Source organism: Mesorhizobium sp. B2-6-4 (assembly GCF_006441495.1).
Taxonomy (GTDB): domain Bacteria; phylum Pseudomonadota; class Alphaproteobacteria; order Rhizobiales; family Rhizobiaceae; genus Mesorhizobium.
This window is the reverse complement of sequence record NZ_VFUE01000007.1, coordinates 55,788-166,476: the sequence shown is the minus strand read 5'-3', so window position 1 is coordinate 166,476 and position 110,689 is coordinate 55,788. Positions and strand designations below refer to the sequence as shown.

At 63.6% G+C, this 110,689-nt stretch carries 117 protein-coding genes and 1 pseudogene (2 of these 118 only partly in view); 73 read left to right on the top strand and 45 right to left on the bottom strand.

Going from position 1 to position 110,689, the window contains the following annotated elements; genetic code table 11:
- The 7 genes from uvrB to FJ426_RS11910 all read left to right on the top strand — a co-directional run.
- A protein-coding gene (gene uvrB / locus FJ426_RS11940; RefSeq protein ID WP_140560624.1) for an excinuclease ABC subunit UvrB crosses the window boundary here: on the top strand, positions 1–1,498 show its final stretch. 1,664 nt of this gene lie to the left of the window's left edge; only the last 1,498 of its 3,162 coding nucleotides appear in the window; its start codon lies beyond the left edge, outside the window; the stop codon is at positions 1,496–1,498.
- A 416-nt stretch (positions 1,499–1,914) separates the two neighbouring features.
- Positions 1,915–3,441, top strand: a complete 1,527-nt coding sequence (locus FJ426_RS11935; protein WP_140560623.1) for an ABC-F family ATP-binding cassette domain-containing protein — start codon at positions 1,915–1,917, stop codon at positions 3,439–3,441.
- Between the two features lie 64 nt (positions 3,442–3,505).
- The gene (locus FJ426_RS11930) at positions 3,506–3,781 is read left to right on the top strand and encodes a type II toxin-antitoxin system RelE/ParE family toxin (RefSeq protein WP_140560712.1); all 276 of its coding nucleotides are present in this window, start codon (positions 3,506–3,508) and stop codon (positions 3,779–3,781) included.
- Between the two features lie 27 nt (positions 3,782–3,808).
- Positions 3,809–4,117: a HigA family addiction module antitoxin gene (locus tag FJ426_RS11925; RefSeq protein ID WP_140516860.1), complete on the top strand. Its 309-nt coding sequence runs from the start codon at positions 3,809–3,811 to the stop codon at positions 4,115–4,117.
- Positions 4,118–4,245: 128 nt separating this feature from the next.
- Complete coding sequence (locus FJ426_RS11920) at positions 4,246–4,428, top strand: hypothetical protein (RefSeq protein ID WP_140556066.1); 183 nt, start codon at positions 4,246–4,248, stop codon at positions 4,426–4,428.
- A gap of 154 nt (positions 4,429–4,582) precedes the next feature.
- Positions 4,583–5,008: a glyoxalase/bleomycin resistance/extradiol dioxygenase family protein gene (locus tag FJ426_RS11915; RefSeq protein WP_140495994.1), complete on the top strand. Its 426-nt coding sequence runs from the start codon at positions 4,583–4,585 to the stop codon at positions 5,006–5,008.
- Positions 5,009–5,121: 113 nt separating this feature from the next.
- The gene (locus FJ426_RS11910) at positions 5,122–5,475 is read left to right on the top strand and encodes a DUF1428 family protein (RefSeq protein WP_140560622.1); all 354 of its coding nucleotides are present in this window, start codon (positions 5,122–5,124) and stop codon (positions 5,473–5,475) included.
- A gap of 51 nt (positions 5,476–5,526) precedes the next feature.
- On the opposite strand, the gene FJ426_RS11905 is transcribed toward FJ426_RS11910, so the two are convergent.
- Together FJ426_RS11905 and FJ426_RS11900 are read right to left on the bottom strand one after the other, a co-directional pair.
- The gene (locus FJ426_RS11905) at positions 5,527–7,161 is read right to left on the bottom strand and encodes a sulfotransferase (protein ID WP_140560621.1); all 1,635 of its coding nucleotides are present in this window, start codon (positions 7,159–7,161) and stop codon (positions 5,527–5,529) included.
- A gap of 187 nt (positions 7,162–7,348) precedes the next feature.
- A complete protein-coding gene (locus FJ426_RS11900; RefSeq protein ID WP_140516868.1) occupies positions 7,349–7,573 on the bottom strand; it encodes a hypothetical protein in 225 nt (74 codons plus the stop codon).
- A gap of 325 nt (positions 7,574–7,898) precedes the next feature.
- Here FJ426_RS11900 and FJ426_RS11895 point away from each other — a divergent pair, with 325 nt between their 5' ends.
- The 5 genes from FJ426_RS11895 to FJ426_RS11880 all read left to right on the top strand — a co-directional run bounded on the left by FJ426_RS11895 (position 7,899) and on the right by FJ426_RS11880 (position 9,318).
- Positions 7,899–8,105: a cold-shock protein gene (locus tag FJ426_RS11895; RefSeq protein WP_140495998.1), complete on the top strand. Its 207-nt coding sequence runs from the start codon at positions 7,899–7,901 to the stop codon at positions 8,103–8,105.
- Between the two features lie 168 nt (positions 8,106–8,273).
- Complete coding sequence (locus tag FJ426_RS11890; protein WP_140560620.1) at positions 8,274–8,543, top strand: hypothetical protein; 270 nt, start codon at positions 8,274–8,276, stop codon at positions 8,541–8,543.
- Positions 8,540–8,824: a hypothetical protein gene (locus FJ426_RS11885; RefSeq protein WP_140560619.1), complete on the top strand. Its 285-nt coding sequence runs from the start codon at positions 8,540–8,542 to the stop codon at positions 8,822–8,824. The genes FJ426_RS11890 and FJ426_RS11885 overlap by 4 nt, the downstream gene beginning before the upstream one ends.
- 42 nt (positions 8,825–8,866) lie before the next feature.
- Complete coding sequence (locus tag FJ426_RS31330; protein ID WP_181165218.1) at positions 8,867–9,004, top strand: hypothetical protein; 138 nt, start codon at positions 8,867–8,869, stop codon at positions 9,002–9,004.
- A gap of 89 nt (positions 9,005–9,093) precedes the next feature.
- Positions 9,094–9,318 carry a hypothetical protein gene (locus tag FJ426_RS11880; protein WP_140496001.1) on the top strand — a complete coding sequence of 75 codons (225 nt, stop codon included), beginning with the start codon at positions 9,094–9,096 and terminating at the stop codon, positions 9,316–9,318.
- Between the two features lie 78 nt (positions 9,319–9,396).
- Here the strand turns inward: FJ426_RS11880 and FJ426_RS11875 are convergent, their stop codons facing one another.
- Positions 9,397–9,801: a Kazal-type serine protease inhibitor gene (locus tag FJ426_RS11875; RefSeq protein WP_140516872.1), complete on the bottom strand. Its 405-nt coding sequence runs from the start codon at positions 9,799–9,801 to the stop codon at positions 9,397–9,399.
- Positions 9,802–10,382: 581 nt separating this feature from the next.
- Here FJ426_RS11875 and FJ426_RS11870 point away from each other — a divergent pair.
- From FJ426_RS11870 to FJ426_RS11860, 3 genes are all read left to right on the top strand, one after another.
- Positions 10,383–10,595, top strand: a complete 213-nt coding sequence (locus FJ426_RS11870) for a cold-shock protein (protein WP_006202520.1) — start codon at positions 10,383–10,385, stop codon at positions 10,593–10,595.
- 322 nt (positions 10,596–10,917) lie between these two features.
- Positions 10,918–11,130, top strand: a complete 213-nt coding sequence (locus FJ426_RS11865; protein ID WP_006202521.1) for a cold-shock protein — start codon at positions 10,918–10,920, stop codon at positions 11,128–11,130.
- Positions 11,131–11,320: 190 nt separating this feature from the next.
- On the top strand, positions 11,321–11,743 hold the full coding sequence (locus tag FJ426_RS11860) for a BA14K family protein (RefSeq protein ID WP_140516874.1): 423 nt from the start codon (positions 11,321–11,323) through the stop codon (positions 11,741–11,743).
- Positions 11,744–11,830: 87 nt separating this feature from the next.
- On the opposite strand, the gene FJ426_RS11855 is transcribed toward FJ426_RS11860, so the two are convergent.
- The 3 genes from FJ426_RS11855 to FJ426_RS11845 all read right to left on the bottom strand — a co-directional run bounded on the left by FJ426_RS11855 (position 11,831) and on the right by FJ426_RS11845 (position 13,994).
- Entirely contained in the window at positions 11,831–12,469 is a 639-nt protein-coding gene (locus FJ426_RS11855) for an MBL fold metallo-hydrolase (RefSeq protein WP_140496004.1), read from the bottom strand.
- Positions 12,470–12,639: 170 nt separating this feature from the next.
- Entirely contained in the window at positions 12,640–12,954 is a 315-nt protein-coding gene (locus FJ426_RS11850; RefSeq protein ID WP_140496005.1) for a hypothetical protein, read from the bottom strand.
- Between the two features lie 146 nt (positions 12,955–13,100).
- On the bottom strand, positions 13,101–13,994 hold the full coding sequence (locus FJ426_RS11845; protein WP_140496006.1) for a branched-chain amino acid aminotransferase: 894 nt from the start codon (positions 13,992–13,994) through the stop codon (positions 13,101–13,103).
- Positions 13,995–14,252: 258 nt separating this feature from the next.
- Between FJ426_RS11845 and FJ426_RS11840 the strand changes: the two genes are divergently transcribed.
- From FJ426_RS11840 to FJ426_RS11825, 4 genes are all read left to right on the top strand, one after another.
- Positions 14,253–14,786, top strand: a complete 534-nt coding sequence (locus FJ426_RS11840; RefSeq protein ID WP_181165219.1) for a MarR family transcriptional regulator — start codon at positions 14,253–14,255, stop codon at positions 14,784–14,786.
- Positions 14,773–15,492 carry a response regulator transcription factor gene (locus FJ426_RS11835; protein ID WP_140496007.1) on the top strand — a complete coding sequence of 240 codons (720 nt, stop codon included), beginning with the start codon at positions 14,773–14,775 and terminating at the stop codon, positions 15,490–15,492. The genes FJ426_RS11840 and FJ426_RS11835 overlap by 14 nt, the downstream gene beginning before the upstream one ends.
- Positions 15,493–15,540: 48 nt before the next feature.
- The gene (locus tag FJ426_RS11830; protein WP_140496008.1) at positions 15,541–16,956 is read left to right on the top strand and encodes an ATP-binding protein; all 1,416 of its coding nucleotides are present in this window, start codon (positions 15,541–15,543) and stop codon (positions 16,954–16,956) included.
- A gap of 248 nt (positions 16,957–17,204) precedes the next feature.
- Positions 17,205–18,227, top strand: coding sequence for a glycosyltransferase family 1 protein (locus FJ426_RS11825; protein WP_140560618.1), 1,023 nt, complete (start codon positions 17,205–17,207; stop codon positions 18,225–18,227).
- A gap of 13 nt (positions 18,228–18,240) precedes the next feature.
- Here the strand turns inward: FJ426_RS11825 and FJ426_RS11820 are convergent, their stop codons facing one another.
- The 3 genes from FJ426_RS11820 to FJ426_RS11810 all read right to left on the bottom strand — a co-directional run bounded on the left by FJ426_RS11820 (position 18,241) and on the right by FJ426_RS11810 (position 19,736).
- A complete protein-coding gene (locus tag FJ426_RS11820) occupies positions 18,241–18,600 on the bottom strand; it encodes a tRNA-binding protein (RefSeq protein WP_140549872.1) in 360 nt (119 codons plus the stop codon).
- Positions 18,601–18,616: 16 nt separating this feature from the next.
- Positions 18,617–19,117, bottom strand: a complete 501-nt coding sequence (locus tag FJ426_RS11815) for a YbjN domain-containing protein (protein WP_127855850.1) — start codon at positions 19,115–19,117, stop codon at positions 18,617–18,619.
- Between the two features lie 316 nt (positions 19,118–19,433).
- A complete protein-coding gene (locus FJ426_RS11810; protein WP_140516880.1) occupies positions 19,434–19,736 on the bottom strand; it encodes an accessory factor UbiK family protein in 303 nt (100 codons plus the stop codon).
- A gap of 214 nt (positions 19,737–19,950) precedes the next feature.
- Here FJ426_RS11810 and FJ426_RS11805 point away from each other — a divergent pair, with 214 nt between their 5' ends.
- The 7 genes from FJ426_RS11805 to FJ426_RS11775 all read left to right on the top strand — a co-directional run bounded on the left by FJ426_RS11805 (position 19,951) and on the right by FJ426_RS11775 (position 26,426).
- A complete protein-coding gene (locus FJ426_RS11805; RefSeq protein WP_031250360.1) occupies positions 19,951–20,190 on the top strand; it encodes a BrnA antitoxin family protein in 240 nt (79 codons plus the stop codon).
- A gap of 130 nt (positions 20,191–20,320) precedes the next feature.
- Positions 20,321–21,181: a prolipoprotein diacylglyceryl transferase gene (lgt, locus tag FJ426_RS11800; protein WP_140560617.1), complete on the top strand. Its 861-nt coding sequence runs from the start codon at positions 20,321–20,323 to the stop codon at positions 21,179–21,181.
- Positions 21,178–22,275 (top strand): class I SAM-dependent methyltransferase, encoded by a 1,098-nt coding sequence (locus tag FJ426_RS11795; protein WP_140560616.1) that lies wholly within the window; start codon positions 21,178–21,180, stop codon positions 22,273–22,275. The genes lgt and FJ426_RS11795 overlap by 4 nt, the downstream gene beginning before the upstream one ends.
- A 357-nt stretch (positions 22,276–22,632) precedes the next feature.
- Positions 22,633–23,427 carry a peptidoglycan editing factor PgeF gene (gene pgeF, locus FJ426_RS11790; protein WP_140560615.1) on the top strand — a complete coding sequence of 265 codons (795 nt, stop codon included), beginning with the start codon at positions 22,633–22,635 and terminating at the stop codon, positions 23,425–23,427.
- A complete protein-coding gene (locus FJ426_RS11785; protein ID WP_140516886.1) occupies positions 23,427–24,578 on the top strand; it encodes a Xaa-Pro peptidase family protein in 1,152 nt (383 codons plus the stop codon). The genes pgeF and FJ426_RS11785 overlap by 1 nt, the downstream gene beginning before the upstream one ends.
- Positions 24,579–24,621: 43 nt before the next feature.
- Positions 24,622–25,251 (top strand): hypothetical protein, encoded by a 630-nt coding sequence (locus FJ426_RS11780; RefSeq protein WP_140560614.1) that lies wholly within the window; start codon positions 24,622–24,624, stop codon positions 25,249–25,251.
- Between the two features lie 239 nt (positions 25,252–25,490).
- Positions 25,491–26,426, top strand: coding sequence for a ribose-phosphate pyrophosphokinase (locus tag FJ426_RS11775; RefSeq protein ID WP_019860650.1), 936 nt, complete (start codon positions 25,491–25,493; stop codon positions 26,424–26,426).
- A 118-nt stretch (positions 26,427–26,544) separates the two neighbouring features.
- Here FJ426_RS11775 and FJ426_RS11770 read toward each other — a convergent pair whose 3' ends face one another.
- A complete protein-coding gene (locus tag FJ426_RS11770; RefSeq protein ID WP_140556082.1) occupies positions 26,545–27,414 on the bottom strand; it encodes a helix-turn-helix transcriptional regulator in 870 nt (289 codons plus the stop codon).
- Between the two features lie 151 nt (positions 27,415–27,565).
- On the opposite strand from FJ426_RS11770, the gene FJ426_RS11765 reads away from it, so the two are divergent.
- Positions 27,566–28,789, top strand: a complete 1,224-nt coding sequence (locus FJ426_RS11765; RefSeq protein ID WP_181165220.1) for an MFS transporter — start codon at positions 27,566–27,568, stop codon at positions 28,787–28,789.
- Between the two features lie 40 nt (positions 28,790–28,829).
- Here the strand turns inward: FJ426_RS11765 and FJ426_RS11760 are convergent, their stop codons facing one another.
- Genes FJ426_RS11760 through msuE form a run of 5 tightly spaced genes read right to left on the bottom strand, consistent with a single transcriptional unit; the run spans position 28,830 to position 33,475 of the window.
- Positions 28,830–29,588, bottom strand: a complete 759-nt coding sequence (locus FJ426_RS11760; protein WP_140560612.1) for an ABC transporter ATP-binding protein — start codon at positions 29,586–29,588, stop codon at positions 28,830–28,832.
- Between the two features lie 17 nt (positions 29,589–29,605).
- Positions 29,606–30,604 carry an ABC transporter substrate-binding protein gene (locus FJ426_RS11755; protein WP_140560611.1) on the bottom strand — a complete coding sequence of 333 codons (999 nt, stop codon included), beginning with the start codon at positions 30,602–30,604 and terminating at the stop codon, positions 29,606–29,608.
- Positions 30,605–30,651: 47 nt separating this feature from the next.
- The gene (locus FJ426_RS11750; protein ID WP_140496422.1) at positions 30,652–31,500 is read right to left on the bottom strand and encodes an ABC transporter permease; all 849 of its coding nucleotides are present in this window, start codon (positions 31,498–31,500) and stop codon (positions 30,652–30,654) included.
- A gap of 24 nt (positions 31,501–31,524) precedes the next feature.
- Complete coding sequence (locus FJ426_RS11745; RefSeq protein WP_140560610.1) at positions 31,525–32,883, bottom strand: LLM class flavin-dependent oxidoreductase; 1,359 nt, start codon at positions 32,881–32,883, stop codon at positions 31,525–31,527.
- A 34-nt stretch (positions 32,884–32,917) separates the two neighbouring features.
- Positions 32,918–33,475, bottom strand: a complete 558-nt coding sequence (msuE, locus tag FJ426_RS11740; protein WP_140560609.1) for an FMN reductase — start codon at positions 33,473–33,475, stop codon at positions 32,918–32,920.
- 97 nt (positions 33,476–33,572) lie between these two features.
- Here msuE and FJ426_RS31325 point away from each other — a divergent pair, with 97 nt between their 5' ends.
- The gene (locus FJ426_RS31325; RefSeq protein ID WP_181168390.1) at positions 33,573–33,719 is read left to right on the top strand and encodes a hypothetical protein; all 147 of its coding nucleotides are present in this window, start codon (positions 33,573–33,575) and stop codon (positions 33,717–33,719) included.
- A 185-nt stretch (positions 33,720–33,904) separates the two neighbouring features.
- On the opposite strand, the gene FJ426_RS11735 is transcribed toward FJ426_RS31325, so the two are convergent.
- Positions 33,905–35,875, bottom strand: coding sequence for an EAL domain-containing protein (locus tag FJ426_RS11735; protein WP_140524959.1), 1,971 nt, complete (start codon positions 35,873–35,875; stop codon positions 33,905–33,907).
- Positions 35,876–36,196: 321 nt separating this feature from the next.
- Between FJ426_RS11735 and FJ426_RS11730 the strand changes: the two genes are divergently transcribed.
- From FJ426_RS11730 to FJ426_RS11710, 5 genes are all read left to right on the top strand, one after another.
- On the top strand, positions 36,197–37,231 hold the full coding sequence (locus FJ426_RS11730; RefSeq protein WP_140496024.1) for a class I SAM-dependent methyltransferase: 1,035 nt from the start codon (positions 36,197–36,199) through the stop codon (positions 37,229–37,231).
- 379 nt (positions 37,232–37,610) lie between these two features.
- Positions 37,611–38,249, top strand: coding sequence for a 50S ribosomal protein L25/general stress protein Ctc (locus tag FJ426_RS11725; protein ID WP_140556088.1), 639 nt, complete (start codon positions 37,611–37,613; stop codon positions 38,247–38,249).
- Between the two features lie 23 nt (positions 38,250–38,272).
- Entirely contained in the window at positions 38,273–38,986 is a 714-nt protein-coding gene (gene pth / locus FJ426_RS11720; RefSeq protein ID WP_140496026.1) for an aminoacyl-tRNA hydrolase, read from the top strand.
- A 95-nt stretch (positions 38,987–39,081) separates the two neighbouring features.
- The gene (gene ychF, locus FJ426_RS11715) at positions 39,082–40,185 is read left to right on the top strand and encodes a redox-regulated ATPase YchF (RefSeq protein WP_140496027.1); all 1,104 of its coding nucleotides are present in this window, start codon (positions 39,082–39,084) and stop codon (positions 40,183–40,185) included.
- Positions 40,186–40,265: 80 nt separating this feature from the next.
- Entirely contained in the window at positions 40,266–41,234 is a 969-nt protein-coding gene (locus tag FJ426_RS11710) for an EamA family transporter (RefSeq protein WP_348642471.1), read from the top strand.
- Between the two features lie 25 nt (positions 41,235–41,259).
- On the opposite strand, the gene guaD is transcribed toward FJ426_RS11710, so the two are convergent.
- On the bottom strand, positions 41,260–42,624 hold the full coding sequence (gene guaD, locus FJ426_RS11705) for a guanine deaminase (protein ID WP_140561388.1): 1,365 nt from the start codon (positions 42,622–42,624) through the stop codon (positions 41,260–41,262).
- 135 nt (positions 42,625–42,759) lie between these two features.
- On the opposite strand from guaD, the gene FJ426_RS11700 reads away from it, so the two are divergent.
- From FJ426_RS11700 to FJ426_RS11685, 4 genes are all read left to right on the top strand, one after another.
- Entirely contained in the window at positions 42,760–44,094 is a 1,335-nt protein-coding gene (locus tag FJ426_RS11700) for a solute carrier family 23 protein (protein WP_140561389.1), read from the top strand.
- A 268-nt stretch (positions 44,095–44,362) separates the two neighbouring features.
- Positions 44,363–45,337, top strand: coding sequence for a magnesium/cobalt transporter CorA (gene corA, locus FJ426_RS11695; protein WP_140516906.1), 975 nt, complete (start codon positions 44,363–44,365; stop codon positions 45,335–45,337).
- Positions 45,338–45,459: 122 nt separating this feature from the next.
- Complete coding sequence (locus FJ426_RS11690; protein WP_140496031.1) at positions 45,460–45,930, top strand: MaoC family dehydratase; 471 nt, start codon at positions 45,460–45,462, stop codon at positions 45,928–45,930.
- Positions 45,927–46,388, top strand: a complete 462-nt coding sequence (locus tag FJ426_RS11685) for a MaoC family dehydratase (RefSeq protein ID WP_140561391.1) — start codon at positions 45,927–45,929, stop codon at positions 46,386–46,388. The genes FJ426_RS11690 and FJ426_RS11685 overlap by 4 nt, the downstream gene beginning before the upstream one ends.
- A gap of 44 nt (positions 46,389–46,432) precedes the next feature.
- Here FJ426_RS11685 and FJ426_RS11680 read toward each other — a convergent pair whose 3' ends face one another.
- The 5 genes from FJ426_RS11680 to petA all read right to left on the bottom strand — a co-directional run bounded on the left by FJ426_RS11680 (position 46,433) and on the right by petA (position 51,281).
- Complete coding sequence (locus tag FJ426_RS11680) at positions 46,433–46,978, bottom strand: adenine phosphoribosyltransferase (RefSeq protein WP_140496033.1); 546 nt, start codon at positions 46,976–46,978, stop codon at positions 46,433–46,435.
- Positions 46,979–47,170: 192 nt separating this feature from the next.
- Positions 47,171–48,316, bottom strand: a complete 1,146-nt coding sequence (locus tag FJ426_RS11675) for an alpha-hydroxy acid oxidase (RefSeq protein WP_140517004.1) — start codon at positions 48,314–48,316, stop codon at positions 47,171–47,173.
- Between the two features lie 186 nt (positions 48,317–48,502).
- Entirely contained in the window at positions 48,503–49,375 is an 873-nt protein-coding gene (locus FJ426_RS11670; RefSeq protein ID WP_140524913.1) for a cytochrome c1, read from the bottom strand.
- 27 nt (positions 49,376–49,402) lie between these two features.
- Complete coding sequence (locus FJ426_RS11665; RefSeq protein ID WP_140496035.1) at positions 49,403–50,704, bottom strand: cytochrome b N-terminal domain-containing protein; 1,302 nt, start codon at positions 50,702–50,704, stop codon at positions 49,403–49,405.
- A gap of 16 nt (positions 50,705–50,720) precedes the next feature.
- Positions 50,721–51,281 (bottom strand): ubiquinol-cytochrome c reductase iron-sulfur subunit, encoded by a 561-nt coding sequence (gene petA / locus FJ426_RS11660; protein ID WP_140496036.1) that lies wholly within the window; start codon positions 51,279–51,281, stop codon positions 50,721–50,723.
- A gap of 312 nt (positions 51,282–51,593) precedes the next feature.
- On the opposite strand from petA, the gene FJ426_RS11655 reads away from it, so the two are divergent.
- Positions 51,594–51,938, top strand: a complete 345-nt coding sequence (locus FJ426_RS11655) for a cupin domain-containing protein (RefSeq protein WP_140496037.1) — start codon at positions 51,594–51,596, stop codon at positions 51,936–51,938.
- A gap of 146 nt (positions 51,939–52,084) precedes the next feature.
- Complete coding sequence (locus tag FJ426_RS11650; RefSeq protein WP_140496038.1) at positions 52,085–52,969, top strand: alpha/beta hydrolase; 885 nt, start codon at positions 52,085–52,087, stop codon at positions 52,967–52,969.
- Here FJ426_RS11650 and FJ426_RS11645 read toward each other — a convergent pair.
- The 5 genes from FJ426_RS11645 to FJ426_RS11625 are packed head-to-tail and all read right to left on the bottom strand — an operon-like array spanning position 52,950 to position 58,084.
- The gene (locus FJ426_RS11645; RefSeq protein WP_140496039.1) at positions 52,950–53,261 is read right to left on the bottom strand and encodes a DUF6665 family protein; all 312 of its coding nucleotides are present in this window, start codon (positions 53,259–53,261) and stop codon (positions 52,950–52,952) included. The genes FJ426_RS11650 and FJ426_RS11645 overlap by 20 nt on opposite strands.
- Before the next feature lie 2 nt (positions 53,262–53,263).
- Entirely contained in the window at positions 53,264–53,731 is a 468-nt protein-coding gene (locus FJ426_RS11640; RefSeq protein ID WP_140561394.1) for a GNAT family N-acetyltransferase, read from the bottom strand.
- A gap of 4 nt (positions 53,732–53,735) precedes the next feature.
- Positions 53,736–55,619: an ABC transporter ATP-binding protein gene (locus FJ426_RS11635; protein WP_140561396.1), complete on the bottom strand. Its 1,884-nt coding sequence runs from the start codon at positions 55,617–55,619 to the stop codon at positions 53,736–53,738.
- Between the two features lie 13 nt (positions 55,620–55,632).
- The gene (locus FJ426_RS11630; RefSeq protein WP_140561397.1) at positions 55,633–57,534 is read right to left on the bottom strand and encodes an ABC transporter ATP-binding protein; all 1,902 of its coding nucleotides are present in this window, start codon (positions 57,532–57,534) and stop codon (positions 55,633–55,635) included.
- Between the two features lie 28 nt (positions 57,535–57,562).
- Entirely contained in the window at positions 57,563–58,084 is a 522-nt protein-coding gene (locus tag FJ426_RS11625) for a hypothetical protein (protein WP_181172795.1), read from the bottom strand.
- A 283-nt stretch (positions 58,085–58,367) separates the two neighbouring features.
- Between FJ426_RS11625 and FJ426_RS11620 the strand changes: the two genes are divergently transcribed.
- The gene (locus FJ426_RS11620) at positions 58,368–58,841 is read left to right on the top strand and encodes a tRNA (cytidine(34)-2'-O)-methyltransferase (protein WP_140496042.1); all 474 of its coding nucleotides are present in this window, start codon (positions 58,368–58,370) and stop codon (positions 58,839–58,841) included.
- A gap of 150 nt (positions 58,842–58,991) precedes the next feature.
- On the top strand, positions 58,992–59,462 hold the full coding sequence (soxR, locus tag FJ426_RS11615) for a redox-sensitive transcriptional activator SoxR (protein WP_140496043.1): 471 nt from the start codon (positions 58,992–58,994) through the stop codon (positions 59,460–59,462).
- Between the two features lie 69 nt (positions 59,463–59,531).
- On the opposite strand, the gene FJ426_RS11610 is transcribed toward soxR, so the two are convergent.
- Positions 59,532–59,789: a hypothetical protein gene (locus FJ426_RS11610; protein ID WP_023770299.1), complete on the bottom strand. Its 258-nt coding sequence runs from the start codon at positions 59,787–59,789 to the stop codon at positions 59,532–59,534.
- A 119-nt stretch (positions 59,790–59,908) separates the two neighbouring features.
- Here FJ426_RS11610 and hemF point away from each other — a divergent pair, with 119 nt between their 5' ends.
- The 3 genes from hemF to FJ426_RS11595 all read left to right on the top strand — a co-directional run bounded on the left by hemF (position 59,909) and on the right by FJ426_RS11595 (position 61,795).
- Positions 59,909–60,823, top strand: a complete 915-nt coding sequence (gene hemF, locus FJ426_RS11605) for an oxygen-dependent coproporphyrinogen oxidase (protein WP_140561399.1) — start codon at positions 59,909–59,911, stop codon at positions 60,821–60,823.
- 309 nt (positions 60,824–61,132) lie between these two features.
- Positions 61,133–61,393, top strand: a complete 261-nt coding sequence (locus FJ426_RS11600) for a DUF1344 domain-containing protein (protein ID WP_140516926.1) — start codon at positions 61,133–61,135, stop codon at positions 61,391–61,393.
- A 216-nt stretch (positions 61,394–61,609) separates the two neighbouring features.
- Positions 61,610–61,795, top strand: coding sequence for a DUF1059 domain-containing protein (locus tag FJ426_RS11595; RefSeq protein WP_140496047.1), 186 nt, complete (start codon positions 61,610–61,612; stop codon positions 61,793–61,795).
- Positions 61,796–61,853: 58 nt separating this feature from the next.
- Here the strand turns inward: FJ426_RS11595 and FJ426_RS11590 are convergent, their stop codons facing one another.
- From FJ426_RS11590 to FJ426_RS11580, 3 genes are read right to left on the bottom strand one after another with little or no spacing between them, the layout of a single operon-like run.
- Complete coding sequence (locus FJ426_RS11590) at positions 61,854–63,119, bottom strand: CCA tRNA nucleotidyltransferase (protein WP_140561401.1); 1,266 nt, start codon at positions 63,117–63,119, stop codon at positions 61,854–61,856.
- Positions 63,116–63,748: a CoA pyrophosphatase gene (locus FJ426_RS11585; RefSeq protein ID WP_140561467.1), complete on the bottom strand. Its 633-nt coding sequence runs from the start codon at positions 63,746–63,748 to the stop codon at positions 63,116–63,118. Before FJ426_RS11585 ends, FJ426_RS11590 begins: the two co-directional genes overlap by 4 nt.
- A 13-nt stretch (positions 63,749–63,761) precedes the next feature.
- Positions 63,762–64,391: a DUF1285 domain-containing protein gene (locus FJ426_RS11580; protein WP_140561468.1), complete on the bottom strand. Its 630-nt coding sequence runs from the start codon at positions 64,389–64,391 to the stop codon at positions 63,762–63,764.
- Between the two features lie 135 nt (positions 64,392–64,526).
- Between FJ426_RS11580 and FJ426_RS11575 the strand changes: the two genes are divergently transcribed.
- From FJ426_RS11575 to FJ426_RS11560, 4 genes are all read left to right on the top strand, one after another.
- Positions 64,527–65,531, top strand: a complete 1,005-nt coding sequence (locus FJ426_RS11575) for a MoxR family ATPase (RefSeq protein WP_140496049.1) — start codon at positions 64,527–64,529, stop codon at positions 65,529–65,531.
- Positions 65,531–66,544 (top strand): DUF58 domain-containing protein, encoded by a 1,014-nt coding sequence (locus FJ426_RS11570; RefSeq protein WP_140561402.1) that lies wholly within the window; start codon positions 65,531–65,533, stop codon positions 66,542–66,544. Before FJ426_RS11575 ends, FJ426_RS11570 begins: the two co-directional genes overlap by 1 nt.
- Positions 66,541–69,363: a DUF4159 domain-containing protein gene (locus FJ426_RS11565; RefSeq protein ID WP_140561404.1), complete on the top strand. Its 2,823-nt coding sequence runs from the start codon at positions 66,541–66,543 to the stop codon at positions 69,361–69,363. The genes FJ426_RS11570 and FJ426_RS11565 overlap by 4 nt, the downstream gene beginning before the upstream one ends.
- A 63-nt stretch (positions 69,364–69,426) precedes the next feature.
- Positions 69,427–71,505, top strand: coding sequence for a hypothetical protein (locus FJ426_RS11560; protein ID WP_140561406.1), 2,079 nt, complete (start codon positions 69,427–69,429; stop codon positions 71,503–71,505).
- A 103-nt stretch (positions 71,506–71,608) separates the two neighbouring features.
- Here the strand turns inward: FJ426_RS11560 and clpS are convergent, their stop codons facing one another.
- From clpS to FJ426_RS11540, 4 genes are all read right to left on the bottom strand, one after another.
- Positions 71,609–71,914 carry an ATP-dependent Clp protease adapter ClpS gene (gene clpS / locus FJ426_RS11555; RefSeq protein ID WP_140496053.1) on the bottom strand — a complete coding sequence of 102 codons (306 nt, stop codon included), beginning with the start codon at positions 71,912–71,914 and terminating at the stop codon, positions 71,609–71,611.
- A 100-nt stretch (positions 71,915–72,014) separates the two neighbouring features.
- On the bottom strand, positions 72,015–72,338 hold the full coding sequence (locus FJ426_RS11550; RefSeq protein WP_140496054.1) for a hypothetical protein: 324 nt from the start codon (positions 72,336–72,338) through the stop codon (positions 72,015–72,017).
- Between the two features lie 211 nt (positions 72,339–72,549).
- The gene (locus FJ426_RS11545) at positions 72,550–72,783 is read right to left on the bottom strand and encodes a hypothetical protein (protein ID WP_140496055.1); all 234 of its coding nucleotides are present in this window, start codon (positions 72,781–72,783) and stop codon (positions 72,550–72,552) included.
- A 38-nt stretch (positions 72,784–72,821) separates the two neighbouring features.
- Entirely contained in the window at positions 72,822–73,124 is a 303-nt protein-coding gene (locus tag FJ426_RS11540) for a hypothetical protein (protein ID WP_140556114.1), read from the bottom strand.
- 280 nt (positions 73,125–73,404) lie between these two features.
- Between FJ426_RS11540 and FJ426_RS11535 the strand changes: the two genes are divergently transcribed.
- Together FJ426_RS11535 and FJ426_RS11530 are read left to right on the top strand one after the other, a co-directional pair.
- Positions 73,405–74,121 (top strand): response regulator transcription factor, encoded by a 717-nt coding sequence (locus FJ426_RS11535; protein ID WP_140561408.1) that lies wholly within the window; start codon positions 73,405–73,407, stop codon positions 74,119–74,121.
- Positions 74,118–75,527, top strand: a complete 1,410-nt coding sequence (locus tag FJ426_RS11530) for an ATP-binding protein (protein WP_140561410.1) — start codon at positions 74,118–74,120, stop codon at positions 75,525–75,527. The genes FJ426_RS11535 and FJ426_RS11530 overlap by 4 nt, the downstream gene beginning before the upstream one ends.
- Positions 75,528–75,542: 15 nt before the next feature.
- Here the strand turns inward: FJ426_RS11530 and choV are convergent, their stop codons facing one another.
- The 4 genes from choV to FJ426_RS32020 all read right to left on the bottom strand — a co-directional run bounded on the left by choV (position 75,543) and on the right by FJ426_RS32020 (position 78,813).
- Complete coding sequence (gene choV / locus FJ426_RS11525; RefSeq protein ID WP_140561411.1) at positions 75,543–76,724, bottom strand: choline ABC transporter ATP-binding protein; 1,182 nt, start codon at positions 76,722–76,724, stop codon at positions 75,543–75,545.
- Positions 76,721–77,575 carry a choline ABC transporter permease subunit gene (gene choW / locus FJ426_RS11520; RefSeq protein WP_140516938.1) on the bottom strand — a complete coding sequence of 285 codons (855 nt, stop codon included), beginning with the start codon at positions 77,573–77,575 and terminating at the stop codon, positions 76,721–76,723. The genes choV and choW overlap by 4 nt, the downstream gene beginning before the upstream one ends.
- Before the next feature lie 139 nt (positions 77,576–77,714).
- The gene (locus FJ426_RS11515) at positions 77,715–78,650 is read right to left on the bottom strand and encodes a choline ABC transporter substrate-binding protein (protein ID WP_140496061.1); all 936 of its coding nucleotides are present in this window, start codon (positions 78,648–78,650) and stop codon (positions 77,715–77,717) included.
- A gap of 37 nt (positions 78,651–78,687) precedes the next feature.
- Positions 78,688–78,813: a hypothetical protein gene (locus tag FJ426_RS32020; RefSeq protein WP_263483040.1), complete on the bottom strand. Its 126-nt coding sequence runs from the start codon at positions 78,811–78,813 to the stop codon at positions 78,688–78,690.
- A gap of 75 nt (positions 78,814–78,888) precedes the next feature.
- Between FJ426_RS32020 and FJ426_RS11510 the strand changes: the two genes are divergently transcribed.
- From FJ426_RS11510 to FJ426_RS11475, 8 genes are all read left to right on the top strand, one after another.
- Positions 78,889–79,500, top strand: a complete 612-nt coding sequence (locus FJ426_RS11510) for a thymidine kinase (protein ID WP_140516940.1) — start codon at positions 78,889–78,891, stop codon at positions 79,498–79,500.
- Positions 79,501–79,636: 136 nt separating this feature from the next.
- Positions 79,637–80,026 carry a cytochrome c family protein gene (locus FJ426_RS11505; RefSeq protein WP_140561413.1) on the top strand — a complete coding sequence of 130 codons (390 nt, stop codon included), beginning with the start codon at positions 79,637–79,639 and terminating at the stop codon, positions 80,024–80,026.
- Positions 80,027–80,352: 326 nt separating this feature from the next.
- Positions 80,353–81,441, top strand: coding sequence for a hypothetical protein (locus FJ426_RS11500; protein ID WP_140496064.1), 1,089 nt, complete (start codon positions 80,353–80,355; stop codon positions 81,439–81,441).
- 40 nt (positions 81,442–81,481) lie between these two features.
- A complete protein-coding gene (locus FJ426_RS11495) occupies positions 81,482–82,627 on the top strand; it encodes a hypothetical protein (RefSeq protein ID WP_140561414.1) in 1,146 nt (381 codons plus the stop codon).
- 24 nt (positions 82,628–82,651) lie between these two features.
- Positions 82,652–84,562: an ATP-binding protein gene (locus FJ426_RS11490; protein ID WP_140561416.1), complete on the top strand. Its 1,911-nt coding sequence runs from the start codon at positions 82,652–82,654 to the stop codon at positions 84,560–84,562.
- Positions 84,563–84,604: 42 nt separating this feature from the next.
- Entirely contained in the window at positions 84,605–85,903 is a 1,299-nt protein-coding gene (locus FJ426_RS11485; RefSeq protein WP_140516948.1) for a DUF6638 family protein, read from the top strand.
- Positions 85,904–86,006: 103 nt separating this feature from the next.
- A complete protein-coding gene (locus FJ426_RS11480) occupies positions 86,007–87,131 on the top strand; it encodes a DUF2333 family protein (protein ID WP_140516950.1) in 1,125 nt (374 codons plus the stop codon).
- 392 nt (positions 87,132–87,523) lie between these two features.
- Complete coding sequence (locus FJ426_RS11475) at positions 87,524–89,203, top strand: formate--tetrahydrofolate ligase (RefSeq protein ID WP_140561418.1); 1,680 nt, start codon at positions 87,524–87,526, stop codon at positions 89,201–89,203.
- 69 nt (positions 89,204–89,272) lie between these two features.
- Here the strand turns inward: FJ426_RS11475 and FJ426_RS11470 are convergent, their stop codons facing one another.
- Complete coding sequence (locus FJ426_RS11470) at positions 89,273–89,917, bottom strand: cysteine hydrolase family protein (protein WP_140516952.1); 645 nt, start codon at positions 89,915–89,917, stop codon at positions 89,273–89,275.
- Between the two features lie 132 nt (positions 89,918–90,049).
- On the opposite strand from FJ426_RS11470, the gene FJ426_RS11465 reads away from it, so the two are divergent.
- Positions 90,050–91,045, top strand: coding sequence for a helix-turn-helix domain-containing protein (locus tag FJ426_RS11465; protein ID WP_140516954.1), 996 nt, complete (start codon positions 90,050–90,052; stop codon positions 91,043–91,045).
- Between the two features lie 15 nt (positions 91,046–91,060).
- On the opposite strand, the gene FJ426_RS11460 is transcribed toward FJ426_RS11465, so the two are convergent.
- Positions 91,061–91,618 carry a sugar O-acetyltransferase gene (locus FJ426_RS11460; RefSeq protein ID WP_140524930.1) on the bottom strand — a complete coding sequence of 186 codons (558 nt, stop codon included), beginning with the start codon at positions 91,616–91,618 and terminating at the stop codon, positions 91,061–91,063.
- A 133-nt stretch (positions 91,619–91,751) separates the two neighbouring features.
- Here FJ426_RS11460 and FJ426_RS11455 point away from each other — a divergent pair, with 133 nt between their 5' ends.
- The 6 genes from FJ426_RS11455 (at position 91,752) to FJ426_RS11430 (ending at position 99,476) form a co-directional block, all read left to right on the top strand.
- Positions 91,752–92,213, top strand: coding sequence for a DUF4126 domain-containing protein (locus tag FJ426_RS11455; RefSeq protein WP_140561419.1), 462 nt, complete (start codon positions 91,752–91,754; stop codon positions 92,211–92,213).
- Positions 92,210–93,586 (top strand): FAD-containing oxidoreductase, encoded by a 1,377-nt coding sequence (locus FJ426_RS11450; protein ID WP_140561421.1) that lies wholly within the window; start codon positions 92,210–92,212, stop codon positions 93,584–93,586. Before FJ426_RS11455 ends, FJ426_RS11450 begins: the two co-directional genes overlap by 4 nt.
- Positions 93,587–93,784: 198 nt before the next feature.
- Positions 93,785–94,963, top strand: coding sequence for an MFS transporter (locus FJ426_RS11445; RefSeq protein WP_140561423.1), 1,179 nt, complete (start codon positions 93,785–93,787; stop codon positions 94,961–94,963).
- A 92-nt stretch (positions 94,964–95,055) separates the two neighbouring features.
- Positions 95,056–96,111 carry a succinylglutamate desuccinylase/aspartoacylase family protein gene (locus FJ426_RS11440; protein WP_140561425.1) on the top strand — a complete coding sequence of 352 codons (1,056 nt, stop codon included), beginning with the start codon at positions 95,056–95,058 and terminating at the stop codon, positions 96,109–96,111.
- Positions 96,112–96,333: 222 nt separating this feature from the next.
- A complete protein-coding gene (locus FJ426_RS11435; protein ID WP_140561426.1) occupies positions 96,334–98,523 on the top strand; it encodes an anthranilate synthase in 2,190 nt (729 codons plus the stop codon).
- Between the two features lie 5 nt (positions 98,524–98,528).
- On the top strand, positions 98,529–99,476 hold the full coding sequence (locus FJ426_RS11430) for a cation diffusion facilitator family transporter (RefSeq protein WP_140561428.1): 948 nt from the start codon (positions 98,529–98,531) through the stop codon (positions 99,474–99,476).
- 6 nt (positions 99,477–99,482) lie between these two features.
- Here FJ426_RS11430 and FJ426_RS31800 read toward each other — a convergent pair.
- The 3 genes and pseudogenes from FJ426_RS31800 to FJ426_RS11415 form a co-directional block, all read right to left on the bottom strand.
- A pseudogene (locus FJ426_RS31800) lies at positions 99,483–99,866 on the bottom strand (type II toxin-antitoxin system VapC family toxin).
- The gene (gene vapB, locus FJ426_RS11420) at positions 99,863–100,108 is read right to left on the bottom strand and encodes a type II toxin-antitoxin system VapB family antitoxin (protein WP_140561430.1); all 246 of its coding nucleotides are present in this window, start codon (positions 100,106–100,108) and stop codon (positions 99,863–99,865) included. Before vapB ends, FJ426_RS31800 begins: the two are co-directional and overlap by 4 nt.
- Before the next feature lie 66 nt (positions 100,109–100,174).
- Positions 100,175–101,266 carry a hypothetical protein gene (locus tag FJ426_RS11415; protein WP_140561432.1) on the bottom strand — a complete coding sequence of 364 codons (1,092 nt, stop codon included), beginning with the start codon at positions 101,264–101,266 and terminating at the stop codon, positions 100,175–100,177.
- A 102-nt stretch (positions 101,267–101,368) separates the two neighbouring features.
- Between FJ426_RS11415 and FJ426_RS11410 the strand changes: the two genes are divergently transcribed.
- The 5 genes from FJ426_RS11410 (at position 101,369) to FJ426_RS11390 (ending at position 104,468) form a co-directional block, all read left to right on the top strand.
- The gene (locus FJ426_RS11410; RefSeq protein WP_140524937.1) at positions 101,369–101,806 is read left to right on the top strand and encodes a DsrE family protein; all 438 of its coding nucleotides are present in this window, start codon (positions 101,369–101,371) and stop codon (positions 101,804–101,806) included.
- Between the two features lie 69 nt (positions 101,807–101,875).
- Positions 101,876–102,667: an SDR family oxidoreductase gene (locus FJ426_RS11405; protein ID WP_140496082.1), complete on the top strand. Its 792-nt coding sequence runs from the start codon at positions 101,876–101,878 to the stop codon at positions 102,665–102,667.
- A gap of 63 nt (positions 102,668–102,730) precedes the next feature.
- Entirely contained in the window at positions 102,731–103,039 is a 309-nt protein-coding gene (locus FJ426_RS11400; RefSeq protein WP_140496083.1) for a putative quinol monooxygenase, read from the top strand.
- A gap of 5 nt (positions 103,040–103,044) precedes the next feature.
- Positions 103,045–103,302 (top strand): type II toxin-antitoxin system prevent-host-death family antitoxin, encoded by a 258-nt coding sequence (locus FJ426_RS11395; protein WP_140496084.1) that lies wholly within the window; start codon positions 103,045–103,047, stop codon positions 103,300–103,302.
- A gap of 62 nt (positions 103,303–103,364) precedes the next feature.
- Complete coding sequence (locus FJ426_RS11390; RefSeq protein ID WP_140496085.1) at positions 103,365–104,468, top strand: AbrB family transcriptional regulator; 1,104 nt, start codon at positions 103,365–103,367, stop codon at positions 104,466–104,468.
- Between the two features lie 40 nt (positions 104,469–104,508).
- Here FJ426_RS11390 and FJ426_RS11385 read toward each other — a convergent pair whose 3' ends face one another.
- Positions 104,509–105,585: a siderophore-interacting protein gene (locus tag FJ426_RS11385; protein WP_140496086.1), complete on the bottom strand. Its 1,077-nt coding sequence runs from the start codon at positions 105,583–105,585 to the stop codon at positions 104,509–104,511.
- A gap of 541 nt (positions 105,586–106,126) precedes the next feature.
- Here FJ426_RS11385 and leuA point away from each other — a divergent pair.
- From leuA to FJ426_RS11365, 3 genes are all read left to right on the top strand, one after another.
- On the top strand, positions 106,127–107,863 hold the full coding sequence (gene leuA, locus FJ426_RS11375; protein ID WP_140561435.1) for a 2-isopropylmalate synthase: 1,737 nt from the start codon (positions 106,127–106,129) through the stop codon (positions 107,861–107,863).
- Positions 107,864–108,045: 182 nt separating this feature from the next.
- The gene (locus FJ426_RS11370; protein WP_140496088.1) at positions 108,046–109,818 is read left to right on the top strand and encodes a hypothetical protein; all 1,773 of its coding nucleotides are present in this window, start codon (positions 108,046–108,048) and stop codon (positions 109,816–109,818) included.
- 329 nt (positions 109,819–110,147) lie between these two features.
- Positions 110,148–110,689, top strand: the 5' portion of a protein-coding gene (locus FJ426_RS11365) for an alpha/beta fold hydrolase (protein ID WP_140518309.1). 262 nt of this gene lie beyond the right edge of the window; 542 of the gene's 804 nt are visible here — the first part of the coding sequence; its start codon is at positions 110,148–110,150; its stop codon lies off the right edge, out of view.

The window sequence follows — 110,689 nt, the reverse complement described above, 5'->3', positions numbered from 1 at the left end:
CTTCGAGGAATGGGACGCCATGCGCCCGCTCTCGGTCGCTGTCTCGGCAACCCCCGGCGGCTGGGAGATGGAGCAGTCCGGCGGCGTGTTCGCCGAGCAGGTCATCCGACCGACCGGCCTGATCGACCCGCCGGTCGAGGTGCGCCCGGCCAAGACCCAGGTCGACGACGTCGTCGGGGAGATCCGGGAGACGACCAAGGCCGGCTACCGCACGCTGGTCACCGTGCTGACCAAGCGCATGGCCGAGGACCTCACCGAATATCTGCACGAGCAAGGCGTGCGCGTGCGCTACATGCACTCCGACATCGACACGCTGGAGCGTATCGAAATCCTGCGCGATTTGCGCCTCGGCGCCTTCGACGTGCTGGTCGGCATCAACCTTTTGCGCGAAGGCCTCGACATCCCCGAATGCGGCTTCGTCGCCATACTCGACGCCGACAAGGAAGGGTTTTTGCGCTCGGAGACGTCGCTGATCCAGACCATCGGCCGCGCCGCTCGCAATGTCGATGGCAAGGTCATCCTCTATGCCGACCAGGTCACCGGCTCGATGGAACGCGCCATGGCCGAGACCAATCGCCGTCGCGAAAAGCAGATGGAGTGGAACGCCGCCAACGGCATCACGCCGGAATCGGTCAAGTCGCGCATCTCCGACATTCTGGATTCGGTCTACGAGAAGGACCATGTCCGCGCCGACATCTCGCAGTTCACCGACAGCGCCGGCGCCATGATGGGCAACAACCTCAAGGCCCATCTGGACGCGCTGGAGAAGCAGATGCGCGACGCCGCCGCCAACCTCGATTTCGAGAAGGCGGCCCGCATTCGCGACGAGATCAAGCGGCTGCGTGAGATGGAGATGTCGATCTCCGATGATCCGCTGGCCAAATACGCCGATATGGAAAGCCCGGTCTCGGGCCGCGAAAAAGGCAAGCACAACAAGGGCGTGGCCAGGCATCGTACATCGGAGGAACAGGAGCGGTTCCGCAAGCTCGACGAAGCACGCGCCGCCGAAGAGGCAGCCAAGGCTGCCCGGCCCAATCTCTTCCGCAAGCCCGATCTCGACGAGATGGGCGCCGATGGCGCGGTGCCGGTGAAGAAGCCCCTGTTCGCCAAACCGTCGATCGACGACATGGGCCCAGGCACCGACATGCCGACGCCGGCCGGTGCCGTGTCGCGCTCGCTGTTCAAGAAACAATCGGCGTCCGAAGCACACGGCTCGGATTTCGGCATTCCCGGCGAGCCGACCAAACCGCTGTTCAAGAAAAACTCTCTCGACGAGATGACCGTGCGCCGCACCGAGAAACCGGTCGAGGGAAAAGTGCCGGCGAAGCCTCAGCCGATCTCTCCCGTTGTTGGGGCCGGCAGGACAGACGGGGGCGCGAAGGAACGCGAGGACAAACCCGTCGTGCGCCAACGCGCCGGCATTGGTTCTTATGAAGACCCCGGCGACGCCCGCCGCGAAAAGCGCCGGCCCGCGAAGACAGGACGGCCCGGAAAGTAGTTCGTTCGAAAGGCCGGCGGGACGGCGCCCCCTCTGTCCTGCCCGTCCTCCACAGCAGCTGCGCTGCAGCTGCGGAGGGTGGACCGGACATCTCCCCCGCGAGTGGGGAGATTGGCAGCTTCAGCGCCCCGCTCGACGCTACCCTCCTCTTGCCCAGCGCATGACCTTTGGTGTACTCAGTCCCCACACCCAAACGTCTTGAAAGGAGGGCTGCGTGTTTATCGATCACCATCGTCAGCGTGGCCCGATTTCCGCCCTGCGAGCTTGCTTGCAGGGCTGACCAGGGACGGTCCGGGTTTTTCCCGCTTCGATTTTTTGGTCTGCCCTTCGTGGTGCGCATTGCCGAGCCTGATGGCCGCTTGCGCACTGACAAAGTGCATTGAGCCGGACTTTCCGGATAGACCAGAGAAATCGACATGGCCCTGATCAGCCTCAAATCCCTCGGCGTCACGATGAGTGCGCCGCTCTTTTCCAATCTCGACCTCACCATCGGCAGCGGCGACCGGCTCGGCATCGTTGCCGCCAATGGTCGCGGCAAGTCGACCTTGCTCAAATGCCTGGCCGGCGAGATGGAGCCGACCTCCGGCGACATTACCCGCACGCGCGGCTTGCGCGTCGGCCATGTCGAGCAGTCCGTTCCTGCTGCCCTGCTTGGCCGCAGCTTTCATCAGGTGGTGGCTGACGCTTTGCCGCCCGAGCAAGCCGAAAGCGAACTATGGCGTGTCAATGTGGTGCTGGATTCGCTCGACGTTCCTGAGGCGATGCGCGAGCGAGAGATGCAGGCGCTGAGCGGCGGCTGGCAGAGGCTGGCACTGATCGCGCGTGTCTGGGTCACCGATCCCGACATGCTGCTGCTCGACGAACCGACTAACCATCTCGACCTTGCCCGCATCAGCCAGCTCGAAACTTGGCTGAACGCGCTACCGCGAGAGGTGCCGGTGGTGATCGCCAGCCACGACCGCGCCTTTCTCGACGCCGCCACCAACCGCACGTTGTTCCTGCGCCCGGACCAGTCGCCGGTGTTTTCCCTTCCCTACTCCCGCGCCCGGCAGGCCCTCGATGAGGTCGATGCCTCGACCGAGCGAAAATTCCAGCGCGACATGAAGGTGGCGCAGCAATTGCGACGCCAGGCTGCCAAGCTCAACAATATCGGCATCAATTCGGGCAGCGACCTTCTCACGGTCAAGACCAAGCAGCTCAAGCAGCGCGCGGAGCGACTTGAGGACGCGGCGGCCCCGGCGCATCACGAGAAATCGGCGGGGGCGATCCGGCTGGCCAATCGCGGCACGCACGCCAAGGTGCTGATCACGCTCGACGACGCGGCGGTGGAAACGCCCGACGGCACGCTCTTGTTCAGGACCGGCAAGCGCCACATCTGCCAGGGCGACCGCATCGTGCTGCTTGGCCGCAACGGCGTTGGCAAGTCGCGCTTCGTCACGCTGATCCGCAACGCCATTATCGAACCCGACACGGTTCAGAACGTGAAGGTGACGCCGTCGACGGTGCTCGGCTACAGCGACCAGGCCCTGTCCGGCATCGGCGGCGACGATACGCCACTGGCGATGGTGTCGCGCCGTTACGATGTCGGCGAACAGCGCGCCCGCTCTCTGCTTGCCGGCGCCGGCGTCGGCATCGAGATGCAGGAGCGCAGGATCAGTGTGCTGTCCGGCGGCCAGAAGGCGCGGCTGATGATGCTGGCGCTGAGGCTCGCCAATCCGAATTTTTATCTGCTCGACGAGCCGACCAACCATCTCGACATCGACGGCCAGGAAGCGCTGGAGGAGGAATTGCTCAAGCACCAGGCAAGCTGCGTGCTCGCCTCGCACGATCGCTCCTTCATCCGTGCCATCGGCAACCGCTTCTGGCTGATCGAGAGGCGGCGGCTGACCGAAGTCGACGATCCCGAGGAGTTCTTCCGCTCAGTGGCTGAAGGGGCGGGATAGATCGGATTGTAAATTATCCGCTTACAGGTCCTTGAATCTTGTAAGCGATCTGTTTACATACCTCATGATCAAGTCTTTCAGGAACAAGGCCCTGTCAGAGCTCTTTCAAACCGGGAAAACCGGCAAGATCGACGCCAAGATGCACAAGCGCGTTCTTGTCCGGCTTGACCGCCTGGAAGCTTCAGAAAAGCCCGAGGAGATGAACCTTCCTGGCTTTGCCTTCCATGCGCTGAGAGGCTTCGATCCCATCCGTTACACGGTCCACGTCAACGGCCCGTGGTGCATCACGTTTGAATTCGACGGCAAGGACGCCCGCGTCGACTTCGAGCAATACCGCTGAGGCGGCCAGATTGGAGAAGTTCGATCTATGAGCGTGCACGAGCCGACGCGTCCTATCGAGCGCTGTCCCTCCCACCCGGGAGCGCTGCTTGAGGACATTATCCCGGCAACTGGAAAGACCAAGGTGGAAATTGCAAAGCTGCTCGGCATCTCCCGGCAGCAGCTCTATGACATCATCCGCGAAAAGAAGCCGGTTTCACCGGCTGTGGCCGCCCGCCTTGGGAAGCTGTTCGGCGATGGAGCCGCGATCTGGCTTCGCATGCAGGCAGCTTTCGATGCCTGGCATGCCGAACGTGAGGTGGATGTTTCGGCTATTCCGACGCTCAAGGTCGCGTAGGCCGTGGCGCTCGAATGAGAAATTAAACGCTGCGAGAAAAAAACGACGACCTGTCGGATCGCCTGAACCTGCCTCGTCCTTGGGATGCCGACACGATGATGCCGGCGCCAACCCAGGGAGAATGCATCATGTCCGTCCTTTCCTCCATCGGCCGCATCGCAACCCGATATGCGGCGGCGCGTGCCCGCCATCGTAGCGAGCGCATCCTGCTTTCGCTCCCCGCCGAACTGCGCAAGGACGTTGGCTTTCCAGAACTCTTCGACGCGCAGAACAGCCGCCGCTCAGCCGCCGTCTCGGCCAAGGTCATATGAGCGGCCGAGCCATGCGTCTATCGCTTGAGTTCTCCGGTCGCCCGGCCAGTCCGGGCCCGGCCCTCGAGAAAAATTTCAAGCCCATGTAGGACCGCCGTCACCTCGCGCGTCCTATGGTCCGCAAGGCCAAATCAAACGTGAAGAGGAACACGCAATGACCGACCAGACCCCTGTGCAGCCCAAGGCGAAAGTGCTCGGCGGATTGACCCCCTATCTGCAGGTGGACGGCGCCTTCAAGGCTGCCGAATTCTACCAGAAGGCGTTCGGCGCCGAACAGGTCTTTGCCTACCCCGCGGACGAAAAAGGCCGCACGATGCATGTCCACCTCCACATCAACGGCTCGACGCTGATGTTGGGCGACGCCTATCCCGAGCACGGCCACCCGCACCAGGCGCCGCAGGGCTATACGCTCCAGCTTCATCTCGGCAGCGACGAGATCGACGGCTGGTGGCAGCGCGCGGTCGACGCCGGCTGCGAGATCGTGACGCCGCTGCAGGTGATGTTCTGGGGCGACCGCTGGGGCCAGGTGAAGGACCCTTTCGGAGTCGCATGGGCGATGAACGCTCCAGTGGAGCAATAACCGTCGCAATTCGATAGCGGGCGTCAGCACTCTCGGCGAGAAGTGCGCGCCCACCTGCCCCGGGTCGCATCCCTGCCGGCCCGGCGCCGGATGCAGCAAACAAGGAGATTGCCATGTCCTATGTCGACGGTTTCGTGCTTGCCGTGCCAAAGGCAAAACTCGACGATTACAAGAAGCTGGCCAACACCGCCGGCGCCGTCTGGAAGGAACACGGCGCGCTCGCCTATGTCGAGTGCGTCGGCGACGATGTGCCTTATGGCGAGGTCACGTCGTTTCCACGCGCCGTGCAGGCCAAGGACGACGAAGTCGTCATCTTTTCCTGGGTCGTCTACAAATCCAGGCAGGACCGCGACGCGGTCATGGCCAAGGTGATGGCCGATCCACGATTGCAGCCGGATATGTCGAAAATGCCGTTCGACGGCAAGCGCATGATCTTCGGCGGGTTCCAGACGTTCATGGAATTGTAGGCAACGCACTTGGGCGGAGCGGGAGCGCTCCGCCGGAAATGCCGCGCCGCATTAAGCCAGTCTGTCCAGCAGGGGCTTCAGCCTGTCGCCGTAGCGCTTCCACAGGTCGACCGAGCCTTGATACATCGGCTGGCGCACCTGCGCGGCGGAAGCCGTGCGCACCGGCCGGTCGGTCTGGTGGAACGACAGCACGGCATCGTCCCATGGCAGCCCGAGATAGTCGATCAGCGCCCGGCTCTGGCCTTCCTGGTCGGCGACGAAATCCTCGTAGCGCACATCGTGCACGACGCCGGGCAGCACCTTGTGCCAATGCGCCATGATGTCCGTGTAGAGATTGTGGAAATCGGCGAGTTCGCCCAGATCATAGCCGTAGCGGTGGCTGTCGCCGCGGAAATGTACCTTGTAGATCGAAAGGCAGGTTGCCGCCGCATCGCGGGCGCAATGGATGATCCTGGCCTTTGGCATCATCATGTGGATGAAGCCGACAAGCAGGAAGTTGCCCGGCATCTTGTCGGTAACGTGGCGCATGTGCGGATAGCGGGCATGCAGCATGTCGAGATAGGCACGTCCCGCCTCGGCAAAATCCGTATCGGGTACATCCGAAACGCCCCAGGGGAAGCCGCCGGGCATGGTCGCCGGGAACTGCCTGCCGACCGCCGTCTTCAGGATACCGAGCTCGCCGGCCCCGTAGACCTGCGGATGGCTGGCGATGATCTGCTCGACCAGCGTCGTGCCGGAACGAGGCATGCCGACGACGAAGATCGGCGTGTCGTCGGAGATCGGGCTCGGCCTGTGCTTCTGGAAGAAATCCCTGTCGAACACCGTTTTCATAGCCTCGAATTCGGCGCGTGTCCTTTCCGCGTCGTAGTCGATGCCCTTGCGGCGGATGGCATTGCCTTCGGCGAAATAGTCGAAGGCTCTGTTATAATCCTTCAGATCGTCGTTGACCTTGCCGAGGCCGAAGGCAAGCTGCATGCGCGCCAGGCTGTCCGGCAGCGCCTTGGCGTGCTGGGCCTCCATCCCGGTCAATTCGGCATCGCGCTCCTTCTGGCGCTTGACCTGCGTCAGCATCAGCCAGGCGCGCGCCATGCCGGGATCGGCCGCCAGCGCCTGCCGGAACAGGTCGGCCGCCTCGTCGAGCTCGCCTTTTTCCATCAACCCGACGCCCAGCCCGTGCAGCAGTTCGGCGTCCTTCGGACGGATCGACAGCGCCTCGCGGAAGACGGCCAGCGCCTCGTCCAGGCGCCCCGTTTCCTGCAAGGTTTCGGCAAGCCCGATGCGGGCGCGGAAATGGAAGGGATTGCGCGCGACCGTGCCGCGATAGATCTCCTCGGCGCCTTCGAACTGGCCAAGCTGTTTCAGTGACGAGCCGAGATTGTCGCGCGCCGCGAGTTGGTCCGGCCGCAGCGCCACCGCGCCGCGGAAGAAGTCGGCGGCCGCCGCGACACGGCCGAGATCGCGCATCACCGTGCCGAGGTTGTTGAGGAAATCCGGATTCTTCGGCTGCAAGCGCACCGATTGCTCGAGGAGACCGAGCCCCTCGGCGCTGCGCCCGGTCTGGTGCAGCAAAAGACCGAGAAAATGCGCAGCCGCCGCATGGTTGACCTTGTGCGTCAGCACTTGCCGATAGAGCGCCTCGGCCTCTTGCCGCCGCCCCGCCTGATGCAGTTGCAGCGCCCTCTGCACATGCTGGTCGAGACTCGACGGCGGCTGTCCGCCCGAGCCGGAGTTGGCGCCAGCACCCGCCGCTCGTCTCTGATCTCTGTTAATGGGAAACCTGCCGTGTTTGTCCGCCTGCCGCGATCTAGGCCATTGGCGCGGCGGGTTCAAGGCTTTGCTTGGTTTCTTGCGCTTGCCATCGGCGCGGACAAGATCAAATCAGCCGGTTGGTCTCGGCCGTCTGCCTGGCGCGCCGAACCGTTCCGTCAGTATCGGCGATCGTCCGCCTTTCAGCCTCGTCGCTTCTGACGGTCAGCCGCGCCGACTTGACGATCATAGGTTTGCCGGTACGCCCGATGGCGACGGCATATGCGGTTGCCGGCCTGATGGGCGGGTTGATCGCTGTGGTATTGCCTCGTGAGCTTCTCGCAGAAACCATGGTTTTTGTCCTTTTTTTGGAGAAATAAAACGCAAATTTCGGGAGCGGACCCCAAAATGATTTTTTGAGAATTTTTGGAAAATATCATCAAACCATAGCAGAGTTTTTCAAATTAACGCAGCAATCTTTTTCCTTTGGCTTACTTATTTTTCCAAATCTTCTTGAAAACTATGCAAAGTCGAGCTACATATATATGAGCGTTTGGGCCAGAATTGGCATTTCGCGGCGTCAGAGGTTCTCGACCCGCCAATCTCATTCCAAATCATCGATATCGGCAACGCGGCGCATTTGCTCCGCGACCGTTCTCATTCTTCGAAAGACACCCATGAACACCGGAACCGTGAAATTCTACAATGGCCAGAAGGGTTTTGGCTTCATTCAACCAACCGACGGCGGCAAGGACGTTTTCGTCCATGTCAGCGCATTGGAACGCGCGGGCTTTCCTGGCCTCGCCGAAGGCCAGAAGCTGCAATTCGAGTTGGAGCGTGATGCCAAGGGCCGCGAGTCGGCCGCCAATTTGCAACTGATCTGATCCGGCCGAATTCGATGACCGCTGACCACGGATGTACTGGCAGCTCTCGAAAATGGCTTATTTCCAGCGATTGCCGGAAATAGGAAAGCGGGGCTCGTCCCCGCTTTTTTGCTTTGAGGCTCTCCGCCTCGCATGTCGCCACAGGGCTTAAAACATCAAGGCAGGACAATGCCGGACCGCACGACCCATTCCGTCGCACATTTCATGGCTCCTTTCGTACTCGGCGGGCTGGAAGGGCAACTGCCGGCGGGCGACTACGACATCGATCACGACGAAGAGCTGATCGAGGGCATGTCGCGGCTTGCCTGGCGCTGCGTCGCCACCTTCATCCATTTGCCGGCAAGAGCGGTGAAAAACCCGACCACCAGTCAACTCGTCGCCATCGATTACCTGGACCTCGAAACAGCGCTGAAGCGCGACAGGGAGAATGCAGCATGATCCGTTTCCAGCAGAATGCGCGTCCGCGCACCGACACGCCCTCGCATCTCTTCGCGGTCGGCCAGACCGTGCGCATGAAGAGCCGCACAGGGCTCCTCAACAAGACTGCGGAGCTGTTCGAGATCAAGAGCAGGCTGCCGGTCAAGGACGGCTCCCCGCAGTACCGCATCCGCAGCGAGCAGGAGACCCACGAGCGGGTCACCACGGAAGACAATCTCGAACCAGCCGACAATCCGATTGGCACCGACAATCCGATCGTTGGCAACGATCCGGCGGTCTGAGACCCCGGCGCCGCCAGACCACCAGCACGAGGAGCAGACAAGATGGCCAAGGGTCAACAGCGCAGCAACCGCGAAACACGAAAGCCCAAGAAGGACAAGGTGGTGGCCAAGCCCGCCTCCCCGTTCGGCTCGTCGGTCAAGCAGGCCGAGAGCGGCCTGAAGCCGAAATCGAAGAGCTGATCGCGGACGACTTCTTCCGCGCCCATCCCTGCCGCAGAATCTCCTGCCGGAGAATCTCCCTGGCGGAACAACGCATCATGGAGGCGTCCTTGAATTTCGTCATCGAGTTTTACCGATCGCGCGAAGCCGAGGAAGCGACGCTCGACAAGGTGTCGCTGGAAGCCCCTACCCTGCGCGCAGCCTGGCAGGGCGCCACCGCGCTCTTCCATACGCTCGCAATGCCGCAAATCCCCGATCGCGTGCGCATCTGCGATGAGCACGGCAGCGAGCTTTACTCCGGGCCGGCCGACGGCGCCTATCCATCCGCGTTGTGACCGTCACACGTCCCCGAAATTTGTTTTAGACGGCATCCGCGTTTTCCCAAGGTGCGGAAAAGACGAACACCCGGCCTTTCAGCAGCGGCCCCCGCCAACGATGCGGTAGTCGGCGGCGCGTGCCTCGCAGGCGTTGGGGAAGGTTCGCAACTCTCCGCCGCGCCGGGCGCAGACCGGCGCGTATTCGCGGGTGCAGAAAGTCTGCTCGCCGCCACCCTCGCCGCCGTCACGGCAGGGACCGTCGCGCACGATGCGATAACCCGCCCGGTCGGCAAGACAGGCATTGGCGAAGGTCTGGCGGTCGCCACCGCGCCGGGCGCAGACGGGCTCGTACTGTTTGGTGCAGAATTGCGGTCCCGGCCGCGGCGGCCGTGGCCGCGGTCCCGGGCCGTCGTCGACGACCACTGTACAGGCGGCAAGAACAGCCGACAGGAACAGGACGACAAAACCCTGTCGCGAGAAGATTGCCGCAAGAAACCTCATGATCGTCTCTCCCTCGATCCTCGCCTCGCTGCGTGCCGCTCCAAGTACGCAGCTGTTCGGGACAATGATATTCACGAAGCAAAGGCTCAAACCAGTCGCGCTGTTGCGATCCTCCGCATTCCATCGCCGATTGCAACCCTCGTTTGCAGCCGGCTGCTAAAAAGAACGTCGCCTGGATTATCCCGGCGCCTCGCACCGCCAGCCGTCGCCGCCGCTGGCCCATGCGTGACGGGGCTGTGGCCGATGACCCCTCAGGCAACGAGGCCTATTTGCGGCGCGTCGATGCTCGGATTGGTCGATTCATGCGTCGGGACGCGCCCATCGGGGGCGGCCCGCGGCGCTATCTTGCAACCTTCACTTTTCCGTGCGATAAATTCCGTGTTCGGGCATTTGCGACCCGGAGAGCGGAACGTTTTGGACGACCTTTCCCCGATACTGTGAATCTCTGACGGCCCCGTTTTTCGGCGGGGGGTTTGACCATGCGCCAATGCATGACTGCCGAAAGCTACCACCGGGAACTGCCCTCGACGCGAGGTGGCGGGCAGGACCATCAAGACTGAACGGGTGAAGGAGTTTCCCCAATGGCCCAGACCGGCACCGTTAAATTCTTCAACGCGACCAAAGGCTTCGGTTTCATCACGCCCGACGGTGGCGCCAAGGACGTATTCGTCCACATTTCCGCGATCGAGGCCTCGGGCCTGCGCACGCTCGTCGACGGCCAGAAGGTCACCTTCGACGTCGAGCCGGATCGCATGGGCAAAGGCCCCAAGGCCGTCAACCTCCGCGCCGCCTGAGCCATCGGCCAGCAGCACGCCCTTCCTGGCCGTGCGACTGAGGCTCCGAAGCTTGAATGACTTCGGAAGAGGCAAACGAATTTTGAAGGCGCGGCGATTTTCGTCGCGCCTTTTTCATGTCGCAGCGCAGCAAAAATGCTGTCGCCCCAAAGTGGATCCGGTGTCGGGTCAACGACATGCATCATAATGAAAACTTAAAGCGCGACGCGCTTTAAGTGCCCGCAAAACTTTCTCTTGCCGATGACGCTAAAATAAAGGACAAATTTCCATTCGGGCATTTGCCGGCCCGAGACTGGAGTTTATGGGATCAAAGGAGCTTCCCATGCCGCAGACCGGCACCGTCAAATTCTTCAACCATGCCAAAGGGTTCGGCTTCATCACACCGGATGATGGCGCGAAGGATGTCTTCGTTCATATTTCGGCCGTGCAGGCGTCGGGTCTTCCCGGTCTTGAGGATGGGCAGAAAGTGACATTCGACACCGAGCCTGACAAGCGCGGCAAGGGTCCCAAGGCCGTCAACCTGTCGATCGGCTGAGCCTGCTCCGGAACGGCGGCTGTTCTGGCAGGACAGCTTCGCTCCCTGGAGCGTTCGATAGTTGATGCCCGTGCCCTCCGGTCAGGCAAAAATTCGTTCAGCCCCCGTTCAGCCACGGTCTCATATTAATCTTTCGTAAAGCCGGACCGCATCCCCGGAATTCTTACGGGCCGGCACGAAGGAGATCGACATGAACCGAATTTTCAAGACAGCCGTGCTGTCCGCCGCAGTGGTTGCCACCACGTTCGCGGCCTTGCCCGCGGCCAATGCGGGCGATTGGCGTCACCGCCACCATCATGACCATGGCGATGCCATTGCCGCCGGCGTCCTCGGCCTCGCGGCCGGCGCGCTGATCGGCGGTGCGTTGGCCAACCAGCAGCCGCCGCCCCGCGACTACTACGATGATGGCTATTACGATCGCGATGTGCGGATTCGCCCGGCGCCGGTCCGCCGCTACTATGCCGAACCGCAAGTGGTCTACGCCGACCGCTATGCCGAACCGTGGACGCGCGGCTGGTACGACTATTGCTCCGACCGGTACCGCACCTTCAACGCCCGCACCGGCACCTTCACCGGCAATGACGGCGAGCAGCATTTCTGCACCGCTAACTGATCAAGGGCTTCCCTGCCTCAACAAAAGCGCTGACCGCAAGGCCGGCGCTTTTTTGTCAAGCCGGCACCGGCTTCGGCGCGACGCGCTTCACGTCAAAAACGGATTGCTCCGCCGCTCCTCGCCGAAACGCCCGCCCGGACCGTGGCCGCAGATGAAGCCGATGTCGTCGCCGAGCGGCAAAAGCTTGTCCTTGATCGAGGCGATGAGTGCCGCATGATCGCCGCCCGGCAGGTCGGTGCGCCCGATCGAGCCGCGAAACAGCACGTCCCCGACATGGGCGAATTTGGCCGCGCGGTTGTAATAGACGACATGGCCGGGCGCGTGGCCGGGGCAATGCAGCACCTCGAAGAGATGCGAGCCGAACGAGACCGTCTCGCCTTCGGTGAGAAACCGGTCGGGCACGCAGTTGCGCACGCCGGCAATGCCATAGCGCTCGCCCTGGTTCTCAAGATTGTCGAGCAACATCCTGTCGGCCTCGTGCGGGCCGATGATCTCGACACCGAGCGCTTCCTTCAACTCCATCGCGCCGCCGGCATGGTCGATATGACCATGCGTGATCCAGATCGCGCCGGCCGATATCGCATTGTCCTTCAGCGCCGCCAGCACCTTGTCGATATCGCCGCCCGGATCGACGACGACACCGTGCTTGTCGTCCATGTCGAACAGGATCGTGCAATTCTGCTGGAAAGGCGTGACCGGCACGATGCCGGCATTGAGCTGACCCATGATCGTCCTTTCGATGTTCACGCCGTGATGTAGAGGCGCGAGCGAAGGGCGTCCACCCTTGGGATCGGTCGTTCCAAAGCGCGTCGCGTCGAAACGCATTCATGCGGCGCGCTCTGGAAACAGAAATGGGCGGCCGAAGCCGCCCATTTGGCCAGCCCGAGATCGCAGGCTTACTTCTTCATGGCGCCCATGACCGCGCCGATAATGCCGGTCAGGATCGCGCCGCCGCCGGCGCCGCCGACGATGTTCTGCAGGTTGAGCGCGCTGCCCAGACCACTCGTCGCTGCCGCAGCCGCTGCCGGATCGACTGTGCCGCCGAGCAGGCTGCCGAGGATCGCCGCGCCGCCGACGCCGCCAATGGCGCCGCCCAGGATCTTGGGAAGCTGCCCCAGCGCCGCCGTCTTGATCGCCGCGCCGACCGCCTGACCACCGATGATGCCTGTAATGATCTGAACGATGATCGGAAGAAGCGTATTCATGTCCATCTTACCAGTCCCTCCATAGCTGCCAGCCTCCCGGGCCGACACCATCATGGAGACGCTGAATTCGGCGAAAGTCAAATGCAGAAACGCTGAAATAAAAGGGGCGGCCCGAAAACCGCCCCTGCTTGCGTGAAAAGCTGTGACTTTCGTTATTCTGCCGCGATCGCGTGCTTCGGCTGAACGGCCGCAGAATAGTCATTCATCAGAGTCTTGGCGATCTCGCCGACCTCGAATCGGTACGGCCCGATCTCCGAAACCGGGGTCACTTCCGCTGCCGTTCCAGTCAGGAAGCACTGCTCGAAGCCCTCGAGTTCTTCCGGCATGATGGCGCGCTCCACCACCTCCAGGCCGCGGTCCTTGGCGAGGCCGATGACCGTGCGGCGGGTGATGCCGTCGAGGAAGCAGTCCGGCTTTGGCGTGTGGATCCTGCCGTCCTTGACGAAGAAGATGTTGGCGCCGGTGGCTTCCGCGACCTGGCCGCGCCAGTCGAGCATCATGGCGTCGGCATAGCCCTTGGCCTCGGCGGCATGCTTGGACATGGTGCAGATCATATAGAGGCCTGCAGCCTTCGATTTGGACGGCGCCGTGCGCGGGTCGGGCCGGCGCCACTCAGCCATATCGAGACGTATGCCTTTCAGCTTCTGCGCCGGATCGAAGTAGCTAGGCCACTGCCAGATGGCGATGGCGCAATTGATGCGGTTGTTCTGCGCCGAAACGCCCATCTGCTCGCTGCCGCGCCAGGCGATCGGCCTGACATAGGCATCCTTGAAGCCCTGCTTCTTCAGCAGGGTACTGGAGGCGTCGTTGAGCTCGGCCACCGAATAGGGGATCTTGAAGCCGAGCAGCCGCGCCGATTCATGCAGGCGCTCGGTATGCTCGTTGAGCTTGAAGATCTCGCCACCATAGGCGCGCTCGCCCTCGAACACCGCGCTGGCATAGTGCAGGCCGTGGGTCAGCACATGGATCTTGGCCTCGCCCCATTGCACGAACTCGCCATTCATCCAGATGAAGCCGTCCAGTTGATCAAAGGGAACGGATGCCATGGTAACCTCCCGCGGGCGGCAGCCCGCATATCGTTGTTCGTTGCGTGCTCTTGTCGGCCGCGCCATCTGGTTGGGGCGCCTGCCGCTGTCTGGAAAGGTAGGCGGATAATCGTGCTCTGGCAAACTCAGGAAGTTCCGGAAAACCCGGCCTGTCTTGCCTTTTCGTTCGCAATCCGCCCAAAACCTTGTCAAAAATTATCATTGCAGGGAAATTACGTCAATAGTACTGACATAATCTTCCCTGCCCATGGAGAAAAGATGACGGATCGAAGCCGAGCAGCCGGGACACCGATCAGGACCGCGATGTCAATCGAGGATGGCATTGATTTCGCCCTCATCGAGCTGTTTTTCTTCGCCTATCGCGATTTCACCTCGGATCCCGATCAGATCCTGGCCGACTATGGCTTCGGCCGCGCCCACCACAGGGTGCTGCATTTCGTCAACCGCAGGCCGGGCCTGACGGTCGCCGAACTGCTCGATGTCTTGAAGATCACCAAGCAGAGCCTGGCGCGCGTGCTGAAGCAGCTGATCGACACCGACCATGTCGTGCAGTTGCAAGGGCCGCGCGACCGTCGCCAGCGCGAACTGTACCCGACCGCCAAGGGCCGCGCGCTGGCGCTGGCGCTGGCACGGCCACAGTCGCGCCGCATCCATGCTGCATTGGAAGATTCCGGAGCCGCCGAACGGACCCAGGTGGAACGCTTCCTCGAAGCAATGGTCAATCCGGAACTGAGAGCCCAGATCGACGTTGGGTCCGCAAAAATGTCAGGGAAAAGCCATGGAGAGCACTGAACGCGCTGATCACGCGGCCGCACCGGACGACGATGCGCCGCATCTGCTTGTGGTCGATGACGACACCCGCATCCGCAACCTGCTCAAGCAATATCTGACCGAAAACGGTTTTCGCGTCACCGTCGCCGGCAATTCGGGCGAAGCCCGGCGCAAGCTCGCCGGCCTCGACTTCGATCTTCTTGTGCTGGATGTGATGATGCCCGGCGAAAACGGCGTCGACCTGACCAAGGCGCTGCGGGCCGAGAAGAACGTGCCGATCCTGATGCTGACGGCGCTATCGGAAACCGACAGCCGCATCACCGGCCTGGAGGCCGGCGCCGACGATTACCTGCCAAAGCCCTTCGATCCGCGCGAATTGATCCTGCGCATAAACAACATCCTGCGCCGCGGCGGCCCTGCGACCACGCCCAAGGTGGAGCAGCTCGTCTTCGGTCCCTACACATTCCAGATCGCCAGGCGCGAATTGAAGCGTGGCGGCGAGGCGCTGAAGCTGACCGATCGCGAGCAGGAGATCCTGGCGATATTCGCCGCGCGCGCCGGCGAAACCATTCCACGCCACGAACTGGTCGGCGACGAATCGGATGTCGGCGAACGCACCATCGACGTCCAGATCAATCGGCTGCGCCGCAAGATCGAGCGCGATCCCTCCAATCCGGTCTGGCTGCAGACGGTCCGTGGTATTGGGTATCGGCTCAGCGTCGAATAGACTACCGCCTTCGGCCTGCCTGACGGCCACGGAGCGAGCGAAAGGTGAATGGCGACCACGGAACTGGAACAGCCGGAATCTGACGGCTTGAGCACGCGCTCCACACGGCTGCTCAAGAGGGGTCCGCGCGTCTGGAACCGGTTCTGGCGCCTCGTTTCGCTCTACATGCCCAAGCGCCTCTACGCGCGCTCGCTGATCATCGTCATCGCGCCGATGATCCTGCTGCAATCGGTGGTCGCTTTCGTCTTCATGGAGCGGCATTGGGCGACCGTGACGCAGCGCCTGTCGCAGGCGACCGTGCGCGACATCGCCGCCATCATCGACCTGATCGAGACCTATCCGCACGACGCCGACTACGCCAACATCATCCGCATCGCCCAGGACCGTATGCAGTTGAAGGTCGACCTCCTGCCGCCCGACCCGCTGCCGCCGCCCGGGCCAAAGCCGTTCTTCTCCATCCTCGACGACGTTCTCTCCGCCGAGATCACCCGCCAGATCAACCGGCCGTTCTGGATCGATACGGTCGGCAACTCCAACATCATCGAGGTGCGCGTCCAGCTCGAAGGCAAGGTGTTGCGCGTCTTCGTGCGCCGCAGCCAGGCCTATGCTTCGAACACGCACATCTTCCTGATCTGGATGGTCGGTACCTCGCTGGTGCTGCTGATGATCGCCATTCCCTTCCTGCGCAACCAGATCCGGCCGATCCTGACGCTGGCCGAAGCCGCCGAAAGCTTCGGCAAGGGCCGGCCGATGCCGCGTGATTTCCGTCCGCGCGGCGCGGAGGAGGTCCGCCGCGCCGGTTTTGCCTTCATCCAGATGCGCGAGCGCATCGAGCGCCAGATCGAACAGCGCACCGCCATGCTCACCGGCGTCAGCCATGACCTCAGGACCATCCTCACCCGCTTCAAGCTGCAGCTGGCGCTGGCGGGCGGCAAGGCCGAGACCAAGGCCGCGCTCAACCAGGACATCGACGACATGCAGTCGATGCTCGAAGGCTATCTTGCCTTCGCCCGTGGCGAGGCCTCGGAAGACACCGGGCGCTTCGATCTCGAAGCCTATTTCCAGAAGCTGAGCGAGGAAGCTCGGTTGCGCAAATGCAAATTGTCGACGACGCTTTCCGGCGATCCGACCGTGCATGTGCGGCCGAACGCCTTCGCCAGGCTGATGTCGAATGTCATCGGCAACGCCTTCCGCTACGCCAAGACGGTGGAGGTGGCCGCCAATCATGGCCGCGGCTCGCTCGTGGTCACCATCGACGATGACGGTCCGGGCATTCCGGCCGAAAAGCGCGAAGAGGTGTTCAAACCCTTCATGCGGCTCGACGAGGCCCGCAATCTCGATGCCAGCGGCACTGGCCTCGGCCTGTCGATCGCCCGCGACATCGCCCGCAGCCATGGCGGCGACATCACGCTCGATGTCAGCCCGCTCGGCGGCTTGCGCGCCGTGATCAAGGTTCCGGCCTGACAGGGACTTAATCGCGGGAAGCGGAAACCGTTTCCGGACGAGGTCATGTTCGGCCGATTTCATTGGCGCGTCATGAAACCATGCTGAAGAGCGCGCATGAAGCGCGCGACCTCACTTGATTCGAGCCCGCCGTCTGACTTCGATCCCGTGCCCGCCCGGGTGCGCTGGAGCGAAGCGAGGGCCGCAGGCTGGTCGCCGTCCCGGCATCATACCGAGGCAACCGCCGACCTTTCGAGCAAAGGCCCGCCATGCGCATATTGATGGTCACCGACGCCTGGCGCCCGCAGGTCAATGGCGTCGTCCACACGCTGGAGCGGCTCACCGAGACGCTGAAATCGTTCGACGTCGCGGTGGATTTCCTGACACCCAACATCTTTCACACTTTGCCCTTGCCGACCTATCCCGATATCCGCCTGGCGCTGACCACGCCAGGTCATGTCGCGCGCCTGATCGAGGCCTACAAGGCAGACCACATCCACATCGTCACCGAAGGTCCGCTCGGCATCATGGCGCGGCGCTACTGCCGCAATGCCGGCCGGCCGTTTACGACCAGCTACCACACACGCTTTCCTGAATATCTCAGCGCCCGGCTGCCGGTGCCGGAAAGCTGGGCCTATCGCTGGCTGCGCGATTTCCACAATTCCGGCCAAGGCACGCTGGTCGCGACGCAGTCTCTGGCGGATGATCTTGCAGCGCGCGGCTTCAACAAGCTGAGGCCATGGACGCGCGGCGTCGACACCGATCATTTCCGGCCCGACAAGAGGAAGGATCTCGGCTTCCCCGGCCCGTTGTTCCTCTGTGTCGGCCGCGTCGCCATCGAGAAGAACCTCTCCGCCTTCCTCGATCTCGACCTGCCCGGCAGCAAGGTGATTGTCGGCGAGGGCCCGGAACTGGCGAAGCTCAAGGCGCGCTACCCCGCCGCGCATTTTCTTGGCCACCGCCCCAACGATGAACTGGCCGAAATCTACGCCTCGGCCGACGTTTTCGTCTTTCCGAGCCGCACCGACACCTTCGGCAACGTCATCATCGAAGCGCTGGCCAGCGGCACGCCGGTCGCCGCCTTTCCGGTCACGGGACCGATCGACATCGTCGGCGACGGCTTCGGCGGCGCGGTCTCCAGCGACCTGCGCGCGGCATCGCTCGCCGCCCTCGATGTCGACCGCGCCGAAGCCCGCGAACGCGCCATGCGCTACAGCTGGAAAGCCTGTGCGGAAATGTTTCTCGATACGGTCCAGGAGGCGCTGGGCACGACGCGCAAACTGGCAGCCTGACGCTACCCCTCGGCTAAAACAACCGCCCGCCGTCCGGCACCTTGCGCTCGATGGCGCCGAGCACCACGGCGCCCTCCTCGTCGGGAAAGCCGAGCGTCAGCACTTCCGACATGAACGGCCCGATCTGGCGCGGCGGAAAATTGACCACCGCGAACACCTGCCGGCCGATCAGCGTCTCGGGCGTATAATATTTGGTGATCTGCGCCGACGATTTCTTCACCCCGATCTCGGGCCCGAAATCGATCTTGAGCTTGAATGCCGGCTTGCGCGCCTGCGGAAACGGTTCGGCCTCGACGATCGTGCCGGCACGGATGTCGACACGATCGAAATCGGCGAAACTGATCTCGGGCTTGCGCTCGCTGCTTGAACTCATGTCGAAAACATCTTGGTCAGGCGTTGCCGAAAGTCTCGAACAGCACCCCCGCCAGCGCGTCCTTGGCCGATGTGCCGGACCAGACGACGAACTGGAAAGCCTGGAAGTAGCATTCGCAGGCCTCCAGCGCCGACGACAGCAGCACCTCGACCTGCTGGCTCGAAGGCTCGACCCCGCCGGCCAGAAGCAGCGACTGGCGGAACATGATCGCGCCTTCCTGCTCCCACAGGTCGAAATGGCCGAACAGCATCTGTTCGTTGATCAGTGACAACAGCCGCATCACTTCCAGCGCGCGCGCCTCCGGCACCTTGATGTCAAAGGCGCAGGCCAGATGCAGCGCCTCGAAATCCTCCATCCACGAGAAGGAGACGTGATAGTCGGTCCAGCTTCCGGCGACCGAGATCGAGATTTCGTCGTCGCCGGCCCGTTCGAAGGACCAGTCATTGTTGTGGGCCACCTGCTCAATGACATCCACCGGATGGATTTCGCGGGAGAATTCGAGTTCGAGAAGTTCCATGGAATGCTTCCTGTGTTCAGGGGAGCGCCACACGCTCCGCGGGGCACACACGACGAACAATCTGATCTAGAACTCGGACGGCCAGGACTTCTCGACGCAAAGACCCCAGACCGGACCCCACCGCCCGGCGCATGACCCTGCTCCGAATCATGCAACAAATTCAGTCTATTGATCGGGAGTCGCGTGAACAGCCCAATTTTTCGCGCTGCGTCATTCGCATGTGGAAAGGCGCTGTCACACAGAGTCACGCAATGCCGGTAAGCGATTCACGGCAAAGCGCTTTTCAGGCTGGTGCTTTGTGGAAAAGTTTAACGAATTATTTTTTCGGCCTGGGCTTTGCGGAAGCCGCAGGTGTGGCCTGCCCGGTCAGTTCGGCAAGCCTGGCCTCGAGCGCCTCGATGCGGTCGACAAGGCGAGCATTCTCTTCCCTGGCCTTGGCGGCCATTTCGCGCGCGGCCTCGAATTCCTCGCGCTGCACCACGTCCATCGAATTCAGGATGCGTTCGGCCTGTCCCTTGAAGGCGGTCTCCACCTCACGCCGCACGCCCTGCGCGGCGCCCGCGGCATCGGTCATCAGCTTGGCGAATTCATCGAGAATGCGGTTCGGTCCGGTCGACATGGCAAATCCTCGGTTGCTGGAATTGAGTTAGTAGTGCCGCGCGCCGAATGCAAGAACGTTGAGGGTTGCCGTTCCATCTGCGTTGCTGTGGCGCATGGCGGTGCCATTCCTGTAAGAAGCTCCCGGACGACGCCAGAGCTGTACTTGAGGGCGCAAGCTCGCCTATTGTGTTCTCGTCTCGTATTGCCTCAAGCACACTTCAGTCAGGTCACCAATGGCAACCCCTCCGCGCCGACCGACCAATCCGATGGCAGCCGCCGAAGCTGCCTTCAAACCGGTGAAGAAGCCGGCACCGCCAATTCGCGAAGCTTCGGCCGCGCCGAACGTCCGCGAGCTTGTTTCGATCCGGATCGACCGGGCCGTGCTCGATCATTTCCAGGAAGATGGCCCCGGCTGGCAGGACAGGATCAACGACGCGTTGCGGCAGTTGGTGGCCGCCAAGCCAAGGGACTGAGCTCACCGCCCGCACGGCGCGATGGGCCTGCAAGCGGTGATCCGATCCGATCTTTGAGGCCGACCACCTTGCCTTGACCCCGCCAAAACCCTGCCGCATGGTCCGCGCCAAACGCAACCGAGAGCTCCCGTTGAACGAATATTTCCTGCTGCCGCTGGCCTCGTTGCCCTTTCCCAACATCGACCCGGTGCTGATTCAGATCGGGCCGCTGGCGGTGCACTGGTACGGCGTCGGCTACATCGTCGGCATCCTGTTCGCCTGGTGGTACGCCAAGCGGCTCGCCGCCAATCCGAAACTCTGGGCCGACGGCATCCTGCCGATGAAGCCGGAGGACCTCGATGATTTCATCATCTGGGCGGCCATCGGCGTCGTGCTGGGCGGACGCACCGGCTACGTGCTGTTCTATGACCTGCCGCGCTATATCGCGCACCCGCTCGACATCTTCGCCGTCTGGCAGGGCGGCATGTCGTTCCATGGCGGCCTGCTCGGCGTCATCCTCGCCATGACGCTGTTTTCGATCAAGCGCGGCATCCGCACCTGGTCGCTGTTCGACGTCGTGGCCGCCGGCGTGCCGGTCGGTCTTGGCCTCGTGCGCGTCGCCAACTTCATCAACTCCGAGCTCTGGGGCCGGCCAACCGACGTGCCGTGGGCGATCGAGTTTCCCAATGGCGGGCCGTTTACCCGCCATCCGAGCCAGCTTTACGAGGCCCTGCTTGAAGGCCTGGTGCTCTTTCTCGTGCTGCGCTTCCTCACCCATTCGCGCCTCAAGCTGAAGACGCCGCGCTTCGTCGGCGGCGCCTTCATCTGCGGCTATGGCCTGTCGCGCATAGCAGTCGAATTCTTCCGCGAGCCCGACCAGCAGCTCGGCTATCTCCTTGGCACCAACTGGCTCACCATGGGCATGATCCTGTCCTCGCCGATGGTGCTGGCCGGCATCTGGGCGATGACGACAGCCAAGCCGGTGCCGCGGTCACGGCCGCAGGCGACATGACGCGGCTGAAGGCACGCATCGTCGATCTGATCGAGGCGACAGGGCCGATCCCCGTCAACGAATACATGGCATTGTGCCTGTTCGATCCCGAGGCGGGCTACTACACCACGCGCGAACCGTTCGGCGCCGCCGGGGATTTCGTCACCGCGCCGGAGATCAGCCAGATGTTCGGCGAGCTCGTCGCCGTCTGGCTCTACCAGGCCTGGCTGGCGGTCGGCCGGCCGACGCCGGTCACCATCGGCGAGATCGGCCCCGGCCGCGGCACGCTGATGAAGGACATGCTGCGCACCCTGTCGCGGCTCGAACCGGCACTGGCCAACGACGCTGCCTTCGCCATGATCGAGACCAGCCCGCGCCTGACCGAGGTGCAGAAACAGACGCTCGGCGCCACACCGTTCTCCATTCGCTGGCACGAGACCATCGACACGCTGCCGCCACAGCCGCTTTTCATCGTCGGCAACGAATTGTTCGACGCCATCCCCATCCGCCAGTTCGTCCGCACCGGCACCGGCTGGCGCGAGCGCGTGGTCGGCCTCGACGGCGCTGACAATCTTTGCTTCTTCGCCGGCGCCGGCTCGCTCGACCCGACGCTGCTGCCCGCCGATGCCGGCGAGGCGCCGCAAGGCGCGATCGTCGAACTGGCGCCGGCGCGCAGCGCCCTGATGGCGACCATCGCCGAGCGCATGGCCGCTCATGGCGGCTCCGGCCTGTTTGTCGACTATGGCCATCTGCGGCCGGGTGTCGGCGACACGTTGCAGGCCTTGCGTCGTCATGATCACGAAGATGTGCTGGCCAATCCCGGCGAAGCCGATCTCACCTCCCATGTCGATTTCGCCGCCCTTGCCGGGGTGGTGCGCGCGCATGGTCTCGACGCCCATCTGTCGACGCAGGGCGATTTCCTGCTCGGCCTGGGCATTCTGGAGCGCGCCGGCCGGCTTGGCGCCGATGCCAGCCAGGCGGCACGCGACAAGATCGCTGGCGATGTCGAACGCCTCGCCGGGCCGCAGGCCATGGGCGACCTGTTCAAGGTGCTTGCCATAATGCCGCGCGGCGTTGCCGTTCGCCCCTTTGCCCAGGCTCCGAGCTCGGATTGACAAGGCGTGACGACGGCCAGCCCGGTTGTGTCGGTAGCTTTTCATGGCCGGCAACTTCTCATGATAGGAATTTTTTCTTGACAGGGTGAAGGCAACTATGGTAGATATTTGGTTATGGTGCTGAGTTGCGCCAGGGACCCGCCGCACAGGCGGGTTTTTCCGTTCAATGCTCCCTCACCGCGCAGCGGCGAAGGAACCGTTACCCCGGATTCGTTGCGTTGCCCCTTCGCCACGCCGGATTGACTTTTCATCGTCACCCCTCCCAATCTCCCGTCCGGTAAAAGAGCGGCTGAACGCCGGCCGTCTCGCTTCGGACTTTTTCTTGACGAAACCGCCCACACGGACAACAACGCCCACATGCTGAATCAGACCAAACTGGATCCCGTGCGGTCGCCGCTGCTGGACCTGGCGCAGGCACAAGGCATCCGCCACGGTTATTTCACCCGCGTCGGCGGCGTCTCGACCGGCATCTATCAGGGCCTCAACATCGGCACCGGCTCGGATGACGACCAGGCGCTGGTCGCCGAGAACCGCCGCCGTGTCGCCGCCTGGATGGGCGTGCCGGCGGACCATCTCCTGACCGCCTGGCAAATCCATTCGCCTGATGTCGTCGTCGCCAGGGGACCCTTTGCAGGCGAGCGTCCCAAGGCCGACGCCATCGTCACCGACCGGCCGGGCATCGCCATCGGCGCCTCGACCGCCGATTGCGGCCCTGTGCTGTTCGCGGATGCCGGGGCGCGCATCATCGGCGCGGCGCATGCCGGCTGGAAAGGCGCCTTCACGGGGGTGCTCGAAAACACCATTGCCGCCATGGAAAGTCTCGGCGCTCGCCGTGAAAACATCGTCGCCGTGCTCGGCCCCTCGATCGGCCCGGAAAACTACGAGGTCGGGCCTGAATTCGTCGCCCGCTTCGTCGAGGCCGATGGCGAAAATGACAGATATTTCGCGCCTTCGGCGAATCCCGGTCATTCGATGTTCGACCTCAACCGCTACACGGTGGACCGGCTCGACAGGGCGGGTGTGATCGCGCAAGGTCTCGGCCGCTGCACCTATGCCGAGGAAGATCTGTTTTACTCCTACCGGCGCACGACGCACCGCAAGGAACCCGATTACGGCCGGCAGATATCGGCAATCGTTTTGGAGAGTGAATAATGGCGCTGCATTTTGAACGATCCGAATTCGACGCGCGCCGCGACCGGCTGGTGATCGAGATGGCCGAGAAGAAGCTCGACGCCATCCTGCTCTTCGCGCAGGAAAGCATGTATTGGCTGACCGGCTACGACACGTTCGGTTTCTGCTTCTTCCAGTGCTTGGTGGTGAAAGCCGACGGGTCCATGGTGTTGCTGACCCGCTCGGCCGACCTGCGTCAGGCGCGCCACACCTCAATCATCGACAACATCGTGCTGTGGACCGATCGCGATGGCGCCAATCCGGCCGTCGACCTGCGCAATCTGCTGAACGAGCTCGACCTGCTCGGCGCCCGCATCGGGGTCGAATACGACACTCATGGGCTGACCGCCTATAATGGCCGCCGCCTCGACGAGCAGCTGCAGACCTTCGGCCAGATCGCCGATGCGTCCGGCATCGTCGGTCGGCTGCGCCTGTTCAAGAGCCCGGCCGAGATCGCCAAGGCCGAGAAGGCGGCGAACCTGGCCGACGACGCGCTGGATGCGGCCTTGCCGCTGATCAAGCAGGGCGGTGACGAGGCGCTGATCCTTGCCGCCATGCAAGGCGCGATCTTTGCCGGCGGCGGCGACTATCCGGCCAACGAATTCATCATCGGCTCCGGCGTCGACGCACTGCTGTGCCGCTACAAGGCCGGCCGCCGCAAGCTCACCAAGAACGACCAGTTGACGCTCGAATGGGCGGGAGTCTTTCATCACTATCATGCGCCGATGATGCGCACGGTGCTGACCGGCAAGGCCTCGAAGCGTCACCAGGACTTGTTCGACGCGGCCCGTGCCGCGCTGCTGGCGGTCGAGAAGGCGATGACGCCGGGCAACAGTTTCGGCGACGTGTTCGACGCGCATGCCCGTGTCATGGAGGCGCGTGGACTGACCAAGCATCGGCTGAATGCCTGCGGCTACTCGGTCGGCGCCCGCTTCACCCCGTCCTGGATGGACATGCCGATGTTCTACCAGGGCAATCCCGAGCCGATCGCGCCGAACATGACGTTGTTCGCCCACATGATCATCATGGATTCCGAAACCGAGACGGCGATGACGCTTGGCCGCACCTATCTCACGACCGAATCACAGCCGAAGCCGCTTTCCCGCCATGATCTCGACTTGATCGTACAGTGAATCCACGATGGGAGGCGTTCTTCGCCAAGGAGTTAGAAGGCAAATGAGACGATCGCAGCTGACGACCGTGTCATTGCTCGTGGTCCTGGCGCTCGCCGCCTGCACCAACGCAAAAGACGTCCTCGAACCCTCCGCCATCACCCCGCCCACGGCCGCGGCGCCGGCCACGCCGGCAGCCCAGGGCAGCGCCGCCACCCCGGCGCCCGCTGGCCCTGCCACTACCGCGGCGGGCGCTCCAGCAACGACCACGACGTCAGCCACGCCCGCACAGACAGCCGCAATCCTTGCCAGGACGCGCCTGCAGATCGCGCCGATCGTCGGCGCTTCGGTGGAAGCGGCGACGCCGCTGACGGCGGAGTTGCAGACGCGCGCTAGGCAGCGCGGCATCACGCTGGCCGGCAGCGCCGACCAGACCGCGACCCATGTGCTCAAAGGCTATTTCTCGGTGATCTCCGAAGGCAAGGACACCACCGTCATCTATGTGTGGGACGTCTACGATCCCTCGGGCAACCGCCTGCATCGCATCAACGGCCAGCAGAAGGCGGCTTCGGCCAATTCCGGCGCCAGCGCGGGCGGCGAAAGTTGGAAAGCGGTGGCGCCAGCCACCATGCAGGCGATCGCCGACCAGACCATCGACCAGTTCGCGGCATGGCTCGGCGGCAAGGCGGGCTAGACCATCGGACCCGAATGGAAACGGCCGCGGGGAAATCCGATGCTTGAACAAGGGGAAGGAGCAGCGGCGCCGGGTCCGCTGCCCGGTGTTGCCCATACGCGATGGCGCGAACATTTCCCAGGATTAGCCGGCGGATTTCCAATCACGGTGCTTGCAATAGCCGCGCGGGCCGCTAAAAGCCCGGTTAAAGGGCGTAGGCGAGTCTGTTGGGGCTCTCCATCCTCCACCAGGAACGGTGCATGAAACTCTTCGCGGGCAATTCCAACAGGGTGCTGGCCGAGGCGGTCGCCCGCTATCTCAACATCCCGCTGGGCAAGGCCAGCGTCAGGCGCTTCGCCGACCAGGAAATCTTCGTCGAGATCCAGGAAAACGTGCGCGGCGAGGATGTCTTCATCCTGCAGTCGACTTCCTTTCCGACCAACGATCACCTGATGGAACTGCTCATCATGATCGACGCCTTCATGCGCTCGTCGGCCAAGCGCATCACGGCGGTGATCCCCTATTTCGGCTATGCCAGGCAGGACCGCCGCGCCTCCGGCCGCACGCCGATCTCGGCCAAGCTGGTCGCCAACATGATCACCCGCGCCGGGGTCGACCGCGTGCTCACGCTCGACCTCCACGCCGGCCAGATCCAGGGCTTCTTCGATATTCCGACCGACAATCTGTTCTCGGTGCCGGTCATGGCCCGCGATGTGAAGGCGAAATACAAGCAGCTCGGCAACGTCGTCGTGGTGTCGCCCGACATTGGTGGCGTGGTGCGTGCACGCGCGCTGGCCAAGCGCTTCGACGCACAGCTCGCCATCGTCGACAAACGCCGCGAGCGTCCCGGCGAATCGGAGGTCATGAACATCATCGGCGCGGTCGCCGGCAAGGACTGCCTGCTGATCGACGACATCGTCGATTCCGGCGGCACGCTGTGCAACGCCGCCGATGCGCTGCTGGCCAACGGCGCCACCAGCGTCACCGCCTATATCACTCATGGTGTGCTGTCGGGCGGCGCGGTCGCCCGCATCAGCGGCTCCAAGCTGCAGGAACTGGTGATCACCGACTCCATCCAGCCGACCCAGGGCGTGCTCGACGCCCCCAATATCCGCGTCATCTCGATCGCCGACCTGATGGGCGAAGCCATCTCGCGCACGGCAACCGAGGAATCGGTGTCGAGCCTGTTCGACTAATTGTCGATCCCGGCGGGCGCGTAGCGCAGCAAAACCGATTACAACGTGCAATCAGTGCTCCTGCAAATGGACCTTAGACCGAAGGTTGGCGCATCAGCTTGATGCTATCGGCGCTGTCTCAAGCGGCGATCGGACCGCCTATGCGCCGCGGGTTTTCGCCGGCATCTCGCGCGCCGCGCATATAGCCGCGCGGCGACGCGCCCAGCATTCGCTTGAACATGGTGATGAAGGCCGGCACGCTGTCATAGCCGAGATCGAGCGCCACCCGGGTGATCGGCTCGCCATCGGCGAGCCTCGGCAGCGCCGCGAACAGGCATGCCTGCTGGCGCCATGTCGACAGCGACAGTCCGGTCTGGCGATGAAAGGCGCGCGTGAAGGAGCGTCGGCTCATGCCGGCGGCGTCCGCCCACTCGTCGATCGTCGCGCGCGGCGACGGTGCCGCCACGAAACGCCGGCACAGCGCGGCCAGCCTGGGATCGGAGGGGAACGGCAGGCCAAGCGGCCGCTCCGGCAAAGTCGGGATTTCGTGCAGCAGAAGATTCATGATCAGCCCGCCACGCCCTTCCAGCACGCCGCCTTGCGGCAGTTTTTCCGATTCAACGATCAGGCTGTGCATCAGGTCGGTGACGCCGACGACGCGCAAGCCTTCCGGCAGTCCGGGGATCGCTCCCGGCATGACATAGACCGAGCGCATCGAGACATCGCCCAGCATCTCGACGGAATGCTCGGTGCCCGCGGGAATCCACATGGCGTGATCGGGCGGGACCATCCAGCGCCCGTGCCGCGTCGTCACCAGCACGACACCGACCAGCGCATGCAGCAACTGGCTGCGGCTGTGGCGGTGCCGCGGCACATGGTAGCCGTCGGGATATTCGGTCGGCAACGCCACCGCCGGCCCGGCCACTTGCTCCAGCCATAGCCAGCGACGCTCGTGCAACTGCTCGAGGTCGGCACTACCAGCGTGAAAAATTTCCCTGCCGTGCGGCATAAGCTATGGCCCACTTGCGAAACTATTGGACCAAACCACGAAAGAAGTCGTCCCGCAAGCAGCCTATAAGCCATCCGTTCCCAAGGCGGCCGCAGGAGCGTCCGCCAGCTTGCCCGCGGGTATGCCCGCCAAAAAGACTACGGAGCCTGCCTTGACCGATACGACAGCCGTCGCCCCTCCCGCGACCGCCAGCCATGCTTCAGCCCAGGCGACGGCCTTCACCGTCATCCTGGCGGTGAGTTTTTGCCATTGCATCAACGACATCATGCAGTCGCTGCTATCGGCCATCTATCCCCTGTTGAAGGAGAATTACGGCCTCGATTTCTGGCAGATCGGTCTTCTCACCTTCACCTTCCAGGTGACTGCGTCGCTGCTGCAGCCGGTGATCGGCATGATCACCGACAAGCGGCCAATGCCCTATTCCCTGCCCTACGGCATGGCCTCCTCGCTGATCGGCCTGATCGTGCTTGCCTATGCCGGCCACTACACGCTGCTCCTGATCGGCGCTTCGCTGATCGGCATCGGCTCGGCGATCTTCCATCCGGAATCCTCGCGCATCGCCCGCTTCGCCTCAGGCGGCCGCTTCGGCCTGGCGCAGTCGCTGTTCCAGGTCGGTGGCAATTTCGGCCAGTCCATGGGACCGCTGCTGGCGGCATTTATCGTCGTGCCTTTCGGCCAGACCAGCATTTCATGGTTCGCCGTCGGCTCGCTTATCGGCATCGTCGTGTTGTGGCAGGTCGGCGGCTGGTACAGCCGCTTGCGCGCCACACAGGCGAACCGCAAGACGTCCAGTTTCGTCTCGCCCTTCCCGCGCCGCAAGGTGATGGGGGCCCTGGCGGTGCTGACGCTGCTGGTCCTGACCAAGAACGCCTACATCGCCAGCCTCTCCAGCTACTACACCTTCTACGCCATCCATAAGTTCGACGTCTCGGTGCAGATGTCGCAGGTCATGCTGTTCCTCTTCCTCGGCGCCTCGGCGCTGGGCATCCTGCTCGGCGGTCCGTTCGGCGACCGCTACGGACAGAAGGCGATGATCTGGTTTTCCATCGTCGGCGTGCTGCCCTTCACGCTGGCGCTGCCCTACGCCAACATGGAATGGACGATGGTGCTGACGGTGCTGATCGGCCTGATCCTGTCGTCGGCCTTCTCCAACATCGTCGTCTTCGCGCAGGAACTGGTGCCGGGCCGCGTCGGCATGATCGCCGGCATCTTCTTCGGCTTCGCCTTCGGCGTCGGCGGCATAGCGGCGGCCGTGCTCGGCATCGTGGCCGACATGAAGGGCATCGACTTCGTCTTCCAGATCTGCTCGTACCTGCCGTTCCTGGGCCTGCTGACGGTGTTCCTGCCCAATATGAAGGAAGCGCGGAAGGCCTAGCCTGGGAAAGCGCCTCGACACGTGCGAGCGCGTCGAGGCCTCAGTGCAGGCCGAATTCGCGCAGCAACTCCTCACGGTGGCGCACGAAGCGGCTTTCGCTGCGGTCACGGGGACGCGGCAGGTCGACGGTGATCAGCCGCGCCGCGCCGCCTTTCTCCTTGGGCAGAATCAGCACTCTGTCGGCGAGATAGATCGCCTCCTCCAGGTCGTGGGTGACCATGACCATGGTGACGTTTTCCTCGCTCCAGATGCGCGCCAGTTCCTCCTGCATGGAGATCTTGGTCATGGCGTCAAGGGCGCCGAGCGGCTCGTCGAGCAGCAGGATTTCGGGCTGCACCGTCAGCGCCCGGGCGATGCCGACGCGTTGCGCCATGCCGCCCGAAAGCTGCCGCGGGTAGGCATCGCTGAACTCGGCAAGACCGACCAATGCTATGTAGAAGCGCGCCCTCTGCTCGGCCTGCGCCTTGGGCACGCCGCGAACTTCGAGGCCGAAGGCGACGTTGCCAAGCACGCTCAGCCAGGGCAGCAAGCGCGGTTCCTGGAAGATCACCGCCCGCTCCGCGCCGACCCCTTTTATTTGCTTGCCATCGATCGCAACGGCGCCTTCGTCGGCGATCTCTAACCCGGCAAGGATGCGCAGCAATGTCGTCTTGCCCGATCCGCTGGCGCCGACAATGACCACGCACTCGCCGGAGCGGATGTCGAGATTGAGCGAACGCAGCACGGCGAGCGAGCGCCCGCCGAGCGCAAAGGACTTCGATAGGTCGCGGATCGTGACCTCGCCGCGTGCTGTGGCCATGCTGGGTGCCTCCTTGCTCAATTGGTCTTGCTTTCGCCTGGCCGGTAGAGGATGTCGGCAGCCTTGAGCTTGCCTTTCGGCAGGCGGCCGTCGCGCTCGAGCACAGCCACCCAGAAGTCGATGTCGCGGTCGGTCGCCACCGCCTTTTCGCGCAGGCCGAAACCCGTCCAGTAGCGCGCCAGTTCGCCGTTCTCGCCGCGTTTGTCGAGGATTTCGGCCAGCACCTTGCGGGCCTCGTCGGGATTCTGCCGCGACCAGTCGGCCGCACGCGCGGACTGTTCGACGAAGTTCTTGGCGGCGTCGCGATTGGCGGCGATGAAATCCCGCCGCAGCACGATGAAGCCGCCCGCGATCTCGCCCAGCACGTCGGCGTCGTTGAACACGCCGCGCACACCGCCATTGGCCACCAGGGCACCGGCGAAAGTCGCCTGCCAGTAGCCGAGCCCGGCGACATCGACCTGATGCGAGCGCAACGTCTGCTCGAGTTGCGGCCCGGGCACCACGACGAGCTTGGCGGCGTCCGGCGGCAGGCCGACGCTGTGCAGCGCTTCACGCACCGCGTAGTCGAGATGGGCGCCGAGCGTGTTGACCGAGATCGTCTTGCCGGCGACGTCCGCGATCGACCTGATCGGGCTGTCCTCCAGCACATAGAAAACACTTTTGACCTGGCTGTTGATGCCGTTGCTCGGATAGGCGGCGACGAAGTCGTTGCCGCCGGCGATCGAGTTGATCACGGCCGGCGTGGCGGCCGAACCCAGGTCGACGCTGCCGGAGGCGAGCGCGAACAGCGATTCCGGGCCGCCGCCGGCATAGCCGACATTCTCGAGCTCGATGCCGAGGCCCTTGAAGTAGCCGAGTTGGTCGGCAAGCTCATGCGGCGAGATGCTGCCGCGGCTTGCGAGATAGCGTATCTTGACGGAAGCGGCCTGCGAGCGCGCGATCGATGGTAGCCCGACGGCGATGACGCCGGCGGCAAGAGGGGCGCGCAGAAGCAGCGAGCGGCGTGTGATGGTCATGATCCGGCCTTTCACTTTTCAAAAATGACGATGATGGGGGCGGCTGTTCAGCCGGCGGAACTGCTCCAGCGGCAAAGCCGCCGCTGCAGGCTGACCAGCACCTGGTTCGCGATCAGGCCGAGCGCGGCCAGGATGACGATCGACGCGAACATCAGCGGGATCTGGAAATTGTACTGCGCGTTCATCACCTGGAAGCCGATGCCTTTGTTGGCGCCGATCATTTCCGAGGCAATCAGCAGCAGCAGCGCGGTGGTCGCGCCGAGCCTCAACCCGACGAAGATCGAAGGCACGGCGCCCGGCAGCACGACGCGCCGGAATATGGTCAGCCGCCGGGCGCCGTAGACGCGCGCCATTTCGAGCAGCTTCGGATCGACCTCCTTGACGCCGCTGATCGTGTTGAGCAGCAGCGGAAACAGCGTTGCCCAGAAGATGACGAACACTTTGGAGGCTTCGCCTAGCCCCAGAAGCAGGATGAAGACGGGATAGAGCGCCAGGGCCGAGGTCTGCCGGAACAGTTGCAGGATCGGATCGAGCGCCGTCTCGACGCTGCGGGTCTGACCCATGACGAGGCCGAGCGGGATGGCGACCGTAGCCGCCGCGGCGAAGGCGAGACCGGCGCGCTGCAGGCTGATGGCGATGTCGCCGAGCAGGCTGCCCCCGGCGAGGCCCTTCCAGAGCGCTACGACGATCATGTCGATCGGCGGCAACACCGCGGCATTGACCCAGCCGCCACTCGCCGCCGCCTGCCAGAGCGCCAGGAACCCCAAAAGCACGCCATAGCGCGACAGCAGACGCGTGAGGGTTCGGCCAGCCAGGCTCAGAATATCGGCGCCGAGCCCGTTGCCGTTTTCATGCGCGCCGATGCCGGTCGGCCGTTCAATGTGCTGCAAAGTCATCGTCATGCCTTTCGCTTCAACGCATCATTCGGCGGCGAGCACGGTCGAACGGGCAACCGTCCAGGGGTTCTGCGGCCGCTTGAGGCCAAGATTCTCGCGCAGCGTCCTGCCCTCGTAAGCAGTACGAAACAGGCCGCGCCGCTGTAATTCGGGGACCACCAGGTCGACGAAATCGTCCAGCGCGCCGGGCAGCCATGGCGGCAGGATGTTGAACCCGTCGGCGGCTTCGTTGCTGAACCATTCCTCCAGTTGGTCCGCGACCTGGGTGGCGCTGCCGATCACGGTGTAGTGGCCTCGTGCGGTCGCGACCCATTGATAGAGCTGGCGGATGGAGAAGTTATGCTCGTCGGCGATCTGGCGGATCAGCGCCTGGCGGCTCTTCATGCCTTCGGTTTCGCGGCTCGGCGGCAGCGGTCCGTCGAGTGGATAGCCCCTGAGATCGAGCGTTTGTCCGGCAAGTCCGTTGAGCAGCGCGACGCCGTCCTCGGGCAGGATCAGGTCGTTCAATTGCTGATACTTGGCTCGCGCCTCTTCTTCGGTGCGGCCGACAAAGGGCGCCACGCCGGGCATGATCAGCACCTGTTCGGGATCGCGGCCGGCCGCCGCCACGCGGGCCTTGATGTCGCGATAGAATTCCTGCGCGGAGGCAAGGTTCTGATGCGCGGTGAAGATGACCTCGGCCGAGGCCGCCGCGAGCTTGCGCCCATCCTCGGACTGGCCCGCCTGCACGACCACGGGGTGGCCCTGCACCGGGCGGGGCACGTTGAGCGGCCCTTTGACACTGAAATGCTCACCCTTGTGGTCGATGTCGTGAAGCTTGTCCTTGTCGTAGAAGCGGCCCGTTTTCTTGTCGCGGATAAAGGCGTCGTCCTCCCAGCTGTCCCACAGCGCCTTGACCGTCTCGACATGCTCATGCGCTCGTGCGTAGCGCTCGGCATGGTTGGGCTGGATGTCGCGGTTGAAGTTGCGCGCCGTGTCGTCGCCCGCCGAGGTGACGACGTTCCAGCCGGCCCGGCCATTCGACAAGAGGTCGAGCGAGGCGAATTTTCGGGCAAGCGTGTAGGGCTCCTCATAGGTGGTCGATGCCGTGGCGATGAATCCGAGATGCGTCGTCAGCGGCGCCAGCGCCGCAAACAACGTCACCGGTTCGAAGCCCGCGATCTTGGCGTTGCCGCCTTCGCGGGCGCCAAGCCCGACCGTCAGGTTGTCGGCGAGGAAATAGGCATCGAACAGGCCGCGTTCGGCAGTCAGCGCGAGCTGCTTGTGAAACTCGAAATTGGTCGCGCCGTCGGCCGGAGCGTCGGGATGGCGCCAGGCGGCGACATGCTGGCCGCCACCGGGTAGAAAGGCGCCGAGCTTGATCTGTCTTGATTTGATGGTCATGGCTGGGTCCCTTTGTTCGAAAACCATTTGGAGTTCAGGCGGCGAGGCCGACGCTGCGTGCCGTCCCGACGACGCGGGAAACCTCGGCAACCGCCTGCCGGGCGCGGGCATGGATGGCCTCCGACACCAGGACGCCGTCGGCGAAATCCTTGTCCGATGCGTAGATTGCGGTCGGCACGGTCAGCGCCTCGAAAAAACCGAACAGCGGCCGCAGCTGATGTTCGACGATCAGCGAGTGGCGTTCGCCGCCGCCCGTCGCGGCAAGGATGACCGGTTTCCCGCGCAACGACGACGGATCGAGCAGATCGAACAAATGCTTGAAGAGCCCGGTATAGCTGCCTTTGAAGGTCGGCGACCCCGCGACCAGCACGTCGGCGCCGACCAGTTGTTCGATGATGGCGCGGGCCGCAGGATCGAGATCGCCGAGGCGCCTTGCCGCCGGCAGCGACGGACCGAGATTTTCAATGTCGTATATAGCCGAGGTCGCCCCGATGCGGTTCGCCGCCTCGCCGGCGATATGGCTGATAAAGGCCTTGGTCTTCGATGGGCGGGTCAGGTTGCCGGATATTCCCACCACCAGCTTGTTCGTCATCGGGCTCTCCTCGCGGTCCTTATTCATTAAGACTACCGATTTTGTAGAATTAAATGAGCGAGAAGATTTCAAAACTGGCGGAATAGGGAGATTGAGTTTGCGCCGCAGCGCCCTTCAGTGGTTCGGCAGATGCGCGGTTCCGGCCAAGGGCGTCGCCATTCTCGGACGCCAGGCCGACGAGCGACAGATCCAGGTCGACCCGACCGCCGCCGCAAGCTGCCCGTCCACTGCAACGCTCGAATGAGACCCCGACCGGACGCTGGCCGAACTCGATGCCTGAACCGAGAGATCCAGCCGCTGTGCGCGGCGTTGACGAGCGATCGTTAGCCACACCCGCGCCTGGCAGCCGTCCCGAAGGATGGATTGTGCGGGGCGAGGATCAAATCGACGGCCCGCCGTGCGGGTCGGCGGGACCTGAGCCAAGCCTGATCAGGCGGATTTCAGCACGGTGAATGGGCGCTTGACGGTCCGCTTGGCCTGGAAACTCCCGGCCGGAGCGGGACGGCCGACATGAAAACCCTGGACCTTGTCGATGCCGAATTCGCGCATGAGAGCCATCTGCTCGTCCGTTTCCACCCCTTCGACCAGGATTTTGTGGCCGCGGTTTCGGACCAGGGCGACAATGTCCTGGAGCATTGCCTTGCCGTTCGGGGTGGCGCAGTCGTGAAGGAAGGAGCGGTCGATCTTCACCGTATCGAAATCGATCAGGCGAAGCCACGAGAGGCCAGCGAAGCCGGTGCCGAAATCATCAAGCCAGATCTTGATCCCCAGCAGCTTCAGGTCGCTGATGCAGCGAAGAATGTCCGAATGCATCTCCATCTCCAGCCCCTCGGTGATCTCGAAGGCCAGCCTGTTGCCGGTTACGCCGGTCTCGCCCAGGATGGTCGCGACCGACGCCGCGAAGCCGGGCGTCTTGAGCTGGATCGGAGAGACGTTGACGCTGACCACGCGCACATGATCGTGCGCCAGGAGCTCGGCGCACACAGTCCTGATGGCCCAGCGCCCGAGTTCCAGGATGGCGCCGGTTCGCTCCGCTACAGGGATGAACAGGCTCGGCGGAACCGATGTGCCGTCCAGCATTTTGAGGCGCATCAGGGCCTCCACCGCTTCAACCCGGTCCGTCGCGACATCCTGGATCGGTTGATAGACGAGTGAAACGAGATCCTGGCCGATCGCGATCTTCAGCAAAGCCGCAATGTTCTCGCTCTCGTCGCTGCTCTGGGGATCGGTTGGGTCGAACAGCCGGGCACAGTTTCGACCGCCTGCCTTTGCCAGATAGAGTGCGCGATCGGCCTCGTGGATGATCTTCTCCAGCTTGGCACCGGTCTGCCTCCTGGTGAATGCGGCGCCAACGCTTACCGTCACAACCGAGATACCGTCGCGCCGCAGTTCGTGGGTAAGCGCCAGATTCTCGACGGTGCGGCAGATGGCTTCCGCGATATCTATGATCTGATCCTTGTTCTCCATGCGGGCCAGGACGATGAATTCTTCACCGCCGTAGCGGCCGATCGAGCCATTGTATTCCCTGATCATATCCCGGAGGGCATTGGCGACATGGATAAGGCAACGGTCGCCTTCCTGGTGGCCGTAGCAGTCATTGAACTTCTTGAAGAAGTCCACGTCGATGAGCATCGCCACGAAACTGGTGCCGACCCTTTGCCACTCCCCCCAGTAGTCCCTGAGCTTTTCGTCGATCGCCCGTCGATTCTCCAGACCCGTAAGCGGATCGGTCCGCGACAGCCGCAGCAGGGCCTTGCCGCGTTCGGTGGCTTCCTTGTGCTGGATTTTGGCCTCCAGCGCGTTCAGGAAGACGTTGTAGCGCTCCTCGTTCAGCTTCCAGTTCACATAGGACGTGAATGTGAAGCACGAAACGTAGAAGGCGCCAAATACCATCTTGTATGTTACCGTGGCAGGCACAAAGTAATTCACGGCATACAAGACACACATAATGATGGTTGATGTCACGATCGATAAATTAAAACTGAATGTAAAGAATAGATTCGCACTCATCATGAAAATGGTGCCGAATACCATATAGTAGGCGACGCTTTCCTTGTCCGCGCTCATAAAGGCCGGGAACAACCAGCCGATATAGCCGAAAATGATGGCCCCGGCGCAAGTCACGTCGAGCCATTCCGTGGCCACTCCCCGGCGAAGTTGCGCCTCCAGGATCGACAGCGCGGTCACGCCGACGGCGAAGCGCGCCATGATCGTATAGGCCGCCACGTCCGGGATCAGCAGCAGATCCGTTGCCGAAAACAGGAGATAGATGGCCACGGCGATCCAAAGCCCGGGCCGGGCTTCCAGTCTTCGCTTCGCCTGGGCTTCCCTCCGGTAAAGGACGCGAAGCTCGTCGGGCCCCGGCTCGTAGCGGGCTTCGTACGGCTCTACATGCGCCATGTCGGCCAGTCTGGATGACACGCGTTCGCTCTCGACAAATCCTGGTTGAAGGGGATTTTGCGTTCCAAGTTCTTTTTTGGCTTCTGCCCCCACGCGGGCCAACTCCTTGGACGCGACGGCGACTGCGCACCTCGCACGACAATGCAACGGCGCGAAACAAATTTCGGTTAATTCAGGCCGTGAATCCAATGCGGTGGGTTTTAACGCGCGAACATGGTTGGCGGGAAATTAAGCATACCGTTAAAATGCGTTCGGGACGACATTGGCAAATCGAGCATTGTACGCAATAAGTTAACTGACTGTTAACTATGGAGTGCTCGAGTGCAAAGTGTCTTTGATGGCAAAAGCCTGATTACTGCCGAGATGATTGCCGGCAGTTTTCCTCGAAGAAAGCCCGAGCATCACGGCGAGGCGTTCGAAACCGCCCGCGCGGAACTCGCGCTCATTCTCCACGCGACACACCAGCAGGTCGAGGAAGAGAAAGACCCTGCCGAGATCGTTCGTCGCCTGCTGTCCTATCTCAACGCCCTGCGGGCCAAGGTTCACCCCGACGTTTGGCAGTCGTTGATCCCGGTGGCGCAGAACCATCCGATCCTTGACTACTTTCTCCAGGACCCGCTCACCCGGTGGTCATTCACCAAGCCCAGGGGCTATTCCGGCGACGCGCAGTTGCTTGACTACATCTATTGTGATCCGCACGTGGCCGAAAGCGTGGCGAGCGCCTCGGACACAGGGAAGGCACTCTACAGCCATACCAAGGACGTACCGTCCTGCGTGGCGGCGCGGGAACGGCGCGATCTCTTGACCCGGTATGTCGACGAGACGGCGGACAAGAGCGGACCGCAAGCCGAGGTCCTGGCGATCGCCGCCGGTCATCTGCGCGAGGCCAATCGTTCGACCGCCTTGGCTGAGGGCCGCCTCAAGCGTTGGGTTGCGCTCGATCAGGATCCCCAGAGCGTTGGATTGATCGCGCGAGACTTCCAGGGCACCGCGGTCGAGGCCGTCGACGGCTCGGTGCGGACCGTGCTCACCAGGGGCCACAAGCTGGGCAAGTTCGACCTCATCTACGCCTCCGGCCTTTACGACTACCTCCAGCACAACGTCGCCGTGAAACTCACGAAGACTTGCCTGCAGATGCTCAAGCCGAACGGCAGGTTCCTTTTTGCCAACTACGCCGAGGGCAATCCCGACGCCGGCTATCGGGAAACGTTCATGGACTGGGTGCTGCTGCTGCGCTCCGAGGCCGACATGTGGAACATCATCAATGCCAGCGTCGACCGCAACACCGTCGAGGCGCAGGTGTTCTTTGGCGAAAACCGCAACGTGCTGTATGGCGTCATCGAAAAGCGCGGATAGGGCAATTCCAGGAAAAATGTGCAGCGGTTTTCCCGGAGAAAGTGCGTAGCGCCTTCCCGGGCAATTGCCTAAGACAAAGAACTGGAGCGGGTCGGCGATCCTATCGACGCTGAACCGCTCCAGTGACAACCTTGGACCGGCGCCGGCGTGAAGCCTCGAGCGCTTTCGGCCGGGCGAGGCGTCCCGTCCCGGACCATTGCCTTTGGATGACTGCCTTTGGCTTGCACCTCCGGCCGCCTTCCGCTATAGAGCCGCCACCCGCGTAGACACCCTTGGAGGCAACGCGGCGGAAGGCCGCCTCACCCGGCGGCTTTCGACGTTTACGGTCCAGGCCCATTGCCAACCGCAAACGCTCCAGAACAACGCGAAAGGAAGTGCCATGAGCCACGATACTTACGAGCTCAAGGCCGAAGCGCGCGAACAGGTCGGTAAGGGGTCCGCCCGTGCAGTTCGCCGCAACGGTAAAGTGCCTGCAGTAATTTACGGTGACAAGCAGCCTCCCCTGGCGATCGCTCTCACCTACAAGGACATCTACTACAAGATCCACGGCGGCGGGTTCCTGACCACGATCGCCACGATCGATGTCGACGGCAAGAAGATCCAGGTCCTGCCGAAGGACTTCCAGCTCGACCCGGTCAAGGATTTCCCTGTCCATGTCGACTTCCTACGCATCGGCAAGGACACCGAGGTCAATGTCGACGTGCCTGTCCACTTCATCAACGAGGACAAGTCGCCCGGCATCAAGCGCGGCGGCGTGCTCAACATCGTGCGTCACGAGGTCGAGTTCCACTGCCCGGCCAATGCGATCCCGGAATTCATTACCGTCGATCTCACCGGCGCCGACATTGGCGATTCGATCCATATCTCGTCGGTCAAGCTGCCGGCCGGCGTCAAGCCCGTCATCTCCGACCGCGACTTCACCATCGCGACCGTCGCCGGTTCGTCGGCGATGAAGCCGGAGACGGAAGAGACGGTCGAGGCTGTACCTGAGGCGGCTCCCGCCGCCGAAGAGAAGTAACTTTTTCACGCCCGGAGCTGACGATGCCGCTTGTCTTTGCAGGCCTCGGCAATCCGGGCGCGAAATATGCCGCCAACCGGCACAATGTCGGCTTCATGGCGGTGGACGCGATCGCCCGCCGCCACTCCTTTTCGCCCTGGTCTAAGAAATTCCAGGGATTGATCGCCGAGGGCACGCTCGGCGGTGAAAAGATCATCCTGATCAAGCCGCAGACCTTCATGAACCTGTCCGGCCAGTCGGTCGGCGAAGCGCTGCGCTTCTACAAGCTCGGCCCCGGGGCGCTGACCGTCTTCTACGACGAGATCGACCTTGCCGAAGGTAAGCTGCGCATCAAGACCGGCGGCGGCGCCGGCGGCCACAACGGCATCCGCTCGATCGACGGCCATGTCGGCAACGCGTATCGGCGTGTGCGCATCGGTGTCGGCCATCCCGGCGTCAAGGAGATGGTGCAGCATCATGTACTCGGCGATTTCGGCAAGACCGACCGCGACTGGCTGGACCCGCTGCTCGACGCGGTCGCCGACAACGCGGCGATGATCGTCAAGGGCGACGAATCCGGCTTCATGAACAAGGCCGCCCTCGCCCTTCAGGGCAAGGCCGGCGTGGAACCGGAAAAGCCGGCGCCCAAGCAGCAAAGCCACATCCGCCAGGCACGGCCGCAACAGGCGCCCGCCAAGCTGCCGGAGAGCGGCCCGATGGCCGCCATGCTGAAGAAGCTGTTCGGCAACAAGGACTGAGCTCGGGTCCATACGGCGTTACAGGGCTTGACGTTCATCACCCCTATCGCCCATAGCCCTCACCAAATCTCAAATTCCCGATAGGACCGGACAAAATGGGTTTCAAATGCGGCATCGTTGGCTTGCCCAATGTCGGCAAGTCGACGCTTTTCAACGCGCTGACGAGGACGGCCGCCGCGCAGGCCGCCAACTACCCGTTCTGCACCATCGAACCGAACACCGGCGAGGTGGCGGTGCCCGATCCGCGCCTGCAGAAGATCGCCGCGATCGGCAAGTCGAAGGAGATCATCCCGACCCGCATCTCCTTTGTCGACATCGCCGGCCTGGTGCGCGGCGCCTCGAAGGGCGAAGGCCTGGGCAACCAGTTCCTCGCCAACATCCGCGAGGTCGATGCCATCGTGCATGTGCTGCGCTGCTTCGAGGATGACGACATCACCCATGTCGAGGGCCGCATCGACCCGGTCGCCGACGCCGAGACGGTCGAGACCGAGCTGATGCTCGCCGACCTCGAGAGCCTCGAACGCCGCATCGCGCAATTCCGCAAGCGCGCGTCCGGCAAGGACAAGGAAGCCTTGACCGTGCTGCCGATGATGGAGGCAGCGCTTGAGCTTCTGCAGGCAGGCAAGCCGACCCGCATCCTGCTCAACGGCATCTCGGCGGAAGACCTGCGCATTCTGCAAGGCTTGAACCTTCTGACCTCGCATCCCGTGCTCTACGTCTGCAACGTCGCCGAGGCTGACGCGGCCACCGGCAACGAGCACACCAGGGCCGTGGAGCAGATGGCCGCCGCGCAGGGCGCACGCACCGTCGTTATTTCGGCCGCGATCGAAGCCGAGGTTGCGCAGCTCTCCGACGAGGAAGAGATGGAATTCCTGTCCTCGCTCGGCCTCGACGAGCCCGGCCTGAACAAGGTGATCCGCGCCGGCTACGAATTGTTGCAGCTCATCACCTATTTCACCGTCGGGCCGAAGGAGACGCGCGCCTGGACTGTGCACAAGGGCGCCAAGGCGCCGCAGGCCGCCGGCGTCATCCACACCGATTTCGAGCGCGGCTTCATCCGCGCCCAGACCATCGCCTACAATGATTTCGTCACGCTGGGCGGCGAAGTAGCGGCCAAGGAAGCCGGCAAGGCGCGCGACGAAGGCAAGGAGTATGTCGTCCAGGACGGCGACATCATGCTGTTCAAGTTTAATACGTGATCCTTCGGTCATCTCCGCAGGGACCACAGACCGGAGCGTGAACAGACCAGGCCGGGTCGCATTCCCGACAGGGTAAGGCCGTGCACGGGCTGCCCTCGCTAGGCCTTTCCGCTATTGGCTCAGTGAACGCGGAAGGGGACCATATGAAAAGGACCATCCCGACCCTGATCGGTTTCTCGGCCATTCTGACCTGGTCGTTCCTCGCGCTGCTTTCGACCGCCGCGGGGCCGATCCCGCCCTTTCAATTGGCGGCAATGACGTTTCTGCTGGGAGGCTCAGTCGGGGCGGCCAGCTGGATTGTCCGCCCGTCGGCGCTCAAGTCGCTGCGGCAGCCATGGCAGGTCTGGGCAATCGGCACGGCAGGGCTGTGCATCTATCACTGCGCGTACTTTTTCGCCATCCAGTCCGCCCCGCCGGTCGAGGTGAGCCTGATTGCTTATCTCTGGCCATTGCTGATCGTCGTCTTCGCCGCTTTCCTGCCGGGAGAGCGGCTGAGGTCTCACCACATAGCCGGTGTGATGCTCGGCCTGGCGGGTGCCATCGTCGTCATCACCAAAGGCGGCAGCGTGGGCCTTGCTGACGGCGTGAAGCCGGGCCACGTCATTGCCCTGTTCTGCGCCTTCGTCTGGTCCGGTTATTCCGTCCTGTCGCGCCGTTTCGGCCAGGTGCCGACCGATGTGGTGGCGGTGTACTGCCTGATCACCGCGGCCGTGGCCTTCACTCTCCATCTCGCGCTCGAGATCACTGTCTGGCCGCAGACAATGACGCAATGGAGCGCTATCGTCATTCTAAGCGTGATACCGCTCGGCGCCGGCTTCTACGCATGGGACTATGGCTGCAAGCATGGAGACATCATGATCCTGGGCGCGCTTTCCTATGCCGCGCCGCTGTTCTCGGTGATCGTGCTGCTGCTGGCCGGATTCGGTATCTTTCACTGGTCTGTTGCGCTCGCTTGCGTCCTGATCACGGTCGGCGCGGTGATCGCTGCCAAGGACATGTTGCTGAAGGTGCAAAAACAATCTCTTACCGAGGAACCATCGCGCGCATAGGGCCAGATCTGCGACTGCGACGTGGCTACTGCCCGGCCACCGTCCTTCCGCTCACCCACACCGTGGCGATGTTGGCGCGTGCCGCGTTGAGCACGATCTTCTGGAAGACATCGTCGAGCGTGTCGTCCGCCGGGATGATGTGGATGTTCGAGGCCTTCGCCGTCGTGTCGATCAGCAGCGCGTCGAATTCATGGCCGACGCGAAAGCTGCCCGTCGGCAGGTCGAGCGCTTCGGCACCGCCGGCGGTGGCCAGCCAGAACGCCTCCTGATGCGTGATCGGCGCGCCGGGCGCGCCGCGCTGCGCCGCGTCCAGGCCGGCATGGACACCGCTCTGCAGCGTCCTTGAGGCTGACAGCGCATGCCGGCAGCCGTCGAAGAGCGACGGGCTGTAGCCGCCGGAAATGTCCGTCCCGAGCCCGACATGCATGTGCCGGTCAAGTGCGTCGCGCAGCGGAAACACCGCATTGGCGAAATAGAAGTTGGACAGCGGGCAATGCGCGACCCCAGCCCCCTTCCCCTTGATGAGGTCCATATCCCGCCCGTCGAGGAAGTTCGAATGCGCCAGGATGGTGTGGCGCGTCAGCAGGCCAAAACCGTCGAGGCTCGCCGCGTCGGTGCAGCCAAAGCGCGTCTCGACGAATTGCCTTGCCCAATCGCTCTCCGAGCAATGTGTCTGCACGTGGCAGCTAAATTCCGTTGCGAGTTCGCCCAGGCCTTGCAGCGCCGCATCCGTGCAGCTTGGGATGAAGCGCGGCGTGATCACCGGCCGGACCAGCGGTCTTTCGCCGGTATCCAACGATCTGACCGCCTCGATGAAGCGTCTGGTGTCGGAAATGGCGCTTGCCGCGTCGGCATCGCGATAGAAAGACGGGCACTGCTCGGGATCGTCCATCGCCACCTTGCCGACCAAAGCGCGCTGGCCCTTTTCGAGGCATATCTCGGCAAGCGCCAAGCTGGCCTCGACATGGACGGTGGCAAAATAGAGCGCCGTGGTGGTGCCGTTGGCGAGAAGATTGTCGACCAGGTCGGCATAGACCTCGCGGGCGTAGCCGGTGTCGGCATAGCGCGCCTCGAGCGGAAACGTATATTTTTGCAGCCAGACCTCGAGCGGCACGTCCAGTGCCTTGCCCATTTGGGGCCATTGCGGCGCGTGGATGTGCAGGTCGATCAGGCCGGGCAGCAGGAACTGGCCTTCGCCGAGCTCCACTAGGCTGCCCGCCTGGCGGGCATCGGTCTTCCTCGCCGCGTATTCGGGATGGCCGGGTGCGAGAATCTCCGCGATCCGTCCCTGTGCATCGATGCTGAACAGATGGTCCTTCAGCACCTCCAGCCGGCCGCGCTCCGGCGTGTGGAAGGCGGTGCCAAGCAGCGTGAAGGCCTCTCTTGTCATGGATCGCTCCGGTTGCGCTGGCGCGTGTGGCCGTTATTGCATGGCGCGCAAGAAAACAGTTGGCAAGCCTTTGCGCCGCTGTCCTTTGGCGCCGACTGATCCCATGATCGGCCGGGAAATTCCAGAGGGGACATCATGGAACGCACTGCACCGGAAATCACTTTGATTGCTCAGCCGGACGATCCGCTGCCACTGGGCAAGGCCGCCCTGCTCGGCCTCCAGCACGTGCTGGCGATGGATGTTTACATCGTGCCGTTCATCATCGCATCGGTCCTGGCCTTCAGCGCGGGCGATGCCGGCGCCTTCATCCAGTCAGCTTTCGTCGCGGCGGGCATCGCCACCCTGATCCAGTCGCAGCTTCTGATGCGCCTGCCGGTGGTGCAGGGGCCGTCCTTTGTGCCGATCGGCGCGGTGCTGGCTATCGCCTTCGGCGCCGGCGGCGGCATTGCCGGTCTTTCCGCGGTGATCGGAGCGCTCATTCCCGGCGCCATACTGGTCATGCTGCTCGGTTCGCCCACGGGAATCTTCCATCGCTTGGTAGACCGCTTTGTCCCGCCCATCGTCGGCGGCGCCATCATCATCGTCGTCGGCATCGCGCTGATGCCGGTCGCACTCCGCGAAAGCGTGTTCGCGGTCCACGGCACTGCCACCGTCGGCGGCAATATCATCCTTGCCTTTGTTGCGGCGGCGGTGCTCGTCGGCTGCATGCTGACCGGCATGGCACTCGGCGCAAAGGGCGCCTGGCTGCGCCTGCTCTCCGTAATCATCGGACTTGTGGCCGGCTGCGTGGCCGCCGCCTCCATGAGCCAACTCAACATGGGAGCGGTCTCCGAGGCGACCTGGTTTTCGATGCCGCGCATCGCCTTCCTCAATCTTGACGTGACGTTCTCGCTCTCGGCGACGCTCACGATGCTCATCGTCTATATCGTGGTCCTCGCCGAAACCACCGGCACCTGGTTCGCGGTCGGCGCCGTCATCGACAAGCCCCTGTCGAACGAACAGCTCGACAGGGGTGCCACCGGCGAAGGCCTCGGCTGCCTGGTCAGCGCACTGCTTTGCAGCACGCCGGTCACCGGCTATTCGTCGAATGCCGGCATCATCGCCATCACCGGTATCGCCAGCCGCGCCGCCTTCGCCGCGGCAGGCATCTTCCTGATCCTGTTCGGACTGATCGGCAAACTGTCGGCGGTGATCGCCTCGATCCCGGGCCCGGTCATCGGCGGCGTGTTCGGCGTGCTCTGCGTCGTCATCGCCATGAACGGGTTCCGCGTCGTGCGCGGCACGCCGCTGACGGAAAGGAACATGCTGGTCGTCGGCCTGCCGATCCTGATGGCCCTGTTTGCTACGCTTGCGCCGCCGGATTTCGTCAAGACGCTTCCCGATATCGTGCAGTACATTCTGGGCTCGTCCATCGCCTTTGGCGCCGTCTGGGCCATCGTGCTGCACCAGATCCTGCCGAGCGCCCGATAGGGGCATTCGCAGGCCGGCCCCCGCGGGTCCGGCCTGCTCTCCTCGATAAGCCCGAAGCGCGGTCGATGACCCGACCCGTCGAAGCTTTCATGCTGCCGGCTGCTCGACGAATTTTTCTGAGCGCCCCTGGTGTCGGCCCCAAGTCCGGCTTGTCTTGATTTTGTCATGCCGCAAGTCTAAGCGGCGGGCACAGCTCGGCGCACGAAGGCTAGTGCGATCCGATACGACGCAGCAATCCGAACGCGCTTTCCGGCAAGGAGATCTGGCGATGATCAAGGCTTTCGTCGTGGACAATGATCGCCTGCGTCTCACGGACGATCTCCTGGCCAATGGCGACAAGGTCGTCTGGGCCGATCTCTTCAATCCGACCAAGGACGAAGAGGCTACAATCGAGAATTGGCTCGGCATCGCCATTCCGACCCGCGAGGAGATGGAGGAGATCGAGATTTCCAGCCGCCTCTATATCGAGGACGGCGCCTACTTCATGACCGCCACCTTGCCCGCCCAGACCGACGTCGACGATCCCCTGATCTCGCCGGTCACCTTCGCGCTCGCCGGCAATAGGCTGGTCACCGTGCGCTATCACGAACCGAAAGCGTTCAAGACCTTCCCTTTGCGCGCCGAGAAGGTGGCGACTGGCTGCACCAGCGGCGACACCATCCTGATCGGCCTGCTGGAAGCGATCGTCGACCGGCTCGCCGACATCCTCGAGCGCGCCGGCCGCGACGTCGAAGCGATCTCGCGCGACATTTTCGAGGCGCGATCGACCAAGGTGTCGAAGCGCAACCGTGATTTCCAGGAACTCTTGAAGGGCATCGGCCGCAAGGAGGACATCGCTTCCTCCGTGCGCGACAGCCTGATCTCCTTGCAGCGGCTGGCCGGCTTCCTCGCCCATGTCGCGACCCAGGCCAAGATGAGCAAGGACGTCCGCGCCCGCATCAAGACCTTGTCGCGCGACGTGCTTTCTCTTGCCGACCACGCCACCTTCCTGTCGCAGAAGATCTCCTTCCTGCTCGACGCCACGCTCGGCATGATCTCGATCGAGCAGAACGCCATCATCAAGATCTTCTCGGTCGCCGCCGTCATCTTCCTGCCGCCAACGCTGGTCGCCTCGATCTACGGCATGAATTTCGACGTTATCCCCGAGCTCAAATGGGAGCTCGGCTATCCGTTCGCGATCGCCATGATGGTTCTGTCGGCGATCCTGCCCTTCTGGTATTTCCGCCGCCGCGGCTGGTTATGACGCAACGGCCGGCCGGGCGCCCGCGGCTGGCTCACCAGAAAGGGCTTGACCAAACGCCGTCCGGCCTGCATCCGGGTTGCCGATCCATGTGGATCGCGCGTTCGGCAACCGGATTCCACGCCATGACTGGAAAGACATGGGCCTATGAGGACTTCGTCGAAGGAGCCTCGTTCGACCTCGGCACCAAACAGGTGAGCGCGGCCGAGATCATCGAGTTCGCCAGCGAATTCGATGCCCAGCCGATGCATCTCGACGAGGAGGCCGGCAAGGCAAGCATCCTGGGCGGCCTCTCGGCCTCGGGCTGGCATACCTGCGCCATGTTCATGCGCATGCTATGCGATGCCTTCCTGCTGGACTCGACCTGCCAGGGCGCGCCCGGCGTCGATCAGGTCAAATGGAAGAAGCCGGTGCTGGCCGGCGACACGCTCAAGGGCAGCCTCGTCGTCCTGGCCAAGCGTCCTTCGAAATCGAAGCCGCAGCTCGGCTTCGTGACCATGCGCAGCGAGCTGGTCAACCAACGCGGCGAAAGCGTCTTCGAGCTCGAGAATTCCGTCATGTTCCTCACGCGCAATGCCGCGGGGAGCCTTGCATGATGCTCGACGAATTCTTCCGCGTCGGCACCACCGTTACGCTGGGCTCGCATACGTTCGAAGCCGAGGCGATCAAGGCCTTCGCCCGCAAATACGACCCCCAGGTCTTCCACGTCGATGAGGACGCCGCGAAGAAGAGCGTGTTGGGCGGGCTTTGTGCATCCGGCTGGCACACCGCCGCCACCTGGATGAAGCTCAACCTCGAAACCCGCATGGGCGCCGAATGGAGCGGCCCCGGCCCGACGCCCGAATTCGGCCCCTCGCCCGGCTTCAAGAACCTGAAATGGTTGAAGCCGGTCTATGCCGGACAGACCGTGACCTTCACCCGCACCGCCCTTTCCCACCGCGCGATCGCCTCACGTCCGGGCTGGCGGGTGCTGACCTTGCGCTCGGAAGCCTTCGATTCGACCGGCGACAAGGTACTGGAGTTCGAGAGCGCCGTGCTGGTCAAGGTGGAGTAGGCGCCTCTTCCTTCTCCCCAGGGGGAGAAGGAAGAACTGCTCTCTCAATGCCCCTCGAACCCGATCAGCGTCCGCACCGGCACGCCGAGCGCTTCCAGCTTGGCGCGGCCGCCGAGATCCGGCAAGTCGATGACGAAGCAGGCGGCAAGGATATCGGCGCCGATCTGGCGCAGGAGATTCACCGCCGCCTCCGCCGTGCCGCCGGTGGCGATCAGATCGTCGACCAGGATCACTTTCTCGCCCGGCGACACGCCGTCCTTGTGCATCTCCATCTCGTCCAGCCCGTATTCCAGGCTGTAGGCGACGCGCACTGTCTCATAAGGCAGCTTGCCTTTCTTGCGGATCGGCACGAAACCGGCGGAGAGCTGATGGGCGACGGCGCCGCCGAGGATGAAGCCGCGCGCTTCGATGCCGGCGATCTTGTCGATCTTCTCGCCGGCATAGGGATGCACCAGCTCATCGATGGCGCGGCGGAAAGCGCGCGCATTGCCAAGCAGCGTGGTGATGTCGCGGAACAATATGCCGGGCTTGGGATAGTCCGGAATGGTGCGGATGGCCGCCAGCAGCGTGTCTTCGAGCGAAGGTTTCATGAGGCGGCTCCGGGTGGTCCAGTTTCGGCGGAAAGGCGTGAAATGGCGCAGCGCCAAATCCTAACCCGGCGCGACCGACAACGGCTAGCGCGATGTGGCGGCCGAGACAAGCGCATCCGGCGAAAGGAGCATATAGGTCCAAGGGCTTGCCTCTGCCTGCGCTGCGATCTTTCGCATCGAAGCAATGGCCATCTACCGAAAACGCAAATTCCGGCGGGTCAACTGTTCGATCGAGCTGCACCCCATCAGCTTCATGCCGCGTTCGATCTCGATGCGCATCTGTTCGAGTGCGCGTTCGACGCCAGGCTGGCCCGCCGCCGCCAGCGGAAACAGATAGTAGCGTCCGACGCCGACGGCCTTGGCGCCGAGCGACAGCGCCTTTAGCACATGCGTGCCGCGCTGCACGCCGCCATCCATGAGGACGTCGATCTGGTCGCCGACCGCATCGACGATCTCGGCGAGCTGGTCGAAAGCCGCGCGCGAACCGTCCAGTTGCCGGCCGCCATGGTTCGACAGCACGATGCCCTTGCAGCCGATCTCGACGGCGCGTCTGGCATCCTCCACCGACATGACGCCCTTGAGGCAGAACGGTCCCGGCCAAAGCCTCACCATCTCGGCGACGTCGTCCCACGTCATCGACGGATCGAGCATTTCGGTGAAGTAGCGGCTGATCGACATCGTGCCGCCGCCCATGTCGATATGCTCGTCCAGCTGCGGCAGCTTGAACGCCTCATGCGTGAAATAGTTGATCGCCCAGGCAGGCTTCATCGCGAACTGCGCCATTCCCGCCAGGTTGAGCTTGAAGGGAATCGCAAAACCGGTGCGCTTGTCGCGCTCGCGGTTTCCCCCGGTGATGCTGTCGACGGTCAGCATCATCACTTCGACGCCGATCTCCCGTGCCCGCTGCATCATCGCCCGGTTGAGGCCGCGATCGCGATGGAAGTAGAACTGATAGACCTGCGGGCCGCTGCTGATTTTTCGGACTTCCTCGAGGCTGACCGTGCCGAGCGAGGAAACTCCGAACATGGTGCCGTATTTTGCAGCGGCCCTGGCGACCGCCCGTTCGCCCTGATGGTGGAACAGCCGCTGGAGAGCGGTCGGCGAACAGTAGAACGGCATCGCCAGCTTCTGGCCCATGACGGTCACCGACATGTCGATCTCGTTCACCCCGCGCAGCACGTTGGGAACGAGATCGCAGGTTTCGAAGCTCTCGGTGTTGCGGCGATAGGTGATCTCGTCGTCCGCCGCGCCGTCGATGTAGTTGAAGATCGGCCCCGGCAGCCGCCGCTGCGCCATGCGGCGGAAATCGGAGAAGTTGTGGCAGTCGCTGAGCCGCATCATGGAACCCCAAACGCCCTATAGGCGGCAAAGCTTTCGCCGCCGTCGGGGCGTCGAATAGCAATCGCCTGCCGCGCTGCCAACCGGCTTGTTCGACAACAAAGCGATCACCTCACGCGCCAGCCTCTTCGGCAAGCAAAAAGGGCGCTTCGCGGGCGCCCTTTCTTCAATCTCCGGCCGCGCGGCTTAGTGCGCGACTGCTTCCCAAACCTTGCGCTTGGTCATGTAGACCAGTGCGCCGAACAGGAGCAGGAACACCAGCACCCGGAAGCCGGTTTTCTTGCGGGCTTCCATATGCGGCTCAGCCGCCCACGCCAGGAAAGCGGCGACGTCGCGGGAGTACTGGTCGACGGTCTGCGGCGCGCCGTCGTCATAAGTCACCTGGCCGTCGGAAAGCGGCTTGGGCATCTTCAGCGACACGCCGGACATGAAGTACGGATTGTAGTGCGTGCCTTCCGGGATGACCATTCCAGCCGGAGGCGTCTGGTCGTAGCCGGTCAGCAGCGAGTGGATGTAGTCAGGGCCGCCGGCATCATACTGGGTGAAGATGTCGAAGACGAACTGCGGAAAGCCGCGCTCCACGCCCCGCGCCTTGGCCAGCAGCGACATGTCGGGCGGGGCTGCGCCGCCATTCGAGGCTGCCGCGGCTTCCTCATTGGCGAACGGCGCCGGGAAATGGTCCGACGGCTTGCCGGGACGGTCGAACATGTCGCCGGCGTCGTTGGGGCCGTCATGGATGGTGTACTCGGCCGCCAGCGTCTTGATCTGTGCGTCGGAATAGCCGAGGTCCGAAAGCGTGCGGAATGCCACCAGGTTCATCGAATGGCAGGCCGAGCAGACTTCCTTGTAGACCTTGAGGCCGCGCTGCAGCTGCGCCTTGTCATAGGTGCCGAACGGGCCGGTGAAGCTCCAGTCCATTTCCTTCGGTTCGTTGATCGGGAAATGCGTCGGCGCCGCCGCGTTATGCGCCTCTTCGGCCGCGGTCGCCCAGGTGCCCGTAGCCCCAAGGCCGGCGGCCACAAGGCCGATCAGCGCAAGCGAGGTGAGAATCTTTTTCATGCCAAATCCCCTTAGATTCTCTACCGCTCAGCCCTTGGTCTCAGGTGCTGCCGTGGCGCCCGCCGGATGCCCGCTGCCGCCCTTGTTCTTCTCGAGCACCGCCTCGGTGATCGAGTTCGGCAGCCTGCGTGGCGTCTCGATCAGGCCGAGCACCGGCATGATGATCAGGAAGAAGGCGAAGTAGAACAGCGTCGCCATCTGCGCCATGAACACGTAGCTGCCTTCCGCCGGCTGCGAGCCCAGCCAGCCAAGCAGGATGGCATCGGCCACGAACAGCCAGAAGAACAGCTTGTACCAGGGCCGGTAGACCGCCGAGCGCACCTTGGAGGTGTCTAGCCACGGCACCAGGAACAGCATGGCGATGGCGCCGAACATGCACAGCACGCCGCCGAGCTTGGAGTTGATCGGCCCGATGTTGAAGGTAATGGCGCGCAGGATCGCGTAGAACGGCAGGAAGTACCATTCCGGAACGATGTGGGCCGGCGTCTTCAGCGGGTTGGCGACCGTGTAGTTGTCGGGGTGGCCGAGATAGTTCGGCAGGTAGAAGACGAAATAGGCGAAGAAGAACAGGAACACGATCATGCCGAACGCGTCCTTGATGGTCGCGTAAGGGGTGAAGGCGACGGTGTCGGTCTTCGACTTCACCTCGATGCCGGTCGGGTTCGACTGGCCCACCACGTGCAGCGCCCAGATGTGCAGCACGACCACGCCGGCGATCATGAACGGCAGCAGGTAATGCAGCGCGAAGAAGCGATTGAGGGTCGGATTGTCGACCGCGAAACCGCCGAGCAGAAGCTGCTGGATCCAGTCGCCGACCAGTGGAATGGCGCTGAAGAAGCCGGTGATGACGGTGGCGCCCCAGAAACTCATCTGGCCCCACGGCAGCACGTAGCCCATGAAGCCGGTCGCCATCATCAGGAGGTAGATGATGCAGCCGAGGATCCACAGCAGCTCGCGCGGCGCCTTGTAGGAGCCGTAATAGAGCCCGCGGAAGATATGGATGTAAACCGCGACGAAGAAGAACGACGCGCCGTTGGCATGCATGTAGCGCAGCAGCCAGCCGGAATTCACGTCGCGCATGATCTTTTCGACTGAATCGAAAGCGAGATTGGTGTCGGACGTGTAGTGCATGGCCAGCACGATCCCGGTCAGGATCTGCGCCACCAGCATGATCGACAGGATGCCGCCGAAGGTCCAGGCATAGTTGAGGTTGCGCGGCACCGGATAGGCGACGAAGCTGTCATAGATCAGCCGCGGCAGAGGCATGCGCGCATCGAACCAGCGCTCGATACCGGTCTTGGGCGTATAGGTCGAGTGTCCCTCGCTCATCGAAATATCCCCTGCCTCAACCGATAAGGATCTTGGTATCGGAAATGAACTTGAATACCGGCACAGCCATGTTCTCGGGCGCCGGGCCTTTGCGGATGCGGCCGGCGGTGTCGTATTGCGAACCGTGGCAAGGGCAGAACCAGCCGCCGAAATCGCCTTCCTGGCCCAGCGGAATGCAGCCCAGATGCGTGCAGACCTGAACCATCACCATCCAGGCTTCCTTGCCGGGCGTGGTGCGGTTGGCGTCGGTCGCCGGCGCGTCGGCCGGCAGGTTGGCGTTGCGGGCGATCGGATCCTTGAGATCGGCGAGATTGACGGCCTCGCCGTCCTTCATCTCCTTTTCGGTGCGGTTGCGCACCACCACCGGCTTGCCGCGCCACTTGACGATCAGCGACATGCCCGGCGTCAGCGAGGAGACGTCGACCTCGACCGAGGCGAGCGCCAGCGTCGAGGCATCGGGGCGCATCTGGTCGATGAACGGCCACGCGACGGCGCCCGCGCCGACCACGGCGGCCATGCCGGTGGCGACGTAGAGAAAATCTCGACGGTTGGGATCCTGGGTGTCGGTTGCGCTCACGGGTGCCTGATCCTTTCGCCTCTTCCGTGCCGGTGGGCGAGCCTTGTTCCCCGCTCATTCACGCCAACCCGACAGCGCATGGCGAACAGGCTAGCGAATTCCTCCGGCATTTGGACTTCGGTTTATGCGTGAAGCCCGTTTTTGTCCAGACGGGTGAAGGCACAAGGGCAGATTGTCGCGGGGACGAAATCCGGCACCGCGCGACAAGGCGGCGGATGACCGTGAAACACCGCCAAACAGCCGGGAAACAGTAGCGAATCCGGGGGCCAGCCTCGCCTCGACACCTGGCTCCGGGGGGTCTATCCTGCCCCCATGGCGCATGTCATAGACCGCGAGGAATGGGCTGTTCGCCCCGACCGCTGGAAGGGCGAGTTGCAATGTGCCCCCTACGGTTCCAACTCCTGCCTGATCTTCAACTACCTGCCGGAGACCGGCGGCGGACCGCGCCTGCATTCCCATCCCTACGCCGAGATCTTCATCATCCGCCAGGGCATCGGCCTGTTCACGGTCGGCGGTGAGGAGATCGAGGCCTCTGCCGGCCAGATCGTCATCGTGCCGCCCGGCACGCCGCACAAATTCACCAATCTCGGCCCCGGCCCGCTGGAAACGACCGACATCCACGAGAACGGCACTTTCATTACCCAGTGGCTGGAGTGATCCAGGACCAGGTGATTCCTGGAAAAGCGCAATTCCTGGAAAAGTATGAAACGGTTTCCGTCCGCAAACGGGTCAAACAATCCAGCCCTGTCGGTCTTCCGATCGCCGCCTAGATCTATGGCATAGGCAGCCGGCAGGGTCAGGACATGCAAACCTCGAACATCGAAATCGAAGGGCTTAGCATAGCGATCCGCGAGGCGGGCCCGGCTGAAGCGCCTGCATTCCTGCTGCTGCACGGCTGGCCGCAAAGCTCCTATGCGTTCGAAGGGGTGATCGGCCGGCTGGCTGCCGAGTACCGTGTCGTCGCACCTGACCTGCCGTGCATCGGCGGCTCGCAAGGCATGCCTGAGGCCGGCGACAAGAGAACTCTGGCGAGGCTGATGAGAGGCGTTGCCGAGGCCTGCGGGCTGCGGCACCTCTTGGCGGCCGGTCATGATGTCGGCGGCCAGATCGTGTTCGCCCTGCTGCGCGACCATCCCGAGATCCTTTCCGGCGCGGCGATCATGGATGTCGCTGTTCCGGGTGTCGCGCCATGGGAAGAGGTCATTCGCAATCCGCGGATCTGGCACTTTGCCTTCCATGCCGTCCCGGCGCTGCCGGAAACGCTGGTGAGCGGCCACCAAAGCACCTATTTCGACTTCTTCTTCAATGTGCTTTCGAAGGATCGGACATCGATCCCGGCGCAGGCCAGGGAAATCTATGCGAGAGCCTATTCCCGGCCTGAAAGCCTCCAGGCCGGTTTCGATTGGTATCGCGCCTTCCCCGAAGATGCCAAAGCCAATGCTGCACGGCCCGCGACGCCTACAGCGATTCCGGTGCTGTATCTCAGGGGCTCGGCCGAGTCCGGCGACATCGGCGACTATGTCGAGGGCCTCAGGGCCGCCGGGCTGTCGAATGTCGAGGGCGACATCATTGCCGACAGCGGGCACTTCGTCCCCGATGAGAATCCCGAAGCGCTCGCCAGCCGCCTGGCGAGATTCCACAGGGAGATCGGCGCGGCAAGCGCCAACCCTACATGGCGCCGAGCCTGACCAGCACCGCCTTCGGGATGTTGTATTCGCGGATGACGGCATCGTGCTTTCGAAGGCCGCACAGTTCGCGCTGGATGAAGTAGCCATGCACCGCCACCGCCGCCTCCTTGAGCAGCCGGGGACGCAACTGCTCGTCGCCATTGTTGCGCAGTCGGGCCAGCGTTTCTTCGACGCGTTGTCCGGCGCGGCCGAGTGCCGCCGCCTTCTCGGCAAGGACTTCATGGCCGAGCGCGTCGAAGGCGGCTTCGGCGGCCGAGGCACTGGTCAGACGGGACGGCGGGCGCAGGGACATTTTCAACCTCCTTTCTCGAAGATCATCCGGTGCGTGACGAATTCTTCGCCCGCCACCGGCGCGAAGCCAAGCCGCTCATAGAAGCCGAAGGCTTCCTGCGGCGCACGGGTGTTGAGCACGGCGAAATAGCGGCGTGCCCTGTCGACAACGGTCTCGACCAGCATGCGGCCAAGGCCCGTGCGCCGATGGCGCGCGCCGACGAACAAATGCCGGACCCGGCCATGGTCCCTGCCCTCGAAATAGGGATCGATGTTCAGCCCGCACACGCCGGCGAGTTCGACGCCGTGCCATGCTCCGAACAGTGCCTCCCCCTGTTTCAGGAACTTGTTGCGGCCGCCTGCCCAGCCGTCGCGGAGCCGCACCAGCATCCAGTAGCCTTCCCGCCGGCTCTCTTCCATCAGCGCATCGAAGGCCGGTGTCGTCGGCCGCAGCCGTTTCAGCAGATAGTCGGTCTCATGCGTCGCGCCCATGCCGCTACTCCGCCGGCCGCGTCTCTTCCAGCACGGCTTCCTCGTGATAGAGGAAGCCGCCGGACTGACGCTTCCACAGCCGCGCGTAGAGCCCGTCGAGCGCCACCAGTTCGTCATGCGTGCCTTGTTCGACAATGCGGCCGCCGTCGAGCACGACGAGGCGGTCAAGCGCGGCGATCGTCGACAGCCGGTGGGCGATGGCTATGACCGTCTTGCCTTCCATCAGCCGCGTCAGGTTTTCCTGGATCGCCGCCTCGATGTCGGAATCAAGTGCCGAGGTCGCCTCGTCCAATATCAGGATCGGCGCATCCTTGAGGAAGACACGCGCGATCGCCACGCGCTGGCGCTGGCCGCCCGACAGTTTGACGCCGCGCTCGCCGACATAGGCCTCGTAGCCCTGTCGGTCGCGATTGTCGCGCAAGGTCAGGATGAAATCATGCGCCTCGGCTTTCCTGGCCGCCGCGATCACCTGCGCGTCGGTGGCGTCGGGCATGCCGAGTTTGATATTGTCGCGCAGCGAACGGTGGAAAAGTGCCGTGTCCTGACTGACGACGCCGATATTGGCGCGCAGCGAATTTTGCGTCACCTGCGAGACATCCTGGCCGTCGATGGCGATCTTTCCGCCTTCGAGTTCGTACAGCCGCAGGATAAGGTTGGCGAGCGTGGTCTTGCCGGCGCCGGACGGCCCGACCAGCCCGACCTTCTCGCCCGGCCGCACCACGAGATCGATGCCGTTGAGCACGCCGAACCCCTTGCCGTAGTGGAACTCGACATTCTTCACCTCGATGCGCCCGCCGGCCACGACCAGTTCCCGGGCGTCGGGTGCGTCGACCAGACCGAGCGGCTGCGAGATCAGCGCCTTGGAATTCTCCAGCACGCCGAGATTGCGCAGGATGCTGTTGAGCTGCATCATCAGCCGGCCAAGCAGCATGTTGAGCCGCAGCACCAGCGACAGTGTGAAGGCGACCGCCCCGACGGTGATCGAGCCCTCGACCCAGAGATAGACGGCAAAGCAGCCGATCGCCGTGATCATGATGCCCGACAGCGTCGTCAGCGCCATGCGCACGCCGGTCAGCCGGCGCGTGAACGGGCGCAACGCGTCGAGATAGATGTCGAAGCCGCTCCTGATGTAGCGGTCGTCGCCATCGGCGGAGAACAGTTTCAGCGTCTGTACGTTGGAGTAGGAATCGACGATGCGGCCGGTGATCATCGACCCCGCCTCGGCGGTCGCCTCGGCATGTTTGCGGATTGCCGGCAGATAGAGCCTGGCCAGCCAGGCGAAGGCCGCGATCCAGATCACCACCAGCACTGCGAGCCTGATATCGAGCCCCGCGACCAGCGCCAGCGTCGTCACCGTATAGACGATCATGAACCAGACGACCTCGATGAAGCTTTCCATCAGGTCGCCGGTCGCTTGCCCAGCCTGCCAGACTTTTGTCGCGATGCGGCCGGCGAAATCGTTCTGGAAGAAGGAGTAGGACTGGCGCGACACGTGCCGGTGCGCCTGCCAACGCACCAGATTGTAGAAGCCAGGCGTGATTGTCTGCTCGTCGACCAGGGCCGACAGGCCGACGACGATGGTGCGGACGACCAGCACCACGACGATCATGAACACAAGTTCCGGCCCGGCGGCCGTCCACAACGCATGCCAGCTGCGTTCGCCGGGAAGCTGGTCAAGGATGTCGACCAGCCGCCCGACAAAGTAGAACAGCCCGGCCTCGACCAGCGGCGCGATGCCGCCGATGACCAGCATGGCGAAGAAGGCGAACTTGGCCTGGCCGACATAGTGCCAGAGAAAACCGGCGACGCCGGACGGCGGCCGAAGATTCGTGGGCTCCCTGAACGGATAGACCCAGTTCTCGAACCAGCGATAGACGGCTGTCATCATGCGGCGGCGGCCATCATTCAGCGGCTTGTCCCTTTGCGCCAACGTCATTGGCAACAACGTCGCTTGCGGCACCGATCGGGCCGTCATCCAGCAGGAAACCGCCCGACTGGCGCTGCCAGAGCTGCGCGTAGAGCCCGCCCCTGGCCACCAATTCCTCGTGCGAACCTTCCTCGATGACGCGTCCCTGGTCCATCACCACAAGCCTGTCCATCGCCGCGATGGTCGACAGCCGGTGGGCGATGGCGATGACGGTCTTGCCTTGCATGAGCTTGTAGAGGTTCTCCTGGATGGCCGCTTCCGCCTCGGAATCCAGCGCTGACGTCGCCTCGTCAAGGATAAGTATGGGCGCGTCCTTCAACATAACGCGAGCGATGGCGATGCGTTGCCGCTGGCCGCCGGACAGTTTGACGCCGCGGTCGCCGACATAGGCGTCGAATCCCTTGCGGCCGCTATGGTCCGAAAGCCCGGCGATGAAGTCCAGCGCCTCGGCGCGCCGCGCAGCCTCGACAAGCATGTCGTCGCTGGCGTCGGGCCGGCCATAGAGGATGTTTTCGCGCACCGAACGATGCAGCAACGAGGTGTCCTGCGTGACCATGCCGATCTGGGCGCGCAGCGAATCCTGTTTCACCGCTGCGATCTCCTGGCCGTCGATCAGGATACGGCCGGCTTCGAGGTCGTAGAACCGCAGCAGAAGATTGACCAGCGTCGACTTGCCGGCGCCGGAGCGGCCGACAATGCCAACCTTCTCGCCCGGCTTCACCGCCAGCGACAGGTTCTCGATGACGCCCTTCTGCTTGCCATAGTGGAAGCGGATGTCCTCGAAGCGTATCTCGCCTTTGGAGACCGTGATCTCCTTCGCACCGGGCCTGTCCTCGACAAGGCGCGGCAGCGAAATCGAGGCGATGCCGTCCTGCACCGTGCCGATATTCTCGAACAGGCCCGACATTTCCCACATGATCCACTGCGACATGCCCCACATCCGCAGAACCAGGCCGATGACCACGGCGACCGCGCCGATCGTCACCGCCTGGCCCAGCCACAGCCACAACGAGATGGCGGTAACCGAGAACAGGAGAAGCGCATTCAGGATGTAGAGCGAGCCGAACAGCACCGTCACCAGCCGCATCGACCGGTAGACCGTGTCGAGAAAGCCCATCATGCCCTCCTTGGCGAAGGAGGCCTCGCGGCGGGCATGGCTGAACAGCTTGACCGTCTGGATGTTGGAGTAGCTGTCGACAACGCGGCCGGTCATGACCGAGCGCGCATTGGCCTGTTCCTCGCCGACCTTGCCCAGCCGAGGAATGAAATAGCGCAGCAGAAGGATGTAGCCGACCATCCACACGCCGAGCGGTGCGGCCAGCCGCCAGTCGGCCGAGCCGACGATGAGCAGCATGCCGAGGAAATAGACGATGACGTAGTTCAGGACGTCGATCACCTTGATCACGCATTCGCGCACGGCGAGCGCCGTCTGCATCAGCTTGGTGGCGATGCGGCCGGCGAATTCGTCCTGGTAGAAGCTCATCGACTGCTTGAGCAGATAGCGATGCACCTGCCAGCGGATACGCATGGGATAGTTGCCCATCAGCGTCTGCTGGTTGAGCAGCGAATGCAGCCATACCGTGCCAGGCAGCGCGAACAGCACGATGAAGGCCATGCTGGCGAGCTTCCAGCCCTCCGTCTGCAGGAAGGTTTCGCGGTTCTGCGCCGAAAGCCAGTCGACGATGCGGCCGAGGAAGCCGAACATCCACACTTCCGCGATGGCGATTGCCGCCACCAGCACCGCATCGACAAGGATATAGGGCCATGCGCCGCGCGTGTAATGCAGGCAGAAGGCAACCAGGGTCTTGGGCGGCTCGACCGGCTCCGCGGCCGGGAACGGATCGAGCCTTTTTTCAAACCAGCTAAACAACAACATAGGTCATGCTCATGAAATCTGTTTCCGCTCACGCGGCGCGTGAACGTGCGAAGTCCTCGGACCGCATGGCGCCGAGGGCCGACGGTCCGGAATCATCCGGACCGTCGGCCCTGCTTCGCGCTATATAGGGGTTCGCGGGCTTTTCGCCGACAGGCTCTTTTGTTGATCCTGACGGTGCGGTGTCGACAAGGTTAATCTTCGCGCCCGGCCGGATCGCCCGGATGAGACGGCGCACCAACGAGGGCCGGCTCGGGTCGGGAACCGCGCGCGAGAAATCGACATCCGGCAGCATGCCGCGATGCGGACGCCGGCGAACCTCGGCGTGGACCGCCGACGAATAGGTTTCGCCGATCAGCAGCGCCCAGGTCGGCAGCCGGTGGATATGCAGGCTCCTCGAGCCCGGTATTCTGTAGGGATCGAACATCGGTCCGTCCTCCGTGCGAAAATAGAGATAAAAAGGGTGTTCGACGTCCTGCCGCGGGATCGGCAGCTGATCAGTCGAGACGCGTTGGGGCGGGGCCATCGGCCCTTTCGGCAGCTTGAAAAACATCGCAGGATTCCTTCGAAGACCAGGGAATGGTTTCGGCGGAAATCGGTGCGGAAGCGTCTAAGAGATCAGGAGAACCGTCGTACCGAAACCGCCAGCGGGCATGTAGGCCCACGGAGAGGGTGCTGGATGTGCATGGCCATCATGAATTACCCCTCCTTCGGTTCGGGTTGACAATGTACGCTGTATACCCGACTTCGCAGAAAATGGCCACCCGCAGGTCCAGCAATTTCCAAAACCGCGAAGCCGCTGTGGCCGATTTGCCACTTAATAGAAGGATGCGGAAATGAACGACCGTCTCCGCATCGCCCTCTACCAGCCTGACATCGCCGGCAACACCGGCACAATCCTGCGCTTCGCCGCCTGCCTCGGGATCGGCGTCGACATCATCGAACCGGCCGGCTTTCCGCTCTCCGATAAAGCGCTCAGGCGCGCCGGCATGGATTACCTCGAAATGGCTGCCCTGACCCGGCATGTCGACTGGCACGCCTTCGAGGAGTGGCGCAAGGCCCGCGCGCGCCGGCTGGTGCTGCTGTCGACCAAGGCCGCGACCCCATACACCAGCTTCAACTTCGCCACTGGCGATATCCTTTTGTTCGGCCGTGAATCCGCAGGCGTGCCGGATCCGGTCCATCAGGCGGCGGACGCGCGGCTGACGATCCCGATGCAGGCCGGCGCGCGCAGCATCAATGTGGCCCTCTCCGCCGCCATGGTGGCCGGCGAAGCCACGCGACAACTGGGCCAGAATGCCATCCGCTGAAGCGGCGGCCACGGTCCCGCCGGCGCCCGCGACACGGCCCTCGCCCGTCATTCTCACCCAGGCGCACATAGCCATCTCCTGTCGTTTGCATGTCGATGGCTTCTTCGCTACAAGCTCAACTTAACTTGAGGTCAAGCGGAAAAGTGCGAGATGGCGCCAGCAGCGGAATTAACGGTTGGCCAAGTGGCCGCGCGCAGCGGTGTCGCGGTGTCGGCGCTGCATTTCTACGAAGCTCGCGGCCTGATCCGCAGCCACCGCACGTCAGGCAACCAGCGCCGCTACGGCCGCGACGTGCTAAGGCGCGTGGCCATCATCAAGATCGCGCAGGAGGTCGGCATTTCGCTGGCCGAGATAGCGACGGCGCTTCAATCCCTACCCGAGGGCCGCACCCCGACGCGCGACGACTGGAGCCTGCTGTCGACCGCCTGGCGCGACGGGCTCGACCGCAAGATCGGTCAATTGAAGAAATTGCGCGACGGGCTGACCGACTGCATCGGCTGCGGCTGCATGTCGATCGACAAATGTCCGCTCCGCAACAAGGATGACCGGCTGGCCAGGGAAGGAACAGGGGCGAGAAGGCTGGTTCTTCCTTCTCTCGGTTCACGGAGAGAAGGTGCCTGAGCGTAGTGAAGGCGGATACAAGGGGCCGCGCCTGTATTGGGTTGTCCCCGTAAACAGGGCGAGGAAATCCTAATCCGCCGCCGGCAGGCGCCTTATGGTGAATTCGATCAAATCGCCCGGCCGCTCGAACCAGCTTTCGATCTCGGTCCAGTAAGCCTGCTTGGGGAAGCGCTCGAACCATTCCTTTGCCTTCAGGCGAGCGTCTGAACGCGGCAGGACGAAGGTTTCGCGCAAAAATCCGTCGCGCGGCATGCGCGCGCGTTCAGCCCGGCTTTGATCGAGCCTTTTCTTCAGGCCATCCAACGGCGGTCTTGCCGGGGTGCGCACGAAGGTCTCCTTGCTCCGATCAGATCAGACTTGACCCTTTCCCCTAAGAGATTAGGGATCGCGCCGGCAAAAGACGAGTCATTTGTAGGGGCCGGCCGCCCCGAAACCGGAGACAGCACTTGGAACGACCTGAAATACCGGCTGGCCTGCCCGCCGACATCGAAGAAAAGAAAATGAAGGCACGCCTGTGGTTCGAGGCATTGCGCGAACGCATCTGCGGTGCTTTCGAGCAGATCGAGCAGGATCTCCAGGGCCCGCTCGCTTCGTGGTCGCCGGGTCGGTTCGAAAGGACGCCGTGGGAGCGTGATTCCGGCAAGGGTGGTGGCGGAACCATGTCGATGATGCACGGCCGAGTCTTCGAGAAGGTTGGCGTCCACACCTCGACGGTTTACGGCGAATTCTCGCCCGAATTCAGGAAGCAGATGCCCGGCGCCGAGGAGGACCCGCGCTTCTGGGCATCCGGCATTTCGCTGATCGCGCACCCTTGGAACCCCAACGTTCCGGCCGTGCACATGAATACGCGCATGGTCGTCACCTCGCGCCACTGGTTCGGCGGCGGCGCCGACCTCACCCCGGTGCTCGACCGACGCCGCACACAGGATGACCCCGACACAATGGCCTTCCACCGCGCCATGCAGTTCGCCTGCGAGAAGAACGCAGGCATCGCCGACCATGCGAAATTCAAGGCCTGGTGCGACGAGTATTTCTTCCTTCCGCATCGCAACGAGCCGCGCGGCACCGGCGGCATCTTTTTCGACTGGCTGCATTCGGGCGAGGACAACGGCGGCTGGAATGCCGATTTTAACTTCGTCCAGGATGTCGGGCGCGCTTTTCTCGTCGTCTATGGCCATCTCGTGCGAGGCAATTTCAACGAGAACTGGACCGATGGCGACCGCGACGAACAGCTCATCCGCCGCGGCCGTTATGTCGAGTTCAACCTGCTTCATGATCGCGGCACCATTTTCGGCCTGAAAACCGGCGGCAATGTCGCCTCGATTCTCTCCAGCCTGCCGCCGGAGGCCCGCTGGCCGTAAAAAGATGGTGAGCGCGCCGTGAGCCGCATTGATGTCCCATTCGCTTCGAAATGGGCATCGAATGTGGCGCGGGAGCCGTCGCAAAGTTTCTTTTTCGTCTAATAGGCTTCGGAAAAGACTGGGCTATTTGTCGGGACGGGTCGGGAAGCGCCGGCGGTTCGCCTGCGCAATTCCAGGAGTGCAGAGCGGTGCTCCGTTCGGAATTGCGTCAGAACGAAGCGGATCGCGACTCGACGCAACCGGACGGCCCAGGACGATGCGGGACACCTCTGCCAAAAGGGTGCCCGCGCTTTCCAGGAGTACTTCGCAATGCGCAAGATCATTGTTTCGGCCGCAGCGGCTGCCCTTCTTGCTTCCGGTTCGGTGGCATTCGCCGCCGTCAAGCACACCACCGGCACGATCAAGACCTTTGATACGGCGGCCAAAAGCCTGGTTCTCGACAATGGATCGTCTTTTACGCTTCCCCGGACCTTCAAGGATCCTGGCCTGAAGGTCGGCGAGAAGGTCAGAGTTTCATGGGACATGAGCGGCAAGGATAAGGTTGCCGAGGCAGTCAAGATCATGAAGTGATGACCTGCCCATAGGGCTGGCGTAAGAGGGCGGAGCAGCGCTGCTCCGCCTTTTTTGCCGTTGACGGCAATCAATGCCACCCCATCTGTGTTATGGTTTCACCCGCTTGCGGTCCAACCGGTCTTAGGGTCGGACAACGTGCCAAGAAGATGCGGAGTCCCTGCCGCCTTTTGCAGGACGGTCGACCGGACTCCATGGAGGAAAAGGAGAAATCCCATGAAGGAATTCCACTGCGGCTCGCTCGTTCCAGGTTGTGAATGGCACACACGCGCCGAGGAGGAAGCCGAGGTCATGCGCCGTGCCGTCGAACATATGCGCGAGACGCATGGCGAGACGATCATCCGCGAAACGATGATCGAAGCGATCCGCTCGCGCATCGAGAAGGTCCGCGACGCGGCCTGATTTGGAGCAAGTTCCGGAAATCGCGGCGATTTCCGCCCGGATTGCGTTGACGAATGCTCTATCCGGCCTTCAGGGCCTGCGCGGCGCGCTTGAGCAGCGCGTCGCGATCGGGCCCAAACCCGGCATCGACCCATTCCACTTCGAGATTCCTGAGGATCGCGCCGAGCTTTGGCCCGGGCATCCCCCCGATCGCCGTCAGATCGGCGCCCTTGAGCGGAAACACGGGCCTTTCCCATCTCAATGCGAAGGCGAGAAGTCGGGAAAAGCCGCCTGCCTCGATGAGCGCATCGGTCTGGTCCACCGCGCGCACCCGTGCCGCGGCCAGTGACAGGCGAAGCCGGTCGACGACCCCTTGCCGGTCGCCGCGGTAGAGCGTCTTCGCCAGTTCGCCTTCAGTCGTTTTCGGCTCGATTCCCGGCGTAAGCGCCCAGTGACGCAAACGGTTTGCTTCCGCCGTCGACAATCTCAGCCGCTCGGCCAGCGTCTTCATGCGCGCCGTATCCGGCGGCACGATCGCCTCCAGCCTGAGCAGCGGCTCCACGGTCCAGCCCAGATCCTTCTCGGCTCTGGCCAGACCGTGGATCGCATCGATGCCCCATTTCTCGCTTTCCGGCAGCACGCTGGTCAAAACGCTCGCCTGCCGCATCCACAACAGCGCGCGGGACGGGTCGGCGGCCGACAATAGCTTCTTGAGTTCGGACCAGACGCGCTCGGCCGAGAGCTGCACGAGGCCTCCCTTCAGCCGGGCGCAAGCCTTAAGCCCCTCGGCGTCCGGCCGGCCTTCGCCATACCAGGCGAAGAAGCGGAAAAAGCGCAGGATACGCAGATAGTCCTCACGGATGCGCGCTTCCGGATCGCCGATGAAGCGCAGCCGGCGCCCCTCTATGTCGGCGACGCCGCCGACCAGATCGACGACCGTACCGTCGGCTTCCGCGTAGAGCGCGTTGATGGTGAAGTCGCGCCGCTCGGCGTCAAGCTTCCAGTCTCGCCCGAACGACACCTTGGCGCGGCGGCCGTCGGTCTCGATATCCGCGCGCAGCGTGGTGATTTCATAAGGCTTGCCGCCGGCAATCACGGTGATCGTGCCGTGCTCTATGCCGGTCGGAACCGTCTTGAACCTCGCCGCCTCGGCGCGGCGGATCGTCTCCTGCGGCAGGCAGGTGGTGGCGATGTCGATGTCGGCGACGGGCTGGCCGATCAGCGTGTTGCGCACCGCGCCGCCGGCGACCCGCGCTGCCTCGCCGCCACTCGCCAGAATGGCAAGCAGGCGCTGCAGATGCTTGTCGCCGAGCCAGTCGGCCCTGTCAGCGATCGAGACCTTCACCCATAGAGCCTTTCATAGAGCGTGCGGATGATGCCGGCGGTGACGCCCCAGATGCGCCGGTCGCCATAGGGCATGTCATAGAAGAACCATTCGAGATCGTTCCAAATGCGGCTGTCCCTGATGTGGTTGGCCGGATCCATGAGGAAGCGCAGCGGCACTTCGAAGGCCAAGTCGACCTCCTCGGCATTGAGCGTCAGCTGGAAAGGCGGCCGCACGATGCCCAGCACCGGCGCGATCCTGTAACCACTGCCCGCGACATAATCGGGCATGCGGCCGATGACCTCGATATGGTCCCGGCCAAGGCCGATCTCCTCGAAGGTCTCGCGCAGCGCCGCCGCTTCCGGACTGGCGTCGGTGGCATCGATCGTTCCGCCGGGAAAGGCCACCTGCCCGGAATGGTTGCGCAGTGTCTCGGCCCGCTTGGTCAGAAGAACCGTGGCATCACCCTGGTGATCGACGATCGGGATCAGCACCGCCGCATCGCGCAGCGGTTTCGCCCGGTGGAGGCGGGGATGGCCTGGATTGAAGCGATGATCGCCATAGTCCTCGCCGGCATGCGGCTGCGGCTGCGCGGCAAAGCGCGCGCGCAGATCGGCAATGGAAAAGGGCGTCGGCGTCACCTGGTCCATCATGAACTGTCCGTCACGCGCTCAGCTGCCTCAGCCTGTCGGCCGGCATGATCGGATAAGCCTGGCCTTTCGACCGGACGGCAAACATCAACCTGCCGTCGATCTCGATCTCCTCGCCATGCTCGACCAGTTCGTACATCACCGGCCGCGCCACCAGCGCCTCCAGCCGCCCGCGCACCAGCACATAAGGCTTCAGCCCGCCGGTCTCGTGCTCGTCGACGAAGCGCAGCGGCCGCTCCGGTCCGGCCTCGACGACGTCGCCGACATTGGTGCGGAACGTGATGATCTGGCCCTCGCCGCTGCCCGAGACATCCATCTCGACGGCGATAAAGGGTGCGTCGGCGACGCGGATGCCGACCTTTTCCACCGGCGTCACCAGATAGGTCCTGCCGTCCGCGTCCTTGCGCAGCACCGAGGAAAAAAGCTGCACCAGCGGCATGCGGCCGATCGGCGTGCCGAGATAGAACCAGGTGCCGTCAGCTTTGATTTCCATATCCAAATCGCCGCAGAAGTCGGGATTCCAGCGCTCCACCGGGGCCGGCCCCTTGCCGGCGCGGGCCGCACGCGAGATCAGCGCCTCGAGGCCGCGCGCCTCGGTCGCGGCCGCCAGGCTTTGCTGTCTTTGTTCGGAGCCCTCTGCCATCGTCACGAAATAGTCACTGTTGTTGCGCTTGTCAGCCTAACTCTGTGATTTAAATTTGAAGGCAGGCGCCAGACGGAGCCGAATCGCGGCATTCTGCGTCAAGCTGGTATTTCCAACCACAAGGATCGATGCTGCATGAGCGTGATGGTCAAGGAAAGCCCGATCAGCGAAAAAGACATGATCGCCGAGGCCGAGAAGGCGCTGGCCGACATTTCTAGGGTCCGCGACGGGGTCGGTCGCATCATCTTCGGCCAGGAAAGTGTCGTCGAACGCGCTCTGGTGGCGCTTCTGGCCGGCGGCCACGCGCTGCTGGTCGGCGTGCCGGGCCTCGCCAAGACCAAGCTGGTCGAGACGCTGGGCATCGTGCTCGGCCTCGATTCGCGCCGCATCCAATTCACCCCCGACCTGATGCCCTCGGACATTCTCGGCTCCGAGGTGATGGAGCAGGACGAATTCGGCAAGCGCTCCTTCCGCTTCATTTCCGGGCCGATCTTCGCGCAGTTGCTGATGGCCGACGAGATCAACCGCGCCTCGCCGCGCACCCAGTCGGCGCTGCTGCAGGCCATGCAGGAGTATCACGTCACCATTGCCGGTGCCCGCCACGACCTGCCCTCGCCTTTCCATGTGCTCGCGACGCAAAACCCGCTGGAACAGGAAGGCACCTATCCGCTGCCCGAGGCACAGCTCGACCGTTTCCTGATGCAGGTCGACATCCTCTATCCCGAACTCGAGGCCGAGCGCCGCATCCTTTTGGAAACCACAGGCGTCGAGGACGCGAAGGCACAGAATGTGCTGCAGCCGGCGCGGCTGAGGGATATCCAGACGCTGATCCGCCGCATGCCGGTGCCTGAAAGCGTGGTCGAGGCAATCCTGGCCCTGGTGCGCTCGGCGCGCCCCGGCCAGGGCAACGCCGAAACCGACAGGCATGTCGCCTGGGGCCCGGGTCCCCGCGCCAGCCAGGCACTGATGCTGTGCACGAGGGCGCGCGCGCTCTATGATGGGCGGCTGGCGCCGTCGGTCGACGATGTGCGGGCTCTGGCCGAGCCGGTGCTCCAGCACCGCATGGCGCTGACCTTCGCCGCCCGCGCCGAAGGCACCAGCGTGCGCGATGTGGTGGCCAAGCTCGTGAAAGGGATTTGATGGCGCGCATCGGCGAGCTCCAGGCTCCGGCAGCGACGCGCGACGCGCTCGCCCGCGGCCGGTTGCGGGCTTCGCTCGTGCCCGACTTGCTGGTCGAGGCGCGCCGCATCGTCAACACCGTGATCGCCGGCTGGCATGGCCGCCGTAAGCGCGGCATCGGCGAGAATTTCTGGCAGTTCCGGCCCTATGTCGAAGGCGATTCCTCCCGCATCGACTGGCGCCGCTCGGCCCGCGACGACCACACCTATGTACGCGACCGCGAATGGGAGGCGGCCCATACGGTGTGGCTGTGGGCCGATCCGTCGCCGTCCATGCTCTACAAATCGACCGGTGCCGCCGTTTCCAAGCAATCGCGCGGCCTGGTGCTGGCGCTGGCCATGGCCGAGCTGCTGTCGCGCAGCGGAGAGCGCATCGCCTGGCCCGGCCTTACCGATCCGTTCACCGCCCGCAACGGCGCCGAGCGCATCGCCGCCCAGCTCATGCATGCCGGTGACTTGCCGGCCAAGCCCGATCTCTCCGGCATCCGCCGCTTCTGCGACATCGTCATCGCCAGTGATTTCCTCGACCCGGTCGAGGAAACCATGGCCTGGCTCGACGTGCTCGCCCGCCATGGCGTGCGCGCGCATCTGATTGAGGTCGCCGACCCGGCCGAGGAGACATTCCCCTATGCCGGCCGCACCGAATTCACCGACCCGGAGAGCGGCGACAAGCTGACCGCCGGCCGCGCCGAGATGCTGGCCGATGAGTATCGCCTGCTCTATGGCGCCCGACGCCAAGAACTGGCCAGCTGGTGCAAGCGGCTCGGCTGGAGCTTCACCGTCAACCACACCGATCGGCTGGCTTCCGACGCCCTGGTACGCCTGCACATGGCGATGACGGATGGCGGTCAGCCCGGGCTGACCGCCATTGGCCACGTCGGCATGATCGCCGGTGGCGATCAGCCCAGGCCGATCGCTGGCGATCGCGGCGGCATGATCACTAGTGGCGATCAGCCAGGAAAGGCCGTCGCATGAGTTGGCTGCCGCTTTCCTTTGGCGCGCCCATGCTGCTGTGGGGTCTTTTGGCGCTGCCGGTGATCTGGTGGCTGCTCAGGCTGACCCCGCCCAGGCCGCAGACCGAGGTGTTTCCGCCGCTGAAGATCCTGGCGCGCGTGCTGAAGCGCGAGGAAACCCCGCAGCAGAGCCCCTGGTGGCTGACGCTGCTCAGGCTGCTGATGGCGGCGCTCATCGTCGCCGCCCTTGCCGAACCGGTCTTCAATCCGCGCGAGAAACTGCCGGCCGAGGGCGCAGCCCTGGCGCTGGTCGTCGACAATGGCTGGGCAAGCGCCGCCGACTGGAACAAGCGCATCGCAACCGCCGAGCGGCTGATCGCCGACGCCGGTTCGAACGGCGTGCCGGTCATCATCGCCTTCACCGCCGAAAAACCCAATGCCGAGATCGGCCCCTTCGATGCGGCCGCGGCGCTCGACCGCCTGCGCGCGGCAAAGCCGCGGCCGATCCCGACCGACCGGCCGGCGGTCTACGCCCGCGTCGCCGCCGCCCTGGAGCGCCTGCCGGGCGCCAGCGTCGCCGTGCTGGCCGACGGCCTGGCGGCGAAGGGCGACGAGGCCGCCTTCAACACGCTTCTGTCCAAAAACGCTGCCCGGGTCGTGTGGGCCGTCGCCGACCGGATGCCGCTGACCGGCCTGGCGGGCGCCGAGAACGAGGTCGACGGTTTTGCCCTCACCGCCATCCGGCCGCCCGGCGATGCGGCCCCGGCGCAAGTCACCGCCGGCGCCTTCGACGACAAGGGCCGCCGCATCGCCGATGCGACGCTGACTTTCGCACCCGGCCAATCCACCGCCACCGGCACCATGGCGGTGCCGTTCGAGCTGCGCAACGATTTCGCTTCGATCGCGCTCGATGGCGAGCGTCAGGCGGGCGCGGTGCGCGTGCTGGACGAAAGCTCCAAGCGCCGCCGCGTCGGACTCCTGTCGCAGGCCGAGGCCGACCAGGCGCAGCCGCTGCTGTCGCCGCTATACTATATCAGGCGCGCGCTGCAGCCCTTCGCCGACCTGGTCGAACCTTCCAGCGCCGACCTGGCCGACGCCATTCCGCAGATCCTCGACCAGAAGCCGGCGATGATCGTCATGGCCGATATCGGCACCATTCCCGCACAGATCAGGCCAAGGCTCGTCGACTGGGTTGAAAAGGGCGGCACGCTGGTGCGTTTCGCCGGGTCGCGGCTGGCCGCCGCCGGCAATGACGACGACCTTCTGCCGGTGCGTCTGCGCACCGGCGAACGCTCGCTCGGCGGCGCACTGTCATGGACCACGCCGCAGCCGGTCACCGAATTCCCCAAGGCTGGCCCCTTCGCCGATCTGGCGCCGCCGACCGAGGTGACCGTTTCCAGGCAGGTGCTGGCCGAACCGACGCCCGATATCGTCGAGCGCACCTGGGCAGCGCTTGCCGACGGTACGCCGCTGGTCACCGGGCTGAAGAAGGGCAAGGGCACGCTCGTGCTGTTCCACGTCACGCCCGAAGCGACCTGGTCGAACCTGCCGATCTCCGGCAGCTTCGTCGAGATGCTGCGCCGCATCGTGCAGCTGTCGCGCAACCAGGGGGCCGCCATCGCCAATGCCGAAGCCGCCGCCACCTCGCTGGCGCCCTACCGCATGATAGCGGCCGACGGAATGCTGGTGCCGCCGACGCCAGATGCGCGCCCGCTGGTGCCGGGCGCCGGCGCTCTGCCGGTGACCTTCGAGAACCCGCCCGGCCTCTATGGCTCGGAGGCCGGCGTTTTCGCCCACAATCTGCTCGATGCGACAAGCACGCTTGCGCCGCTGGCGCGCCCGCAAATCACTGTCCCGGTCACCACAATCCAGTATGCCTTTGACGAATCGCGCAATTTGAAGGGCGCTCTGGTAGCCGCCGCGCTGGCGCTGATGGTGCTCGATACGCTGGCGGTGTTCTGGATGGGCGGCCTGTTGACGCGCAGGCCGCGCCGCGCTGCGGCCGTAACCACCATGGCGGCCATTCTGATCGGGCTCGGCGCGCTGTTCGGCCATGTCGGCCCCGCGCGCGCCGACGATGCCAAGCCTGGCGACACCGCCGCGATAGAGGACATCTCCAAGACCCGGATAGCCTATGTGCTGACTGGCGTGCCCGGCGACGATTCGATCAGTCGCGCCGGGCTCGAGGGCCTGACCCGCTTCCTCATCGAGAAGACCGCGCTCGAGCCGGGCGCGCCGGCCGGCGTCGACATCTCCAAGGACGAGCTTTCGTTCTTTCCCCTCATCTATTGGCCGATCGATCCGGCCGCAGCCATGCCCAGCCAGGCCGCGATTGCCCGTATCGATGCCTATATGCAGCAGGGCGGCACCGTGCTGTTCGACACGCGCGACCAGTTCGCCAACGGCATCGGCGCCGACTCGACCAGCCCCGCCACCGAGCGGCTGCGCGACATCCTCGGCAACCTCAACGTGCCGCCGCTGGAGCCGGTGCCGTCGGATCATGTTCTGACCAAATCCTTCTTCATCCTGCCCGAATTCCCTGGCCGCTTCGCCGGCAGCCCGCTCTGGGTCGAGGCATCGCTCGACGCCAGCAATGCCGAAAACCGGCCGGTGCGTACCGGTGACGGCGTCTCGCCGATCATGATCACCGCCAATGATTTTGCTGGCGCCTGGGCCGTCGACGAGAATGGCGACCCGCTGCTGCCGACCGTGCCCAACGATCCGATGCAGCGCATCTATGCGCTGCGCGCCGGGGTCAACATCATGATGTACATGCTGACCGGCAACTACAAATCCGACCAGGTGCACGTGCCCATATTGCTTGAACGGTTGGGCCAGTAAGATGACGCTCCTTCTTGCGCTCGCTCCCCGGATCGGCCCTCCCTGCAAGGGGGAGGGTAAGGCATGAACTGGTCGATCTCCTTCGAACCGCTGATCTCCTGGCCGCTGCTGGCCCTGGTGCTGGTGCCGCTGGCCCTGCTTGCGGCCGTGGGCCTGTGGTTTCGCCAGCGCGGCGCGGTCCTGCGCCTTGTCGCATTGCTGGCGCTCGCCGCCGCCCTCTTCAATCCGGTGTTCCTCAACGAGGAGCGCGAGCCGCAGCAAAGCGTGGTTGCCCTGATCGTCGACCGGAGCCAGAGCCAGGACATCGGTGAACGGACCAAACAGACCGACGAGGCGCTGGCCGGGCTTGAGCAGCGCCTCGGCCGCTTCAAGCAGTTCGACGTCCGCGTCGTCGAGGCCGGCAAGTCGGAAGCCGCCGAGGAACGCACGGAAACGCGGCTGTTCGGCGCGCTCGAAAACGCCTTCCGCGACGTGCCGCCCTCGCGCATCGGCGGCGCCGTCATGATCACCGATGGCGAAGTGCATGACGCACCCGCCGGCGCGCCTGATTTCAATGCCCCGCTGCACGCCTTGATCACCGGCAACGACCACGAGAAGGATCGCCGCATACGTTTCGAGAACGCGCCCCGCTTCGCCCTCGTCGGCAAGCCGCTCGATATGACCTATCGCGTCGTTTCAACCAGCAACGAAACCGGGCCGGTCGATGTGCGCGTTTCGGTCAATGGCGAGCAGGTCGCTGTCGAGCATGCCACCGTCGGCCAGGCCATGCCGCTGCACGTGACCATTCCCGGCGCTGGGCGCAACATCATCGAACTCGCCATCGATCGCGAGCCGGGCGAGCTCACCGACACCAACAACCGCGCCATCGCGCTGGTCGACGGCATTCGCGAGAACCTGCGCGTGCTGCTCGTCTCTGGCGAGCCGCATGCGGGCGAGCGCACCTGGCGCAATCTGTTGAAATCCGACGCCTCGGTCGATCTCGTCCATTTCACCATCCTGCGGCCACCGGAGAAGCAGGACGGCACGCCGATCAACGAATTGTCGCTGATCGCCTTCCCGACGCGGGAACTGTTCGTCGAGAAGATCAAGGATTTCGACCTGATCATCTTCGACCGCTACCAGCACCGCGACGTGCTGCCGATCCTCTATTACGACTACATCTCCGAATATGTCGAAAAAGGCGGCGCGCTGCTGATTGCGGCCGGACCCGAATATGCCGGTGAAAGCTCGATCGCGCGCACGCCGCTGATGTCGGCGCTGCCGGCGATGCCGACCGGCGAGGTCGTCGACAAGGCGTTCTACCCACGCCTCACCGACATCGGCCAGCGCCATCCGGTGACGCGCGGTCTCGACGGTTCTGCCAGCGAGCCGCCGCACTGGAGCCGCTGGTTCCGCACCATAGGCGTGCAGAATCCCGAAGGCGAGGTGGTGATGAAGGGGGCCGACAACCGGCCGCTGCTCCTGCTCGACCGCAAGGGAGAAGGCCGCGTCGGCATGCTTCTGTCCGACCAGGGCTGGCTGTGGGCGCGCGGCTTCGAAGGCGGCGGCCCGCATGTCCAGCTCTACCGCCGCATCGCCCACTGGCTGATGAAGGAGCCAGAGCTCGAGGAGGAACGGCTGACCGCCGACGGGCGCGGCATGGTGCTGGAAATCCGCCGCCAGACCATGGCCGACGACCCCGGCCCGGCCCAGATCATTACGCCCTCCGGCAAGACCATTACCGTCAAGCTCGAGAAATCCGAACCCGGTGTCTTCCTGGGCAGCGCCCAGACCTCCGAGATCGGCCTTTACCAGGTCGGCAATGGCGACCTTACCGCGCTCGCCCATGTCGGGCCGGTCAACGCACCCGAATTCGCCGACGTCGTTTCCACGCAGGACCGGCTGAAGGCTCCCGCCGAAGCCACCGGCGGCAGCGTTCGCAGGCTTGCGGGATCGACCCTTGGAGGCGGCGACGTGACCTTGCCCTCGATCGTCCCCGTACGGTCCTCGGGCGAAGCGTCCGGCGCCGACTGGATCGGCCTGCGCACCACCGACGACAGCGTACTCAAGGCGGTCTCGCGCGTGCCGCTGTTCGGCGGCTTCCTCGGTCTCGGCCTGCTGCTGCTGGCGATGGGTTCGATGTGGTACCGCGAAGGGCGGTAGCTTCCTTCTCCCCGTCACTATACGGGGAGAAAGACGCTGTCGCGGATGGTTTCGCCAATTATCGGCGTTGCGAAGGGAGCCAAGGCTATGAAGGAGCCCTGCTCTACTCCTCCGGCTCCGTCGTGAACATCAGCGGATAGCCCTTGGCCTTGCCGGCGTCGGTGGCCCGTGTCGCTTTTGTCTCGGCGACGTCCTTGGTGAAGACGGCGACGACGCAGACGCCGCGCCGATGCGCCGTGATCATCACTCGATGCGCCTGGTCTTCACTGAGCTTGAACTCGCCCTTCAGCACCGTCACCACGAATTCACGCGGCGTGAAATCGTCATTGAGCAGGATGACCTTGTAGAGCTTCGGCCGCTCGGTCTTGGGTAGGGTCTGCGTACGGGGTTTTGTCGTGATTTCAGGCATGGGAACCGGCAATTGCGCGAGCCTCGGCTACGCCCCTATTTTCGCACGGGCGAAAGCGAGCGTCCAATCACAGAGCTATGTGGGAAGTGCGGCCCGCGGTTCAACGGCCCTGGCGGCCGAAGCCGCTCCGGGAGGGCAAGTTTCCGGCAGCATCCGACCGGCGTTCCATCCAGGATGCGACCGGCCAGGCGACGACGCAGATCAGCGTCACGCTGGCAAGTGCGATGAGCAGCCAGGTCTGCGCGGGCGTGATGTAATCCCAGTCGGTGGAAATCACAGGCGCGAACAGTGACGGCTCGGTGCGGCCGCTGGCCGGATCCGGCACGGGACTGGCGGTGAACAGGATCATAAGCCGGGCGGCGCCGGTGGCGACCAGGCTGCCGAACACGATCGAGCGCAGAATGGACGAAAGCCGCCTCTTCATGCGGATTGTCCTACGGCGCCGGCCTTGCAATCGGGTTAAGGCCGATCGAGACAAAGCCGCCGGCGCCGGCTTCGGCCACATCGTTCGGACCTGTCCGTTCGCTTCACTGCCGATACACGGCCTTCGGCTTTTTCGGACAGGAAGAAGGCCGCTCCAGCAAAACGCGACTGGAGCGGCCTTGTCATAAGGCAGGCAGTGTGCCCGACCTGGATTAAGCCTTCGGAGCGACCTTCTTGTCGGTCTTCTTGACAGTCTTCTTCGCCTTCTTGTGCTTCTTGGCAACGACCTTCTTCACCGGAGGCTTGGCGGTCGTGGTCGCCGGAGCGGTGGTCGTCGAGGAAGCAGCCGGAGCGGCGGTCGTGGTGGCAGCGGCGTTGCCGAGAGCCGGCATGGCGAAGGCGAGAGCAACGGCGAGACCGGTGGCGGAGAGGATGGACTTTTTCATGGCTTCATTTCCTTTTCATGCGGGTCGGGTTTCGAGTGTCACTGAACCGGGTCGTTCGGTGTCACCCCCAGCAACTTCAAAGCGTTGGCGAGCATCCGGATACCCTGTGCCTGTTTCTTGGCGGCGCAGTACCGGTTGCCCTTTCTCTGAAGTGCCTTTGCCGCGGTGACCTGCGTTGCCGTGGCATGGGTTTCGAGGGCTTCATCGAATTGGTGGCTGAGATTGGCACACCGCTCGGTCCGGGTGGTGGGCGTCACTTTTGCATCCGATTGTCCAGCAGCGGCTGTGACGAGCGAAATGCCCATCAACGCACCCAACAAACTGATCGACAACCTTGGCATCGGTTAATCCGTGAACCCGGAGACTTGCGTCGCGGCCAAATGACCTGACCGCCACGGCACCGTTATGCCGGCCTAGTTTTTCAGGAGTTTTTCCCGATTATAGAATTTTGTTTCTGGATTGTGTCTGTGCGCCCCGGCGGGAGGCCTCCAGCGCATTCGGTGTGGAGATTGCCAGATTTACCTTGCCTTGAAATCCAAGGCACTGGCCAACATATGGCCCGAATTCTATCGTGTGGGTGGCCGCCTGCCGGCTTGGCAGGTCAACGAAGACAGGATCCCCGTGAAATCCGACGCACACATACTGATCGTCGACGACGACAAGGGCATTCGCGACCTGCTGCAGGAGTTCTTCCAGAAGCGCGGCCTGCACACATCGGTTGCCGCCGACGGCACCGAGATGGAAACGATCCTGCGCCGTGCACAGGTCGATCTCATCGTGCTCGACGTCATGCTGCCCGGCAGGAGCGGGCTGGAACTGTGCCGTGACATCCGGGCCCAGTATTCGACGCCGATCATCATGTTGACCGCCGTCACCGAGACGACAGACCGCGTGGTTGGCCTCGAGATGGGCGCCGACGACTATGTGCCCAAACCTTTCGACCCCCGCGAATTGCTGGCCCGCATACGCGCCGTGCTGCGGCGCAACGGTGCCCCCGAGCCCAAACGCGTCACATCGAAGCAGATCTACCGCTTCGCCGGCTGGACGATGGATTGTTCGCGGCGCCGGCTGACCGCGCCCGACGATGTCAGGGTCGAACTGACCATGGCGGAGTTCAATCTGTTGCAGACCTTCGTCAAGAGCGCACAGCGCGTGCTGACCCGCGACCAGCTCATCGAACTCTCCGGCGGCGATAGCGATTATTCCTTCGACCGCAGCATCGACATCCTGGTCAGCCGGCTGCGGCGCAAGATGGAAGATGACCCCAAGACGCCCAAGCTGATCCTGACGGTGCGCAGCGGCGGTTATCAGTTCCTCCCCGAAACGACTTCCGAATGAGACGTTTCCTGCCGCAGACCCTGCCTGTGTGGGTGCTGCTGATCGTCATTGCCGGCCTGTTGATCAGTCAGGTCGCGACGCTCTACATCGTGTCGCGCGACCGCGCGGCCGCCAATGACGTGGTCGATCTCTACCGCCTCAACGACCGCGCCTATTCGCTGGTGCAGCTGATGCATGCCGCCACGCCCGAGGAGCGCAAGGCGACCGCATCCGGCCTGTTCAACGCCACCTACGCTCTCACGGTTTCAGACAGCCCCGCGGTCACCTCGTCGATCGCCGGCGACGATGAACTCGCCGAGCTGGAAGACATTCTCGTTGGACGGCTGTCGAAGTTCGGCGTCACCGACGCGCGCGTCCGGCGCGATCCGGCGACGCAGGAATCCGACAGCCCCGGTGGCGAGGTCATGAACAGGGACGTCGGCCAGGTGGAACGCGATCTCCTGGTGCTGGCGGCGAATTTCGCCCAGAGTGACAAGCTGACCGCCTCGCTGCGCTTCGCCGACGGCCAATGGCTGAACTTCACCGAGCCGATCACGCCGGTCGGCCCGATCCTGAGCTTCGACAGCCTGCCGCTCTATTCGCTGATAGCGGGGCTGGTGGTGATCATGTCGATCTGGTCGCTGCGCCGGCTGACCGCGCCCTACCGAATGATGGAAACCGCCGTGAACCGGATCGGCAATGACCTCAAGAGCCCGCCGATCGCCGAAAGCGGCAGCCGCGAGGTGCGCGCCGCCGCCAAGGCGATCAACGCCATGCAGGCGAGACTGCGTGAATATGTCGAGGACCGTGAGCACCTGGCCGCCGCGCTGGCGCACGACCTGCGCACGCCGATGACCAGGATGCGGCTGCGCCTGGAACTGTTGCGCAAGTCGGCGGTTCGCGAGGCGCTGGCGCACGATCTCGCCGATGTCGAAAGCATCGCCAGTTCGGTCATCGACTTCGCCACTTTCGAGGTGAACGAGGAAAAGAGCGAGCGCATCGACTTCTGGTCGCTGGTGGAATCGATCGCCGACGGCTACGCCGAGGTCTCCTTCGACAATGATGATACGCGCTCGCGCGGTCTGATCTGCATGGCGCGGCCGGTCGCGCTCAAGCGCTGCGTCACCAATCTTGTGCAAAATGCAGTCACCTACGGCAAGAAGGCGCATCTCAGCCTGTACCGGTCGGGCGACATGATCACGCTGGCCATACGCGACGAGGGGCCGGGTATTCCGCAAGCCCAGATCGACGCCGTGTTCGGATCTTTCGTGCGCCTGGAACAGTCCCGCAACCGCCAGACCGGCGGCCTCGGCCTCGGCCTCACCATCGCCCGCAACATCGCGCGTGCCGCCGGCGGCGAGATCCGCCTGTCCAACCATCCGGACGGCGGCCTGCTGACGGAGCTGCGCCTGCCGCTGGCGACTTGAGACGCGACTGAGGGATTACCGCCGCAGCACCGCGCTCAGCACGTCCCTGATGCCGATCGCGCCGACGAAGCGCGACTGGTCATCGAACAGCGCCACGGGCGCAGTCTGCGACCGGTGCATGGCCAGCATCACGGTCTTCAGCGACGTTGCGGGATTGGCCCAGAACACCTGGGCCGCTTCCTCGGGCTGGCCTTCGACCTCGGCGCAGGACACCCATACCGCCGGCTTGCCGTCACGCTCAGCCGCCGCCACGAGGCCATGGTCGTCGATCTTGAAGCGCGTCGTCTTGCGCCGGTCGAGCCACACCCAGCCGTCCTTGCCCTGTTCGAGATCGCGGCGGTCGCGCATCACGTTCCAGGCGGTGAGCACCGACAGCGGATTCACATTGGCGATGAAGTCGCGGACATAATCGTTAGCGGGCTTGAGCACGATGTCCTCCGCCGCGCCGGTCTGCACGATGCGTCCGCCCTCCATGATTGTGATGTGGCTGCCGATCTTCAGCGCTTCCTCGAGGTCGTGGCTGACGAAGATGATGGTCTTCTTCAGTTCGGCCTGCAGCTGCAGCAACTCGTCTTGCAGCTTGGTGCGGATCAGCGGGTCGAGCGCCGAGAACGGCTCGTCCATCAGAAGGATCGGCGCCTCGGTGGCGAAGGCGCGCGCCAACCCGACGCGCTGCTGCATGCCACCCGAAAGCTCATGCGCGTATTTCTTCGACCACTGCTCGAGATTGACCAGCTTGAGCTGCCTGTGCACGCGCTCCTTGCGCTCGGCGTCCGGCACGCCGGCAAGTTCGAGGCCAAGCCCGACATTCTCTTCCACCGTCCGCCACGGCAGCAGGCCGAACTGCTGGAACACCATGGCAACCTGCTTCTGCCGCAGGCGCCGCAAGGTAGCCTCGTCGCAGGTGACGACATCGACGGTGCGGTCGCCATCCTTGACCAGAACCTGGCCGCGCGAGACGACGTTCAGGCGATTGACCGCTCTCAGCAGTGTCGACTTGCCCGAGCCGGACAGACCCATGAGGACGGAAATCTCGCCCTCATGCACGGTAAGGCTGGCCCCGGCACAACCGAGCACATTGCCGGTCTGCTCGAGGATCTCGGCGCGCGTCGCACCCTTGTCGATCAGCGCCAGCGAACCCGCCTGGTCGGCGCCGAAGACGATATCGACGTTCCTGAAATCGACGGCGACGGTCATTTCTTGCCTCCAACGCCAATGCGGGTCATGCGGTCGAGCACGATGGCGAGCACGACAATGGCGAGCCCGGCCTCGAGGCCGAGATCGATGCGGCGCGAACCGAGCGCGCGGTTGATCTCGGTGCCGAGCCCGCCGGCGCCGATCAGCGCCGCGAACACCACCATCGACAGCGACAGCATGATCGACTGGGTCAGGCCCGCCATGATGGTGGGCAGCGCCGAGGGCAGCTCGACCTTCCACAGCAGCTGGCTCCTGGTGGCGCCGAAGGCCTCGCCGGCCTCGATGATCGATTTGGGCACCGAGACGACGCCGAGATGCGTGAGCCGGACCGCGGTCGGGATGACGAAGATGATGGTGACGATGAGTCCGGGCGCGTTGCCAAGGCCGAACAGGGTCAGCACCGGGATCAGGTAGACGAAGGTCGGCAGCGTCTGCATCAGGTCGAGCACCGGCAGCATGAAGCGGTAGACCTTCGGCTTGTGCGCCGCCCAGATGCCGAGCGGCACGCCGATGGCCATTGCCATGGCGGCGGCGGCCACGACCAGCACCAGCGTCTGCACCGTCTGTTTCCACAGGTTCTGGTTGATGATGAAGATCAGCCCGAGGAAGACGCCGATCGCGAGCGGGCGCGAACGCTGCAGCAGCCAGGCGATGATGGCGATGATGAGCGCCAGCAGCACCGGCGGCACCACCAGCAGGAGGTCCACCAGGCCGTCGAGGATGAAGTTCAGGCCGTTGGAAAAGGCCCTGAAGACGTTGTCGAAATTGTCGGTGAGGAACCCGAAGAACGCCTTGCCCCATGGGCCGATGGGAATCTTGTAGCTGACCAGGAATTTGGAAATCGGATCCATCTTGCCCCCTCTCCTACCGGCATCGCTTTGCCGCGGTGTCCGCTGTCGTCACGTCATCTTCTCACAGCATATGAAAAAGGGCAGCCTTTTCCAGTGGCTGCCCTTTTGTTCTCACGCGTGCATGCCGAAGTCAGTCGGCTCAGCTCCCCAGTGCGGTCTTGATGGCCGCTGCCGCATCGCCGCCGTCGAAGGTGGTCACGCCGGCGATCCAGGGTGTCACGGCATCCGGATTTTTCTTCAGCCAGTCGGTGGCGACAGTCTGGGCGTCGCCGCCCTTGAGGATGGCGTCCATCAACTGGCCTTCCATGTCCAGGTTGAACTTGAGGTTGGCAATGAGCTTGCCGGCGTTCGGGCATTCGGTGGTGTAGCCCTTGCGCACATTGGTGTGGACGGTGGCGGCACCGAAGCCGCTGTCGCCCATGCCGTCGAGATAGGTGATCTTCATGGCGCCCATCACCGGGTGCGGCGTCCAGCCGAGGAAGGCGATCCACTCATTGTTCTTCATCGACTGCTCGGCCTGCGTCAGCATGCCGGCCTCCGAGGATTCGACCAGTTCGAAGCCTTCGAGATTATCCTTCGGGTTCTTGATCATGTCGAGGATGATGCGGTTGCCGTCATTGCCGGCCTCGATGCCGTAGATCTTGCCGTCGAACTTGTCCTTGAACTTGCCGAGGTCGGTGAGTGTCTTGACGCCGGCATCCGCCACATAGGTCGGCACGACGATGCCGTAGCCGGCGCCGGTCAGGTTCGTGCTGATGGTCTCCACCGAACCGTCGGCCGTGTAGTCCTTGATGTCGTTGGTCATCGACGGCATCCAGTTGCCCAGGAAGACATCGAGGTCCTTGTTCTTCAGCGACGCCATCGTCACCGGCACCGACAGCTGGATTACCTGCGGCTCGTAGCCGAGCGCCGTGAGCAGCACCGAGGCGATGCCGGTCGTCGCCTGGATATCGGTCCATCCGACATCGGAAAGGCGTACCGCCTTGCAGCTAGCCGGATCCCCGGCGAAGGCAGCGCTCGTCGACAAGAAAGCCGCAAGGCCGAGGCCTGCGACGAAGGAATTCATACGCGACATGAACTTTCTCCCATTTCGATTCTTTGGCGAGGCGAAGTCACGGTTTTTGTGCCCGCCTTGTTTCGTCAGCCAAACACCATTCTCGTGCGGTTTCAAGCATTAAGGCAATCACGATCAACGGCGCTGGCTGGCCGATCAGCGACACGTCAGCCGCTTTTTCCATGCGAGCCGGCTTTTTTGGTGGAAGGCCTGCCAGGGGCCTTCCCCGGGCCCGGCCAAGTGGGCTTAAAAGGGCGCCATGGCCAAACTGTATTTCCACTACGCGACGATGAATGCGGGCAAGACGACGATGCTCCTGCAGGCGTCGTACAATTACCGCGAGCGCGGCATGACGACGATGCTGTTCGTCGCCGGCCACTACCGCAAGGGCGACACCGGCCTGATTTCGTCACGCATCGGACTGGAAACGGAAGCCGAGATGTTTCGTGACGGCGACGACCTGTTCGCCCGCGTCGCCGAACATCATCAGCACGGTGCCGTGCATTGCGTCTTCGTCGACGAGGCGCAGTTCCTCGAGGAGGAACAGGTCTGGCAGCTCGCCCGGATCGCCGACCGGCTCGACATCCCGGTCATGTGCTATGGCCTGCGCACGGACTTCCAGGGCAAGCTGTTTTCCGGCTCGCGCGCCTTGCTGGCCATAGCCGATGAGCTGCGCGAAGTGCGCACCATCTGCCGCTGCGGCCGCAAGGCGACGATGGTGGTGCGCCTCGGCCCCGACGGCAAGGTCGCTCGGCAGGGGGAGCAGGTGGCGATCGGCAAGGACGTCTATGTCTCGCTCTGCCGTCGCCATTGGGAAGAAGAAATGGGTCGCGCCGCCCCCGACGATTTCATCGGCTTTGTCGCGCCTTGACCGGGCTGTGGCATCACGGCCGCCACACTTGCCGCCATCGATCGGCTTTCGCGATCCCGCCACGATGCAGCGTTTGTTAAGGCCCCGGTCCTATTCTGCGTCCTCTCGTTCCAGCCAGAACTCGTCGGGGATAGCCATGTTTCGAGCCGCTTCGTCTGCCGCAGCCTTTCTGCTTGCCGGCGTCCTTGCCGCCCATGCCGGCGGCGATCCGGCACTGGGCAAGAGGGTCTTCAACCGATGCATGGCCTGCCATGAAGCAGCGAGCGACCGCGACAAGGTCGGCCCGCATCTGATGGGTGTCGTCGGCCGCGCCGCCGGCAGTGCCGAGAGCTTCCTCGGCCATTACTCCGAAGCGATGAAGAGTGCAGGCGCCGCCGGTCTCGTCTGGGACGAGGCCAACCTCGCCGGGTATCTGAAGGCGCCGCGGCAAAAAGTGCCCGGTAACAAGATGGCCTTTGCCGGCCTGAACAACGACGAGGACATCGCCAATGTCATCGCTTATCTGAAGGCCGATCCCAAGCCCTGAGCCAGGATTATTCCGTCCCCGCGATGGACGCCGAGCTGCCACCGTCCTCACCGCGCTCGATGCTCCGTCGGATTTCAGGCATTCGTGGCAGCGGGGGACTGAATGCCTGGCCGACATCCGCCGACGTTGAAGTTCAATGACAGTTGAACCACGCGTATTCCAAACGATCCTTTCGCCATGATCGCGGATCGATTGCGTTTCAAGGGCGTGGGCAAGGTTTTTGTTTTCGAAGCGCCCCTGTCTTCACGTCTTTCAATCCCCTGAAGCCCCACATATATTCGCCGCTGTTCGCAATCAGCGACCTGATGCCGGAGCGGGAGGCCCTTATGGCGACATTGCAGAATTTCGATGCCGAAATTGCCAGGACCAAGCAGGTCGTCCAGGACATGCGCACCAAGATAGACCAGTCCGGCGCCGTGCTCGACAAACTTGCCACCGCCGACAAGAAGATCGGCGACGCCAATTTCGATATCGAGAACGCCCGCATCGAAGACGTGCTGAAGCAGCAGAAGGTGATGGAAGGCAATATTGCCGACCTGATCATCGGGCTGGAGGACGCCACCAACGTTTTCGGCGCCGAGTTCGAGAGCATGAAGAACTACACCGGCTGGGAAAACTTCATCGGCATCTTCTCCAGCCAACGCAAGCAGCGTCTGCGCACCGACCGCGTCCGCAACATGTCACTGGCGGGCAACCTGCAGGAATTGCTGGCCAAGTCCGACACCATCGTCGGCATATTGAAGGCGCAGAAAGAAGTCCTCGACCAGCGCTACAAAACCTCCGAGACCAGCCTGTCACAGGTTATCGAGCGCCGCAAGGCCACCATGTCCAACCTGGAAACCGTGCAGAAGCGCATCGAGGAGCTCAATCCGATGCTGCTCGACATCGAAAACAAGATCGCGGCCTCCACCAGCCAGAAGGAACGCACGCAACTCGAGGGCGAACGTTCCAAGCTCGCCACGGAATACAATGAGAAGCAGGCCAAGGAACAGGAGTTGCTGGCCGAGAGCCAGACGCTGGAGCGCTACACCTCGATGTTCCAGACCTTCGTCGATTCGCTCAACAACCAGATCGCAGCGCAGTCGACGCTGATCAACAAGCTGACCATCGACACCGAGCAGCGCATCGTCCTCTACAAGGCACTGGAGGATTCGCTGAAGACCGCCGCCCAGCAGGATGTGGCCCACAAGATCAACACGCTGGGCAGCCAGGTCGACAACACCGCCGAGGAGACCATGGCCGGCATCGGCGCCGCCTCGCAGAAGCACATTGGCGACCTGCTCGAGATGCACGAGAAGAACATGGTGGCCACCGCCGACATCCAGCGCCGCAAGAAGCTGGCCGACGACGCCTTCGCCCGCCGTTTCGACGAAGTGCTGAAGAAGCACAATTCGGCCAATTACGTGCAGTCGTAATTGCCGCCCGCACCGGTGCGACAATGCCATGGCCAATAGCATGACCTCCGAAAACGACGCGGCGGCGCGGTATTTCTCGGCAATCACGGCAGCGCTCAGCGGGCTGGAAGTGTTCATGCGCGACGATCGCTCGCCGCTCTACCGGCACGGCATCGTCGCCAAGATCGTCGCGGAATACATCGCCCGGCTCGACAAGTCGTTCTCCTGCTGGCGCAACCGGCTGGGCTTCATGGACACGTTCCGCATTTCGCGCGCCGAAAGCGGATTCCCGGTGTTCCAGAACCTGCTTGAGCTCGAAAACGACCGCCGCCAGGCTGACACGCGGCTCGCCAACATCCCGCTGGCCGACGAATTGCGCGAGGAGATGGCCGACTTCATCCTGCGCCACAAGGAATTCCCCCAAGCGCTGCAGAAGTCGATGGCCGAGAGGCTTTATCTCGAGGACGTCAAGAGCGAGCAGACCTTCGGCCCCTTCACCCTGGCGCAGACGGCCAAGGTTTCCGTCAATCCGAAGACGGCGCGGCCCTACTACCTCGTCCATTGGGCGACCTTCGACGGCAGCGCCAACCTGCCGCTGGTCTACATGGTGACGGTGGAAGATTCCTCCGAAGACATGATCCGCCAGCTCGTCGACCGCAATGGCAAGCTCAACGACCAGATCGACATTCCATTGCCAGTCGATGGCCTGCTCAATCCCGAGCTTGCCCATCGCTTCGACGATTTCACCGAGAAGAACTCGGCCTATACGCTGTCGCCGGCAACGATCGCCGTCAACCTCGACAAGGATTTCGAGCCGCTGCACCCCAAGCAGCTTCGGCGCGTCGTGCTCGGCCCCTTCTATTCGGCCGGGATCACCGACAACAATTCTACGGTGACCGAGGTTCTGGCCAAGGTGCGCAAGCCGGAGAACGCCTGGCTGCTGACCTGGACCATCCAGGAGGTCTACTCCAAGGGCGAAAAACCCGGCCGCAGGGGGCTGTTTTCGAGCGAGAAGACGACGCAGGAGTTCTTCATCAACACCGACGACCTCGAGGCCGCGCGCCAGGGCGTGTCGAGCTACGAAACCCACGCGTTGATCCCGCACGAGGCATACCAGGCACTCTATGCCGCCGGCGAAGCGCAGAAGATCTTTTCCGGATACAAGGTCCACATCCTGTCCAACGGACAGGTCATCTCGGACGTCTGACCGTCACACCACGGAGCAACCTTCATGGATACCGGCCTGACCACCATCCCGGAAGCGGCGATCGAGAAGCACCGCGCCACCGCGCAGAGCTTCATCACCCGCATCGTCGTGCTGGAAGACCCGTCTAGCTCCTCCGGCACCGCGCTTGCCGGCACCAATCGCCGCTTCGTCTCCACCGTCTCTGTCGGTTCGGTGCGCCGCACGCGCGAGGTCGAGCTGGCGAAGACCGTCGGCGCCGTTCACCCCGACGACCAGTTGCTGACCATCCCGCAGCACACACTTTTGTTTCGCGCCCGGCGCGGCACGGCGCTCGCGCTCGCCATATCGGATGTTTTCGCCGAAGGCTCGGATCTCGAAAGCCTGCAGGCCAGGAACACCCGCGCTCCCCTCGAAGGCGACGAGGCCGCCACGTTCAAGAAGCTTCTGTCGGCCTCGGCTTACATTGCCGCCTTCAGCCTGTCCTCCTATCTGTTCCAGCTCATCGACAGCGACGGCGAGGCGCCCAACGACATTCCCGAGCCGGATTTCCTCTTCGACACGCCGCAGGACGCGGTGAAGTCGATCCTGGCCGGTCTCGACAAGGCGATTTCGGGCGCATCCGACGATGCCGACCTGATGACCAGGGCGCGCGCCTTCGCCCGTGTCGCCATCGACGGCCTCCTGGCACGAAAAGGCCGCTTCGACGGCATCGGCCCGTTCGAGAACGCGCATGTCCGCATCGATGCCGACGATTTCACGCTCGACGGCTTCGACGTCGCGCCGGGCAAGCGTTCCAGGCCGCTGGTGATGACCTTCAAGAAACCGGAAGAGGTCGTCGGCAACCACATCGCCAAATATCAGTCGGTCAAGCTCGCCAAGATGTTGATGGCCTATGACTTCGAGCGCGAGCTGAACCCGTTCGTCGAACTCGGCGGCTTCCTGTTCACCTTCATCGGCGACGGCGCGCCGGGCACCGGCAAGACGACCCTGATCCAGATGATTGCCGGTCTCGTCAATGGTTACTGCCAGGTCGCCGGTTATCCCTTCGCCTACGAAAATTTCGGCGTCGACCAGATCTCGTCATATCAGGGCAAGTCCGGCCAGAACTGCCGCCAGTTCATAAACAATGTGTTGAACCCGCGCGTCATCGGCTTCGGCACCATCGACGACATCGACCAGGTGGCGGCGCGCCGTTCCGACGACCGCGCCTCGGCCGGCCAGCAGGAGATCACCGGCGTGCTGATGGACGCCTTCGCCGGTGCCGCCACAGTGGTGCGCGGCAACTGCTCGTTCGGCATGTTCTCCAACTATCCCGAAAATGTCGACGATGCGCTGCGCCAGCGCGCCGGCGCCCGCTGGCTGGTCGACGGGCCGCAGACGCGTGACGATTACATCGACATTTTCGTGCTGCTCGCCGGCAAGAACCACAAGATCCCGCTCGGCGACCACGAACTCTACGCCGCGCAGGAGATCCAGCGCGCCGTGGCCGAAGCCTATGAGGAGCACAAGAAGCCGCAGGAGGACGGGCTGATCCGGGTCCATGAGCGCTACATGAAGGAGAATGGCGCGCCCAAGACCATGGCCGACATCGGCACCTATCTGCACCTGATCAAGCAGGCCGAGCCGCGCTTCACCGGCCGCGCCATCAAGAACGTCACCGACGCCATCAAGATGCGCGCCATGGACATCGAGCTTCCCGACGACTGGTTCGAAAAACCAGAGGTTTTCATGCACAAGAGCTATGACGAGAAGAAAGCGATGATCGAGCAACTGCGCGGCCCGTTCTCGATGGACATGGTCATGCAGGAGATCAACCGCTACGCCGACAGCGAGTTCCGCTACTCCGACAAGTCCGACGACTCCGCCGTGGAAAAGCTACTGCGTGACGCGCGGCTGCGCGAACGGGCAGCGCGTGAGATGGAGGAGATGAAGAAAAAGGGGCTGTGGAATGCGTGATGCGCTCCGGCCTTTCCTTCTCCCCTTGTGGGAGAAGGAATAATGGCCCGCAAACCCGATCTCCTGCGCGACAACGAGCTCATTTACGGCCGGCTGCTCGTCGTCGACGAGCCGCATCTCATCGAGCGCTACAACAAGGCGCTTGCCGCCTTTGGCCTCGAGCCCACCAAGCTGAAGAGCTTCCAGATCGACCGCACCGGTTTTTCGCCGGAAGTGGCGGAGGAATGCGGCGACTACGGCTACCTCGATCCCAATGAGGTCAACCGCCGCTTCATCATCCTGACGCCGTCGCAGATCGATCTGCCGGTGGTGCACACCGCCTTCTCCAACACCTCGCAGCTGATGTTCGAGTTCATGTCCAGGAACCAGCGCGCCATAGACGCGCTGACCATCAAGGACGTCATCTACGGCGAGATCGAGGATTCCATTCCCAAGGTCAACGACATCGAGGATCTGCTGTCGATCAACCAGGTCGAGTTCAAGGTGCTGTCGGCCGAGGATGTGCTGGGCAAGGCCGCCGAGCTCGGCAAGCTCGTCGATCGCCTGAAACAGGAGCCTGACGCCTGGCGCGACAACGCCATGCTCACCCGCATGGTGGAACTGGCCAAGATCTGCGGCGACATCCGCGAGAACGCGCTGGTGCCCGACCAGGTAATCTTCCGCCACAACGCCTACTGGACCAGCCATTTCGGCGGGCTCTACGTGTTCGTCGACCCCGACATGACGACCGTCATCAGCGATCCGGCGGCCCCCGGTTTCCGCCGCTCGCGGCCGTGGCAGGTAAGCTATCTCTCGATCAAGGACGCCGACAAGGTGTTCAAGTTTCTCGCCGCCACCGGCCGCATCGAACTGCCGCGCGCCTCCTGGATCGAAGCCTCGGGCTATCTCGAGCACCGCGCCGAGATGGTGGTGCGTGCGCTGATCCGCGACGCCGAGCCGGATCGCAATCTGACCGATGTCGACAAGGTCTGGCTGCAGACCTGGATCCAGGGCCATGCCGACCTGATCACCAGGGACGGCAATTTCCCCTTCCTCAACGCCGCCAAGCGCGAGATTGCCCAGCTCGGCCATCTCAAGATCGAGGATGTGTTCCCGCAGCAGCGCTTCCTGGTGGTCCGCGCCAAGCCCGACCATCCCGACGCCTGGCTGACCAACCGGCTGATCTCGGATTTCGTGCCGTCGGACTTCGTCTCGCGCTACGTCTTCAACAAGCAGGGCTTCTACAAGGACTATGAGGGCTTCAGCGACGCCTGGCGATCGCATGTTGTGGACGTTCTGAAAACCACATATCTGAAGGACAAGGTGGCGTTCCGCACGCGCCTCTACGGCCTGACTGACTAGAACGAAACCGGCCGTCATTTCGTTCTAACTTGTTGTTTTGGCGCATGATGTTATCCAAAAGTCCGCAACTTTTTGACATTATGCCTTGAGGGGTGACACAGCCATGCTCGATCCGATCGTGAACTTCTTCGTCAGGATTTTCCAATGGATCGGCCGCGGCATCGGCCTCCTGATCGGCGTCATCTTGTGGCCGTTCATGTGGGCCGGCCGCTGGTATGCGCAGCGCGGTTGGATCCTCAAGGCCGTGCTCGGCCTCGCCCTGTTGGTGCTGCTCGGCCTCTACGCCAATTTCTTCTACGCCACCCAGTGGTGGAATAATTTCAATCCGAGCTATCCCGACACCTACACGTTCGAGAAGCGCAACATCTCGGCGGGCGAACAGGTAGCAGCCGGTGCCGGTGCCGACACTGCCAGGACCTGTGGCAACTCCGGCATCGCCCAGATTGCCGCCGATTTGACCGACTTCAACGTTAACCAGAATGCCTGGATCTCGTCGATGATCCTCTACAAGCTCGGCCTGTTCGGCATCAGCTGGGACAACACGCCGTGGATGGACAACAAGGCCTCGTTCCAGCGCGGCATCAACCAGGCGGTGCGCCGCACCGCGACCGAGCTCGCCGACAATCTCGGCCGTGTGCGCACGACATCGCAGATCGACGCCGACCTGCAGGATGCGCGCGGCAATCTGCAGTTCGACGAGTACACCTGGTATTTCGGTGTAAGCCCGTTCGGCCCGAAGACGCCGACCCCGAGCTATTATCGCGACGCCGTGCGCAAGCTGCGCTCCTTCAACGCCCGCCTCGCCACCTGCCAGGCCACCTTTGATGCCCGTGCCGACAATCTGAAGCAATATATCGACCGTATCGCCAGCGATATCGGCTCGACCTCGGCCATCCTCAAGGAACGTGCCGAAAACCATAACAATGGCTGGTTCGATTTCCGCGCCGACGACCGCTACTGGTTCGCCTATGGCCAGCTCTACGCCTATTACGGACTGATGAAGGGCGCGCAGGCCGACTTCGAGGACGTCATCAAGGAAAAGCACCTGCAGAGCCTGTGGGATACGATGGACGCGCAGTTCGTCTCGGCGCTGCGCATCCAGCCCTTCATCATCGCCAATGGCCGCGAGGACGGCTGGCTGCTGCCCACGCATCTGACGACCATGGGTTTCTATGTGCTCAGGGTGCGTTCCAACATGGTCGAAATCAGCAACGTGCTGACGCAGTAGGGCCGGTCGGCCCAATGCATGTCACCCAAAAGTGGTCCGGCCTGGGAAGAACGATATGCATGGAAACAAATGCCTGAAGCGCGATGCGCTTTAGGCCGGCGATGGCGGATTTGCGCCGCCGTGTCTGTCGCATTCCGTGCATTGCGCGGCTGTTTTGAGACGGCGGACGCGTCCCCGCTCTGGCTTCTATACGGCGCGGCAAGCGGAGCCAGAAAGAACCGGAGGCAGGTCGGCCCGCCGCAGAGGAATTTTCTTCATAGGAAACATAGTTGCATGAAAGTTGACGCCACGGCAGCGAGAGGGCTAGAACATGCCCTTGCCCGCGCGGCGTATCGAACATGCACCAGTGATCAACCCGTCCCCTCCACCGTCCAATCCAAAGGAAAGCCGTCATGGCAGAAGTGAAGTCCGACATCGAGATCGCCCGCGGTGCGAAGAAAAAACAGATCCAGGAGATCGGCGCCAAGATCGGCATCCCGACCGAACACCTTTTGCCCTATGGCCATGACAAGGCGAAGGTCTCCGCCGAATTCATCAAATCGGTGAAGGGCAACAAGGACGGCAAGCTGATCCTGGTCACCGCCATCAACCCGACCCCGGCCGGCGAAGGCAAGACGACCACCACCGTCGGCCTCGGCGACGGCCTGAACCGCATCGGCAAGAAAGCGATCATCTGCATCCGCGAAGCCTCGCTCGGTCCGAATTTCGGCGTCAAGGGCGGTGCGGCCGGCGGCGGCTACGCGCAGGTCGTGCCGATGGAGGATATGAACCTCCATTTCACCGGCGACTTTCATGCCATCACCACGGCGCACAACCTCCTGTCGGCGTTGATCGACAACCACATCTATTGGGGCAATGAGCTCGGCATCGACACCCGCCGCGTTGCCTGGCGCCGCGTCATGGACATGAACGACCGGGCGCTGCGCGAAATCATCTGCTCGCTCGGCGGCGTCGCCAACGGCTATCCGCGCGAGGCCGGGTTCGACATCACCGTCGCCTCGGAGGTCATGGCCATCCTGTGCCTCGCCACCGACCTGAAGGACCTGGAGAAGCGCCTGGGCGACATCATCGTCGCCTATCGCCGCGACAAGTCGCCTGTCTATGCCCGCGACCTCAAGGCCGACGGCGCCATGGCCGTGCTGCTCAAGGACGCCATGCAGCCGAATCTGGTGCAGACGCTGGAGAACAATCCGGCCTTCGTGCATGGCGGCCCGTTCGCCAACATCGCGCATGGCTGCAACTCGGTGGTCGCCACCACGACGGCGCTCAAGCTTGCCGACTACGTCGTGACGGAAGCCGGCTTCGGCGCCGACCTCGGCGCGGAAAAATTCTTCGACATCAAGTGCCGCAAGGCCGGGCTGAAGCCGGCGGCGGCGGTCATCGTCGCCACCGTACGCGCCATGAAAATGAATGGCGGCGTCAAGAAGGAAGACCTCGGCAAGGAAAACATCGAGGCGGTGAAGAAGGGCTGCGCCAATCTTGGCCGCCACGTCGAGAACATCAGGCAGTTCGGCGTGCCGGCGGTAGTTGCCATCAACCACTTCTACTCCGACACGGATGGCGAAATCCAGGCGATGAAGGATTATGTCGCCTCGATGGGCGAAGAGGCGATCCTGTGCAAGCACTGGGCCAACGGCTCGGCCGGCATCGAGGATCTCGCCAAGAAAGTGGTGGCGCTGGCCGAATCCGGTGCCTCGCAGTTCGCGCCGCTCTATCCCGACGCCATGCCGCTGTTCGAGAAGATCAACACCATTGTCCAGCGCATCTATCGCGGCTCGGAAGCGATCGCCGACAAGTCGGTGCGCGACCAGTTGCACGCCTGGGAGCAGGCCGGCTACGGCCACTTGCCGGTCTGCATGGCCAAGACGCAGTATTCCTTCTCGACCGACCCGAACCTGCGCGGCGCGCCGACCGGCCACACCGTACCGGTGCGCGAGGTCAGGCTTTCGGCGGGTGCCGGCTTCGTCGTCATCATCTGCGGCGAGGTCATGACCATGCCCGGCCTGCCCAGGGCGCCGTCGTCGGAAAAGATCTTCCTCAACGAAGCCGGCCAGATCGAAGGCCTGTTCTAGAAATCCTCAATTCCAAAAAGTGCAAAGGGCGCCGCAGCGATGCGGCGCCCTTTGTATTTCCGCAGACGACTACGCAGCGTTGCGAGCCAGCGCCCGCTGGTTGGAGCCGAAGATCGTATCGCGTTCCGGCAAGGTGCCGGTCTTCAGGCACTCGATCCATTCGGCGGTCTTGAGCACGGCGGCGAACCGCGACTGCAGGATGATTGTCACCACGCGGTGGATCTCCTCGGCCGAGGCATAGCCCGCGCTGTTGGCGTAAGGCACCGAGCCGGTCGCGTCGGACAGGAACTCGACGGCAAAGCCCATATGCACGGCATGGATGATGGTCGACAGGTCGCAATTATGCGTCATGTAGCCGACCACCACGATCGTATCGATGGCGTTGGCGCGCAGCCACTCTTCGAGATCGGTGCCGGTGAAGGCGGAAGGCAGCGTCTTCTCGACATAGTGGTCGCGTGGCCGCCTCGATATCTCGGGATGCAATTCCGCGCCATGGCTGCCCTTGGCGAAGATTGGCGACGTCTCCGGCGCCATCTGCTTGACGACCACCACCTTGATGCCGGCCGCTGCTGCCGCGTCCATTGCGCGCGCCACGTTGACGACGCTGTCGCGGAACGGCGGATGCTGGATGGCGAGATTGCCGCCGTCATAGTCATTCTGGACGTCCACGACGACGAGCGCGCGGCGCGGCGTCTTGCTGGCTGGTTCGGACATGATGCATTCCTTTCAGGCTTGATGTGATGCCCGAGCATAGGTCCGCCACCATCGGGCGAAAGTGGCCCGATTGACATCATTCGAAAGAATTGGGACAATCCGCATAACCCCGCGCAGAAATCCCCGGAAGACATGACCCACCAGATCGTCGCCGTCCTCGCCTTCGACGGCATCAGCCCGTTCCATCTCTCCGTGCCTTGCCTGGTGTTCGGCGAAGATCGCACATCGTTCGGCCTGCCGCGCTTCGACTTCCGCATCTGCGCGATCGAGGCCGGTCCCGTCCACACCGAGGCCGGGCTGAGCGTCGCCGCGCCCCATGGGCTAGAGGGCCTCGATGGCGCCGACATCATCATCGTGCCGAGCTGGCGGGATCTCGAAGATCCGCTGCCGGAACCGCTGAGCCAAGCATTGCGGCGGGCCCACCGCAATGGTGCCCTGATCGTCGGCCTTTGCCTGGGAACATTCGCAGTCGCTGCTGCCGGACTGCTTGGCGGTCGGCGTGCGGCCACGCATTGGGCCTATGCCGAGCGGCTTCAGAAGCTTCATCCCGACATCGCGGTGGATGCCGAGGTGCTCTATGTCGACAATGGCGACGTGGTGACGTCGGCCGGCGTCGCGGCCGGGCTCGACTGCTGCCTCCATATCGTTCGCGCCCGCTACGGCGCCGAGGCAGCACTGCGGCTCGCGCGGCAGATCGTGCTCTCCCCGCACCGGCAAGGCGGACAGGCGCAGTTCATCGAGCGCCCGCTGGCGAGGAGCGCCGATACCGACAGGTTCACACAAGCACTCGACGCGGTGCGTGCGACGCTCGGCGATGCGCACAGCCTGGACCGCGTCGCCGAAGCCGCCGGCCTGACCCGGCGCACCTTCACCCGCCGCTTCCAGAAATCGATCGGCACCAGTTTCGGCGATTGGCTGATCGAGCAACGGCTTGAACTGGCGCAGCGTCTGCTCGAGGCGACGGAAAAATCGATGGACGTCGTGGCCTTCGAGGCCGGCTTCGGCAGCGCCGCTTCGCTACGCCAGCATTTTTCGGCGCGTCTCAGGACCTCCCCGGCGCAATACCGGCGTGAATTTTCCAGGCGGGCCGACCAGGGCGACCGGTCGCCGCACGCGCTTTCGCACTGAGCGCCCGCCGGGCACTCAACCGCGTTTGACCGCCCGCGCCGGATTGCCGACCACCGTCATGTTCGCGGGCACGTCGCGCGTCACCACGGCGCCGGCGCCGACGATGGCGCCCTCGCCGATGCTGATCCCGCCGAGGATGACGGCACTGCCGCCGATCCAGGCATCGGCACCGATCTCGACCCGCCTGGCGATTTCCAGCCCGGCTTGTCGCCCCGCGGCCTCCCTGTGATGCTCGGCGCAATAGATCTGCACATTGGGGCCGAGCAGCGTTCCCTTGCCGATGCGCACGCTTGCCGTGTCGAGAATGATGCAGCCGGCATTGAGAAAGACGCCGTCCCCGAGAAAGATGTTGAAGCCATAGGCACAGTGGAACGGCGCCTCGATGCGGGCGCCCTCGCCCGCGCCGCCGAGCAGATCCTGCAAGGCAGGCCCGATGTTGCCGCGCTGACGGGGCGCAAGCGAATTGTGCTCGAATACGGCGCCCGCAGCCACGCCGCGCAGCGCCTCCAGTTCGTCATCCATGCACGTATACCACTCGCCCGCCGCCATTTTTGCGCGTTCGCTCTCAGCCATGCGGTGCCTCCGTCATCATTGCCACGCACCGTTGCGGCGTAAGAGAGCGCCTATGCAAGTACTGGCCAAATACCGGACCTATGGTAGCCTGCCTTTTCAGGGCTGTCCCGGCCCGGGATCGAGGGGGATCAACATGCTTTACATTCTTGCACTTCTGATCGGGGTCATTGCCGGCCTGCGCGCCATGACCGCGCCGGCCGCCGTCGCCTGGGGCGCCTGGCTCGGCTGGCTGCCGGTTGCCGGCACCTGGGCAAGCTTCATGAGCCACTGGGCCGCTGTCGGCATTTTCACTATCCTGGCCATCGTCGAGCTGGTCACCGACCAGTTGCCGTCGACACCGAGCCGCAAGGTGCCGCAGCAATTCGGCGCCCGTATCCTGCTCGGTGCCTTCAGCGGCGCCGTGATCGGCGCCACTGGCGGCGCCACCATCGTCTGCCTGATCGCCGGCGCCATAGGGGCCGTTATCGGCACGCTCGGCGGCGCGGAGGCGCGCGGCCGGCTGGCGGACGCCTTCGGCAAGGACCAGCCCGCGGCCTTCATCGAGGACGCGGTCGCGATCATTGGCGGCCTCTTGATCGTGGCGGCGGTGGCATGACGGCGAAAACCTTCGATGCCATCGTCATCGGTGCCGGCCAGGCCGGCCCTTCGCTGGCCGGCCGGCTGACCGCGGCCGGCATGAGCGTGGCGCTGATCGAGCGCAAGCTGGTCGGCGGCACCTGCGTCAACACCGGCTGCATGCCGACCAAGGCCATGGTCGCCAGCGCCTATGCCGCGCATCTCGCGCGGCGCGCCGCGGACTATGGCGTGACCCTCTCCGGCCCGGTCGGCGTCGACTATGCCAAGGTCAAGGCGCGCAAGGACAAGGTGTCGAACGACGCCCGCGGCAATCTGGAAACCTGGATCGCCGACATGGATAAATGCACGCTCTATCGCGGCCATGCGCGTTTCGAATCCGCCAACACGGTGCGCGTCGGCGATGATCTCCTAACCGCCGGCAAGATCTTTCTCAACACCGGCGGCCGCGCATCGTTACCGGATCTGCCCGGCATTCACGACATCGACTTTCTCACCAACTCTTCGATGATGGACCTCGACGTGTTGCCGCGCCACCTCGTGGTGGTCGGCGGCAGCTACATCTCGCTCGAATTCGCGCAGATGTTCCGCCGCTTCGGCGCGGAGGTCACGATTATCGAAAAGGGCTCGCGGCTGATCGGCCGCGAAGACGAGGATGTGTCCGACGCCATCCTGTTGATCCTCGAAAACGAAGGCATCGCGGTCCATCTCGGCGCCGACGCCATAAGCTTCGCCAGGCAGGGCGAGAATATTGCTGTTGCCTTCTCCGCCGGCAAGCCGCCGGCCGTCGGCTCGCATGTGCTCCTGGCTCTGGGGCGAACGCCCAATACCGACGATCTCGGCCTCGACCAGGCCGGCATCGAGGTCGACAAACGCGGCTTCATCACCGTCGACGACCAGTTGCGCACCAGCGTGCCCGGCATCTGGGCGATGGGCGACTGCAATGGCAAGGGCGCCTTCACCCACACGTCCTACAACGATTACGAGATCGTTGCGGCCAATTTGCTCGACAATGATCCGCGCAAGGTCACCGACCGCATCGAGGCCTACGCTCTGTACATTGACCCGCCGCTCGGCCGCTGCGGCATGACCGAGGCGTCGGTGAAGAAGTCGGGACGCCGCGCGCTGGTCGGCCAGCGGCCGATGACCCGTGTCGGCCGTGCCATCGAGAAAGGCGAGACGCAAGGCTTCATGAAGATCCTCGTCGACGCCGACACAAGGGAAATCCTCGGCTGCTGCGTGCTTGGCCCCGGCGGCGATGAAGCCGTGCATTGCGTGCTTGATCTGATGTATGCCAAGGCACCTGTGGACACGCTGGCCCGCGCCATGCACATCCACCCCAATGTCTCGGAACTGCTGCCTACCATCGCCCAGGAGTTGAAGCCGCTGGTCTGAACTCCGGCTCAGCCGGTCGGTTCGGCCGCTCGGCCGGGTTCGGTCAGGGTCGTCTAGCCCGGCAGGGCACGGCACAAGCACCGCTGCCAGTGCCTCTTTGCTCTCCGCTTTCTGCATTGCTGCATTGCGGCAATGGCGCTTGTGCGCCATGGGGCGCTCGCGCAGTTTCCATTTGAACCGATTCAGTCTGGACCTCCCATGCCTTTGCCGATCCTTGCGCTTGCCATTGCGTCCTTCTGCATCGGCACCACCGAATTCGTCATCATGGGTCTGCTGCCGGAGGTCGCCGCCGACCTTGGCGTGACCATTCCCGGGGCCGGGCTGCTGGTCACGGGCTATGCGCTGGGCGTGGTCTTCGGCGCGCCAATCGTGGCGATGGCCACCGCGCATCTGCCGCGCAAGCCGGTGCTGGTCGGACTGGCCGCACTGTTCGTCGTCGGCAACCTGCTCTGCGCCATCGCGCCCAATTACTGGATGCTGATGGGCGCGCGCGTCTTCACCGCCTTCGGCCACGGCGCCTTCTTCGGCATCGGTTCGGTCGTCGCCGCCAGCCTGGTGCCCCGCAACAAGCGTGCCAGCGCCATCGCGCTGATGTTCGCCGGCCTGACGCTGGCTAACATCCTCGGCGTTCCCGCCGGAACGGCGCTTGGCGAAGCCTTCGGCTGGCGCGCCACCTTCCTGGCGGTGGTCGGCATCGGGCTGATCTCGGTCGCGGCGATCGCTTGGCTAGTGCCGCCGGATGTCACTGAACCAAGCGGCGACGGCTTGCGCGGCGAATTGCGCGTGCTCGGCAAGCTGCAGGTGTGGCTGGCCATGCTGATCGCGGCGCTCGCCTCAGCCAGCCTGTTTGCCGTCTTCACCTACATCAAACCCTATCTCACCGACGTGTCCGGCCTCTCGACTTCAGCGGTCACCTGGGTGCTCTTGCTGTTCGGCGCCGGCATGACCATCGGCAACATCATCGGCGGCCGGCTGGCCGACTGGAAGCTGATGCCGACGGTCATCGGCACGCTGCTGCTGCTGGCGGTCCTGTTTGTCGGCTTCATGCAGTTCGGCGCTATCGCCAGTGTCGCCATAGGCATCGTCTTCCTGTGGGGCATGCTCGTCTTCGTCGTCGTGCCGCCGTTGCAGATCCGTGTCGTGGAAGCCGCTTCCGAGGGACCGAACCTTGCCGCCACGCTGAACCAGGGCGCCTTCAATGTCGGCAACGCCAGCGGCGCCTGGATCGGCGGCGTGGCGCTCTCCTGGGGCGTTTCCTATGCCAACCTGCCGCTGGTGGGCGCGGCACTCGCTCTGCTGGCGGTCGCCGTAGCCGTTGCCTCGCGGGCACTGGACCAGCGCGCTCCGGTCGTCACTCTTCAACCTGCCGCGCAGTAGCTGCTTGCGCCCATAGCGCGACAGCCTGGACCAATCGACAAGCGCACAGTCGAAGAGGCATGTCTTCTCGCCTCTCGACGGAGAAAGACCCCATGCAGAAATCGATCGAACGCATAGCCGGCGACAGCGAGGGCGTTTCCTATGAATTCCCGCTGTTTCGCTTCGCTGGAACCGACGAATCCGCGCCTTCGGCCTATCTGCAGGCAGCACTCCATGCCGGCGAACTGCCCGGAGTAGTCGCCGTTGACGCGCTGATGCCGATGCTGGCCAGGGCCGAGGCGGAGGGGCGCATCAAGGGCGACATCACCATCGTGCCCTGGGCCAATCCGATCGGCCGCGCCCAGTATCATTTCGGCGAACATCAGGGCCGTTTTCATCTGGGCACGCGCACCAACTTCAACCGCGGTTTCCCGCTGCTCGCCGCGCCCGACACGGCACTCCTGCCCGACACCGCGCATGGCACGCCCGACCAGCGGCTGAAGACGAGACTGGTGCAGCTTTCGCTCGGCCACGACATCGTGCTCGACCTGCATTGCGACGACGAGGGTCTTTCCTACCTGTATGTCCACACCAGCCTGTGGCCGGCAATGGCCGACTGCGCCGCCGCCATGGGCGTCGAGGCGGTGGTGCTGTGGAGTGAAGACACGGACGGCACTTTCGAGGGCGCCTCGATCATGCCCTATCAGAACGTTCCCGCGGATGTGGCGAAGCTCGACCGGCGCGTCGTCACGACGGTCGAATATCGCGGCATCCTCGATGTCGATGGCGCGTTCGCGGCGTCGGACGCCGCGGGGCTCTACCGGCTGCTGGTGGCGCGCGGCGTGGTCGCCGACCCGGCCCTGCCCTCACCCGGTGTCTTCACCGGGATTGTCGCACCGCTCGAAAACATCGACATGATGCCGGCGCCCCGGGCAGGTGCCGTGCTTTACGACGTGGAGCCCGGCGACCGCGTGGCCAAGGACACGCGGCTTGCCGTCATCGTCCACGCACCGGGCGAAGCCGATGGCCGCACCGAGGTGTTCGCGCCGCAGGCCGGCATCGTCCTGACCCGGCGCTCGCGCCGCATCATCCGCGCCGGCGAGGATCTGTTGAAACTGGTGGGCGACAGGAAGAGCGCCGACGCAAGGTCCGGCACCCTGGAAGATTGAGCCTCCATCGAATCCAGTTGCGCGGTCGCTCAATCGCCGCTATGGGAATCGTCATGAACATGCGTTCGATCAAGACCGTTTGGTGGTGGGCCTGCTGACAGCGGCCTGTTCGAACGCGTGCGCGTGAAAAGAGAGGGTGGCCGCAGCGGAATGTCCGGGCGGCCATTTGTTTTTTCCAAGCCATTCCCGGGTCCGTTGCCCAAGAAGCTGATGGAGACGGCAATGACGATGAAGGTTCTGGACAACGGCGCAGAGAGTTTTGTGACCGGGGGTGGCATCACCATCACCCGCGAGCGCCACGACCGGCCCTATGAAGGCGCCATCGACGCCTATGTTGACGGGCTGAATGCGCGCCGGGGCGCGGTGTTTTCTTCGAACTATGAATATCCCGGCCGCTATACGCGTTGGGACACCGCCATCATCGACCCGCCTTTGGTGATCTCGGCGCGTGGCCGGTCCATGCGCATCGAGGCGCTGAACCGCCGGGGCGAGGTGCTTCTGCCGGTCATCATCAAGACGCTCGGCGATCTGCCCGAGATCACGATCGCCGAGGCGTCGAAAAAGCTGATCCGCCTCGACGTCGCCAAACCGGGCCGTGTCTTCACCGAAGAAGAGCGCAGCCGCGTTCCTTCCGTCTTCACGGTTCTGCGCGCCATTACCGCCTTGTTCAAGACCGCCGAAGACGCCAATCTCGGCCTTTACGGCGCCTTCGGCTACGACCTCGCCTTCCAGTTCGATCCGGTCGACTACAAGCTCGAACGCAAGCCAAGCCAGCGCGATCTCGTGCTGTTCCTGCCCGACGAGATCCTGGTCGTCGATCATTATTCGGCCAAGGCCTGGACCGATCGATATGACTACGCCGGCAAGGGTTTTTCGACCGAAGGCCTGCCGCGCGACGAGATCGCCGAGCCGTTCAAGACCGCCGACCGTATCCCGCCGCGCGGCGACCATGAACCCGGCGAATACGCCAATCTTGTGCGCCGCGCGATGGACAGCTTCAAGCGCGGTGACCTGTTCGAGGTCGTACCCGGGCAGATGTTCTACGAACGCTGCGAGACCCAGCCCTCCGAGATTTCGCGCAAGCTGAAGTCAATCAACCCCTCGCCCTATTCCTTCTTCATCAATCTGGGTGAAGGCGAATACCTGATCGGCGCTTCGCCCGAAATGTTCGTGCGCGTCAACGGCCGTCGTGTCGAGACCTGCCCGATCTCGGGCACGATCAAGCGTGGCGACGACGCCATTTCCGACTCAGAGCAGATCCTGAAGCTGCTCAATTCCAAGAAGGATGAATCCGAGCTCACAATGTGCTCGGATGTCGACCGCAACGACAAGTCGCGCGTCTGCGAGCCGGGTTCGGTGCGCGTCATCGGCCGCCGCCAGATCGAGATGTATTCGCGGCTTATCCATACGGTTGACCATATCGAGGGCAGGCTGCGCGAAGGCATGGACGCCTTCGACGCGTTTCTCTCGCACGCCTGGGCGGTGACCGTTACCGGCGCGCCGAAACTATGGGCCATGCGCTTCATCGAGCAGAACGAGAAGAGCCCGCGCGCCTGGTATGGCGGCGCCATCGGCATGGTCAATTTCAACGGTGATATGAACACCGGGCTGACACTGCGCACCATCCGCATCAAGGACGGCATTGCCGAGGTGCGTGCCGGCGCCACATTACTGTTCGACAGCATTCCCGAGGAAGAAGAAGCCGAAACCGAACTGAAGGCCTCCGCCATGCTCTCCGCCATCCGCGACGCCAAGACGGGCAATGCCGCCAGCACCGAGCGCACCACCGCGCGCGTCGGCGACGGCGTCAACATCCTGCTCGTCGACCATGAAGACAGCTTCGTCCACACGCTGGCCAATTACTTCCGCCAGACCGGCGCCAATGTCTCGACCGTGCGCACCCCCGTGCCGGAAGAAGTTTTCGACCGGCTGAAGCCGGATCTCGTCGTGCTGTCGCCTGGTCCCGGCACGCCCAAGGATTTCGACTGCGCCGCCACCATCGGACGAGCGCGCGCCCGCGAGCTGCCGATCTTCGGCGTCTGCCTCGGCCTGCAGGCGCTGGCCGAGGCCTATGGCGGCGAATTGCGGCAGCTGCATGTGCCGATGCACGGCAAGCCGTCGCGCATTCGCGTCTCCAAGCCCGGCATCATCTTCTCCGGCCTGCCCAAGGAAGTCACCGTCGGCCGTTACCATTCGATCTTCGCCGATCCGGTGCGGCTACCCGACGATTTCGTGGTCACCGCCGAGACCGAAGACGGCGTCATCATGGCCTTCGAGCACCGCAAGGAGCCGATCGCCGCGGTGCAATTCCATCCGGAATCGATCATGACGCTCGGCCACAATGCCGGCATGCGCATCATCGAGAACATCGTCGCCCACCTGCCGCGCAAGGCCAAGGACAAGGCCGCATAGAGACGATGGTCGAAACGCGGGACACGATGGCGGTCGCGGCGAAGGCCGCGACCAGGCGCAAGGTCGCAAGGCTTGCCTTCTGGTCGATCGTCGTCGCTTGTGTGGTGCTCGCACTCAAGCTTGCCGCCTGGTACATCACCGGTTCCGTCGCACTCTATTCGGACGCGCTGGAATCGATCGTCAACGTCATCGCCTCGGCCGCCGCGTTCTGGGCGATCCAGGTCAGCTACAAGCCTGCCGACCAGGACCATCCGTTCGGCCACCACAAGGCCGAGTATTTCTCGGCCGTCCTGGAAGGCGTGCTGATCGTGGTCGCGGCACTCCTGATCCTGAACGAGGTCTGGCAATCCTGGCTCCACCCCGTCCCGCTCCAGCAGCCTTGGGAAGGGCTTGCCGTCAACGGTGTGGCGACGGTCATAAACGCCTTCTGGGCCTGGGCGCTGATCCGTACAGGGCGCAACGCAAGATCGCCGGCACTGGTCGCCGACGGCCAACACATCATGACCGACGTCGTGACCTCGGTCGGCGTCTTCGCCGGCCTTGTCGGCGCGGTGCTGACCGGATGGCAGATCCTCGATCCGGCGCTGGCCGTGATCGTCGCGCTCAACATTCTTTGGCAGGGCTGGCATGTTATCGGCTCGTCGATGAACGGGCTGATGGACCGCGCAGTCGACACCCAGGAGCATATGCGCATCCGCGACATCATTTCGGCCAATTGCAAAGGCGCGCTCGAAGTGCACGACCTCAAGACACGCATCGCCGGCCGCGCCACCTTCATCGAATTCCATCTCGTCGTCGATGCCGACATGTCGGTCGGCGCCAGCCATGTCATCTGCGACCGCATCGAGGATGCGCTGCAGGCGGAAATCCCTTCCGTGCGCGTCACCATCCATGTCGAGCCCGATGATGAGGCCAAGCTGCCGAAGGGCACGACGGCGGTGCCGTTCGCGTGAGGCAGTTCACCACGTCTCGATTGACAGAGCTTTGATCCGCTCGAATTCCCGGACATTGCGGGTCATCAGCGTAAGATCGCGCGCGCGCCTGCCCACCAATCAACGCATCGTAGGGACCAATTGGAGTTCCCAATGTGGCAAGCGTTGCCCGAATTTCTCCGGCATGTCTCGCGTCTTCCCGATCGAATTCGAGCACAGGAAACTGCAGAGCCTCGATACGCGCCAAATTTTCGACCCGTCGCTAGCTCTTTTCAGCACCATAGTACAGTTCGTGCACGACGATAGGCGAGACGGCAAAGTCCTGCGGCCTATGCCGTTTCAGCAGGCAAGCAGACCCTCATCGCCCTTCATGACCGCGATGACGGCATTGGTGTCGAGCAGGTAGATCACTTGAAGACGTCGCCCAAGGCAGCTCGATCCTGCCCGTCCTGACGTTCCAGCGCTGCCTCTGCGAAATCATTATCAAGCGGTCCAATCACTTGGTCGAGCCACGCCCAGTCCTGCGCAAGCGGTTCCAAGATGACGGTTTGCCCGTGACGGCGTATCGAGACCTCCTCTGTGTCGAAACGGAACTCCTTCGGCAGGCGCACGGCTTGGGATCTGCCTGACCAGAACACTTTTGCTTTGTCCATCGTGCTATCCTCAAATGAGATATAGCAAAGATATATCCCTTCGCGCTGACCTAAACAGGGCTCCGCTCAAGGCGCGCAAGCCGATTGCGGCATCGGTTCCAGCCGGTAGATCTTATCGTCCGACTTCGTCTTGCCGTCGGCTGCCTGTGAACAGAAATCGACGATCGCCAGGCTGTTGTTGGGATTGGCCAGCATCATCATGCCATTGGCGCCGCGCTTGAGGAAAATCTCCTTCTGCGTGATATCGCAGGAGAAATCGCTCATCTTCGAACTCGCCGCGCAGCGCCACTGGTCGGCCTCGCCCTGGCAGGAATAGACCTGCGTGACCTTGCCCGACTGTTGCCGCGTCGTGACCGAAACGGCGATGTCGGCGCCGTCAGGCCAATTGGCAAGGTCGCCGCCCGCCGCGAATGAAGCCAGTTCGACCGGCCCACGGAACACGCGGATCGACTGCGTCAGTTGGTCGGGATGCGAACCGAAATGCGCGGCATCGTAGTCGCGTCCGTAGCAGAAGGCCTGGTCGGGCTTCAGCCGGTCGCGCAGCGGCGGACCCATCGCTGGGTCGATCGGGTCGATGCGGGCGAACTCCGCCTTGCAGGTCGCTGCCGGCATCGGGTCGAGACGGAAATTGTCGTCCCGCGACCCCAGCGCCTGCCTGTTGTATTCAGTCGTGCCGAGTTCCTCCTCGGAACCGGCATCGAGATAGACATCGGGCTGCAGGTCCGAAAGGATCAGCCGGCCCTTGTGGTCGACTTTCAGCGACGCCAGCGTGCGGTCGCATTCCATGCCGCAATGGATCAGGTTTGATGCGCCATCCTCGGATTGGTGACTACACCAGCCGCCGGCCCATTCCGGAGCCTTGGCGCCACGCACCGTGGTGGTGACGAAGCCATTGTAGGACGTGCCGGCATTCGCGGCCGGTTCCTCGTTCGGCCTGCTGACCGGATCATGGCCGTAGTAGAAGAAGATCCGGGCCACCTTCTGCTCCGGATGCGCCTTGAGGTGGTTGGCATCGTAGATGCGGCCGAAACAGGCGTCCTGACCGTTGGGACTGAGTTCGGTGAGCTTGGCCGCCTCGTCGGCGAAAGCCGTCGCGCCCAGCAGGCTCAACAAGGCCGCTCCGGACAGGACGCTTGCCAGTTTCTGTTCGAACGCCATGTGACCCTCCGCATCGGCAGGACGCGACGCCGATTTATGCTACACTCGGCGTCGCGGCCACGCAATTCGCGGCCATCTGTCAACCCGGGGGGAACCATCGCCATGCGTCGACGCGACATGTTCCGCGCGATTCTCGTCGGAGCCGGCACGCTGATTGGACTGCGGGTGGCGCAAGCCGCGGCCACCGAGGCCACGAGATTGAAGGTCGCCTATCATCTCAGTGACCTCGACAAGGTCAATTTCGTGCTGGGCAACATCAAGAACCATTACGAAGGCACCGGCGGCAATGTCGATATCGCGCTGGTCGTCCATGGTCCGGCTCTTGCCGGTTTCAAGTCGAAGGGCATATCGGCGGCGATCTCCGGTCGTTTCACCGGTCTCGTCCAGCAAGGGCTCGATCCGCATGCCTGCGCTAACACCATGCACGGCATGGATATTTCGCTCGCCGACCTGCTCGACGGTTTTCACGCGGCCGACAGCGGCGGCGTCGTCAAGCTCGCCGAGCTGCAAAGCCAGGGCTATGCCTATCTCAGGCCTTGAAGCCGCATGGACTGAATGCAAGGGTGGCAAGACCCCGCGAAGAACCGCGAAAATCCCGGAGGAACGACAGTGCCAGCGACGACCACTCCCCTCGGGCTTGTCATTCCCGATCTCGCCGGCAAGGCGGTGCTGGTCACCGGCGCCTCGACCGGCATCGGCGCGGCGCTCGCCTTGGCTTATGCGGCGCAGAAATGTCTGGTCGCACTGCACTACAATTCCAGCCGTGACGCCGCCGAGAAGCTTGGCGAGGCCATTCGCGACAGTGGCGGCGAGGTGCTTCTCGTCCAGGGCGACTTTTCGCTGGCCGCCGATGTCGAGCGTGTCGTCGAGGACAGCGCGCAACATTTCGGCCGCCTCGACGGGCTGGTCAACAATGCCGGCGGCATGCTCGGCCGCGTGCCCTACGCCGAGCAGACAGAGGCGCATTACGACGCGGTGATGGATCTCAACGCGCGTTCGGTGCTGACCGCCTCGCGCAAGGCGATGCCGTGGCTGAAGAGACAAGGCGGCTTCATCGTCAACACCTCCTCGATCGCCGCCCGCAACGGCGCCGGCGGTGGCGCCGGGCTTTACGGCTCGGCCAAGGCTTTCGTCTCCAACGTCACGCGCGGCATGGCCAAGGAACTGATCGGCTTCGGCATTCGCGTCAACGCGGTGGCACCCGGCACCATTCTCACGCCGTTCCACGAACGCTACTCGACCGAAGAGCAGATCAGGGGCATGGTTGCCACCATTCCGCAGGGGCGCGCCGGCACGGCTGAAGATTGCGTCGGTGCTTATCTGTTCCTCTCCTCCGATCTGTTGAGCGGCTACATCACCGGCCAGGTGATCGAGGTGAATGGTGGCCAGTTGATGCCTTGAGCCGCGACCTGCATACTGACGAACGGTATACTCTTGTCGAAAACGCTGAAGGGAGACGAAGGGATGTACGGTCTGATCGGCAAGATGCGGGCGGCCCGCGGCCAGCGCGACGCTGTCATGGACGTCCTGCGCGCCAGCACCGGCGCCCTGCCCGGCTGCCTGAGCTATATCGTTGCCACCGACCCGGCCGATGCCGATGCCATCTGGGTCACAGAAGTGTGGACTGACCAGGCAAGCCACAAAGCCTCGCTGCAGCTTCCCGAAGTCCAGGCGGCCATCGCCAAGGCGAGGCCCTTCATCGCCGGCTTCGAGTTCCAGGTGGAAACCAACCCCGTCGGCGGCTTTGGATTGGCTGACGACAAGACGGGCTGATCCGGGTGGACGACTCGACGCAGATCGTAAACATTAGCGATGCGAAGGCCAATCTTTCACGTCTCGTTCAGCGAGCCGCCAACGGCGAACCTTTCATTATCGCCAAGGCTGGCAAGTCATTGGTCAAGGTCATTCCTATGGATCAATCGGTGCCGGTACAATCGCGACGGGTTGGCTTTATGGCTGGTCAGTTTTCGGTGTCCGACCGTTTCGATCGCATGAGCGGTGGAGAAATCGAGCAACTGTTCGGCACAGACATCTGAGGCGATCGCTTTTCGATGCAGCGGGGGTTCGCATCCCTTACCGCTCAGTCTAAGACCAGAACATGGATTCCTCGCCCAAGCAGCCGTCTCCTGGCCAGCCGGCCGTCGAGCGCATGGCGCGCATGCGCAAGCCTTGGCAATGGCTGGCCCTCCTCGTCATTTCCGTGCTGTTTGCCGGTGCGCTCGAACTGGCCGCGCTGCCGGCGGCGCTGCTCATCGGGCCGATGCTGGCGGCTATCGTCGCCGGCACCAACGGCGCTACCGTGCGCGTGCCGCGGCTTCTGTTCGGCTCCGCCCAGGCGATCGTCGGCTGCCTCATCGCCGCTTCGATCTCGGCCGACATTTTTCGCGTCTTCTATGCCGAATGGCCGCTGTTCCTCGGCGCAGTGACAGCCACCGTCACGGCGTCCAGCCTGCTCGGCTGGCTGATCAGCCGGTGGCGCATCCTGCCCGGCACGACCGCCGTCTGGGGATCCTCCCCAGGCGCCGCCACCGCAATGGTGCTGATGGCCGGCGCCTTCGGCGCCGACCAGCGCCTCGTCGCCTTCATGCAGTATCTGCGTGTCATCTTCGTCTCGATGACGGCGGCCATTGTCGCCAAGATGTGGGTCGACACGTCAGGCGTCGAAATCCCGCCGATTATCTGGTTTCCGCCGATCGATGCCCAAGCCTTAGCAGCAACCATTGGCATCGCGCTGGTCGGCGGGCTGGCGGGAAGGCTTTGCCGGTTGCCTTCGCCCTCCTTTCTGGGCACCTTCATCTTCGGCGCGGTGATCCACCTTGGCCTCGGCGTGCCGATGCAATTGCCGCCTTGGCTGCTGGCTGTCAGTTACGCCATGGTCGGATGGTCGATCGGGCTGAACTTCACAAGGCCGATCCTGCGCCATGCGACACGTGCCCTGCCGCAGATCGTCGCTTCGATCGTGGCTCTGATCGCCTTTTGCGGCGGCCTCGCCTTCATGATCAGCCATCTGCTCGGCATCGATCCGCTGACCGCCTATCTCGCGACCAGCCCCGGCGGCATGGACAGCGTCGCCATCATCGCCGCCGCCGCCCAGAACGTCGACATCTCCTTCATCATGGCGCTCCAGTCGGCGCGTTTCCTGATCGTGCTGCTTGTTGGCCCGAGCATCGCGCGGCTGGTAGCGCGCGCGGTGAAGGAATAGGCTGCTCCGCCCCGGCTGCCGGCATACTTATGGATCGATCCTAATCCTCGTCGTCGCCCTCGGCCTGCGCGTCGCGACGCCAATAGGCCGTTACCAGGTGCCGGTCGCGGCCCAGGCCCCACTCCTTGCGCACGATCTTGCGGATCTCGCGGAAGTCGGTGAACTCGCATCCGGCCCAGACGTAGAGGCTATCGGCAAGCGCCATGTGGCTGCGCTCGCGCAGGGCGGCCGCCAGCAGGCCGGCGGTGCCGGCCGCGCGGTCGTGCCGGTAAAGCCAGGTGATTTCGATGTTGTCGCCTTGCGCCAGCGCGATGCGGTCGTCCGGGCCATCGACCTCGATGAGCGCCTCGACGCGGGTTGACGGCCGCAGTTCCTCCAGAATCCGGCCAATTGCCGGCAGCGCTGTGTCGTCGCCGACCAGCAGCAGGGTCGGCGCCGTCGGCGTCTCGCCGCCGCTTGGCCCGATCATGCCGATGACGTCTCCCGCCACCGCGTTCTGCGCGAATGTGGCGGCGGGCGTGTCATAGCCGGGGTGCAGCACGAAATCGACATCGAGCCAACCGCTTGTCGGATCCACCGCCCGGATCGTGTAGATGCGCACGGTGAGCGCATCCTCACCGGCAGGCCACACAAGCAGGCCGTCGGCGCCCATCGAGGGCCAAACGGGCGGCCTGCCCCGCGGCGGCAGCAGCAGCCGGATGTGCAGGCCGCCATGAGTAAACCGGCCAAGATCATCGCCTGCAAAGCGCAGGCGCTGCATATGCGGAGAAATCCGCGTTGACGACACAACCGTGATTTCGCGGAAGAAGAGTGGGGTGCCGGTGTCGCTGCCGTCGCCTTGCCAGCGCAGTCCGCTCGTCGTTCCAAGGTGCTGCGCGACGTGGCCGGCGACCGTCATCTTCATGTAGGACAGGCAGGTTTCGTCTACGGCCGAGACGCGGATCAGCATGGAGTCGCCCTCGAGTGCCGCGCTCAGCGAACCGTAGTACAGGCGAAGTTCCCATCGATCGGCAACACCGGTCTCGACCTCGAATTCGCTGTGCTCGGTGCGCAGCCGGTCCATCACCGACCTGATCGCCGCATCGCTGATCCGGGTTTGCGCTCGCAGTTGGTCCATCGTTCGCGTCTTTCGAAACGGTTTGAAGCAATCGGCCGCAGGAGGGCCGCGCCGGCAGCGGCATGCCATAGACGTTCCGAAGTTTCCACAGAAACTTGAATACATAGGTCATCTTATATATTGAACCGCTACGTCCCGTTGGCGGCCAGGTCCGGCCTCGGCCTGTTGGAAGGGCACGCACGTCGGCGACGACGTCAGACGGAACGTGGCCCGGCACGCGCCCGACTGTCGGCATGGCTTTCGGTACGGCTTGCCTCCGGCTGGCCGCTCCTGTATGAAAACCGCCATGAACACGCGCGCCACCACCGCTTCCCGTCAGACCGGCTTTGCCGGCGAGACCGTGCGCGCGCTTGCCTCGACGCTGCTTCTTCTCGGCCTTATCGGCGATCGCCGGGTTCGCTGAAGGAGCGCCCGGCGGTCGAGCCGCCGCGCAAGCGCATGCTCCTTGGCAGTCACATCAAGCGAACGAAAAACTGGTAAAGGCGCCACTCGCCACCCATCCGCCTGAAGGCGGATTCGAGGGTCGCCGGGAGAAACGACGATGAACGCACGAGAAGAAATCCGCGTAAGCGAGGCCCCGGCGGGCCAGCAGAACGGCGGCATGCCGGACGCCGCCCGCAAGTACCAACCCTACCCAATCGTCGGCCTCACCGACCGGACCTGGCCCTCGAAAGTGATCGACAAGACGCCAATCTGGTGCTCGGTCGACCTGCGCGACGGCAACCAGGCGCTGATCGACCCGATGGGCCACGAACGCAAGGCGCGCATGTTCGCGCTGCTGCTCGACATGGGTTTCAAGGAGATCGAGATCGGTTTCCCTTCGGCCTCGCAGACCGATTTCGACTTCGCCCGCTGGTGCATCGAAGAGGGCAGCGTACCGGCCGACGTTTCGCTGCAGGTGCTGGTGCAGTGCCGGCCCGAACTGATCACCCGCACCTTCGAAGCGCTCAGAGGCGCCACCAACCCGATCGTGCATTTCTACAATTCGACCAGCGAGTTGCAGCGCCGCGTCGTCTTCGAGAAGGACGTTGCCGGCATCAAGCGCATCGCCACCGATGCCGCCAAGATGATCACCGACATGGCAGCGAGTTCCGGCGGCGGCTACCGTTTCGAATACTCGCCCGAAAGCTTCACCGGCACCGAGCTCGAAGTCGCGCTGGAGATCTGCAACGCGGTCACCGAGATCGTGAAGCCGACGCCTGACAACAAACTCATCATCAACCTGCCGTCGACCGTCGAGATGTCGACGCCCAATATCTATGCCGACCGCATCGAGTGGATGTGCCGCAATCTCGACAGGCGCGAGAACCTGATCATTTCGCTGCACCCGCATAATGACCGTGGCACCGGCGTCGCCACCACCGAGCTCGGCCTGATGGCCGGCGCCGATCGCGTCGAAGGCACGCTGTTCGGCAATGGCGAGCGCACCGGCAATGTCGACATCGTCACGCTGGCGCTCAACATGTACACGCAAGGCGTCGATCCGAAGCTGGACTGCTCCGACATCAACCGGATGAAGGATGTCTACGAATATTCGAACCAGCTGAAGATTCCCGAGCGCCATCCCTATGTGGGCGAACTCGTCTACACCGCCTTTTCCGGCTCGCACCAGGATGCCATCAACAAGGGTATGAAGGCGCTGAAGAAGGCCAACACGCCAGTGTGGGAGGTTCCCTATCTGCCGATTGACCCGGCCGACGTCGGCCGCAGCTACGAAGCCATCATCCGCATCAACTCGCAGTCCGGCAAGGGCGGCATCGCCTATGTGCTGCAGGCGGATTACGGGCTCAACCTGCCGCGCAACCTGCAGATCGAGTTTAGCCAGGCAATCCAGGCGATCACCGATGCCGAAGGCAAGGAAGTGCCGGCCAGGCGCATCTATGAGCGCTTCCTCGATACCTATGTCGACCAGCCGGGCGCCAGGCTGAAATTCCTCGATCACCACACCTATCCGGACACCGAGGTAAAGGGCCGGCGCGTTGTCGAGGCGGTCATTATCGACGACGGCAAGGAGATGACGATATCAGGCACAGGCACAGGCCCGATCGACGGCTTCGTCGATGCGCTGTCGCGCCATGTCGGCGTCGATATGTCGGTGCTCGACTATTCCGAGCACTCGATGCAGCGCGGTTCGAACGCCTCGGCCATTTCCTATGTCGAGATGGAACATCCTGACGGCAAGCTGTTCGGCGCAGGCATCAACACCAACATCGTCGCTGCCTCGCTGGAGGCCGTGGTGTCCGCCGCCAACCGGATTATCGGCAAAAGAGCCGGTTGATACAGGCCTGGAACGAATTCGGGACCATCGTCGTTTAGCGATTGGTCCCGACTTTTGTGTCATTAACCACCGGGAAATTATCCGGTGTGGTACGCGATCGCATAATACGTGTATGCTTGTACGGTGGTGCGGCAACGATATGATCGCGCCTCAACCTGTGCCGACTTCGAGAGGATCGACACTTGCAGCATGCCACGCCTGCCGCCCCCGCAGTGCGCGAGACACTGGAGCGACTGCTTGCCAGCGAAACGTTCGGGAGATCCGAGCGCGCGCGCAAATTGCTTCGCTATCTCGTCGAGCGCGAGCAGGCCGGGGAAGCCGACAGGCTCAAGGGCTTTTCCATCGCCATGGATGTTTTCGGCAAGGACGGCGATTTCGATCCGTCCACCGATGCCGTCGTGCGGGTGCAGGCGGGCCGCCTGCGCGAACTGCTGCAACATTATTTCGCCAATGAAGGCATTGCCGAGCCGGTCCGCATAGCCATTCCGCGCGGCGGTTACGTCCCGGCCTACGAACTCAATGCCATCCGCCTGCCGCAAGCAGCGGAAGCCGCCAGTCACGCAGAGCCGACAGCCAGCCTGCCCGAACAGTCCGGTGCCGCCGATGATGCCGCACCCATGGCGGCCTTGCTCGGCCAGGTTCCTGCGGCGGGCCTCTCGGTGACGCGCCATCTCAGGTTCTTCTGGATCGCGATCGCCGTGGTTATCGCCATGTTGGGCGTTCTGATCCTGCGCCAGGGCGGCGGTGCCTTGCTGGCGGGAGGCGACATCCCGGCAACGTCCGAGACCGCCGGCGAAACCGGCAGCATCACGCCGTCGCCCATGGTCGAAGCGCTGCCGCTCGTCTACATCGCCCTCAGGGCCAACACTCCCAATGCCAGTCGCGTCGCCGCATCGCTGCGTGCCGGCCTGAGCGGCTTTGATACGATCGACTTCATCGGTCGCAACACCGACAAAGCCGATCCGGTCGCCGATGCGACGAGTTTCATTTTCGATATCCTGCCTGGACCAGACGCGGGCGACGTTACCATCGAACTGCAAAGCTTGGCGTCCGGACGGGTGCTGTTGTCGCGCAACCTGACCGCCGCCGACAGCGCACCAACCGTAGTCGAGGATCGCATATCCGGCATTCTCAGTGCGGCACTTCCCGCTTCTGGCACCATCTACAATTACATCGAGCAGTCCGGCGCGGAGACCGGCCTGACGCAGTGCCTGCTGCTCAACGACAAATACTATCTCGACCAGAACGCCAGGACTCACGAGACCGCCTATCGTTGCCTCGAAGCCCTTGCCAACAGTGGCGCGAAATCGTCACTGGTTTATTCGGAACTCGCCTCATTGCATTTGGAGGCTGTGACCGACCACTACGCCTATCCGCCGGACGCAACGATCGAGAAGGCGATGACGTTTGCCCATCGCGCCGTGCAGATGGGGCCGACCAGCCCGTACGCACATCGCTCCTACGGCTACATCAATTCGCGCCTCGGCAATGCCGACGAGGCCCTGCGATGGATGCGGAAGGCCCATGATCTTAACCCCTACGATCTCGCCATGGCCGCCGCCTATGGCTACGGGCTGGTTTTCGCCGGCCGGTACGCCGAAGGAACACCTCTTCTGGCGCATGCCGTGGATGCCTCGAGCGGCCACCCGACCTGGTGGGACTTTGGGCTTTTCGCCGGAGAATTAATGCTGGGCGATACCAGCAAGGCAGCGATAGCCAGCAGCGCTCTGAGAACCACTGCGGCGAAATCGCACTATCTCGCCGCCCGTCTGATCGGCGCCAAGATCGCCGGTCGGGACAACCAGGCACGCAGGCTGCTTGATGAGCTGATAACCGAATTTCCGAAATTCGCCGCCAATCCGCGCGCAACCTTCATCGACAGAAAATATCCCGCCGATCTGACCGAGCGGCTGGTCGACGCCTTGCGTGCCGCCGGGCTCTTCAACGCGAGCTAGATGTGAGCCATTCCAGGGCAGCTAGTGCCGGGTTCCCTTCCGGAGTTGCGTGAAAATGAGGACTTCAAGCGGACAGCGAGTCCATCGAATAATGAAAGGCCCAAAAGCGTTTCGCGTCGAAACGGATTCATGCGACACGCCTTAGGTCTTTTTGCTCGTGCGTGTCGTTCGCCCAAATCGAGGTCGCTTTTGGGAGCGGCATCCACCAGCAGCCGGCTCGCTGTTCGGCCAATCGCCTAATCGCGAAAATTTTACTGGCGAACGCTCTGGACTAGGAGCAATTCAGCCACATTTCCATCGCGCCTTCTCGAATAAAGCCTCAATCTTTCATGACTTCATCACTTTATGCCGACGAACGGGGTGTGGGTTCGAAGACCATCGTCCTGCTGCATGGTTTTGGCGGCAGCCACGATGTCTGGCGCGAGGTGATCTCCTTGCTGCCGCCTTCCGTACGCACATTGGCCTATGATCTGCCGGGACACGGCCTGTCGCTCGACTTTCCGTCGGCCGGACCGGCCAAGGTCGCGGCAAACGCCATCCTTGCCGACCTCTCCGCACGCGCGATCAAGCGCGTCCACCTCGTCGGCCATTCGATGGGCGGCGCGGTTGCAGCGCTGATGGCGTTGGCGGAGCCGGCAAAAGTCGCCTCGCTGACGCTCCTGGCGCCGGGCGGTTTTGGCCCCGAAATCAATGGACCGTTGTTGCGCCGCTTTGCCCGCGCGCAGGACCTGGCCGAAGTCCAGGCCTGCCTCGCCGAAATGTCCGGCCCTCGAGCCGCGCCCTCGCGTCGCATGGCCGAATTGCTGTGCGAAATGCGCGGCCGCCCCGGACAAACCGAAAAGCTCGTCGAGATCGCGGCCGCCATGACCAG

Excerpts from the sequence above, each read along its gene's own strand:
- FJ426_RS11445 (WP_140561423.1), top strand. The coding sequence starts at position 93,785 with ATGCCTTTGCCGATCCTTGCGCTTGCCATTGCGTCCTTCTGCATCGGC.
- vapB (WP_140561430.1), bottom strand. The coding sequence starts at position 100,108 with ATGGACAAAGCAAAAGTGTTCTGGTCAGGCAGATCCCAAGCCGTGCGC.
- FJ426_RS11820 (WP_140549872.1), bottom strand. The coding sequence starts at position 18,600 with ATGAGTTCAAGCAGCGAGCGCAAGCCCGAGATCAGTTTCGCCGATTTC.
- FJ426_RS11690 (WP_140496031.1), top strand. The coding sequence starts at position 45,460 with ATGACTGGAAAGACATGGGCCTATGAGGACTTCGTCGAAGGAGCCTCG.
- leuA (WP_140561435.1), top strand. The coding sequence starts at position 106,127 with ATGAACGCACGAGAAGAAATCCGCGTAAGCGAGGCCCCGGCGGGCCAG.
- FJ426_RS11640 (WP_140561394.1), bottom strand. The coding sequence starts at position 53,731 with ATGGGCGCGACGCATGAGACCGACTATCTGCTGAAACGGCTGCGGCCG.
- FJ426_RS32020 (WP_263483040.1), bottom strand. The coding sequence starts at position 78,813 with ATGGAAAAAGCGGCTGACGTGTCGCTGATCGGCCAGCCAGCGCCGTTG.
- FJ426_RS11430 (WP_140561428.1), top strand. The coding sequence starts at position 98,529 with ATGGTCGAAACGCGGGACACGATGGCGGTCGCGGCGAAGGCCGCGACC.
- FJ426_RS11870 (WP_006202520.1), top strand. The coding sequence starts at position 10,383 with ATGGCCCAGACCGGCACCGTTAAATTCTTCAACGCGACCAAAGGCTTC.
- FJ426_RS11585 (WP_140561467.1), bottom strand. The coding sequence starts at position 63,748 with ATGGACCAGGTGACGCCGACGCCCTTTTCCATTGCCGATCTGCGCGCG.
- FJ426_RS11440 (WP_140561425.1), top strand. The coding sequence starts at position 95,056 with ATGCAGAAATCGATCGAACGCATAGCCGGCGACAGCGAGGGCGTTTCC.
- FJ426_RS11410 (WP_140524937.1), top strand. The coding sequence starts at position 101,369 with ATGCGTCGACGCGACATGTTCCGCGCGATTCTCGTCGGAGCCGGCACG.
- FJ426_RS11885 (WP_140560619.1), top strand. The coding sequence starts at position 8,540 with ATGATCCGTTTCCAGCAGAATGCGCGTCCGCGCACCGACACGCCCTCG.
- choW (WP_140516938.1), bottom strand. The coding sequence starts at position 77,575 with ATGGATCCGATTTCCAAATTCCTGGTCAGCTACAAGATTCCCATCGGC.
- FJ426_RS11700 (WP_140561389.1), top strand. The coding sequence starts at position 42,760 with ATGGAACGCACTGCACCGGAAATCACTTTGATTGCTCAGCCGGACGAT.
- FJ426_RS11735 (WP_140524959.1), bottom strand. The coding sequence starts at position 35,875 with ATGGCGCATGTAGAGCCGTACGAAGCCCGCTACGAGCCGGGGCCCGAC.
- FJ426_RS11780 (WP_140560614.1), top strand. The coding sequence starts at position 24,622 with ATGAGACGATCGCAGCTGACGACCGTGTCATTGCTCGTGGTCCTGGCG.
- pgeF (WP_140560615.1), top strand. The coding sequence starts at position 22,633 with ATGCTGAATCAGACCAAACTGGATCCCGTGCGGTCGCCGCTGCTGGAC.
- FJ426_RS11760 (WP_140560612.1), bottom strand. The coding sequence starts at position 29,588 with ATGGCCACAGCACGCGGCGAGGTCACGATCCGCGACCTATCGAAGTCC.
- FJ426_RS11510 (WP_140516940.1), top strand. The coding sequence starts at position 78,889 with ATGGCCAAACTGTATTTCCACTACGCGACGATGAATGCGGGCAAGACG.
- FJ426_RS11915 (WP_140495994.1), top strand. The coding sequence starts at position 4,583 with ATGACCGACCAGACCCCTGTGCAGCCCAAGGCGAAAGTGCTCGGCGGA.
- FJ426_RS11890 (WP_140560620.1), top strand. The coding sequence starts at position 8,274 with ATGCCGGACCGCACGACCCATTCCGTCGCACATTTCATGGCTCCTTTC.
- FJ426_RS11500 (WP_140496064.1), top strand. The coding sequence starts at position 80,353 with ATGGCGACATTGCAGAATTTCGATGCCGAAATTGCCAGGACCAAGCAG.
- FJ426_RS11770 (WP_140556082.1), bottom strand. The coding sequence starts at position 27,414 with ATGCCGCACGGCAGGGAAATTTTTCACGCTGGTAGTGCCGACCTCGAG.
- FJ426_RS11635 (WP_140561396.1), bottom strand. The coding sequence starts at position 55,619 with ATGATGACAGCCGTCTATCGCTGGTTCGAGAACTGGGTCTATCCGTTC.
- FJ426_RS11745 (WP_140560610.1), bottom strand. The coding sequence starts at position 32,883 with ATGACCATCAAATCAAGACAGATCAAGCTCGGCGCCTTTCTACCCGGT.
- FJ426_RS11490 (WP_140561416.1), top strand. The coding sequence starts at position 82,652 with ATGGATACCGGCCTGACCACCATCCCGGAAGCGGCGATCGAGAAGCAC.
- FJ426_RS11530 (WP_140561410.1), top strand. The coding sequence starts at position 74,118 with ATGAGACGTTTCCTGCCGCAGACCCTGCCTGTGTGGGTGCTGCTGATC.
- msuE (WP_140560609.1), bottom strand. The coding sequence starts at position 33,475 with ATGACGAACAAGCTGGTGGTGGGAATATCCGGCAACCTGACCCGCCCA.
- FJ426_RS11845 (WP_140496006.1), bottom strand. The coding sequence starts at position 13,994 with ATGGCATCCGTTCCCTTTGATCAACTGGACGGCTTCATCTGGATGAAT.
- FJ426_RS11495 (WP_140561414.1), top strand. The coding sequence starts at position 81,482 with ATGACCTCCGAAAACGACGCGGCGGCGCGGTATTTCTCGGCAATCACG.
- FJ426_RS11415 (WP_140561432.1), bottom strand. The coding sequence starts at position 101,266 with ATGGCGTTCGAACAGAAACTGGCAAGCGTCCTGTCCGGAGCGGCCTTG.
- FJ426_RS11620 (WP_140496042.1), top strand. The coding sequence starts at position 58,368 with ATGAACGACCGTCTCCGCATCGCCCTCTACCAGCCTGACATCGCCGGC.
- FJ426_RS11595 (WP_140496047.1), top strand. The coding sequence starts at position 61,610 with ATGAAGGAATTCCACTGCGGCTCGCTCGTTCCAGGTTGTGAATGGCAC.
- FJ426_RS11930 (WP_140560712.1), top strand. The coding sequence starts at position 3,506 with ATGATCAAGTCTTTCAGGAACAAGGCCCTGTCAGAGCTCTTTCAAACC.
- FJ426_RS11920 (WP_140556066.1), top strand. The coding sequence starts at position 4,246 with ATGTCCGTCCTTTCCTCCATCGGCCGCATCGCAACCCGATATGCGGCG.
- FJ426_RS11650 (WP_140496038.1), top strand. The coding sequence starts at position 52,085 with ATGCAAACCTCGAACATCGAAATCGAAGGGCTTAGCATAGCGATCCGC.
- FJ426_RS11390 (WP_140496085.1), top strand. The coding sequence starts at position 103,365 with ATGGATTCCTCGCCCAAGCAGCCGTCTCCTGGCCAGCCGGCCGTCGAG.
- FJ426_RS11910 (WP_140560622.1), top strand. The coding sequence starts at position 5,122 with ATGTCCTATGTCGACGGTTTCGTGCTTGCCGTGCCAAAGGCAAAACTC.
- FJ426_RS11450 (WP_140561421.1), top strand. The coding sequence starts at position 92,210 with ATGACGGCGAAAACCTTCGATGCCATCGTCATCGGTGCCGGCCAGGCC.
- FJ426_RS11925 (WP_140516860.1), top strand. The coding sequence starts at position 3,809 with ATGAGCGTGCACGAGCCGACGCGTCCTATCGAGCGCTGTCCCTCCCAC.
- FJ426_RS11855 (WP_140496004.1), bottom strand. The coding sequence starts at position 12,469 with ATGGGTCAGCTCAATGCCGGCATCGTGCCGGTCACGCCTTTCCAGCAG.
- FJ426_RS11670 (WP_140524913.1), bottom strand. The coding sequence starts at position 49,375 with ATGAAAAAGATTCTCACCTCGCTTGCGCTGATCGGCCTTGTGGCCGCC.
- FJ426_RS11755 (WP_140560611.1), bottom strand. The coding sequence starts at position 30,604 with ATGACCATCACACGCCGCTCGCTGCTTCTGCGCGCCCCTCTTGCCGCC.
- FJ426_RS11835 (WP_140496007.1), top strand. The coding sequence starts at position 14,773 with ATGGAGAGCACTGAACGCGCTGATCACGCGGCCGCACCGGACGACGAT.
- FJ426_RS11725 (WP_140556088.1), top strand. The coding sequence starts at position 37,611 with ATGAGCCACGATACTTACGAGCTCAAGGCCGAAGCGCGCGAACAGGTC.
- FJ426_RS11455 (WP_140561419.1), top strand. The coding sequence starts at position 91,752 with ATGCTTTACATTCTTGCACTTCTGATCGGGGTCATTGCCGGCCTGCGC.
- FJ426_RS11860 (WP_140516874.1), top strand. The coding sequence starts at position 11,321 with ATGAACCGAATTTTCAAGACAGCCGTGCTGTCCGCCGCAGTGGTTGCC.
- pth (WP_140496026.1), top strand. The coding sequence starts at position 38,273 with ATGCCGCTTGTCTTTGCAGGCCTCGGCAATCCGGGCGCGAAATATGCC.
- FJ426_RS11785 (WP_140516886.1), top strand. The coding sequence starts at position 23,427 with ATGGCGCTGCATTTTGAACGATCCGAATTCGACGCGCGCCGCGACCGG.
- FJ426_RS11625 (WP_181172795.1), bottom strand. The coding sequence starts at position 58,084 with ATGTTTTTCAAGCTGCCGAAAGGGCCGATGGCCCCGCCCCAACGCGTC.
- FJ426_RS11435 (WP_140561426.1), top strand. The coding sequence starts at position 96,334 with ATGACGATGAAGGTTCTGGACAACGGCGCAGAGAGTTTTGTGACCGGG.
- FJ426_RS11850 (WP_140496005.1), bottom strand. The coding sequence starts at position 12,954 with ATGGACATGAATACGCTTCTTCCGATCATCGTTCAGATCATTACAGGC.
- FJ426_RS11815 (WP_127855850.1), bottom strand. The coding sequence starts at position 19,117 with ATGGAACTTCTCGAACTCGAATTCTCCCGCGAAATCCATCCGGTGGAT.
- FJ426_RS11480 (WP_140516950.1), top strand. The coding sequence starts at position 86,007 with ATGCTCGATCCGATCGTGAACTTCTTCGTCAGGATTTTCCAATGGATC.
- FJ426_RS11775 (WP_019860650.1), top strand. The coding sequence starts at position 25,491 with ATGAAACTCTTCGCGGGCAATTCCAACAGGGTGCTGGCCGAGGCGGTC.
- FJ426_RS11655 (WP_140496037.1), top strand. The coding sequence starts at position 51,594 with ATGGCGCATGTCATAGACCGCGAGGAATGGGCTGTTCGCCCCGACCGC.
- FJ426_RS11560 (WP_140561406.1), top strand. The coding sequence starts at position 69,427 with ATGAACTGGTCGATCTCCTTCGAACCGCTGATCTCCTGGCCGCTGCTG.
- FJ426_RS11825 (WP_140560618.1), top strand. The coding sequence starts at position 17,205 with ATGCGCATATTGATGGTCACCGACGCCTGGCGCCCGCAGGTCAATGGC.
- FJ426_RS11685 (WP_140561391.1), top strand. The coding sequence starts at position 45,927 with ATGATGCTCGACGAATTCTTCCGCGTCGGCACCACCGTTACGCTGGGC.
- FJ426_RS11665 (WP_140496035.1), bottom strand. The coding sequence starts at position 50,704 with ATGAGCGAGGGACACTCGACCTATACGCCCAAGACCGGTATCGAGCGC.
- FJ426_RS11475 (WP_140561418.1), top strand. The coding sequence starts at position 87,524 with ATGGCAGAAGTGAAGTCCGACATCGAGATCGCCCGCGGTGCGAAGAAA.
- corA (WP_140516906.1), top strand. The coding sequence starts at position 44,363 with ATGATCAAGGCTTTCGTCGTGGACAATGATCGCCTGCGTCTCACGGAC.
- FJ426_RS11810 (WP_140516880.1), bottom strand. The coding sequence starts at position 19,736 with ATGTCGACCGGACCGAACCGCATTCTCGATGAATTCGCCAAGCTGATG.
- FJ426_RS11505 (WP_140561413.1), top strand. The coding sequence starts at position 79,637 with ATGTTTCGAGCCGCTTCGTCTGCCGCAGCCTTTCTGCTTGCCGGCGTC.
- FJ426_RS11795 (WP_140560616.1), top strand. The coding sequence starts at position 21,178 with ATGACGCGGCTGAAGGCACGCATCGTCGATCTGATCGAGGCGACAGGG.
- FJ426_RS31330 (WP_181165218.1), top strand. The coding sequence starts at position 8,867 with ATGGCCAAGGGTCAACAGCGCAGCAACCGCGAAACACGAAAGCCCAAG.
- FJ426_RS11630 (WP_140561397.1), bottom strand. The coding sequence starts at position 57,534 with ATGTTGTTGTTTAGCTGGTTTGAAAAAAGGCTCGATCCGTTCCCGGCC.
- FJ426_RS11540 (WP_140556114.1), bottom strand. The coding sequence starts at position 73,124 with ATGCCAAGGTTGTCGATCAGTTTGTTGGGTGCGTTGATGGGCATTTCG.
- FJ426_RS11895 (WP_140495998.1), top strand. The coding sequence starts at position 7,899 with ATGAACACCGGAACCGTGAAATTCTACAATGGCCAGAAGGGTTTTGGC.
- FJ426_RS11400 (WP_140496083.1), top strand. The coding sequence starts at position 102,731 with ATGTACGGTCTGATCGGCAAGATGCGGGCGGCCCGCGGCCAGCGCGAC.
- FJ426_RS11840 (WP_181165219.1), top strand. The coding sequence starts at position 14,253 with ATGACGGATCGAAGCCGAGCAGCCGGGACACCGATCAGGACCGCGATG.
- FJ426_RS11460 (WP_140524930.1), bottom strand. The coding sequence starts at position 91,618 with ATGGCTGAGAGCGAACGCGCAAAAATGGCGGCGGGCGAGTGGTATACG.
- FJ426_RS11565 (WP_140561404.1), top strand. The coding sequence starts at position 66,541 with ATGAGTTGGCTGCCGCTTTCCTTTGGCGCGCCCATGCTGCTGTGGGGT.
- FJ426_RS11865 (WP_006202521.1), top strand. The coding sequence starts at position 10,918 with ATGCCGCAGACCGGCACCGTCAAATTCTTCAACCATGCCAAAGGGTTC.
- FJ426_RS11545 (WP_140496055.1), bottom strand. The coding sequence starts at position 72,783 with ATGAAAAAGTCCATCCTCTCCGCCACCGGTCTCGCCGTTGCTCTCGCC.
- guaD (WP_140561388.1), bottom strand. The coding sequence starts at position 42,624 with ATGACAAGAGAGGCCTTCACGCTGCTTGGCACCGCCTTCCACACGCCG.
- FJ426_RS11515 (WP_140496061.1), bottom strand. The coding sequence starts at position 78,650 with ATGTCGCGTATGAATTCCTTCGTCGCAGGCCTCGGCCTTGCGGCTTTC.
- FJ426_RS11805 (WP_031250360.1), top strand. The coding sequence starts at position 19,951 with ATGGCAACCCCTCCGCGCCGACCGACCAATCCGATGGCAGCCGCCGAA.
- clpS (WP_140496053.1), bottom strand. The coding sequence starts at position 71,914 with ATGCCTGAAATCACGACAAAACCCCGTACGCAGACCCTACCCAAGACC.
- FJ426_RS11935 (WP_140560623.1), top strand. The coding sequence starts at position 1,915 with ATGGCCCTGATCAGCCTCAAATCCCTCGGCGTCACGATGAGTGCGCCG.
- FJ426_RS11830 (WP_140496008.1), top strand. The coding sequence starts at position 15,541 with ATGGCGACCACGGAACTGGAACAGCCGGAATCTGACGGCTTGAGCACG.
- ychF (WP_140496027.1), top strand. The coding sequence starts at position 39,082 with ATGGGTTTCAAATGCGGCATCGTTGGCTTGCCCAATGTCGGCAAGTCG.
- FJ426_RS11600 (WP_140516926.1), top strand. The coding sequence starts at position 61,133 with ATGCGCAAGATCATTGTTTCGGCCGCAGCGGCTGCCCTTCTTGCTTCC.
- FJ426_RS11645 (WP_140496039.1), bottom strand. The coding sequence starts at position 53,261 with ATGTCCCTGCGCCCGCCGTCCCGTCTGACCAGTGCCTCGGCCGCCGAA.
- FJ426_RS11875 (WP_140516872.1), bottom strand. The coding sequence starts at position 9,801 with ATGAGGTTTCTTGCGGCAATCTTCTCGCGACAGGGTTTTGTCGTCCTG.
- FJ426_RS11750 (WP_140496422.1), bottom strand. The coding sequence starts at position 31,500 with ATGACTTTGCAGCACATTGAACGGCCGACCGGCATCGGCGCGCATGAA.
- FJ426_RS11385 (WP_140496086.1), bottom strand. The coding sequence starts at position 105,585 with ATGGACCAACTGCGAGCGCAAACCCGGATCAGCGATGCGGCGATCAGG.
- FJ426_RS11575 (WP_140496049.1), top strand. The coding sequence starts at position 64,527 with ATGAGCGTGATGGTCAAGGAAAGCCCGATCAGCGAAAAAGACATGATC.
- FJ426_RS11550 (WP_140496054.1), bottom strand. The coding sequence starts at position 72,338 with ATGAAGAGGCGGCTTTCGTCCATTCTGCGCTCGATCGTGTTCGGCAGC.
- FJ426_RS11900 (WP_140516868.1), bottom strand. The coding sequence starts at position 7,573 with ATGGTTTCTGCGAGAAGCTCACGAGGCAATACCACAGCGATCAACCCG.
- FJ426_RS11570 (WP_140561402.1), top strand. The coding sequence starts at position 65,531 with ATGGCGCGCATCGGCGAGCTCCAGGCTCCGGCAGCGACGCGCGACGCG.
- FJ426_RS11485 (WP_140516948.1), top strand. The coding sequence starts at position 84,605 with ATGGCCCGCAAACCCGATCTCCTGCGCGACAACGAGCTCATTTACGGC.
- FJ426_RS11580 (WP_140561468.1), bottom strand. The coding sequence starts at position 64,391 with ATGGCAGAGGGCTCCGAACAAAGACAGCAAAGCCTGGCGGCCGCGACC.
- soxR (WP_140496043.1), top strand. The coding sequence starts at position 58,992 with ATGGCGCCAGCAGCGGAATTAACGGTTGGCCAAGTGGCCGCGCGCAGC.
- choV (WP_140561411.1), bottom strand. The coding sequence starts at position 76,724 with ATGACCGTCGCCGTCGATTTCAGGAACGTCGATATCGTCTTCGGCGCC.
- FJ426_RS11680 (WP_140496033.1), bottom strand. The coding sequence starts at position 46,978 with ATGAAACCTTCGCTCGAAGACACGCTGCTGGCGGCCATCCGCACCATT.
- FJ426_RS11470 (WP_140516952.1), bottom strand. The coding sequence starts at position 89,917 with ATGTCCGAACCAGCCAGCAAGACGCCGCGCCGCGCGCTCGTCGTCGTG.
- FJ426_RS11675 (WP_140517004.1), bottom strand. The coding sequence starts at position 48,316 with ATGCGGCTCAGCGACTGCCACAACTTCTCCGATTTCCGCCGCATGGCG.
- FJ426_RS11465 (WP_140516954.1), top strand. The coding sequence starts at position 90,050 with ATGACCCACCAGATCGTCGCCGTCCTCGCCTTCGACGGCATCAGCCCG.